A 114,130-nucleotide genomic window follows, 5' to 3' on the forward strand; every position below is an offset into this window, starting at 1 on the left:
AGGACGTGGTCGGTCGCTCTGCTTCGGGCCGGCGCGCAGCGCAGCCGTAGGCGTCCCACCGATGGCGGTCTTAGCAGGCTGCCAATCCCCTAAAGTCGGGTTCGTCCAATAGTCCGTGGATGCAGGCACCGGACAGGGGGCGTAGCCGGGTCGAACGAGCACCCACATCGAACGGAAATCACCACCGCCCGAACCACCAACGCCGAGGAATGGATTGCCAGCCGCATAGGCGACGCGTTTTTTGGTTACTTTTTGGCGCTCGGCCAAAAAGTGACTCGCCGGCTACGCTGGCGAAACAGCCCACGCCCGCCAAGAACGACAACCAACCGCAGTGCCGCAGCCAACCCAATCCTCCTCCCCATAACTCAGTCAAAAAACGCCTCGCCCACACTCAGCGGCGCATGCCGATACGTCGCCGGCGTCCGGCTCAACTTGACCGGCGCACCCAGCCCCTTGTAGCCACCCTCCATCTCCACCACCATCTCGCGGTGCTGCGTATGCGGATGCTGCAAGGCATCCGCCACGGACAGCACCGGCGCGCAGGGCACGCCTGCGGCCACCAGCTCGTCGGCCAGCACCTTGCCATCGAACTCGGACAGCCTGGCTTCCAGTTCCGCCTTCAGCGCCACGCGGTTCACCGAGCGCGCGCCCGCCGTGGCATAGCGCTCGTCATCGGCCAGCGCAGGCAGCCGCAGGTGATCGCACAGGATGCGGAACTGCCGGTCGTTGCCCACTGCCAGGAAGATCGGGTCCGTGGCAGTCGCCACCGTGTCGTACGGGTAGATGTTCGGATGCGCGTTGCCCGTGCGCTGCGGCGTCTTGCCGCTCATGAACCAGTTGGCCGCATGCGGATGCAGCAGCGACAGGCCGGAGTCATAGAGCGCCGCCTCGACAAACTGCCCGCGCCCGCTGCGCGCACGCTCCTGCAGGGCCAGCAGCACGCCGATCACGGCGTTCAGGCCGGTCACCATGTCCACCACCGGCAAACCCACGCGCAGCGCATCGCCATCGGCCTCGCCGTTGATGCTCATGATGCCGGACATGGCCTGGATGGCGGCGTCGTAGCCGGGCAGGCCGCCCAGCGGGCCATCGGCGCCGAAGCCGGACACGCGGCAATGGACCAGCCGCGGGAAGCGCGCGCACAGCGTGTCATAGCCCAGCCCCCACTTCTCCATGGTGCCGGTCTTGAAGTTCTCGACCAGCACGTCGGCCTCGGCCAGCAGCGCGAGCAGGACTTCGCGATCCGCCTCGGCGGTCAGGTCCAGCCGCATCACGCGCTTGTTGCGGTTCAGGCCGAAGTAGTAGGAGGCCACGCCGTTCTTGAACGGCGGCCCCCAGGTGCGGGTGTCGTCGCCCTGCGGCGGTTCGATCTTGAGCACGTCGGCGCCGTGGTCGCCCAGGATCTGGCCGCAGTACGGACCGCCCAGGATGCGCGACAGGTCGACCACGCGGATGCCGGCGAGCGCGCCGGGGCTGGTTTGGGTCATGGCTGGTTTTCCTGTGCGGTTCAGTCAAGCTGGGCGCCGGACTTCTGCACCACGGCGCGCCACTTGCCGACCTCGGCCTTGACGAAGCCGCCAAGCTGCTCGGGCGTGGTCGACGGCGCGAACTCCAGGCCCTGCGCCTGCAGGGTCTTGCGCACCTCGGGCTGCTTGAGCGCATCGGCAAAGGCGCGGTTGAGCTTGCCGATCACTTCGGGCGGCGTGCCGGCGGGTGCGACCACGCCGAAGAACACCGATACATCGAAACCTGGCACGCCCTGTTCGGCCACGGTCTGCACGTCCGGCAGTGCCTGCGAGCGCGCCTTGGTGGTGACGCCCAGCGCGCGCACCTTGCCGCTCTTGATGAAGGGCATCGCGGTCAGCACGTCGGTAAAGGTCATGCTGACCTGCCCGCCCAGCAGGTCGTTCAGCGCGGGGCCGGTGCCCTTGTACGGGATGTGCTGGAAATCGGTGCCGGTGACGTTGTTGAACAGCACCCCCGCCAGGTGCGACGACGCGCCGTTGCCGGACGAGGCATAGGTCAGCGTGCCCGGGTGCGCCTTGCCATAGGCGATCAGCTCTGTGACGTTCTTGGCCGGCACCGACGGGTTGACCACCAGCACATTGGGCAGCTGGCCGATCTGGATCACCGGCGCGAAGCTCTTGACCGGGTCGTAGTTGATCTTGCGGTACAGGCTGACGTTGATCGCCAGCGGCGCCGAAGTGCCGAACATCAGCGTGTAGCCGTCGGGCTCGGCGCGCGCCACCACCTCGGCGCCGATGTTGCCGCCGGCGCCGGCGCGGTTTTCCACCACCACCGGCTGGCCCAGGCTGGTCTTGAGCGCGGCGGCAAGCGTGCGCGCCATGGCATCAGTGGGGCCGCCCGGCGGGTAGGTGACGACCATCATGATCGGCTTGGACGGGAAGTCCTTCTGCGCGAAGGCGGGAGCGATAAAGAGCGAGCAGGCGGCGATGGCCGCTATGCGGTGCCAGAGTTTCATGGCGTTGTCTCCTGGGTATAGGACGTCTCCCGCCGGCGGCGGGATGGTGTTGCGGGGGATTGGTGCCGGACGTGGATCCGGTCAGAACACGTTGACCTGGTCGACCGCGCCGGCGGCGCGCACCGTGCCGTCAGCCGGCGCGACGGTCTCGGCCAGCCACTCGGGCTCGGGCTGCGCGGCCAGCGGGTCCTGCGGCAGCACGCGATGGCGCAGCACCAGCTGCGCCAGCCGCATGCGGCGCACCGAGCCGATGCGCCCGGCTTCCCAGGCCATCGCCACCGCGCTGGTGACGTGGTACAGCGCCGAGGCCGCCTGGCGCGCCAGCAGTTCGCCGTCCGCGCCGGCCTCAGCGGCTTGCGCGGCCAGCTTCGCAGCGGCAGCGATGGCACCTTCGAACACGGCACGCGCCGCCGCATGCATCGGCGTATCGGCCAGCAGGCCGGCCAGGTGCGCCTGCAGCACCGGCAGCGCGCCTTCGCGGCGGACCGCGCGCAGCACGTCGAGCGCAACGATATTGCTGGTACCCTCCCAGATCGAGCCGAGGTGGGCGTCGCGCACCAGGCGCGGGTCGCTCCATTCTTCGATATAGCCGCAGCCGCCGCGGATCTCCATGGCGTCGCCGGTGACCTTGCGCGCGTCGCGGCACGCGCGGAACTTGATCAGCGGCGTCAGGATGCGCATCAGCGGGTAGGCGTCGGCCTCGCCGGCGTCGGCGCGGCGCAGCGCCTCGGCGGTCTGGAACACCATGGTGCGCGCCTGCTCGGCGGGCAGGGTCAGCTTGAGCAGCTGGCGGCGCATCAGCGGCATGTCCTGCAGGCGCTTGCCGAACGCCTGGCGCTCGCGCGCGATGAACAGGCCCTCGGTCAGCGCGCGGCGCATCAGGCCGGCGGCGCGCACGCCGTTGGACAGGCGCGAGTTGTTGATCATGTCAGCCATCTGCACGAAGCCGCGGCCGGGTTCACCGACCAGCCAGGCATGCGCGCCTTCCAGCCGGATCTCGCCGCTGGCCATCGAGCGGGTGCCCAGCTTGTCCTTCAGGCGAATGATGCGGTAGTGGTTGGTGCTGCCATCGGCCAGCTTGCGCGGCAGCAGGAACAGCGACACGCCCTTGTGGCCCGGCACGGCGTTGCCGGCCTCATCCTCGACGCGGGCCAGCACCATCGCCAGCGCGGCATCGGGGTTGGAGCAGAACCACTTGTCGCCCAGCAGGCGCCAGCCGCCCTCGGCTGAAGCATCGCGCACCGCGCGCGTGGCAGTGGCGGCGACGTCGGAGCCTGCGCCCTGCTCGGTCATGAACATCGCGCCCTGGTAGAGGTCGTCGAAGACCTGCGTGGTCAGGTTGGGCAGAAAGCGCTCGACCAGCGCCGGGTCGCCGAACTTGCGTAGCGTGCGCGTCAGCGAATCGGTCATCGACAGCGGGCAGCACAGGCCGAACTCCGCCTGCACAAACAGATATGTGAGTGCGTACTTAGCCGCTGGCGGCAGGGGCTTGTCCCAGCCCAGCACGCCACTGCGGTGCGACGCCGCCGCCAGGCCGAATTCGGCAAAGGCCACGCGCTCCATCTCCACATAGGCCGGATGCTTGTCGATGCGCTGCGCATCCACGCCCGCGCGGGTACGGTAGGTGAGTTCGGGAGGATGGCGGTCGGCCACGCCGGCCAGTTCGTCGAGCACGCCGCCGGCCAGCGCCCCCATGCGCTCCAGGTGCGGCAGCAGGTGGTTGAACAGGTCGGACGGCAGGTAGAGCGGCAGCAGCGCGCGCAGGTCCGGGTCGGCGGCAAACAGGCTGCCGCCCTGGCGGTCGGGTACCGGATGGGCGGCGGCCGGTGCGGCGGGGTGGGCCTGAAGTGTGGTGTCGCGCACGGCGCTGGACGGCATGGCTGGTCTCCTGGGATGGGACGGGTTCCGGCTGGCGAACCCTTTGACCTCCATTATTCAAACCCCAAAGATTTGCGTCTAATTCTAAAATTGGCTTGATCCATATAATTTCTGTATCGCCATGGAATTCCGCCACCTGCGTTACTTCCTCGTGCTGGCCGAGGAACTGCACTTCGGCCGGGCCGCGCGCCGGCTTGCCATTTCCCAGCCGCCGCTGTCGCTCAATATCCAGCAGCTGGAGGCCTCGGTCGGGGCGCGGCTGTTCGACCGCGACAGCCGCGGCGTGCGGCTGACCGCGGCCGGGCGGGCCTTCCGCGAATCGGCCACGGCGCTGCTGGCGCAGGCCGAGGCAGCGCGGGTGCTGGCACGCGAGATCGAGGCGGGCGCGGTCGGGCGGCTGCGCGTGGGCTTTGTCGGATCGATGCTGTATCGCGGGTTGCCGCAGACGCTGCGCGCGTTCCAGACGGCCTATCCCGGCATCCAGGTGGCGCTGACCGAGCTCAACTCACAGGAACAGATCGACGCGCTGCTGCACGACGAGCTCGACGCCGCCTTTGTCCACACCGGCCGGGTGCCGGACACGCTGCAGGCAACGCTGGTGCACAGCGAGCCCTTTGTCTGCTGCCTGCCGGCGGACCATGCGCTGGCCGCGCTCCCGGAATTTCCGCTGGCCGCATTGCGCGGCGAGACGTTCGTGCTGTTCTCGCGCAAGGCCTCGCCGGACTACTACAGCCGGATCTTTGATATGTGCGCCGCGCAGGGCTTCTACCCGCAGATCCGTCATGAGGTGCGGCACTGGCTGTCGGTGGTGTCGCTGGTGTCCCAGGGGATGGGCGTGGCGGTGGTGCCGGCGGCGCTGGCGCACTCCGGCATGGCCGGGGCCGCGTTCCGGCCGCTGGCGGACGCGGCGGTGCGCTCGGAGGTCTACTGCGCGTGGAAGACGGCGCCGGACCATCCGGCGCGCGATCATTTCGTCGGCATGGTGCGCGAGATGGCAGCCGCCGCCCAGGGCAACCCCAAAGAAAAAGCCACCGGTCCATAGGCCGATGGCTTGTGAAGTACGCGTGGAACGGGGTGTTCAGCGTGCTTGGAGCTTAACCCTGCCCGCTTACGGCATCCAATAACGCAAATGTGGTAATTGATCGACGCAGCATGAGACTGGTTGCACTCGGCTTCACATAGCCGAACCACCCTGCATCAGGCTGAAGAGGCGAAGTGGGGGCTGGCGAACGGACATCGCCCTCTTCTCCCTTTCACCTGCACCGTGAGCGGTTATCATTCGCCACGTGCGGCGCAATGCCGCGGCAGAGGCCTGCGTGCCCGCACTTTCAAGGGCAACGCAATGCCTCAATTGCGATACAATGAAAACGATTTTCATTTACACAAACCGGCGTGGTCGCGCTGGCCGCTTGGCGGCAGACCGCGCCACCCGCCACCGACTGGAAGCATGATGCGGTTGTCTGAACTTCCACGGCGCACGCCCGCCGTTGTGCAATCGGTGGACGACGCCACCCCCGGAGACCCGGTCGCGCGCCGCCTGCGCGAACTGGGCTTCGTCCCCGGTGAAGCCGTGCAGATCATCGCCTACGGTCCCTTCGGCATGGACCCGCTGGTGGCACAGGTAGGCTTCACCCGCTTTGCGCTGCGCCGCTCGGAAGCGGCGCGCATCGGCGTAGAGGTCGCCAGCGCCTCGGTCACCAGCATCGCCCCCGCCACGCGGGGCGGCGACCAGACCGCCAAACCGTCCGCAAAACGGACTGCCTGAGCCTTCCCCCGGATTATGTCTGTAGCCCCTTCCACTTCTGCCCTGCGCGTTGCGCTGGTCGGCAATCCCAATTGCGGCAAGACCGCACTGTTCAACCGCCTGACCGGCAGCCGCCAGAAGGTGGCCAACTATGCGGGCGTGACCGTAGAGCGCAAGGAAGGCCACTTTGTGTCGCCGGCCGGGCGCCAGGTGCGCATCCTGGACCTGCCGGGCGCCTACAGCCTGCACGCGGCCAGCCTCGATGAAGCCATCACGCGCGATGTCTGCCTGGGCATGCGCGCCGGCGAGCAGCGCCCGGACCTGCTGGTGTCGGTCGTCGATGCGACCAACCTGCGCCTGCACCTGCGCTTCGTGCTGGAACTGCGCCGCCTGGGCCTGCCGATGGTGGTGGTGCTCAATATGAGCGACGCCGCCGCGCGGCGCGGCATCCAGATCGACCGCGACAAGCTGTCGGCCGCGCTCGGCGTGCCGGTGGTCAGCACCGTGGCGGTGAAGCACGACGGCGCCACGGCGCTGGTCAGCCTGCTCGACGACACCCTGCCGCCGGCGCCGCCGGCCACGCCGGAACCCGCCAACGACATGGACGTGCATGCCGAGGTCAACCGCCTGCTGGCGGCCGCGGTCAGCATGCCGGCGCGCACCGCCGCGCTGGATGACCGCCTCGACCGCATCGTGCTGCATCCGGTGATCGGCCTGCTGCTGCTGGCGGTGCTGCTGTTCCTGATGTTCCAGGCAGTGTTCTCGTGGGCCGAGCCGTTGATGGACGGCCTCGAGGGCGGCGTGCACTGGGCCGGCGAGATGCTGGGCGCGTACCTGCCCGACGGCATGCTCAAGAGCCTGCTGGTCGACGGCCTGGTCGCGGGCCTGGGCAGCGTGGTGGTGTTCCTGCCGCAGATCCTGATCCTGTTTCTGTTCATCCTGACGCTGGAGGAATCCGGCTACCTGCCGCGCGCGGCCTTCCTGCTGGACCGCCTGATGATGGGCGCGGGGCTGTCGGGGCGCTCGTTCATCCCGCTGCTGTCCAGCTTTGCCTGCGCCATCCCCGGCATCATGGCCACGCGCACCATCCAGGATCCGCGCGACCGGCTTACCACCATCCTGGTGGCGCCGCTGATGACCTGCTCGGCAAGGCTGCCGGTGTATGCGCTGCTAATCGGCGCCTTCATCCCCGAGCGCACCGTGCTGGGCCTGTTCAACCTGCAGGGGCTGGTGCTGTTCGCACTCTACGTGGCGGGCATCGTCAGCGCGCTGGTGGTGGCCTACGCGCTCAAGTTCTTCCGCCGCGACCGCACCGACCATCCGCTGCTGATGGAACTGCCGTCGTACCGCATTCCCAATCCGCGCGACGTGGCCATCGGCCTGTGGGAGCGTGCCCGCATCTTCCTGTCGCGGGTGGGCAAGGTGATCCTGGCGCTGACGGTGCTGCTGTGGTTCCTGTCGACCTTCCCGTCCGCGCCCGTGGGCGCGACCGCGCCGGCCATCGACTACAGCTTTGCCGGCATGATCGGCCATGCGCTGCAGAAGGTGTTCGCACCGGTGGGCTTCAACTGGCAGATCTGCATCGCGCTGGTGCCGGGCCTGGCCGCGCGCGAGGTGGCGGTGGGTGCGCTGGCAACGGTCTACGCGCTGTCAGGCAGTGAAGAGGCCGTGGCCACGCAGCTGGCGCCGATGATCGCGTCGCAATGGTCCTTGGCCACGGCGCTGTCGCTGCTGGCCTGGTACGTGTTCGCACCGCAGTGCATCTCCACGCTGGCGGTGATCCGGCGCGAGACCGACTCATGGAAGGTGATGGCGCTGTCGGCGGCCTACCTGACCGGGCTGGCCTACCTGGCGGCCTTCGTGACCTACCGCGTCGCGCTGATGTTCAGCTGAGGCACCACGCCGCCATGACCCTCTACCACGCCATCGAAACGCTGCTGGTCCCGCTGATCGTGCTGGCGTGCGCGGTATCGGTGATCGCGCGCTACGCGCCGCGCACGCGCGAGCGCGTCAAGGCAACGCTGGCCGCGCGCCTGGGCGGCAGCGCCGCCACCGGCTGGCGCGCCCGGCTGGTGCGCTGGCTGGCCCCGCAGGCCGCCGCGGGCTGCGCCAGCGGCTGCGACGACGGTGGCTGCAATACCTGCGGATCCAACACCGCCAACTCCAACTCCGGCGCGCAGGACAAGCCTGCCGAACAGGTGGTTCGCTTCGTGCACAAGCGCTGAGCGGCGCGCTTTCCGCCTCAACAGATCCACGCAGAAACGGGTACGCCCGCTGCTTCCGCATGGCGCGGAAGCAGCGCTTTGCGCTCGCCTGCTGACCGTCTGGCGGGGATAAACCCCCCCTGGAAAGCCTTGCGCCGAGGCACGCAGAAACGGGTACGCTTTGCGCGCTGGCTGGCTTGGCACCCATCTCGGGGACGTCCCGCAAAGGCAGGCCCAGCCTGGTCCGGAGGCCGTTGTCGGCAGGCCCCGGCAGGGCCTGGAACGCTTGGCGCCGGTCACGCAGAAACGGGTACGCTTTGGCGGCTTCCCTCCCGACGGCCGTTGGTGTGCGCCAAAGCGAAACGCCCTCCGGATGGAGGGCGTTGCGCCAGGCGCGGGAACCTGCTGCTTACTTGACCGTACCGTAGAAGACCAGCTTCAGCGGCGTATTGTCGGCGGCCGCAGTGCAGGTCGCGGTAATGGTGAAGTCGCCAGCCGCGGTGCCGGTGGCGCGCACCTGGTTCGGCAGCATGACCATGCTTGGGCTCAGTGTCACCGGACCGGTCTTGTCCCACGCCCAGTTGTTGCATGCGGTGTACTGCGCGTCATCGCCCAGGTGCTTCATGCGTGCGGTCACCTCGACCGTCGTCGGCGGCATCAGCAGCAGCGTCATCGGATCCTGGTTGTCGCCAACCAGCGCCCAGACCGGGTTCTCGGTCACCGTCAGCGTGGCGCTGCGGCGCTCGCCAAGCTTGGTGCTGACAGCAGTCACCGTCAGGCTGCTCTGGACCGGGCCCTTGTCGTTGGCCAGGCTGGTGCTGACCGTGGCGTCATGCGTACCCGCCGCTTCCGATGCGGACAGCGTGGCCGAGGTCGCCGTGTAGGTCCAGGCGCCGTCGAACTCCGCGGTCACGTCCTGGCCATCGTGGCGCAACACACGCGAGGTGAAAGTTTCCGCACGGTTGCTGAAGACCTGCAGCGCGTTCACCTCGCGGCCGCCCTTGGTCGTCACCACGCGATAGGCGGCGGCGCCGTTCTTCTGCACCGTCACCACGATCACCCCGGCAATGGCATGCCCGTCCGGCGCGGTCACCGACACCGAGACAGTGGCCATGGCCACGGCGGTGGATGAGCTGTTGCTCGCCTTCAGCGTGGCGCTGTTCTGGCTGGCCGTGACCTGGACTGCGGTGCCGCTGCTGGACCATGCCCAGCTGCTAACGCTGGCGGACACGTCGGCGCCGTTGCTGTCGACCAGCGATACCTTGACCGGCAGCTCCTGCCCGTCGCTCATCGACAGGCTGCTGTTCGGGATCGACAGGCTGTAGCCCAGCGCCGAGGCTGGCACCACGGTGATGGTGGCGGATTGCGCGGGCAGCTGTACCGTCGTGTTGTCGGCGCCCTTGACGCTCGCCACCACCTGGACGGTGGTCGTCCCGGTGGCAATGCCCTTGACCACGGCGCTGCCCGGCGTGGTGGCACTCGGCTCCACGGTGGCAATGCCGCTGTCGATACTGGTCCAGTTGAAGGTGGTGTTGCCGGACACGTCGATGCCGTTGCTGTCCACCGCCAGCGCGCTGATGGTGAGCGTGCGGCCGACGCCGACCTCGCCGGAGGTCACGCTCATCTTCACCGTATAGGTCAGCGGCGTGGAGCCGCCTGCGTTTGGCGTGGTGGGCGTGCCCGAACCGCCGCCGCCACCGCCGCACGCAGCCAGCAGCAATGTCATGGCAGAGCCCGCCAGCCAGGATGCCCACATTCTCAGTCTCATGATGTTCCCCCCAGGCATGTGTTTTTTTCCCGCGCTACCAGCCTAGGCACAAAGGTGCCAGCGCAATACCGGCCAGAGGACTGAGGTGCGGCGCACAGAACATGCGCGTGGTTCATCCTTTCAGCGCAGCGGCACCGCCATTCAGGCGAGGCAAATATGACCGGCTGAGTCCCGCCCGCAAGCCGGTCCCAGCCGTTTGGCGCAACCCGCGCATGGCAGTCCCCCGATCGGGCCACGCCCGCACCCGGCGCTCCCCCACGCTTGACCGCGGCCGGCCTTGTCGACTAACCTTTGCAGACCATCCGGCGCTTGCCGGATGCGCACCAACACGAGCGGCCCCCGGCCCTCCTCCTCCAGGCACGATGAACCGTTACACCAGCACACTCAGCCAGGCTGCCGATGCGTCCCGCATCGCTGCCCGCGCTCGCGTGCTGGCTGCCCTGGCATCGGGCCGCGCCCTGCGCGCTTCCTCGCTACTGCTAAGCCTATCGATCGGTTGCCGGGCCTAGTGCCCCGTGGCAGTTCGGCAGCCTTTCGCCACCCCTTTTTCCGTTTTTCTTTTTTCACTTTCCCAGGCCCGCTGAATCACTGGGCCGGTTCCTGCCATCTCAGTGATGCAGCGGGCTAGCGAGGAAGGAGACCCCGTATGCTCAGCAATCCCGCCACCAAGTACCAGCCCGCCGCCACCGTCGACATCCCTGACCGCACCTGGCCCGGCCGCACCATCACGCGCGCACCGCGCTGGATGAGCACTGACCTGCGCGACGGCAACCAGGCTCTGATCGAGCCGATGAACCCGGCACGCAAGCTGCGCTTCTTCGAGCAACTGGTGAAGATCGGCCTGAAGGAAATCGAAGTGGCGTTCCCCGCGGCCTCGCAGACCGATTTCGACTTCGTGCGCATGCTGATCGAAGAGCAGCGCATCCCCGACGACGTCAATATCATGGTGCTGACGCAATCGCGCGAAGACCTGATCCGCCGCACCGTCGAATCCGTGCGCGGCGCGGCGCGGGCCACGGTGCACCTGTACAACCCGATCGCGCCGGCCTGGCGGCGCATTGTCTTCAATGCCTCGCGTGAAGAGATCAAGGAGGTCGCGGTCTCGGGCACGCGCCTGATCAAGGCGCTGACCGATGCCATGCCTGGCACGGCCTGGACCTATGAGTATTCGCCCGAGACTTTCAGCCTGGCCGAGCTCGACTTCTCGCTGGAAGTCAGCGACGCCGTCTCTGCCGCCTGGCAGGCCGGCCCGGACCGGCCGATGATCCTGAACCTGCCGACCACGGTTGAATGCAGCACGCCCAACGTGTTCGCCGACCAGATCGAATGGATGCACCGCCGCCTGGCACGGCGCGAACACATCGCGCTGTCAGTGCACCCGCACAACGACCGCGGCACCGCGGTGGCGGCCGCGGAACTGGCGCTGATGGCAGGCGCGGACCGCGTCGAAGGCTGCCTGTTCGGCAATGGCGAGCGCACCGGCAATGTCGACCTGGTGACGCTGGCGCTCAACCTCTATACGCAGGGCGTGGCGCCCGAACTGGACTTCTCGGATATCGACGCGGTGCGCCAGTGCGTGGAGCACTGCAACCAGCTGCCGGTGCATCCGCGCCATCCGTATGTGGGCGACCTGGTGTTCACCGCGTTCTCGGGCTCGCACCAGGATGCGATCCGCAAAGGCTTTGCGCAGCAGCAGCCGGACGGCATCTGGGAAGTGCCCTACCTGCCGATCGACCCGGCCGACCTCGGCCGCAGCTATGACGCGGTGATCCGCGTCAACAGCCAGTCCGGCAAGGGCGGCATGGCCTACCTGCTGGAGCAGGTGCATGGCATCTACATGCCGCGCCGCCTGCAGATCGAATTCAGCCGCGCGGTGCAGGCCATGACCGACGACACCGGGCTCGAGGCGAGTGCCGAGGATCTTTATGGCTTGTTCCAGCGCGAGTACCTCGCGCAGCAGACACCGCTGCGCTATGTATCGCACCAGCTGGTATCTGACAGCGGCGGCGCCACGGAGATCGAAGTGCAGATGGTGCGCGACGGCAAGCCGTGCCGCGTGCGCGGCACCGGCAACGGGCCCATCGACGCCTTCGTCAATGCGCTGGACTTGCCGGTACGCGTGATGGATTACCACGAGCATGCGATGACTTCCGGCGCGGATGCGCGCGCGGCCTGCTACGTGGAAGTGCGTGTGGGCGATTCGCCGACAGGGTTCGGCGCCGGCATCGGCGCCAACCTGGTCACGGCCTCGCTGCGCGCGGTGATCTCGGGCGTGAACCGGCACCTGCAGGCCGGCTTTGGCGTGGCGCAGGAGCCGCAGTCCGCAGAAGCCACGGAGGCCTGACACCGCAAGCCGCCGCAAGAAAACCGGTGTGCCCCGCCCCCACGGGGCACACCCGGAAAGACGCCCTTGCGGACGCCCACGACATGCTCGGTGCCGATCCGCACATGCTGCTGGCGTGCTCGGATCTTTCGCACAGCGTAAGGGGCAGCACCGCACCGCGCCACGAATAATTCCGCATGTGTTTAGAAGCGTCGGCGCAGCTGGCACCGCGGCGCCTTCTTCGCTGTAGCGCCTGCGCGACGCAGCCAGCCCCGTTCCCTGCTACTTGTTTTGGGTCAATGCCCGGCCCGGCCTGCTCGGCCAAACTGGATCCGGATTTGATACCAGACCAAGCAGAACCTCATGAAAACACTCTCTCTTCGCACCCGGGTCACCTGTTCCGCCATCGCCGCCTGCGCCATGCTGGGCGCCTTCACCACCCCTGCCGCCGCCGCGGACGATGCCCAGGGCAACTGGATGGTGCGCCTGCGCGGCACCTATCTCGACATGGCCAAGAGCTCAGACCCCGTGGGCGGCGTCGGCCCGTCGGACCGCATTACGGTCAACAACAAGTGGATTCCCGAGTTCGACGTCACCTACTTCTTCACGCCGAACATCGCCGCCGAACTGGTGCTGACTGTGCCGCAGAAGCAGGACGTCTACCTGGACGGCAACAAGGTCGGCAATTTCAAGCATCTGCCGCCGACGCTGCTGGTGCAGTACCACTTCATTCCCAACGGCACCTTCCGCCCGTATATCGGCGCGGGCCTGAACTTCACCCGCATCTGGGGTGAGAACATTGCCAACAACGCGCTGCAGCTCGATAGCTGGAGCGTGGGCCCGGCGCTGCAGATCGGCATGGACTACAAGCTGACCAAGAACTGGTTCCTGAACGCCGACATCAAGAAGATCTGGCTGTCGAGCGATGTGAAGGCCGGCGACGTCAAGGTGTCCAAGGTGAACCTGGATCCGTGGCTGTTCAGCATGGGTGTGGGGTATCGCTTCTGATCCTGCAGTGCCATGCAAAAGGCCGGCGCCAATCAGGCGCCGGCCTTTTGCTTTTCCGGATGGGCGAGGGTGCGGAGAGCTACCGGAACGCCGGCTCATCAAAGCTGCGCAGCTTGCGCGAATGCAGCTGCTCGACGCCGTTCTCGCGCAGGATGCGGATCGCCTCCAGCCCGATGGTCATATGCTGGCTGACGCGCTGGCGGTAGAACGCATTGGCCATGCCCCGCAGCTTGAGCTCTCCGTGCAGCGGCTTGTCCGAGACGCACAGCAGCGTGCCGTAGGGCACGCGCAGCCGGAAGCCATTGGCGGCCACCGCGGCGCTTTCCATATCGATGGCAATCGCGCGCGACTGGTTGAAGCGCGCATACAGCGACTTGGACTTCAGCTCCCAGTTGCGGTCATCGGTCGAGACCACCGTGCCGGTGCGCATGCGTGTCTTCATCTCGTTGCCGGACAGCCCGGTCACGCGCGCCACGGCCTCCTGCAGGGCCACCTGGATCTCGGCGATAGGCGGCACCGGCACCCACGGCGGCAGGTCGTGGTCGAGCACGTGGTCGTCGCGCACATAGGCGTGCGCCAGCACGTAGTCGCCCAGCTGCTGCGAGCGGCGCAGGCCGCCGCAGTGGCCCACCATCAGCCAGCAATGGGGGCGCAGCACGGCCAGGTGGTCGGTCATGGTCTTGGCGTTGGACGGCCCCACGCCGATATTGACCAGCGTCACCCCCAGCTTGTCTTCGCGCACCAGGTGATAGGCCGGCATCTGCGGCAGCGCGCGCGGGCGCGAAGCGTCGTCGGGTTCCGCGCCGCCCAGTTCCTGCATCACGTCGCCGGGCTCGACAAAGCGGGTATAGCCGCCGCCGTCGCTGCTGGCCATCAGGCCCCGGCCCAGCTCGACAAACTCGTCGACATAGCGCTGGTAGTTGGTGAACAGCACGAAGCGCTGGAAATGCTGCGGTGCCGTGCCGGTGTAGTGGTAAAGCCGCTGCAGGGCCAGGTCCACGCGTTCGGCCGGGAACAGCGACAGCGGCCAGGCCTCGCCCGGGATCGGCTCATAGGTGCCGTTGGCGATGCCGTCGTCAATGCGGCTCAGCTCGGGCAGCACGAACGACGCCTCCAGCTCGCGCGCCTGGGTGTAGCTGATGTCGGTGGTCGAAGCCTCGATCACGAACGGCAGCGGGATCGGGCGCCGGCTCAGTCCCACCACCACCGGCACGCGGTGATAGCGCATCAGCCGCTCGATCTGGTCGCGGTAGTAGTCCGCCAGCAGGTCGGGGCGGGTCACGGTGGTGCCATACACGCCCGGGTAGGCCACCGTGCCCCATGACGGCCGGCTGTCGGTGACCATGGTCTCGATGTTGACCGAGATGCCCAGGTACGGATAGCACGCATGCGCGGCCGAGGGCAGCGGCTTGCCGCTGGCGAAGGCGTCGAAGCGCGCGCGCACGGCGCCGACCGAAGCTTCGTAGATGTCGCGGATGCGCGCGATCGCCGCATCCGCGTCGGCGAACTCGGCAAGCTGGTCGGCTGGATGTGCGGAGGAAAAGACGGGGGCGTTCATGGAGGCCATGATACCGCGCCGGCGCGCCGGCGTGAGCAGCACCCGACCCCGCCGCAAGCCAAATTGACGCGCCCGCGCCCGCTCGCTACACTCCGCCAATTGCGCGGCACGGGTTCCCGTGTCGTTCTCGACTCGCGGCGCCCTGGTGGCAAGGGGCGGCGAGGGGCCGTACACGCTTTACTGGGAGAGCCGCCGATGGAAATCCGTAACCTGTTGCCCGACGACATCGAGGCAGCCAGACAACTACTGATCGCCAACGGCTGGGCCCACCGGGTGGGCGGCCCGGAGAAATTCGCACGGCTGGTGGCCAACTCCCAACGGGTGGTCGTGGCGGTGGAGCACGGCGAGATCGTCGGCTTTGCCCGTGCGCTGTGCGACGACGTCTGCGACGGCTTCCTGTCGATGGTTGCCGTCGCGCCCAGCCACCGCCGGCGCGGCATCGGCCGCGCCCTGGTGCGGCACATCGTGGGCAACGATCCCGACATCGCCTGGATGCTGCGCGCGGCGCGTTCCTCCGAAGCCGCATTCTTCGGCCAGCTCGGCTTTACGCCGTCGATGGTGGCAATGGAGCGACGCCGGCCCTGATCCGCCAGCGCCCCCGGGCGCAGCATCAGCGTGCGCCCATCTTGCGCCGGAACGCCTCGGCCGTACCCACCTGCCGGAACAGCGGCCCGCCTGGTGCGAAGCGATCCGCGCCCGCCAGCGGCCCGACCACCACCGGTTCGAATCCCGTATCGCGCACCAGCTGCGCGGCCACGTCGAGCGCGGCCTTGTCGTCGCCGGCGATAGGCCCCCCCACCAGCCCGCCGCGCCGGTGGTGCTCGCTGGCAAACTGTGCCACCCCCATGAAGTTGAAGGCCCGCACCACGCGCGCGCCGCGCAGGTAGCGCGCGGTGGTGATGCCGATGCCGTCACGCCTGGCCTCTTCGGTGATCGGGCCATCGCGGTGCTCATAGGCGTTGGTGGCATCGAGCACGATCTTGCCCCGCCAGGCATCGGCATGGTCGCGGCTGAGCTGCGGCAGCGCGCCATAGGGCGTGGCCAGGAACAGCACGTCAGAGAACGCAATCGCCTCGGCCACGGTGCCGGCGCGCGCCAGCGTACCCAATTCTTCCACCAGCGGCTTGAGTGCCTCCGGGTGCCGCGACGAGAACAGGACCGGGTGTCCGGCCTTGACCCACAGCCCGCCCACGGTGCTGCCGATGCGGCCCGAGCCGATCACGCCGATGCGCTGCGCGGCGGCCTCGCGGCTGGCCGACGGGCCAGGCTGGGCGCGCACGGCCAGCACCAGGGCCGCCGCGCCGGCGCCAAGCCAGCGGCGGCGGGCAATCGAAGCGGGACGCATTGGCGTTCATCGCAAATCCTCCGCAGCGGACACGACCATCCATCCCGTACGTCATACGGGACGCTGGGATGACTCTAGGCGAAAAGCAACGGCCCTGCCGGTCGGCTACCGGTCGTTACGGACCGGCCCGAATTCGGCCGGCACCCACGCATACCCCGCCGCATCGCGGCGCACATGGCCAAGGCCTGGGAAGGGCATATGCGCGCCCCCTACCCACAGCCGGCCCTTGGCGGCATCGGCCAGGATGCGCTGGCGCGTGATCACGGCCTGGTGGCTGTCCACGTCAAACTCGATCGCGACCTGCGGGCGGCGAAACTGCACCGCGTGACTGTGCACGATATCGCCCCACAGCAGCAGGCTTTCCTTGCCCGAGGTGAACAGGTAGCCACTGTGGCCCGGAGTATGGCCATTGGCCGGCACCGCGCGCACACCGGGAACGGGCTCGACACCGGCGCCGCCGTTGAAGGGGCGCAAGCGCTGCGCCGCCTGGTACGGCGCGACCGCGGCGCGCGCCATGGCGAACAGGCCCTGCGCCGCCTTCGGCGCGGCGGCGGCATTGGCTTCGCTGAGCCAGTAGTCGGCATCGGCCTTGTCGACATAGACGGTTGCGTTCGGGAACGCCGCCTTGCCGTTGGCGGCCAGGCCGCAGGCGTGGTCGCCGTGCAGGTGGGTCAGCAGCACGGTGTCGATCTGTTCCGGCGCGTAGCCCGCCGCGCGCAGGTTTTCGCCGATGCGCCCCAGCGTCGGCCCGAAGCAGCCCGCCGCACCCGTATCGACCAGCACCAGGTGGCTGCCGGTATGGATCAGGTAGGCGTTGACCGCGGTCTGCATGCCCGGCGTCGATTCGACGAACATCCGCGCCAGCAGGCTCTGCACCTCGCGCGCGCTGGTGTACTTGAGGATCTTCGGGTCCAGGTCGATGTAGCCGTCATAGAGCGCCGTGACTTCCAGCTGGCCGACCATCATGCGGTAGTAGCCCGGCACCTGGGTCTTCTGCTGCGCCGGCGGCGTGGTCTGCGCGCCGGCCATGCCCGCGGGCAGTGCCGCGGCCCCCATGGCGACGCCAATGGCGGCACCCAGTATGGCCCGGCGCAGCGCCGGGCGCTGGCCCGGGCGGAAGGTTGCATGGCGCACCATGGACTGCTGCTTCATATCCTGATCCTGTTCTGGTTGGTGTTGTCGAGGAGAAGACTTGAGCCGCAAGGCGCGCGGCCAGGGCCTAATCTTAGCCGGCCCTTGTCCATCAAGGCCGGAAGCACCAAAGCGTACCTACTTCTGCGTAAAAAACGGGGCCGTCTGGCCCCGTTTTCCATGCATGGGAGCTTGCGCTGCCTTGCGTTCACTCGGGCTGGATATTCGCCGCCTTAATGATGCGTCCCCACTTGCCGGACTCTTGCAATTGGAACTTCGCCAGCTCCGCGGGCGTGCTGGTGAACACCTCCGTGCCGGTCGACTTGTAGAAGCCGGCCGCGGTATCGCCGCGTGCGGCCTTGACCATCATCGCATTCAGCTTCGCCACCACCGGCTGCGGCGTGCCGGCGGGCGCATAGGCCGCGAACCAGTAGCTCATCTCGTAGCCCTTGACGCCGGCTTCGTCGATGGTGGGCACGTCCGGCGCCAGCGGCGAACGCGTCTTGCCCGACACACCCAGCGCGCGCAGCTTGCCGCTCTTGACCTGCGGCAGGCCGGTGGCCGTGTCGGTGATCATCATCTGGATCTGGTTGCCGAGCAGGTCGGTGATGGCCAGCGGGTTGCTCTTGTACGGCACGTGCAGCAACTCCACATGCGCCATCTGCTGGAACAGCTCGCCGGCAATGCGCGACGACGAGCTGCCGCTGCCGAAGCTGAGCTTGCCCGGCTGCTGTTTTGCCAGCGCGATGAACTCGCCCACGGTCTTGGCCGGCACCTGCGGGTTGACCACCATGATCTGGCCGCCGCGGCCCAGCGCGGTGATCGGCGCGTAGTCCTTGACCGGGTCGTAGGGCAGCTTCTTGAACAGGTGCTCGTTGGCCGCATGCGTGGTGTTGGTGCTGATCAGCACGGTGTAGCCGTCCGGCGCGGCCTTGGCCACGTCCGACGCGGCGATGAAGCCATTGGCACCCGGCTTGTTGTCGACCACCACGGTGGCCTTGCTGTCCACGGTGATGGCCTGGCCGATGGCGCGCGCCAGCTGGTCGGTGGCGCTGCCGGCGGCGAACGGCACCACGAAGCGGATCGGCTTGTCCGGGAACTCGGCCCAGGCCTGCCCCGCAGGCAGGCTCAGCGCAAGCGCGGCAACGGCCAGTGGCTTGAGAAATGGGTACATCGTTGTCTCCTCTGGAAATCGTTGTCGGTGTGAAGCGATGGATCAGTGGCTATCCGCGGTGCCGGACGCGAGCCGCGGCGGCACAGGGATCTCAAGCTGCAGCAGGCGGAACGACAGCGCCTTGCCGTGCGTGTCGAGGTTGAGCGCGTCGTTGACGCCGCCATCGAGCACGCCGTCGAGGACGAAGTTCATCGCCTGCAGCGACGGCACCAGGTAGCGCGTGACGGCCGTGGGCCGGCGCTCGCGGAACAGCGCGCGCACGGCGTCCTCGGTCACGTGCGCGACCAGATGGTCGTAGTCGCGCGGGTCGTAGGCGATCACGCTGATGTTGGAACGGTTGCCCTTGTCGCCGGTGCGGCCGTGGGCGAACTGGTAGAGCGCAGCAGTGTCAGTCATGGTCGGACCTCCTCAGGCGATGAAGGTATGCGTGGCCGTCACGGCCTCGCGCGGCACCAGGCACGACACCGCATTCAGGCGCGCGCGCTGCGTAGTGCGCACGCCGCCGCCGCCGGCCGGGCCGCAGGTATAGAGTGCATTGACCTCACGCTGCAGGGCCTGCGCCACCGCCAGGTCGTCATGCGCCAGCGCGGCGCGCAGGCGCACGTCCTGCGCCGCTTGCTCATGCGGCTGGCGCTGGGCGAACATGGCACCGCCATCGTCGGCCAGCACGCTGAGCACGCCGATCAGGTCGAAGCGGATGGGCACGTCATGGCCCAGCAGCTGCATGCGCCGGCGCAGGATGTCGGCGGCCAGCCGCGCGCGGGCGGCGGCATTGGGGCCGGCGTACGAGATCTCGCCCTCGGCCAGCCAGCCGCCGTGGCTGAACACATTGGCCTTGAGCTGCGCCGGCCGGGGATGGCCGCGCACATTGCGCACCGCCACCCGGTCCGGGCCGGGCTGCGCCACGGTGACGGCGCCGATGTCGGCCACCACGTCCGGCGTCAGGTAGGCGGCCGGGTCGTGGACCTCATACAGCAGCTGTTCCTTGACTGTGCGCAGGTCCACGCAGCCGCCGGTATTGGCGGCCTTGAAGATCTCGATGCCGCCGTCGGCATCGAGCTGCGCGATCGGGAAGCCCAGCGCATGCACGTCGGGCACATCCTTCATGCCGGGATCGGCAAAGTAGCCGCCGGTGACCTGCGCCCCGCATTCCAGCAGGTGGCCGGCCATGGTGGCGGCGGCCAGCCGGTCCCAGTCGTCCCACGACCAGCCAAAGTGCGCCATTGCCGGCCCCACGGCCAGCGCCGGATCGGCCACCCGCCCGCACACCACCACCTGGGCACCGGCAGTGATCGCCTCGGCTATGCCTTGCGCGCCGATATAGGCGTTGGCGCAGACGAAGCGACGGGCGTCAAAGGCATCGCCAAGCATGCCGTGCAAGCGCGCGCGCCCCGCTTCGTCGGACAGGTCATCGCCCTCCACGACTGCCACGCGCGGCGCGGGCAGGCCCCGTTCCTGCGCCAGCTGCAGCACGCGCCGCGCCGCGGCGCGCGGATTGGCGGCGCCGAAATTACCGACGATGGGAATGCGGTGTTGCAGGCACAGGCCCAGCACCGGCACCAGCAGCGCATCGAGCAGCGGCTCGTAACCCTGCGCGGGATCGTTGCGCCGCGCCAGCTGCGCCAGCGCCAGCGTGCGCTCGGCCAGGGTCTCGAAGATCAGCGCAGATGGCTGGCCGGAGGCAATCAGCGTGCGTACCACCGGCAGCGCGGCATCGGTACGGTCGCCGGAGAAGCCGGCGCCGGAGCCGATCAGCAAGGGAGCAGTCATGGTCGGGGCAGGTTATTTGGTGGGGTCGACCCCATTCTAGGACGGGTACGTCCAGCCAAAAAACGGATTATTTGGATTAATCTATCGACTTGCTGGATAAATCCGCCAGGCCCCATGAACCTCTCGGTCAAGCACCTGCGCGCCTTCGTGGCGCTGGCCACCTACCGCAATTTCACCCGCGCGGCGCGCGCCTGCCACCTGTCGCAATCGGCCTTCAGCGCGCTGGTGCAGACGCTGGAGGAACAAGCCGGCAGCCGGCTGTTCGAGCGCACCACGCGGCACGTGGAGCTGAGCAGCGACGGCGTGCGCTTCGAGCAGACTGCGCGCCGGCTGCTCGCCGACTTCGAAACCGCGTTCGAGGACCTGCGCGCGCACGCCGAGCGGCGCAAGGGGCGCGTGTCGATCGCGGCGCTGCCGTCGCTGGCCGCCGGCGACTTGCCGCCGCTGCTGGCGCAGTTCCGCGCGCTTTATCCGGGCATTGTGCTGGAGCTGTTCGACCAGTTGGCCGACGGCTGCATCGAACTGGTCCGCCAGGGCCGCGCCGACCTTGCGCTGGCCCCGGCACCGGCCCAGGACGACGACCTGCGCGTGGAGCCGCTGGTGCGCGACACCTTCCACCTGGTGTGCCAGGCGGACCATCCGCTGGCGCGCAAGCGCCGCATCACGCCGCAGATGCTGGCGGGCCTGCCGTTTATCCAGCTGTCGCGCACGACCAGCGTGCGCCAGCACCTGGACGCCGCGCTGCATCCGTTGCGCCTGACCAGCGTGATGGAGGTGGAGCACCTGGCGACGGTGGCGGCCCTGGTGCAGGCGGGGCTGGGCGTGAGCGCGGTGCCGTCGCTGGCGCTCTTTCAGTTCCGGCGCGAGGGACTGGCGATCCGGCCGCTGCACCTGCCGTCGCTGGTGCGCGATATCTGCCTGGTACGGCTCAAGGACCGCGGCGACTCGGCCGCGGCAGCCGCGCTGATCGACTGCCTGCAGGCGTTCTACCGCGGCGGCAAGCCGCCCGCGCGGCGCTGAGAACCCGGCAAGAGCGGCACGCAGAATTGGGTACGCTTTGCTGCCGGCGGGGCCTCTCAGAAGTGCCCGAGATAGCCGCCATCGACGGCCAGCACCTGCCCGGTGACATAGGATGCGGCCGGCGACGCCAGGAACACCACCGCACCCGCCACTTCCTGCGGCTGGCCCCAGCGGCCCAGCGAGGTGCGCTGGCGCAGCCACTCGGCCACGCTCTCGTCCTCGACCATGGCCTGGTTGGGCTCGGTGGCGAAGTAGCCCGGGGCGATCGCGTTGACGGTGACGCCGTGCCGCCCCAGGTCGGCCGCCATGGCGCGCGTGAGCGCATCCAGGCCGCCCTTGGTGGCGGGGTAGAGCACGTCGCCGGCGCGCGCGACCTGGCCCGCGATCGAGCTCACATTGACGATGCGTCCGTAGTCGCCTCGGCGCATGCGCTGCGCGGCGAGCCGGCACAGCGCGTAGGGCGCCACCAGGTTGGTCTCGAGCATGGCGCGCAGGTCGCCGGCATCGAGCTGTGCCATGGTGCTGCGGTGGCGCGCGCCGGCGTTGTTGACGAGGATATCGAGCCGGCCATGGGCGGCGTCGATGCGATCGAACGCGGCCGCCACGGCGGCTTCATCGGTGATATCGAGCACCAGCGCCTCGGCGCTGCCGCCGCGCGCGGCTAGCGCGGCGACGGCCTCTTGCACGCGCTGCGCATTGCGCGCCACCACCAGCACATGGGCACCGGCATCGGCCAGCCCGGCGGCAATCGCCAGGCCCAGGCCCTGCGCGCCGCCGGTCACCAGCGCCACGCGGCCGTGCAGCGAGAACGGGGTACGGGAATCGGGGAAAGGGGTAGGAGTAGCCATGCGGGGGACTATACCGCAGCCCCCTGCCCGCGGGTTTCAGCGGATCAGCTTGCCGGTGGACGAGACGATCGACATTTCCACGAACGACGAGCCGGTATGGCGCTCGGCGCTGTAGCTGATCAGGATGCCGCCAAGGTCATAGTCGCGCATGCCTTCCAGCGCCGTGACCAGGCGCTCGCGCGTCAGGTCGGGGCCGGCGCGGCGCAGCCCTTCGACCAGCACCTTGGCCGACATGAAGCCCTCCATGCCGGCGTTGGACGGCTCCACGCCCTGCTGCTTGGCCAGGCTGCGGTATTCGCTGGCCAGCGTCATCTGGCTGGAGTTGGTGCCCGGCACCACCTGCGTGATGATCAGCCCGCGCGCGTCGTCGCCCAGTTCACGGATAAAGGAATCGGCCGCATTGTTGGACAGCGTGACGAACTGTGCCTCGCTGCCGGCGCGGCGCAGCTCGCGGATGATGCGCGCCGCCTCGGAGCCCGAGCCGATCACCAATACCGCCTGCGGGTTGGCCTTGTTCATGGCGGCCACGCTCTGGGTGATGTCGCCCATGGGCCGGGCAAAGCTTGCCGTCGCCGCCGGCTGCACGCCGCGCGCCTGCAACGCGGTGCTGTAGCCTTCGAGCACGTCCCGGCCAAAGCCGTCGTTGGCGTAGAAGATGCCGATGCGGCTCATGCCCGATGTGGCCAGGTGGTTGATCGCGCGCGCCACCTCGTCCTGGTACTTGGCGCGCACGTTGAACACGTAGCGGTTCACCGGCCGGTGCAGCGTGATGGCGCCGGTCAGCGGCGCCACCAGCGGCACCTTCTGCGCGGCGATGATGGGCAGGATGCTTTCGTTCTGCGGCGTGCCGCGCACCATGAAGAGCGCGAACACCTTGTCCTCGTCGATCAGCTTGCGCACATTGTCCGGCGTGCGCTTGGCATCGAAGCCGTCATCGAGGGTCACCAGTTCGATGCGCCGCCCGGCCACGCCGCCGCTGGCGTTGATGGTGCGCAGGTACACCTGCGCGCCGGCAATCTGCTCCTTGACCGAACCGGCCACCGGACCGGTTACGCCGGCCGACTGGCCGATGCGGATGGTGTTGCGGGTCACGCCCGGTTCCGCCAGGGCCGTCTGCGCGGCCCATCCCAGCGTGGCGGCCAGCATGCCGCACGCGATCCATTTTGCTTTCATTGTCTCGACCCCCTTGCGCCTGTCCGGCTGATTTCATCGTTTTATTGCGGCACGGCATGCACGACCGTGCGCCGTCATGCAAGTTACCGCATGCGTCTCATGGGGGCAAACTGGGAAAAATCGGAGTGTTGCAGCGGCATCACACCGGAACCGCGCAGGCAGTTCCGGTGTGAGCCGGGGCGCGCTAAAGGATGCGCGTCAGGGCGCGCCGCAAGGGCGCGCGGAAAGAGATGCGAGAGCGCCGAACGACAACCGGCGGCGATCAGCCGACGGCTCAGGGGAAAGCCGGCACAGCCGGGTCCAACCCGGCAAAGCTGGCTTCCGGATGCGCGTTCGCGAGCAGGGTTTCGATTTCCTCGACACGGCCGCGCGGAACGTCGACCATCAGCAGGATCTTGCCGGCCTCGATGTCCTTCTCGAATGCACGCAGCCGGCTGTTGGGTGCCGAGCTGCCGATCATGCTTGAAGCCCATGCGCCAAACACCGCGCCCAGCACCGCCAGCACGCCGACGAGGCCCCACTGCGGGGTGTCGCTGACGATCGGGAACATCGCTACCACCACGCCGGCCACGACGCCCACGCCGCCGCCCACCATCAGGCCCATCTCGGCGGCATGCACGATGTCGGAGGTCTGGAACAGGTTGGCTTCATGCAGGCCCGTCATGTCGGAGCCGTCGCGCGCCACGAAGTGGATGTGGCGGTTCTCGAGGCGGGCCAGCAGCAGGTCGTCCATGGTGCGGCGGGCACTCGCCAGGTCTGGCAACAACCAGAAGATGCGTTTGCGCATGTCTCTCTCCTTTTTCAGGCCGCGCCACAGTGAGTTTGAACCTGGTGAGAAAGTACCGCTGGCGGCGCGGGGTTATTTCTTTGTACGCCGTTCAAGGGGCCAGCGCAAGGCGCGTTTCCGCGCCTGCGCACCCTGTCCGCGGATGTGATGCGCACGCGTGCCCCGCACATGCGGGGCACGCGTCACGTCGGACGGAAATGCGTGGAAAAGCGCATCAGAAAGTGATCGGCAGGCGCACATTCACCTGAAGGTCGGGGGTGTCGCGGGTCAGCCCCGCACCCACTGAAAGGTTCAGCGTGTAGCGGTTGTTGAAGCGGTACGAATAGCCCACCAGCAAGGTGCCCTGGGTCACGCGCACCGAGCCCGGCACGGTCTGGCCGTTCTGCTTGGTCGGCCAGATGATGCTCTGGTCATAGCCAATACTGAATGAAGCGCGCTCGTTCAGCGCCAGGCCCATGCCGAAACTGAACTCGAAGATGTCACCCGGCGCGATCTTGCCCAGCGGTTCCTTCTCGCCGTTCAGCACGGTGCGGCTCACGTTGTCGCGCGCGAAGTTGTGCAGATAGCTGAAGGTGCCGAAGAACACGGCCGGGTCAGTCGGCAGCAGCCAGGTGATGCCGGGCTGGATCGCCTGGAAGCCGGTGCCGGTTGGCAGCCCCAGCGGCAGGCCGGTGCCGGTGGCATTACCCACGCAGCGCGTCACGCAGTCGGTGACAACTTCAAACGGATCCTTGCCGGTATTCGACTTGTAGCGCAGCCAGCCGATGAAGTAGGGGAGCTTCTCGCTGCCATAGTTGAGCTGGTAGCGCACCGTCGCCTCGACATCGCCAATGCCGCTGCCGCTGGCATTGAACACGCGGTCGACTGCGGTACCGGTGAACACTTCGCGGCTGACGGTGGAACCGGAGCTATGCACATAGGGTACCTTGGCTTCGATCTCCAGCCGCTTGGTGATGCCGTAGCGGAACGCAACCGATGGGATGTAAGTCGAGGTCTTGACCTCACGCACGTCAATCAGGCCGATAAGGAGGGCCGGGATGATCGAATAGCCGACCAGCGCCACGCGGTTGTTCGACGAATAGCCGTACTGGAAGCCGGGTTCGATCACGAGCTTGCCCTGCGCCGTCAGTACGCCCGGCTGTTCCGTGATCGGCGCGATTTCGGGCGGGCGCGTATCGCGCTCGGGCGGCCTGCCCACCGGCTCGTCCGCGACCACCTGCTGGTACGTCGATTCGCCCTGCTGCGGCTGGTCTCCCTGGGTCGCCTGCGGCGACGTGACCGCATTGGGCACGCCCTGCGTTGCGCTGGAGCCGGCCGCGGCGGCCGCGGCGTTGGTGGCGTTATCCATCGGCGTGACGCCGGGCCCGGCGCCGCCGCGCTTGCGGGACAGCACCTCCGGCCCAATCACGCTGCGCAGCTCACGGATCAACGCTTCCTGCTCGGCGAGCGCGCGCTTCATGGCGTCGAGCTGGCTGGCCTGCTCGGCCAACTGGTTCTGCAAGGATTCCAGCCCGGCGGAAGGTGGCCCCGCCTCGAGTGTGGTCTGGGCGTGCGCCAGGCCTCCAAGCAACAGCAACGTCGAGCACCCGGCGCTGCGGATGCCCTGCATCGACCGCTTCTTCATGACGTCTTCCTCCCCCGGGACGGCAGACTGGATCTTGCAGGCGCGCGCTACCTCCTGCGCGTCAAAGCAACGGTTACGGCTACTCCTACCTCATGCTGGCGGCTCGCAGCAGCACGTTGTTCAGCGTTGCGTTGGCGACCTGTGACCGGAATGCCTGGAGCGTATTCACACTCGTGTCGATTGTCATCAGGCTCCGGATACTCTGGTTGTTCAAGGTGTTCTGGATTACGGTCATCGGCGACGTTCCATTGGCCACCGCCGCGGAATTGCCCGCGCCGTTCTGGATTACCGCCAGCAGCCCGTTGGTAACGACCTGGCCGGTTGGCGTCGTCACCGCGGTTGACGGCAGGCCGGCCGCACCGGCGCTGCTTGCCGATGCTCCGTTCGATGCCACCGCCGTTCCCGCTGCACCTGCGCTGCTGCTTCCATTGCTGCCTAGCTGAACGCCCGCCGTGGCCGGGTTGCCCGCCATCGCGCTGTTCACGTCAGCATACGTATTGCTCACAATGGCCGGCCCGAGTGCAGAAGCCAGCTTCGTGGCCTGGTCGCTGGTGATGCGCGCAATGTCCGGTATGTTAATGCTCGTGGCCACCACCAGGGCTCCATTGACATACACCGCGCGTTCGATTCCGAACGAGACCTGCAGTCCGCCGGCGTCAAAGCCGCCGCGCATTTCATCCAGCTTGTCTTCGGAGACCGGTTTCCAGCCAGCCATGCTGCCATGGGTAGCGGCAGCCAGTGCTTGGTCTTGCTTGTTCTCTTGCGTGTCCAATACAGTCTGTGCAGGAACCGCGGCCGCGTCAAGGGCGTCCGGCAGCGGCTGCTCGCTCGCCTGCGCGGCGCTGGCACATGCCATGCCGGCGCCGAACAGGACCGCTGCAGTCGCCGTACCGGCTCCCCTGCTGCGGCAGGCGGTGGTATTCGGGGCGGATGTCTCGAACATGATGTGTTCCTCAGAAATCGCTGGCGCCATGCTTTGGCATGACGGTGAAGAACAGGCTGTCCCGGTTGACTCCCATCCAGTAAGGGCCTGATGGCGCTACGCGCCAGTCGGCCGCCAGGTTGAACCGGGCCTGCTCGGTCCGGTTATGGATCACGAACAGCAACTGGCTTTCCCAGATGCTCTCGAAGTGTTCGCGCGAGATGGAGCGCGTGCCGCGCGCCGGATCGCCGATCAGCACGCGATCGCCGCTGACGCCTTTCACCACCACGAAATGGTGGTAGCCGTTCTCGACGATCAGCACGATCGCGGGGATCTTTGTTTCCTCGAGCTTCGACAGCGGCAGTTCATACCCGTCGGCCAGGAACCCCTGCGACGCCAGATAGCGCTTCATATCCAGCAGGGAGAATCCCTCCTCCCGGATCTTGGCCCGGTCGCCATTGACGAACATGTTGGCAAAAACCAGTTCCTCGCTGACCGGTTGCCCGTACTGGTAGGTCAGCAGGGTTGCCACCGCGGCCGAGCCGCAGCTGAAATCGTATTGCTGGCGGATCGTGGTCTTGAAGCGTGCTTCGCGCAGGCTTGTTACCGGCACGCTGTAATACTCGCCGACAGGCCCGTAGATGCTGACCCGGTCAGCCAGTGCCGGCGGGGTACCGCCCAGGGCCAGGACAAAGGGCAGCGCCCGCAGCAGTCGTTGAAGCATCTTCATCACTTGAACTGGACGTTGACGATGGTGGCGTTCTGGATCAACACGTTGTTGCCCGAGTTCTGGATGGCGGTCGGGATGCCCGCCGAATTCGCGAAGGCGCCTTCCGTGATCATGTTGGTGCCGGACAGCGTATGGACCGCGGCGTTGTCCGCCACCGTGCCATGCAGCCGCATGTCGTTGACCACCACCTCCGCACCACCGCGCACGCCATCAAGCTTGTCGCTCGCGACAGCGACCGCGGCCGAGCCAAAAGGATTGCTCGCCGCCGGGGTCACCGCAGCGACAGGCGCTGGCACGGCGGCATCGCCCGCCAGCGGTCCTGCCTGAGCCTGCATGAACGGCCAGGCCAGAAATGCTGCTGTCAGCGCCGTGACAGCAGTGTGAATCGGTTGCATGATGCGTCTCCTCCATGCCCGCCGCGGCCAGCCCCATCCGGCCAGCCGCGGCGGAACTTACAGGTTGTGCCAGGCAGGCATCCCTGCGCGAATCGCTCGCCGGGATGCCCCCTGTCGGCTTGAAGACTTGCACCGGCACCGACCGGCCCGCCCATCCGTCAGAGGCTGGATATGGCTGGCCGGCCGGCCCGGCTCACGTCTTAGTGGCCGACGGTCAGGTTGGCCTGCACGTTGACGCTCTGTTGAACCAGCGAAGCTGCGCCAAGGTTCTGGTTGGCGACCATGATGCCCGCGGCGGTCTGGCCGACGCTGGTCATCACGTTGGACAGGCTGAATGTGCCGGCAGAGACCGCCACGGTTCCGCCAGCTCCGCCAGCGCCGCCGACTGCACCGTTGCCGGTGCCGCCGTTGCCAACGCCGCCAGCGCCACCGGTAGCACCGACAGCACCCGTCGCACCATTGCCAGCCGTGGCGCTACCGTTGGTCGCCGAACTCGAAGCGCTGCCGTTCGTGGCCGCACCACCTGCGCCGCCCGCACCGCCAACGCTCGCTTGCGAGCCGCCACCGCCGCCCGTGCTGGTGGACGCGCCACCCGTGGCCGTCGAGGTTCCTGTGCCGCCTGCGCCACCCGCACCGCCGGTACCGGAGCCGGCACCGCCGGTTGCGCTAGCCGCCGACGTTCCGGCGCCGCCCGCACCGCCAGTCCCCGTGCCCGCGCCGGCAGAACCGGCGGCAGTCGCTGCACCGGCTGCCCCGCCCGCGCCGACCGTGTCGTTACCGGCGCCACCGTTGCCGCTGGACCCACCTGTCGAGCCCGCAGCGCCGCCCAGGCCAAGGCTGGCACCGAGTGCACTGCCGCCGCGACCGCCGGCGCCAAGCGAAGCGCTCAGAGCGCGTCCGCCCGCGCCAATAGCGTCGCCGCCGCTGCCGCCCCGGGTGGCCGCCGCGCTGAGCGCGTCGCCGCCAGCCGACCTGGCATTGCCGCCATCGCCAGCCGAGCCAGTCGCAGTGCCGCCGTCGCCGCCGCTACCCGCGCGTGCGCCATAGTTGGTGGCTGCGCCGTTGGTGGCGCTGCCGTTGGTGGCGCTGCCGCCGCTCCCGCCGTTGCCGCCGTTGCCGCCGTTGCCGCCGTTGCCGCCGTTGCCGACGCCGCCAATGCCCCTGCCGCCCTTGCCACCGAGGCCGCCATTGACGTCACCCCAGTTGCCGGCACGGTTGCCCATCGCTGCGATGGTGTTACCGGATACATAGCCCTCCAGCTTGCTGATCGCCAGCGCCTTGCTCGTATTGAACGCGTTGGAGAAGTTGGCGGTAGCCGTGCTGCCATTGGCCGCGGCCGCATTGCCATAGCCGCTCATATCCTGATCTGTGCGGTTCTTGGAGTTGGTATTTGTGCTGGTCCGGGTTGAGGTCCGGGTACTGGTTCTCGTGGTGGTGCTGCTGTCATTGGCCTGCACAGCAACTGCGTTTTCATTGGCTGCGGGGCCACTGCCGTTCTGCGTGGAAGTCGCGGTCGCGTTTTGGGTATTAGTGGTCCCGCTATCGTCGGCGTTGTTGGTCGGGTTCGCCAAGGCTTGGCCAGCGCCAAATGCCAGCGCAATCGCCGATGCCAGTAAGGTCTTATTCATACGAAGCTCCCAGGAAGATGTCACAGCGGCTCAGCCTCCGGCCGGCGCTCGTGCCGAACGACGGCTGGAGGTTAGGTCCGGCACCCTGCCAAACCAGACTCCCCCTGCGCATAATCGGTGCCAGCTGCGCCACCTGAGGCGCCAACTCCTTGTATTTCAAGGCCGCCCGGCAACCTGACGGGAACTTTCCGCGGCTTTAAGCAATCGCCAGCCGCCCGGGCCGCTGTGCACGGCAGACGACATGTCACACCGCTGTGACACGGCCGCACCCAGCCCGCTTGGGCGGGGTCCGTAGTGGTCAAAAAAGGTCTTACTTTTCAGTGTCTTATTCAGACAGTCAGTTTTTCCCGAGGCGCGCCCGTACGTATCGGGGCTGAAACACGACACCGAGGTACCGTCACCGCTGCCCGTGTAAGGCGTGCCACCTTGCAGCGGCGCCGGCCCCATGTTCTGTTTTCGCCTCACGGCGCAAGCCAGGTCCCACCGCACCGGCGTTATCGCCCCTTCTCTTCGATGCAGCGGCGGCAAACCAACTTCACATGCACCGGAGCCATGGCCACAGGGCTCTGGCGGAAACGGGATGCGTCGCTGCAACATTGCGCCGGCGCCGTTGTCCGCAAGCGCCACTGCGGCTATCCACGCTAGGCTCTATGTCTGATTTAAAGTACATTAGAGGCATTACAGACTTGTCATCTCTCCACAAGGGAAACCATGAGTGAAGCCGTCGTTCCCCTGTATCACCAGATTTACGTGGTATTGCGCCAGCAGATCGTGGAAGGCCGCTTCGGCCAGGGCCCCTTGCCAGGCGAGATCGACCTGGCCAAGCAGTTCCACGCCTCGCGCGTGACCATGCGGCGCGTGTTCGACCGCCTGGTGCAAGAGGGCCTGGTGCGCCGCCACCGCGGGCTTGGCACCTTCGTCAATCCGCATCCGGTGCGTCCGGCGGCGGCGGCCGGCGAGGAACGCGGCACCAGCCTGCTCGACAACATCATCGACATGGGCCAGAAGACGTCGGTGAAGGTGATCTCGATCGACGAAGTCCATGCCACGCCCGACGTGGCCGAATCGCTGCAGATCGAGCCGGGCGATCCGGTGGTGAAGATCGTGCGCGTGCGCCACTACCGCAACCGGCCGCTGTCGCATATCACGGTCTACCTGCCCGCCGACCTGGGCCGGCCGATCACGCGCCAGTCCCTGGAAGAGCGGCCGGTGCTGCGCCTGCTGGAGGCCGGCGGCGTGAAGCTGGGCCGTGCCACCCAGGTACTGTCCGCGCGCCTGGCCGACGTGGTGGTGGCGCCGCTGCTGGACGTGCCGGTAGGCGGCGCGCTGCTGGCGGTGCGGCGCGTGGTCAAGGACCAGGCCGGGCGCCCGGTGCAGCTGCTGCTCGGCCAATACCGTCCGGACCGCTATGAGTACCGGATGGAGTTGTCGCCGGCCGGCGTGGACAGCGCCAACGTCTGGGTGGAAAGCGAGACCCGCCCGGGCCTGCGCGACTGACCCCGCGGACCGCCGCCAGCTTCCCGCTGGCGGCGCTGCAAGGGATGCGCCACATTACGTTCCGGGCGATACTGCGCATCCCTGATCACATCAAGCGAGGAGCCGTCGCCATGCCAGTGTTCCGCCTGGTCCCGTCCAGCCCGACCCGTTTGCCTTCGATCCCCTGCCGCGCCGCGGTGCAGCGACTGGCCATGGCCAGCCTGGCCGCGTGCGCGCTGGCTCTGCCGCTGTCCGCCGCCGCCCAGGGGCAACCCCAGGTGGCCGGCGGCAAGCCGATCCGGATCCTGGTGGGTGCGCCTGCTGGCGGCACCACCGACACGCTGGCGCGCACCATCGCCCAGGAAATGACCCAGGAGCTCGGCCAGCCGGTGGTGGTCGAGAACCGTCCCGGCGCCGGCGGCAATATCGCCGCCGACCTGGTTGCCAAGAGCGCGCCAGACGGCAGCACGCTGCTGATGAGCTTCACCAGCCATACCATCAACGCCACGCTGTACAAGAAGCTGCCGTTCGACCCGGTGCAGGACTTCACCCCGATCACGCTGGTGGCCACCGTGCCGAGCGTGTTGGTGGCCACGCCAAAGCTGTCGGCCAGCAATGTGCCCGAGCTGATCCGCCTGGCGCGTTCCGAACCGGGCAAGCTGAACTTTGCCATCGGCTCGGTGGGCTCGTCGCTGCACATGGCCGGCGACATGTTCAAGATGATGACCGGCACCTACATCGTCAACATTCCGTACAAGGGCACCTCGCCCGCGCTGACCGACGTGCTGGCGGGCCAGTGCGACCTGATGTTCGCCAGCACCATCAACGTGCTGCCGCATGTGCGCGCGGGCAAGCTCAAGGTGCTGGGCGTGACCAGCCCCGCGCCGCTGCCGCAGTTCCCGGGCGCGGCGCCGATCGGCGCCACCGTGAAGGGGTTCGAGTCGAGCGCATGGTTCGGCCTGTTCGGTCCGGCCGGCATGCCGCACGACGTCACGCAGGCGCTGTACCAGGCCGCGCGCAAGGGGCTGGAAACGCCCGCGGTGCGCAAGCGCCTGGAGAACGACGGCGCGCAGCCGATGGGCACGCCGCCCGACGCCTTCGCCGCGTTCGTGAAGCAGGACGTCAGGCGCTGGGCCGCCGTGGTCAGGTATTCGGGAGCCTCGCCGGAATGAGCCACGCCCCCGCCACGCTGGCGCAGAAGCTGGTGGCGCGCGCCGCCGGGCTGGCGCACGCGGAGATTGGCTCGATCGTGATCTGCCGGGTCGACCTGGCGATGTCGCACGACTCCAGCGGCCCGCGCCGCGTGGCGCCGCTATTGGAAGCGCTTGGCACCGGGGTCTGGGACCCGTCGCGCTACGTGGTGGCGACCGACCATTTCGTGCCGGGCGGCGATGCCCAGGCCGAGTCGATCCTGCGCTTCACGCGCGACTGGACGCGCCAGTCCGGCGCCCACTTCATCGACGCCGAAGGCATCTGCCATGTGGTACTGCCCGAGCGCGGCCATGTGCTGCCGGGCCGCCTGATTGTCGGTGGCGACAGCCACAGCCCTACCGGCGGCGCGTTCGGCGCCTATATGTTCGGCGTGGGCGCGACCGAGATGGCCGGCGTGCTGGCCACCGGCGAGATCTGGCTGCGCGTGCCCCATACCATCCGGCTGCAATGGGACGGCCAGCTTGCACTGGGCGTCTGCGCCAAGGACATGATGCTGTTCCTGTGCGCCATGCTCGGCATGGGCGGCGGCCGCTACGAGGCGCTGGAGTACGCCGGCAGCGCCGTCGCCGCGCTGCCGATGCAGGAGCGCATGACGCTGGCCAACATGAGCGCCGAGCTGGGCGCGCAGACCGGGCTGGTGGCGCCCGACGCGGTCACGCTCGGCTGGCTGGCCGAGGCCGGCGTGCCGGCGCAGACGCTGGCCGCGATCGACCTGGCCCACTGGCACACCGACCCCGGCGCGCCGGTGCTGGCCGCCCACCGCTTCGATGCCGCGGCACTGGTTCCGCAGGTGGCGGCGCCGCACTCCCCCGCCAACAGCGCGCCAGTAGGCCAGGCCGCCGGCGAGCCCGTGCAGATCGCCTACCTGGGTGCCTGCACCGGCGCCAAGCTGGAAGACCTGCGCATGGCCGCGCGCGTGCTGCGCGGGCGCCGCGTGGCCGCGGGCGTGACCCTGCAGGTGGCGCCGGCCTCGCGCCGCGACCAGCTGCTGGCCGAGCAGGAGGGCACGCTTGGCATCCTGACCGACGCCGGCGCCACGCTGCTGCCCAACGCCTGCGGCGCCTGCGCCGGCTATGGCGCGGCGCGCTTCCCGGCGGGCAGCCGCGCGATTGCGTCGACGGCGCGTAACTTCTCCGGCCGCATGGGCGACGCCGGCAGCGCCGTGTGGCTGGGCTCGCCGATGACAGTGGCCGCCAGCGCCGTCACCGGCCGCATCACCGATCCACGCACGCTGCTGGCGTAACGCTGCGGAACTGACTTCGTGCCCGCATGGCGGGACAGACTTCTTGCATGACCTCTGCTATCGCCCCCGACCCCGCTGGCCGCCTCTGGCGCTTCGGCGACAACATCGACACCGATGTCATGGCCCCCGCCGTGCTGATGAAAGCGCCGCTGCCGGTGCTGGCCCGGCATTGCCTGGCCGCGCTGCGCCCGGAGTTTCCCGGCAGCGTGCACGCCGGCGACGTGCTGGTGGCAGGTGCCAACTTCGGCATCGGCTCCTCGCGCGAGCAGGCGCCGCAGGCGCTGCGCGAGCTGGGCGTGAGCGCCGTGGTGGCGCAGTCCTTCGGCGGGCTGTTCTATCGCAATGCCATCAACCTGGGCCTGCCGGTGCTGGTCTGCGCCGACACCAGCCGCCTGGCCGACGGCGCGCACGCGGTGCTGGATCTGGCGTCGGCACAGCTGCGCCTGGACGACGGCAGCCTGGTCGCGTGCGAGCCCATCCCCGACTTCCTGCGCGCGATCCTGGCCGCCGGCGGGCTGGTGCCGTACCTGAAGGCGCGCCTGGGCAAGGGCCAGACGGACAACGTCTGAGCGAACCTCAGCGCGCAGGCGGCGCCGCCGCCGCGCGCAGCAGGGCCAGCGCCTCTTCGTCGCTGGTCTGGGAGAAATCCAGGTAGAAGGCGCCAACCGCGCCGAAACTGGGTGGCGTGTTCAGGCAGATCACCTCGTCGGCCGCGGCCGACAGGCTGGCCAGCCCCTGCTCCGACCCCACCGGCGTGGCCGCCACCACACGCGCCGCCCCGGCCATGCGCACGCCTTCAAGCGCGGCGCGCATGGTGGCGCCGGTGGCCACGCCGTCATCGACCACGATCACCGTACGCCCGGCGCGCGCCGGCACCGCCGCACCGCCGCGATAGCGCTGCTGGCGCCGCGCGATCTCGTCGAGCTGGCGGCCGCGCTCGGCATCGAAGCTGCCGCTTTCCACGGCGCGGCGCGCCCAGGGATCGTCATTGACCACCGTGTGCGGGCCACCGCCGCCGGCATCGCCCTCTACCACCGCGCCCAGCGCCAGCTCGGGATAGCCGGCAGCGCCGATCTTGCGCACCAGCAGCACATCCAGCTGCGCGTCGAGCGCGCGCACCACCTCGAACGCAACCGGCACCCCGCCGCGCGGCAGCGCCAGCACCAGCGCGGGCTGGCCCAGCTGTGCGGCGCCGAAACCCAGCTCGGCCAGGCGGCGGCCCAGGTACTGGCCAGCCTCGCGGCGATCGGCAAAGCATGGTGGCAACGACATGGCACGCTCCGGAAGGTAGGCGGCACTCAGGCCAGGCTGTCCGCAAGGTAATCGGGGCAGGCAACCCTCAGCCAATATAGACCCTGCCGCGAGCGGCGTTGGCGCAAGTCGCCGGCGGCAGCCAGGCGCGGGCAACCCCGGGCAAGCCGTCTCGATTGGGCGCGATTGCGCAACAGTGTGTTCAGGCTGGGATGGCTGACTGCGCCGCGCTGCAGCATTAGGATGGCTGCACGCGTTGACAACGCCGATCCGCAGTTGCCGGGTGCAGTGCCCGGCCCTTGAGAATGAGCCTGACATGACTTCGCCATCCAACACCCGCGCCCAGCTTGCGCGCCCCGACCGCCAATCCGCCCCTGAAGCCGGCCCCCTGGCCGCGCCCGACATCCCGTTCGGCTCGCTGGACGCCGCGGCAATGGCCGAGCTGCCATACACTTTCCGCCCGGCCGGCACCTGCACCCGCTACTACAACGAGTTCTTCGGCTGATCCGCGGGCGGCTCGCCCGCCCCCATCACGGTCTCGCATAACGCGGCCAGCCGCGCGGCCATGTCGCGCGCCGCGGCCGGCAGGTCCGGCTGCGCGTGCAGGCTGAGCTCGACGTCGGGCACCGCGGCGGACCAGCCGTCGTCCTCCAGCACCTGGTGCTGGGCCGTGGCCAGGCGCCGCGGCAGCAGCGTGACGCCCAGGCCGTCGGCCACCGCGGCCAGGATGCTGGCCAGGCTGGCACTGACAAAGGCCACACGCCAGCGCCGCCCGCCCGCGTCGAGCGCGTGCGTCATCTCGCCGCGGTACAGCCCGCCCACCGGGAACGCCACCAGCGGCACCGGGTCGCGCGCCACGGCCGGGCGGCCGCGGCTGTCGATCCAGCACAGGGGCTCGGGCCAGCTGGCCAGCCCCGGCGCCTGCCCGACCCGCTGCTTGACCAGCACCAGGTCCAGTTCCCGGTCCTGGAAGCGCTGCCACAGCTCATGGCTCATGCCGCTGGTCACCTCCAGCCGCATGCCCGGCCAGTCATCGGCAAACCCGGCCAGCACCGGCGTCAGCGGCCGCGCGGCAAAGTCCTCCGGCACGCCGATGCGGATCTCGCCCTGGCCGGCGCTCTGGCGCAGCTGCCCCACCGCCTCGGCCATCAGCTGCTGCAGGCGGCGCGCGTAGCCCAGCAGGCGCTCGCCCTCGGGCGTGGTGGAGACGTAACGGCCACTGCGGTCCAGCAGCACGCAGCCGAGCTGGTCTTCCAGCCGGCGCACCTGCTGGCTGACCGTTGACTGGGTCAGGTGTACGCGCTGCGCGGCGCGGGTAAAGCTGCCGCTTTCCGCCACGGCGACAAAGCTCTGCAACAGCACGGGATCGAGGCGAGCGTCCTGCATGTCCGGTTATCCATTTGATTTTCCACTGCCGGCGATTTCATCATTTAATTTCCCAATTACCAAGCCCCGGCGTACAGTTGGCACGCTGCCCCGGCCCGCGTCCTGCAGCGCCGGGAACGCCCCTCAAAGCCCCATGCCGCCCTCCTCGCGCAGCATGCACTCACTTTTTTGCCAACCATGACCACTCACCAGGTATTCATGCGCGAGGCGGTTCGCCTGGCCGCAGCCAATCGTGACCGGGGCGCGCGCCCCTTCGGCGCCGTGCTGGTGCTCGATGGCGAGGCCGTCGCCACCGGCGTCAACGACATCGTCCACAGCCACGACCCCACCACGCATGCCGAGATGGAGGCGGTGCGCGCCGCTGCGCGCAAGCTGGGCCGCCCCGACCTGCGCGGCAGCGTGGTCTATGCCAGCGGCCACCCCTGCCCGATGTGCCTGGCGGCGATGACCATGGCCGGCGTGCAGGCGGTCTACTACGCCTTTGACAACCACGACGCCGCGCCCTACGGCATGTCGAGCGAGGCCGCCTACCAGGCGCTGCGCCTGTCGCTGATCCCGCCACCGCTGCCGCTCACGCGGGTGCCGGTCGATCTCTCCGCCGCGCAGCTCTACGGCCCGCGCTCGCCCCGTGGCTGAGGGTGTGCGCGGGGCCACCGGCAGCGCGGTCCGCACCACCCCGCGCTGGCTGGTGCTGGCCGCGGTTGCCGGCATCGGCCTGAACCTGCGGCCGTTCCTGACCGCGGTGGGGCCGCTGGCCCCGGCCATCCGCACCAGCACCGGCCTCAGCTACCAGGGCATGGCCTGGCTGACCTTGCTGCCGATGCTGCTGATGGGCGTGGGCGCGTTCTTCGGGCCGGCCATCCGCGCGCGGCTGGGTGCGCGCACCGCGGTGCTGGGCGCGCTGGCCTTGCTGGGTGCCGGCTGCGCGCTGCGGCTGGGCGTGGCGGACGGCACCTGGCTGATCGCCTCGGCAGCGCTGTGCGGACTGGGCGTGGCCGTGGTGCAGGCCGCCTGCCCGGGCCTGGTCAAGCAAGAATTCCCGGGGCGCGTGGCGCCGGTGATGGGGCTGTACTCCGCCGCGCTGATGGGCGGCGGCGCGCTCGGCGCGCAGCTGTCGCCCTATGTGACGGCGCTGGCCGGCAGCTGGCGCGATGCGCTGGCGCTGTGGGCCGTGCCTGCGCTGGCAGCATTGGCGCTGGCCTGGGTGGCGCTGCCGCGCACTGCGGCGAGCATGGCCGGGAAGCCGGCAATCAGCCCGACGGGCGCGACCCGCGCGCTGTTGCGGCGTCCGCGCACCTGGCTGCTGATGGCCTGCTTCGGCGTAATGAACGGCGGCTATGCGTCGCTGGTGGCGTGGCTCGCACCGTTCTACCAGGACCACGGCTGGAGCGCTTCGGCCAGCGGGTCGCTGGTGGCGCTGATGGCGGTGGCGCAGGCCGCCGCGGCGCTGCTGCTGCCGGTGCTGGCCGCGCGCAGCCTTGACCGCCGCGCCTGGATGGCGCTGGCGCTGGCCATGCAGGTGGCGGGCTTCGGCGGACTGGCGCTGTGGCCCGACGCCGCGCCGCACGCATGGGCCGTGATCGGCGGCGCCGGCCTCGGTGGCTGCTTTGCCTTGTACCTGGTGGTGGCGCTGGACCATCTGCCGGACCCCGACAGCGCCGGCGCGCTGAGCGCCCTGATGCAGGGCGGCGGCTTCCTGCTGGCGTCGCTGGCGCCCTGGATCACCGCCATGCTGCACGAACGCACCGGCGACTTCGCCACCGGCTGGTGGTACCACCTGGCCTGCGCCACGCTGGTGGGCGTGCTGACCATGCGCCTGGACCCGGCGCGCTATGGCGTGTCCTTTGCGTTGCCGCCGGTGCATGCCACCAGCTGCGCCCGGTAGCCGCTCAGTAAGTCTTGTAGGGCAGGAACTTGCCCGACATCTCGATGCGCACCCGGTCCCCGTTGGGATCGGGCTCGCGCTGCAGGTCCATGCGGAAGTCGATCGCGCTCATGATGCCGTCGCCAAACTCTTCATGGATCAGCGCCTTGAACGTGGTGCCGTACACGCTGATGAGTTCGTAGAAGCGGTAGATCAGCGGATCGGCCGGCACCTGCGTCGGCAGCGAGCCCTTGTACGGCACCTCGCGCAGCCAGGGCTCGGCCTCGGGCGGCAGCCCGAACACCTCCATGACCGCGCGCGCGCCGGCGGCGTCGAATGCCATCTGGCCCAGGCACGCCGCGGTTGTCCATTCCTTGCTGCGGCCGACGCGCTCGGCCACCTGCGCCCAGGTAATGCCGCGGGTGACCTTGGCGTCGATGATGAGGTCGGTGACGTCGCTGCGGTTCATGCTGGCTCCATGACAGTGAGTGGTAGGGTGGATGGAACCACTCGGACGGCCACGGCGGGAGGGTGGTCATACCACCCCCGTCAGGCCCATGTCAGCGTGTCAGCGCGGTATCGACGATGGCCGCGGCATCCGCGGGCGCCGTCTCCTGCGGCAGCGCGAACAACGCCGCGGCGGGCGGCGACAGCCCCTGCAGCCATTGCAGAGCAAGCACGATGAGCATGACCGGCATGACGCCTCCTTCAAGCACACGAGGCCACTTCCGACTGGTATAGCCCATGGCGCAAGCTTCATGCCATTTCCGCCCCATCGAATTGCGCGCCCGAATGCCCGTGACGGCACCGAGATGGCGCCGAAACGCTACCAGTGCGCCCCGCCGACGGGCCATGCCGAGGCATCGCGCACCATCGCGGCGTACCCGTTTCTGCGTCCCCGGCCAGGCCATCCACAAGGGGTGCAAGGCCCGCGCCAGGGCCCGTTGCATTGCGAGAATTATTTCCGGTGTAACGTCACATTACCTCCGACCCGGCACGTGCAGACCACGCCATGGGCCTGCCGCCATGCGCGCAACGCCTTGATACGCAAGGCTTCCGGGATGCCCAGCGCTAGGCGCAGGCCTGCGCCAGCAGGGCAATCCCATGTGAGACAGCCTTACAAGTGCAAGCACGCGGTGCGGGGCCGGCTCGCTACATTCAAGCCATGCCCAACGCGAACCCGCCAGGAGTCCATATGAAACGCGCCCTCTCGCTGGTGGTGCTGCTGTCCACCACGGCCGCACTGCTGTCCGCCTGCATCGTAGTGCCACCGCGCGGCGGCCCGCCGCCGCGCTACCACCACTACGACCGCTATTGATCGATCCAACCGCTTCGAACCGCCCCAAGGAGAATCCACATGAAACGCCAGCTACTGCTTGCCGCAGCCGTCCTCGCCACGGGCGGCGCCTTCGGACTGACCGGCCCCGCCGAGGCCCATCCGGTGGTGGTCGCCCACGGCTATGGCCATCCGCCCCCGCCGCCGCGCTATGAGCCGCACCCCGCAGCGCGTCGCGGCCAGGTCTGGGTGCCGGGCCACTGGGCCGCCACCGGCGGGCGCTACGACTGGCGCGGCGGCTACTGGAAGGCGCAGCGTGCAGGCTACCGTTATGTGCCTGAGCGCTGGGTGCGCGGCCCGCACGGCTGGGTCATGCGCCCCGGCCACTGGGCCCGCTGACATCCCGTGGCAAATCTGCCGGCCCGCTCGGGCCTCCCCTCCCGGCAGCCGGTGGCAAGGCCGGTGCAGGCCGGTGCAGGCCGGCGCAGCCGGCGCGGCAGGGCTCATCCCGAGGTGGGAGATGGCTCTCCTCCAGAAGCATTAGGCCATGCGCCCGACCTGCCTGAAAATCAGGCTGGCCTATTTCAAAAACCCATATGAAATCGGCGTTTCATGATTGGAGCAATCGGCCGCAGATATATTACCGATACCCCACGATGGGGTTAAGAATACTACTTACAGGGGGTGCTGATAATTCTTTCTGTTTCAATACTGCAACCAAATTAAATTCGGATGTCACATCCATGAAACCTCCTGGACCCCGCATCAGCGCGGCGTTTGCGGAACCTGGGCCAGCGTGTTCGGGTAATTTTTGAAAGGATTATGTATGTCCTTTCATTCCTACCCCTACTCGTCCCAAACCGGCCTGCTTGCATTCCATTCAACCAGCCCATAAGATGAATTTAAGCCGATTTAGGAGCGAGAATCTTTCGGGTTCGGGTTCGGGTCAACCTTCCAGCCGCCGACAAGTTCCATCCAGAACAACGGGACTGCGGGAGCATGGAAGCATGGGGGTCAGACAAGCAGCCGGTCGCCGCCGGTGACTGCTGTAATGCCCCTCCATACGCAAAGCGCCCCGCAGTCCGCTCCCGAGTAACGGGGAGTGAAGTCCATGAACGCGTTGCTGATCGAGGAGCATCCGCTGCTCCGGCTCGGGCTGTTGCAAATGCTCGAGAACATCCAGGAGTCCGCGCTGATTGCCGCCATTGCGCCCGCGGACATCGCCAGGCTGGATGCCCGGCACCACAATGCGGACCTGCTGGTATTCGGCATGCCCGCCGATGTGGGGTCTGGCTGGCCGCAGCTCGAACAGGCCCGAGAAGCGCTCTCGCCGCAACGCATCCTGATCCTGGCAGACATATTGCCATTGCATGTGCCCAACGTGGACAGCGCACGCGGCGTATGCGGCTGCCTGCCGAAATCCGCCTCGCTGGCGGTGATCGAGGCGGCCATCCGGCTGGCGGTGTCAGGGGTGCAGGGGCTGCTGTTCTCGGCAGAAACCGGCTCCATGCCGTCGGCGTCGCGCTCGGCCATGCCGGCCGTGCAGTCGCTGGCCTCGGCCGCGCCGCTGCCGCTGAGCACTGCGCACGCGCTGACAGGCGAGCAACTTTCACTGGTGGCATGCGCCGGCACGCCCGGTGCCGCGCGCACCACCGTGGCGGTGCGCGACCTCACCTGCCTGCGGCCGGGGCAGCCGCTGTCGGCCCCGGCTGCCACCAGCGCAGCGCCGCTGGTCGAGGAAGAGCCCAGCTACGACGAAGCCGAAATGCTGAAGATCACGCCGCGCCAGTATGAGGTGCTGGTGCTGCTGGCACGCGGCTATCCGATCAAGACCGTCAGCCGCATGCTCAATATCTCGGTGGCCACGGTCAAGAGTCACGCCTGCACGCTGTACCAGCGCCTGAAGGTACGCAACAAGGGTGAAGCCGTCTATGCCGCCCTGCAACGCGGCGCGACGCTCGAGTGGGTCAGCGGCGATGAACGCTTAACGCGCGGCAGCACCGCGCGCCCGGTGGTTGCGTCGCGCACCAGCGAAGCCGCGTTCCAGGCCGCCAGCCCGGTGCTGTAGTTCAGGACCCTACGCCGCGCCCGCACTAGACGGGCCGGCACAGGTGTCTGCCATCTGCCGAACATTGGAGGGGTCACCATGCCGGCAAGCTCTTTCCTGCCCACCGTTTCGGTATGCATCTGTACCTGCGACCGTCCCGAGCCACTGCGGCACACGCTGCAATCGGTCGCCGATTCCACCATGCCGGCGCACCAGCTCATCGTCACCGACGACAGCAGCGGCTACGACACGCGCGAGATGATGCGCCGGGACTATCCGGACATCACCTACCTGGAAGGCCCGCGCCGCTCCAGGGCCGCCAACCGCAACCGCGCCCTGCGCGCGGCCACCGGCTCGCACGTACTGTTCCTGGATGACAAGACGCTGCTGGGCGCAACCTTCCTGCAGCAGATGACCGAGTCCGTTGCCGACGACCATCTTCGGCGGGCCACTGCCGGCTGCGCGATGCCGCTCATTCTGACCGGGACCGAGGTCTGCCAGGGGCGGCGCGGCGTTCCGCGCAAGCCGGCGTTCCTGGGCCACCCGACGCTGGACTACCGCCGCGGCGAGCGCCTGTGCTCGGTGCTGTTGCACAGCGCGGTGTTCCCGCGCGAGCTGTTCGAGAACCTGTCGTTCGACGAGCACCTTGCCGTCGGCTACGACGACCTGGAACTGGCCGGACGCGCGGTGCAGGAATTCGGCTACCGCATCGAGATGGTCCCGAGCGCGGTCAACCAGCGCTTGCCGTCGGTGTCGGCCGACCAGCCGTTCCCCGCCAGCGACGCCTCACGACTGTATGTGGCCTGCCGGCGCTATGACCATGGCCCGCAGCACCCGCTGAAGACGGCAATGTTCCTGGTGTTGGCCCTCCCGCACGACCTTGCGCACCATCTGCGCGCAGCGGGCCTGCGCGGTGCCGGCACCTTCTATGACACGGCGACTTGCCTGTGGCAGCTGCTGCGCGGCCCGCGACCAGCCGGGCGCCAGGACTCAGGTAACGCCGGCCTCAGCGCGCCACTGCCGCGCGACTGACAGCCACGCAGGCCCGGGGAGCGTACCCGTTTCTGCGCTCCCTCGCCAGCGCCTGTGCGGCAACGCACGTATCCGCATTGCAGCGCCTGCGCCGCCGCCGCTGCAATATCGCCCGTTCCCCGTGCTCCCTCTGCGCCAGCCTTCCATGGGCGATCGATGACGACACCAGGTGGCGGCAATGGCATGCGTACCCGTTTCTGCGCGCCCTGGCCTATCGGCATGCCACGTTCGGCAGCGCACGTAGCCCGATTGCGCCACACCACGCAGAAACGATAGCTTTGCAGGAAAGCGGATTCACGCCGGCACACGGTGATGCGTGAACCCACGGCGACCCATGGCATCACAGCCAGTCGCAGGCTGACGCCGCCGCCTTCCGGGCAGAAGAGCCGTGCAATGGACACACCGATATGGATGCATCGAGCGGTTCCCGCCAGCCAGAGCCTGTGGGCCATGCGGATAGCAGTGACAATGGCGGCGGTGGTGTTGCAGGAGTTCCGGGCATGACAGCCCCGCGCTCCCTGCGCCTGCTATCCCTTTCGCGCCGCCAGAAGATCGTGCTGATGATGACGGTCGACCTGCTGGCCCTGCCGCTGTGCTTCGCGCTAGCCCTGCTGCTGCGCTCCGGCAATCAGGAGCTGATCATCCAGTACGGCCTGCTGCCGCCGCTGTTCATCGCGGCGTGCACGATCCCGGTGTTTTCGTTCAGCGGCCTGTACCGGACCGTGCTGCGCTACATCGACCTCAAGGTGCTGTGGGCCGCCGGCATCAGCATGGCAGCCATGGTCGGGCTGACCTACAGCGTTTCCTTTCTCATGAACGACAGCCGGCTGCCGCGCGCCGGCCTGCTGATCTACTGGTTCATCGCGTTCGCCTACGTCGTGATCTCGCGCTTCCTGATCCGCGCCATGCTGCGGCGCACTGAGTTGTGGCGCAGTGCCCGCGGGCGCCCGACACGGCGCGTGGGCATCTTCGGCGCAGGCGAGGCCGGCTTCCAGCTCGCCAATGCCATGCGCGCCAGCGTCGACCATGAGGCTGTGTGCTTCTTCGACGACGACCTTTCGCTGGACAACCACACCTTCACCGACCTGCCGGTCTTCCATACCTCGCGCATGCGAGAGCAGCTGCGGCGGCTGGGCATCGACGAAGTGGTGCTGGCGGTGCCCTCGCTGTCGCCGGACCGGCGCAAGCGCATCCTGGACAAGCTGCACCGGTACGCCGTGAGCGTGCGCACCCTGCCCACGCTGCTGGAGCTGGTGGACCGCAAGATCACCATGCAGTCGATCCGCGAGGTCAAGGTCGAGGACCTGCTTGGGCGGCCAGCCGTGCCGCCGCGCGAGGCGCTGTTCGCCAAGTGCACGCACCGCAAGGTCGTCATGGTGACCGGCGCGGGCGGCTCCATCGGCAGCGAGCTGTGCCGCCAGGTTGCCACGCAGCAGCCGCGCAAGCTGATCCTGTTCGACCATTCCGAATGGGCGCTGTACATGGTGGAGCAGGATCTGCGCCGGAACTTCCCCGGGGTGCCGTTGCTGGCGCGCATCGGCTCCGTGTGCGACACCAATGCCGTGGCCGCCGCCATGCAGGGCCAGCAGGTCGATACCATCTATCACGCCGCGGCCTACAAGCACGTGCCCCTGGTCGAGAGCAACATGCCCGAGGGCATTCGCAACAACGTACTGGGCTCGCTCACCATCGCCAACATGGCTGACCGCTTCGGCGTGCAGACTTGTGTGCTGATCTCGACCGACAAGGCCGTCCGCCCCACCAACGTGATGGGCGCGAGCAAGCGCATCGCGGAGCTGATCTTCCAGGCCGCGGCGGCACGGCCCGGCACCCGCACGGTCTTCGCGATGGTCCGCTTCGGCAATGTGCTGGGGTCTTCCGGCTCCGTGGTTCCCCTGTTTCGCAGCCAGATTGAAGCGGGCGGGCCGATCACGATCACCCACCCCGATGTCATCCGCTTCTTCATGCTGATCCCCGAAGCCTCGCAGCTGGTGATCCAGGCGGGCGCGATGGCCCGCGGCGGCGAGGTGTTCGTGCTGGACATGGGGCAGCCGGTGCGGATCGTGGATCTGGCGAGGACCATGATCGAGATGGCCGGGCTGGTGGAGCGCACCCCCAAGAACCCGAACGGGGACATCGAGGTCAAGTTCGTCGGCCTGCGCCCGGGCGAGAAACTCTACGAGGAGCTGCTGATCGGCGGCAATGTCACGCCCAGCGACCACGAACGCATCATGTGCTCCCAGGAGCCAAGCTTGGAGGAGGCGGAGCTGCGGGAGATGCTGACCCGGCTCTACGCGGCCTGCGACGCCCGCGACGAACTGAGGATCCAGACGATGGTGCAGGCGATCGTGCCGGAATACGCCCCGTATACCTCGCTCGACGACGCCAGCCGCAAGCCGGTGCCTGCCGCCGTGCCCGCCGAAAGCGGCCAGGCCATCCAGGACGCGCCGGACGACGCCAGGGTGCCGCGCCAGGTCGTGCTGCGCCGGGTCGCGTCCCACGCGCTGGGCCAGCCCGAGCTGGCCAGCGAAGCGAAGCCGGTGTCGCTCTCGAGCCCGGGCAAGCTCTGATTCGCCATCCCCCGAGCGCTGCTTGCCAGACACGACAGCCGCCTCAAAGGGCGGCTGTCGTTCGTCATCCGTGCCCGGGCCCTGCCGGGCCTACCGTCGATAGGCAGGGAAGTATCCGCTCAGATCCTCAAGCACCGAGGGCGTGCCGTCGCACAGCACCAGGTACTTGCCGGGATCCACTACCACCCGCTGCGTGCGGAATACATGGGTGTCCGGCGAGAACCCGCGCTTGAAGCGGAACAGCGAATCCTCGGCCGAGCCGCCGAGGCCTCCACCAAGGTGGTAATAGCGGTAGCCCTGCTCCCGTCCCCACTGCCGGATGGCGTGCAGCAAGATTTTGCTGGGCTGACGGTGCCGGTAGCGTGCGTCGATGCCCATCAAGTGGCCCTGCAGAATGCCGGTGCCGTCAGACACAGTGATGGTCGCGCCGCCGATGATGACGCCCTCCTCCTCCGCCACGAACAGCCGCAGCCGGTCGCCGAGCTCGCGGGCCAGCGTGTAGTGATAAGCGTCGTCGAAGAAGTAGTAGTCGGAAGCACGCAGCCGGTCCATCGATGCGTTGTAGAGACGGATGAAATGCGGCAGCGTTGCAAGCGTCTCGTCCAGCCGCACCGTGACCCCCGCGCGCATGGCCTTGGAGATCTCCAGCCTGTGCCCGTGCGAGGTGTCGTGCCAATGCTCGGCCTCGCTCTTTGAGAGGTCGATCGAGATCGTCATGCCATGATCGATCAGCGTGCCGACGGCGCTGCGCCATGGCGCGTTGACAATCGGATTCAGCCGGATGAAGCATGAAACACAGCCGCGCCCGCGCAGCAGTTCCAGGGCCTCGGACAAGGCGGTGTCAACGAACGCGTCCGGCGCGTCGTCGCTGACGAGCGGGCCGGCAAACCCGTAGGGCGAGCTTGCATCCCAGTCCTTGCCGTTGATGTCGCGGTTCAGCAGCGGCACGAACAGTTCATGGCCGTCATCCATGACATGGACGGCGAACGCCTTGCCACTGCCTTCATGTTGCGCCGCCCGCAGCCATCCCGGCATATGGTGGCTGTCGTGCCGGCAACGCTGCAGCACGTCGAGCCACTCGGCGCTGGAGGTCTCCAGCAGATTGATCTTCATCATCGTCGGTCCTCGTCGGAAGTATCGGGATTTGCGGCAATGCTGGCGGCGATCTGCAAGATGATCTCGCCGAGGCGCCCGATGTGTTGCGGGCCGTAGCGGTAGTCGGCATGAAGGACCAGTATGCGCCCGGACAGGCGGCGGTTGTCCTCGGGGACGCCGGGCCAGGTCATGGGCCAGAGCACCGCCGGATAGACATCCGCGCCGATCAGTCGTTGCCGGACGCGCTCGCGCTGCGGCGCATCGGCGCACAGCAGGATGCCAAAAGCCGGCGTTTCCCGCCATTGCATGCCGGCGGGCAGGGCGGCATGCGGGCCGGCGAAACAGCGGGCCAGCAGCGCCAGGTTCTCCTGCCGCCGCTGCCGCATCCAGCCAAGATCGACGGCCGGCGCCAGCACGCGCGTCAGCGCCGATGGCCCGGAGATCTCGGCATCGCTGCGCAGATTGCCCTCGGCCTCGGCGGCCAGCGCCAGGTAGGCTGCCTTGGCGACCTGCGCGCCGGCCACGTATGCCGCCTTCATCGCCATGGCCGCGGCCATGCTGGCAGCGGCGCGCACGTGTGCCGGCGTGGGTGCAAGCGAACCTGCAAACGGCTGCCCGGGCGGCGGCCGCACCAGTCCCCCGTCGGGCACCGGCAGGGTCTTGCGCAGCGACGCAAACACATAGTCCGGCGCCCGCGCGTAGGACCAGGTGGCGAGCAGGTCGTGGGAGCGGTCGAGCAGGACGCTGCCGCCCTGCACCTCCACCTCGGCCTGCAAGCCAAAGTATTCAGGAACGATCGCGGCCTCGTCGTCGGCCAGCGCAAGCTGCGCCGGGCCGCCGAAAGGGGCATGCGGATACATGCGCACGTCGATGTCGCGGGCGATGTCGTCCAGCACCGCATGGCAGTAGTAGCTGGGCGCATAGAGCCGCCGCCATCCGAGCGAGCGCCCGTGCGCCACCATCGCGCGCAGCGCATCGCGGCCGGTGCCGGTCAGCAGGTCGCCCGGGCGCAGCCAGGCCTCACCGCCCAGGGGGACGGCGGGGTCGAGCGGGAAGAATGAGCCGAATTCCGTGGCAGATTTCATGGGTGCCGTCCAGCGCGCTCAATGAGAACTTCATACGACGGCCATGCGCTGTGATGCCGGCGCCGATGGGGGAGCTGCCCTGACGTGTCTCTCTCACTCCAAAACCCGACGGAGATGACCCGCCTTCCCGTTGCCGGATCCGGGTCGATGCTGCGCCAGTATTCGCCGGTCGCTCCCGTCCAGAGCATGACGCGGCTGCGCAACGCGCCCTGCAAGTCTTCGACGGCGTCGCGCGGGTCGAACAGCAGCGCCACCGGCACCAGCAATGCCACGGCCGCGCCGACGTGCAGAAAGCCAACCGGCCGCCAGCGCCACAGGGTCACCCCGGCAACGGCAAACCCGACACCCAGCCCAATGAGCGACTCACCGATCGTATGGTGAAAATCCGTCACCAGCACCACGGGCATGAACAAGGCCAGCCCCACCCCAGTCGCCAGTCCGAGCCATGCCATCTGCCTGCCCAGCGCGGAACCCAGCAGCATCAGCAGCACCGGGTACACCGCTGCGGTCAGCATGGCATGCCCGCTGACGCTGTAGACGCCGATGGTCGGAAGGGACCAGCCGGCGTAGCTAAACGCGGACTTGGCCGCCATCAGCAATGCGCCGCCGACGCCGAACGAGACCGCCCAGCGCAACGCGCGCCAGCCTTGCCCGGCCACGACGAAGCAGACCGCGACCCAGGCCACCAGCGGCAATGCCACGCGGCTTTCGCCGAAATAGAGGTAGTGGTTCCACAGGAAAGTCGCCATCAAGCCGTCACGCGCGTTGCCTGCTGCATCACGCTGCGCACTACCTGCCCGGTCATGCGCACTTCGTCATCCGTCAGCGTGGGATGCACCAGGAACATCAGGCTGGTCTCGCCCAGCGCGCGCGCTGCCGGCAGCCGTGCAGGCGGGCGCAATCCGGTGCCGTCGAAGGCCTTCTCGAGGTAGACCTCGGCACAGATGCCCGCATAGCAGGGCACGCCGGCGGCGTTGATGGCAGCCATGATGCTGTCGCGGCTCCAGCCCTCGGCGAGGCCCCTGGGCTGCACGAATGCATAGAGCTTGTACCAGGCATGCTCGATCCCGGCGGGCGGCAGCGGCACGTGCAGGGCATCGCAAGCACCAAGCGCATCTGCCAGCGCCATGGCGTTGGCAGTGCGCCGTTCGTGCCAGTCAGCCATGCGCCGCAACTGGATGCGGCCGATCGCGGCCTGCATCTCGGTCATGCGCCAGTTGGTGCCGAAGGCGTCGTGCACCCAGCGGAAGCCCGGCGGATGCGCGCGGCCATGCATGGCCTCCCAGCTCTTGCCGTGATCCTTGTACGACCACATGTGCGACCACAGTTCGCGATCGTCGGTGGTGACCATGCCTCCCTCGCCCCCTGTGGTCATGATCTTGTCCTGGCAGAAGGACCAGGCCCCGATATGGCCGATGGTGCCGACCATGCGTCCCTTGTAGACGGCGCCGTGCGCCTGTGCGCAGTCCTCGATCACATTGAAGCCGTGCTCGCGCGCCAGCGCCATAATGGGGTCCATGTCGCACGGCATGCCGGCCAGGTGCACGCAGATGACGGCGCGCGTGCGCGGCGTCAGCGCGGCCGCGATGGTGTGGGCGCTGAGGTTGCCGCTGTCCGGATCGACGTCCGCGAACACCGGCTTCGCCCCCGCATTGACGACGCACGAAACGCTGGCCAGGAAAGTGCGGGGCGCGACGACCACCTCGTCGCCCGGCCCGATATCCAGCGCATGCAGCGCCACGTCAAGCGCCAGCGTGCCGTTCGCCAGGGTGACGGCGTACTCGGCGCCGCACCATGCCGCGAACTCCTTTTCGAAGTCGCGGCACTCGGTGCCGGTCCAGTAGTTGACACGGTTCGAGAGCAGCACGCGCTGCACTGCCTGCGCCTCTTCGCGGCTGAAGCTGGGCCAGGGCGAGAATCCGGTATCGAGCATTGGCAATTCCCCAAGGTTTGCGGTGCGGGCCACGGCGCCCATGGCGTCTATGGCACCTCCTTGCTCCCGCAGAAGCGGGTCGCCGAGACTTCGCCAGCGGCACTGATGTCTTCCTTGGCCAGCACCGTTCCGATGGTTCGCCACAGGATCCTGAGATCGAGCCAGAACGACTGGTGATCCACATACCAGACGTCCAGCCGGAACTTCTCCTCCCAGCTCAGCGAATTGCGTCCGTTGACCTGCGCCCAGCCCGTGATGCCCGGCAGGACCAGCAGCCGCCGCGCCTGTTCCGGCGAGTAGAGGGGCAGGTAGAACGTGGGCAGCGGGCGCGGCCCGACCAGGCTCATCTCGCCCTTCAGGACGCACCAGAGCTCCGGCAGTTCGTCGATGCTGGTGCGCCGGATCATCCAGCCGAACGGCGTGATCCGTTGCGCGTCGGGCAGCAGTTCGCCATCGGGGCCGCGCTCATCCGTCATGGTGCGGAACTTGATGACTTCGAAGGGCTTGCCGTCGAGGCCTGCACGCGTCTGCCGGAAGAAGACCGGACCGCCAAGCTTCCAGCGAACCAGCCCCATCACGACCAGCAAGGGCAGCGCCAGCACCATCAGCGCCACCGACGTGAGGACAACATCCAGAACGCGCTTCATGATCGATTCCCGCCGCCTGTGCCATGTACAGGAGATATGAAATCCGATTCGCCCGCCCCTGTGAACCACCCGAGCGCGCGGGAACGTGTCGTACACCACAGAACCTCGCCGGCTGTCATGGCGCAGGGGGCAAGCGCCTGCGTTCGACGCCGAACAGATGCCGCGCTCCGGCAGCGGTAGCGTGCTTGGGACCGCATCAACCATGCCGAGGAGACAGGATGGACCAGAGCCAATCCGGAAAGCCAGCCGGGCCAATGCGGATCACCCTGCTCATCACCTGCCTGCAGATGGGGGGCGCGGAACAGCAGGTGGCCGCGCTCGCACGCCAGTACCTGTCGCTGGGACACGCGGTCTCAGTGATCAGCCTGATGCCGGGCTGCGAGGTGAAGCTTCCGGAAGGCGTCGAGACCCTGATGCTGGCGATACGCAAGACCCCGCTGGCATTGCTGGCCACCCTCATGCAGATCCGGCGGTTCGTGCTGCGCTGGCGCCCCGACGTCATCCATGCCCACTTGGTTCACGCCAACCTGGTCGCGCGCCTGCTGACACGAGTGTGCCCTGTCCCCGCCACGATCTGCACGGCGCACAACTACATGGAGGGCGGCACCTGGCGCATGCTGGCGTACCGCCTCACCGACCGCTGGGCCGATCTCACCACCCAGGTCAGCGACGAAGGCCGGCAGCGCATGATCGAGGTGCGGGCGGCCCCCGAGACGCGCATCATCTACATGCCCAACGGCTTCGATACCACCCGCTACCGGCCCAGCGCTGAACAGCGCGCCGCCACCCGTGCCGGGCTCGGCCTGGGCCCGGGCGACCGGTTCGTCCTCAACGTTGGCCGGCTGGTGCCGGACAAGGCCCAGGCCGACCTCATCGATGCCTTCGCGCAGGCCTGCCCCGGGCCCGGCACGGTGCTGATGATCGCTGGCGACGGTCCGCAGCGCGATGCCCTGGCGCAGCGCATCGCACAGCACGGGCTGAGCGGGCGCGTGCGTCTGCTAGGCCAGCGGGCGGACGTGCCGGCGCTGCTGAATGCGGCGGATCTGTTCGTGCTGTCGTCCCTGATCGAAGGGATGCCGCTGGTCGTGGGCGAAGCGTTGGCGTGCGGGTGCCCGGTGGTCTCCACCGATGCCTCGGGTGTCCCGGCCATGCTCGGCACCGTCGGCACCCTGGTCCGTCGTGGCGATACGGCGGCATTGGCGCGCGCCATTGGCGACTCCGTCCCGCAAGGGCGCGGTGAGCCTGCCGACGAAGCGGCGCGGCACCAGCATATTGCGACGGCATTCAACATCGAGGTCATTGCCCGCGAGTGGCTGCGCCTGTATGCAAGGCTCGCAAGCGCCGGCGCGGCGCCACACGTGGAGGCCACCGATGCGGCCGCGCGCTACCAGTAGCCCGGGCCGGCACCGGGGCGCCGACGCGACGACGGCGCCGGCGATCTGCTTCCTGACCGGCACGCTGAACTTATTCGGCGGGGCCGAGCGCATGGCCGCCACGGTGGCGAACGAGCTGGCGCGGCGCGGCCACGACATCCACATCCTCAGCCTGTGCGATCCGCGCAGCTGCTTCCGGCTCGATCCGGCGGTCCGGCACGACGCCCTGTTCGATCGGCGCCCTTCCTTCCGTTCGCAATTCCTGCCCACCATCGCGCGCCTGCGGCGCTACCTCCGGCAGCACAAGATTGCCGTGCTGGTGGAAGTCGACCCCTTGCTGACGCTGTTCACCCTGCCGGCATGCCTGGGGCTGGGCATGCGCCGCATTGCCTGGGAGCATTGCAACTTCGACCAGGACCTGGGCCTGCCGCTGCGCAGCATCGCGCGCCGCCTCGCCGCACGCACCTGCGAGCGGATCGTGGTGCTGACCGAGCTGGACCGCGAGAAATGGGTACGCAGCCTGCATTGCACCAATATCGACGTCATCCCCAATATCCTGACCTTCCCCATCCCCGCCGAGCCGGCTGCGCGCACGTCCCGCACCGCTGTTGCCGTGGGGCGCCTGGCCGACGTCAAAGGCTTCGACGTGCTGCTGCAAGCGTGGGTGCCCATTGCCACGACGTTTCCGGACTGGCGGCTCCGGATCGTGGGCAACGGCGAGTTGCTCGAATCCCTGACACAGCTGCGCGACCGGCTCTGCCTGCAGGACTGCGTACACATCGAACCGGCACGCAGCGATATCGAGTCGGTGTACCGCGACGCCTCTCTCTTTTGCCTCAGTTCCCGCTTTGAAGGCTTTTCGCTGGTGTTGCTGGAGGCGATGGCATATGGCCTGCCGGTGGTCGCCACCAACTGCGAGACCGGGGTGAAGGCCATGCTCACTCACGGAGAAAACGCCCAGCTCAGTCCGGTCGACGACCCCACCGCGCTGGCGCGTGGGATCGCGGCGGTCATCACCAGTCCCGAACTGGCGGCCCGCCTGTCCGAAGCGGGCCGCCGTCACGCACAAAGGTTCACGCCGGGCGAAATCGGCACGTACTGGGAACGCCTGCTGTCCGGCACATCCGGAGAAACCACCACCAGCGAAATCGGCATGGCGTGACGCGGGCCACCACTGCTGCACGGCTGCGGGCTTGTGTACGTCAAGACACGAACCGCCGCGCACGGCACGCCGCCCGCGCACGATAATTTCCACGAGTCTGCCTTTCCATGCCGACGACGACAGGCTCGACTACTCGGAAGATCACGGTCATGGAACTCAGTCACGCACAAGTCGCCATTATAGGGCTGGGCTATGTCGGCCTGCCGCTCGCGGTGGAGTTCGGCAAGCAGCAGCCCGTGCTGGGCTTCGACGTCAATGCCGCACGCATCGAAGCACTGCGCGCCGGCCACGACGCCACACTGGAGGTCGGCCCGGACGAGCTGCGCAGCGCGCACCACCTGCGCTACAGCAACGATCCCGAGGCGCTGAGGGACTGCCAGGTCTTTATCGTGACCGTGCCCACACCGGTGGACCGGGCCAAGCGCCCCGACCTGACGCCGCTGATCCTTGCGAGTGAGACCGTGGGCAGGGCGATGGCGCCGGGCGCGGTGGTGATCTACGAATCCACCGTCTACCCGGGCGCCACCGAAGAAATCTGCGTGCCGGTGCTGGAGACGCACAGCGGCCTAAAGTTCAACGTGGACTTCTTCTGCGGCTACAGCCCGGAGCGCATCAACCCCGGCGACAAGGAGCACCGGCTGCCGGATATCCGCAAGGTCACCAGCGGCAGCACGCCCGAGGCGAGCGAGGCCATCGACAAGCTCTACGGCAGGATAATCGTGGCCGGCACGCACCGCGCCAGCAGCATCCGCGTGGCGGAGGCCGCCAAGGTCATCGAGAACACCCAGCGCGATGTCAACATCGCGCTGATGAACGAACTCAGCCTGCTGTTCCACAAGCTGGGCATCGACACGCTCGAAGTGCTGCGGGCCGCCGGCACCAAGTGGAATTTCCTGCCGTTCCGTCCGGGCCTGGTCGGCGGGCACTGCATTGGGGTCGATCCCTACTATCTGACGCACAAGGCGCAGGAGGTCGGCTATCACCCGCAGGTCATCCTGGCGGGCCGGCGCATCAACGACAAGATGGCGATCCACGTGGCCGACGAGGTGGTGAAGCTGATGCTGCGCCGGGGCATTCCGGTGCTCGACAGCCGCGTGCTGGTGCTCGGCCTGACGTTCAAGGAGAACTGCCCGGACGTGCGCAACACCAAGGCCATGGACATCGTGACCACGCTGCGCAGCTACAACGCCCAGGTCGATGTCTACGACCCGTGGATCAATATCGAAGACGCCGAGCACGAATACGGCCTGTCCTGCCTGCGCGAGGCCCCGCGCAACGACCAGTACGACGCCATCGTGCTGGCGGTCGCGCACCACCAGTTCGTCACCATGGGCGTGCGGGCGATCAAGGCCCTCGGCAAGGCCCATGCGGTGCTGTTCGACGTCAAGGGCGTCCTGCCGAGGAGCGAAATCGACGCACGCCTGTAGCCGCCTTGCGGCCACGCACCGAAAACCCGCCGGAAGCGGCGCAACGGAACCACCGTCCCCATGCAAGAGAACGCCTACGCGCACCTCAAGGCCCGCCTGGCCGCCACGCCGCGCACGTGGCTTGTCACCGGCGTCGCCGGATTCATCGGCAGCAACCTGCTGGAAGCGCTGTTGCGCCTCGACCAGCGCGTGGTCGGCCTGGACAACTTCTCCACCGGGCACCGCCGCAACCTCATCGAAGTCGAGGCGCTGGTGTCGCCCCGGCAGTGGGCCAATTTCCGCTTTATCGAAGGCGATATCCGCAACCTCGAGCACTGCCGCAGCGCCATGTGCTTTTGCGCGCCCGGGCGCGAGGGCGCAGCCAACGGCCTGTACCCGGTGGACTTCGTGCTGCACCAGGCGGCGCTCGGCTCCGTGCCGCGCAGCCTGGAAGACCCGATCGCGACCCACAGCGTCAATATCAGCGGATTCCTGAACCTGCTGGTCGCCGCCCGCGATGCGCAGGTCAGAAGCTTCGTCTATGCGGCGAGCAGCAGCACCTACGGCGACCATCCGGGCCTGCCGAAGGTGGAAGACCGCATCGGCAGGCCGCTGAGCCCCTACGCGGTCACCAAGTATGCCAACGAGCTGTATGCCGACGTCTTCCACCGGTGCTACGGCGTGCATGCCACTGGCCTGCGCTACTTCAACGTGTTCGGGCCGCGCCAGGATCCCAATGGTGCCTATGCGGCGGTGATTCCCAAATGGATCGCAGCCCTGCTGCGGCACGAGGCCGTCTACATCAACGGCGACGGAGAAACCAGCCGCGACTTCTGCTACGTCGCGAACGCCGTGCAGGCCAACCTGCTCGCCGCCGCCAGCGACCACCGCGAGGGGGGCAGCCAGGTCTATAACGTGGCGGTCGGCGACCGCACCACGCTGGCCACGCTGTTCGAGCTGCTTCGCGACGGGCTGCGGCCCTACGGCGTCGCCGCCGGCACCCAGCCGGTCTATCGCGGCTTCCGGGCCGGAGACGTGCGCCACAGCCAGGCCGACATTGGCAAGGCACAACGCCTGCTGGGATACCTGCCTACCCACCGCGTCCGCGACGGCCTGGCCGAGGCGATGCCTTGGTACGTGCAGATGCAGCAGGCACTGAACGCCTGAGCAACCGGGACATAGCCATGTGCGGATTTGCAGGATTTCTTGGCGGCTTTCCCGCCACCCTGGCCGACCGGGCGACCTTGCTCGCCGACATGGCCAACCAGATCCGCCACCGCGGACCGGACCACGGCGACACCTGGTGCGATCCGGACCAGCCGTTCGGGCTGGCCCACCGCCGCCTGGCGATCGTCGATCTGTCCGCGGCCGGACACCAGCCCATGACCGCCGCCAGCGGCCGCCATGTCATTGCCTTCAACGGCGAGATCTACAACCACCTGGACATCCGCGCCGAGCTGGAGCGTGCCGGCGTCGCGCCCCGGTGGCGCGGCCACTCTGACACCGAAACCCTGCTTGCCGGCATCGATGCCTGGGGCGCCGAGGCCACGGTCCGGCGCGCCGTGGGCATGTTTGCGTTTGCGCTGTGGGACCGGCGGACCTGCATGCTGACACTGGCGCGCGACCGGCTCGGCGAAAAGCCGCTCTACTACGGCTGGCAGGCAACCGGCAGGGGCCGTGCCTTCCTGTTCGGGTCGGAACTCAAGGCGCTGCGCCCGCACCCCGCGTTCGAGGGCCGCATCAACCGCGACGCGCTGTGCCTGTATATGCGCCACAACAATGTGAGCGGCAGCCATTCGATCTACCACAATGTTGCCAAGCTGCCGCCGGCGCATCTGCTGACGGTCTCGCTGGGGGCGCCTGAGCCCGTGCTGCGGCCCTACTGGTCCGGCGCCGGGGCCGCGCTTGACGGCGTTCAGCATCCGTTCGCCGGCAGCCCGGGCGATGCAGTGGACCAGCTGGAGACGCTGTTGCGCGATGCGGTAGGCCGCCAGATGATGGCGGACGTCCCGCTCGGTGCCTTCCTGTCCGGCGGGGTCGATTCCTCGACGGTGGTGGCATTGATGCAGTCGCAATCGTCGCAGCCTATCCGCACCTTCTCCATTGGCTTTCACAATTCCGACTACAGCGAAGCCGCACACGCGAAGGCGGTGGCGCAGCATCTTGGCACGAGCCATACCGAGCTGTACGTCACGCCCGAACATGCGATGGCGGTCATCCCCGGCCTGCCCCGGATCTACGACGAACCATTCGCCGACTCTTCGCAGATTCCGACGCTGCTGGTCAGCGAGCTGGCGCGGCGGCATGTCACCGTTTCGCTTTCCGGCGACGCCGGCGACGAACTGTTCGGCGGCTATAACCGTTACCAGATCACGGCCGAGTTGTGGCCCCGGCTCTCGCGCATTTCCGCCCCGCTACGGGCAGCTGCGGCATGGAGCCTGACACGATGCTCGCCACACCGCATCAACCGGATCGCAGCCGCGTTCCCCGTCGCCTCGCGCTGGGCCAATGTGGGCGAGAAGATCCACAAGGGCGCCGGCGTCATGGCGGCGCGCTCGTCGGCCGAGCTGTACCGCGGCATGGTGTCCCACTGGCCCCACCCGGAGATGCTCGTCGTCGGCGGCGCAGAAGCGGCCACGGTGCTGGACGGCAGCGCGCAGGCCTTCCGCGCCTTGACCGACGTGGAGCGGATGATGGCACTGGACATGCTGAGCTACCTGCCCAACGACATCCTGGCCAAGGTCGACCGCGCAGCCATGCATCACAGCCTTGAGACCCGCATACCGTTCCTCGACCACCGCGTGGTCGAATTCGCGTGGCGGCTGCCGCTGGCGTACAAGTTGCGCAGGGAAGAACGGGGCTATACCACCAAATGGGTGCTGCGCCAGGTGCTGGACCGCTATGTGCCGCGCACGCTGATCGAGCGGCCCAAGATGGGCTTCGGCATTCCGATCGACGCGTGGCTGCGCGGGCCGCTGCGCGACTGGGCCGAGGACCTGATCGATCCCCGGCGCCTGCGGTGCGAGGGCTACCTGAACCCAGAGCCGATACGCAAACGCTGGGCCGAGCATCTTTCCGGGCGGCGCAACTGGCACCATCAGCTCTGGTGCGTGCTGATGTTCCAGGCATGGCTCGCGCACCAGGCCGCACCGAAAAGGAGTCCCGCATGCGTTTCCTGATGATCGCCAGCTATGCCGAGTCGCTGATCGCGTTTCGCGGCCCGCTCATCGCAGCGCTTCAGCAAAAGGGCCTGGAGGTGCATATCGCCGCGCCCGACCTGCCAGCGGGGCATCAGGTGCGCGCCGCGCTGGAATCGCGTGGCGTGGTCGTGCATCACGTCCCGCTCCAGCGTACCGGGATGAACCCGCTGGCCGACGCGCGCACGCTGCTCGCCCTGCATCGGCTGATGCGGCGGGTCAGGCCCGCCTGCGTGATGAGCTACACCATCAAGCCGGTGATCTACGGCATGCTGGCGGGCTGGCTGGCGCGCGTGCCGCGCCGCTTCGCGCTGATCACCGGGCTGGGCTATGCGTTTCGCGAGGACAGCGGCAGAAGCCGGCTGCGCGCGGTGGTGCAGCGGCTCTACGCGCTGGCGCTCAGCCGCGCCCATACCACCTTTTTCCAGAATCCCGACGACGAGGCGCTGTTCCGCCGCGCGGCAATCCTGCCGGCCGGCAAGCGTTCGTGCATTGTCAATGGCTCCGGCGTGGACGTGGCGAGCTTCGAGGTCGCGCCCCTGCCCGACGACGGCCCGCGCTTCCTGCTGATCGCCCGCCTGCTGGGCGACAAGGGCGTGCGCGAGTATGCCGAGGCCGCGCGAAGAATCCGCGCGCGGGGCGCCGGTGCGCGCTTCAGCCTGGTGGGCTGGATCGATGCCAGCCCCGACGCCATCGCCCAGGACGAGCTGGACGCATGGGTCGCGGACGGAACCGTCGACTTCCTCGGCCGGCTGTCCGACGTGCGCCCGGCCATTGCCGGCTGCAACGTCTACGTGCTGCCTTCCTACGGTGAAGGCACGCCGCGCTCTGTGCTGGAGGCCATGGCGATGGGCCGTCCCATCATCACCACCGATGCGCCAGGCTGCCGCGAGACGGTGGTTGACGGCGACAACGGCCTGCTGGTGCCGGTCAAGTCCGTGGGCGCGCTGGAGCAGGCCATGATGCAGCTGATCGAGGACTGGGAGCAAGTCGTGCGCATGGGCCAGCGCTCGCGCCAGATCGCCGAGTCCAAGTACGACGTGCGCAAGGTCAACGCCGTGATGCTGCGCGAGATGGGGTTCGAGTAGGCAGCGGCAGGCGCAAGGCGCGGGCGGCGCGCGACACGATCCTGTGCCACAGCACGCCGCCATTGAAACCATTGCGCTTGCCGTCCACCACGACGCGCCCGCCCCACGCCGACAAGGTGTGCAAGCCGTGCGGGTTGACACGATCCCCCGCCGGGCTGATGACCCCCACCGTCTCCTCCCGATAGAACTCGGGCGTGCAGTGCACGATGCGGTTGACGGCGATGGCCTGCCCGTAGCCGGTCTTGCAGACCTGCGCCACGCGCAGCAGCCCGTCTGCTTCCCGCATGACCGAGCCGGCCGCGCGCGCCGAGCCGTGGTCGAACTTGACCGGGTTCTGCGGGTGCGGCTGCCAGGGACCGAGCAGGTTTTCCGCATAGCACAGGCATACGTTGTCGAACTGCCCCATCGCGACGTCGGTGTACAACAGCCAGAAACGGCCTTCATGCTCGAAGACGGTCGGGTCGACCGCGGCCACGTCCTCCAGCAACACCGCGACCTGCTGCCAGCGCCCGCCCTCCTCCTGCCGGTTCAGCACGCAGCGCCGGCTCTGCGAAGACTCCGCCACGCAGTACAGCGCCCCGTCATGGCGAAACAGATACGGGAACGACAGGTGCCCCGGCAGCCCCAGATCGACCTGCCCCGCGCCGGACGGCGCGCCGTGCGCGTCCAGCCTGAGCCTGACGATGCGGCCAATGCCCTGCCGCAAGTCGACTTCCTCGCAATAGATCTCGTCCGGACTGCCGGGCACGCCGAAGGGATCGGCCCAGCAGAACGACGGCATGCGAGTGCCGAGCCAACGCACCGGGAGGCGCTGCGCACGCACGGCGTCGGCAAACGCCATCTCGACGATGCCCACCATCCATTCCTCCACCAGCACGAAGCCCTTGAGCTGGATGATGGCGTGACTGCCGAGGGCGCGCAGGCGCCAGAGCAGGCGCCGCCATGCCGGCAGGCGGCCATGACGCCCCGTCCACACCTGGCGCCCCGACAGTCCACCCAGGGCGCGGATCTCGCGCAGGGCGCCGTCAAGCAGCGACGCACCCATGACGGCAAGCCGTTCGGGGCGAACCTTCTCGCAGGGTTCGGCATAGCCGGAGGCGGTATCGACGATGACCGCATGCGAGGGCGTCCAGACCACCAGGTGCAGGCGGATGCCGGCACCGCTGGCGTGGGTCTCCAGGCCGTGGTGCGGGTCGCCCGGGGCAAGGCCGCGCGCGTCGCACAGGCGCCACACGCCCTCTGCGGCGTGGCGGCTCCAGCCGGTATCGAGCCTGCCGGTCAGGTCGACGATGGCGGTCACCTGCCCGCCCGCCTGCAGCGCCTTCGCCCGATCGGCAGTGCCGCTCGCTTCCTCCAGCGCGTTCATTGCGCCAAGCGCGCGCTCGACCACTCGGCACGTGCCCGAGGCTTGCAGACGCTGCACCACCAACCGCTCCCAGCCTGCGGGCTCGGCTGTAGTGACCATGATGACCAGGCTCTCCCGCGCGGCGGTCTCTGGCAACAGACAGGACATGTCTTCCTCCCCGGCGATCGGGTGCAATGGCTCCTGGTATTTGGCGCCGGGATGCAGCGCCCCGACATTAGCCTTAGGGCGGAGCCGCAATCATCCTTCGGTAGGTAGCCGGCCTGTGGTGACGCCGGCTGCCGTGCGCGAGTGTTGGAAAAGCCGGCATGTGTGTGCCCCCGTACGGATCACCCGTTTGCGTCGCGGTAGCTTGCCAGTGCCGACCCGGTGCGCATTGCCGGCACCCGTGTCGACAGGACGGCAGGACCGTGCTGGCTGTTTCAAACGGTGTGTGTGTCCTCGTACGGATAAGCCATGTGCATCGATCTAGATTGCATTTGTCGACTTGTGCGCATGCCGGGCACCGGTATCGACGCGACAGGCAGACCGTGCGGACCTCGCCAGGCACCCCCTTCCTGCCCTTTTTCTGGCCCCTTCCGGCCTCAGTGCAGCGCCTAACACTTCCCGGAAATCATGATGAAAAGCACGCTGGATCCGGCAGAGACAACCGCGGCGGTAGTCGTCGGCGGCGAACTCGGCGGGCTTGGATTAGTGCGGTCATTGGCGGGCAAGGGAATTCCCGTCCTCCTGGCAGACACCGGGCACACCACGCCGGCGTCCTGGTCCCGCCATGCGCGCCGGCACATCATTCGAAGCCTGGTCGGCCGCGAATTCACCGAAGACCTGATTGCGCTCGCCCGGCGTCTCGGCCAGCGGCCCGTCCTGTTCCTGACCGACGAGGATGCCGTGCACAGCGTCTCGGAAAACCGGGATGAGCTGTCGGAATGGTTCCGGTTCTGCGTGCCGCCGGCGCAAGGCGTGCGCATGCTCAGCAGCAAGTCGGCCTTCCATTGCTTTGCCGAAGAGAACGGCTTCCCGGTGCCGCGCACGGTCATCATGAACGGACAACTCGACGTGCCCCTGCTGTCCGGCCTGCGCTATCCCGCCGTGATCAAGCCCGACGACAAGCGCCAGGCCCTGACCGGGGACAAGGAGCGCGCAATCCGCGTGCAATCGCTTGCCGAGGGACAAGCCCACGCCCGCGCCATGCTGCGCACCCCCGGCGGCATCGTGGCGCAGGAATGGATCGAAGGCCCGCAGAGCAATATCCATTTCACGCTCTTCTACCGCGGCATGGATGGCAAGGCCGCGGCGGTGTTCACGGGCAGGAAGCTCGCCTGCTGGCCGCCGGAAATCGGCAGCACCGCCGTCTGCGTTGCGGCCCCCGAAGCCAGCGAGGAACTGGAGCCGATCACGCTGGCCTTCGCCGAGCGCGCTAGCTTCTACGGCATGGGCAGCATGGAATACAAGTGGGACGAGATCCACCGGCGCTTCGTGATGATCGAGCCGACCGTCGGGCGGATCGACTGGCAGGAGGAAATCGCCACGCTGTGCGGGGTCAATATCCCGCTCGCGGCCTACCGGCATGAACTGGGCCTGCCCGACCTGCCGGCGGCCACGGCGCCGCCCGGCGGCGCGGTCTGGCGCGCGACCTTCCTCCGTTCCGCGCCGCGCAGCCTGATGCCGCACGGCGCGCGCATTTTCGACGGTTATTTCCGTTGGGATGACCCGCTGCCTGCCATCCAACACTACTGCCTGAGCATGCCGCTCGACCGCTTCCTGCTGCACTGGAGCGGCTGGTTTCCTTCCACGCGCCGCGACCAGGTCCAACAGGAACAGCAATGATCTCGACCACCGACACTGCGATTATCGGGGCTGGCCCGTATGGACTGTCGATCTCGGCCCACCTCAGCGACGCCGGCGTGCCCCACCAGGTGCTGGGGGAACCCATGCTGGCCTGGCGCAATTTCATGCCGCCCGGGATGCTGATGCGATCGGAGGCCTTCGCCTCCGACTTGTACGCGCCCCACGCCGGCTACCGGCTGGAGGATTACTGCCGCCTCATGCACCTGCCCTATGCCCCCATCGGCATGCGCCTGCCGCTTGAACGGTTTGTCGAGTACGGGCTCTGGTTCCAGTCGCAGCTCGTTGGCCACGTCCGCCCGGTGGACGTCACGGAGTTGCGCCGCCAGGACGACGGCTTCCTCCTGTCCCTGAGCAACGGGAGCGCCCTGGCCGCACGGCGCGTGGTGGTCGCCCTCGGGCTCAAGGGGTTCGAGCAGACGCCGACAGTGCTGCAGGGGCTGCCCAGGCCGCATGTGCTGCACTCGGGTGAGATCGGCAACCTGGCATGGGCCCGGGGCAAGCGCATCGTGATCGTCGGCGGCGGGCAGTCGGCGCTTGGCCTGGCGGCACTGTTCAACGAACTGGGCGCCCATGTCCGTGTGCTGGTCCGGGGCGGCATCATTTCCTGGAACGAAGATCCGGAAGTCGGACGCAGCCTGCTGTCGCGCATGCTGCGTCCCGAGGGCGGGCTGGCCCAGGGCTGGTATCCCTATGTCCTGTCTGAGTTCCCGTACCTGTTCCGGGGTGTCGGGCAGCGAACGCGCAAGCGCATCGCCGAGGCCTCGTTCGGCCCCTCCGGGGCGTGGTGGCTGCGTGACCGGGTGGCCGGCAAGATCGAGCTCCGGATGAACACCACGGTCCGGCACGTCGCGATCCGCAACGACGAGGTGGTGCTGGAGGTAAGCGGTGAGAACGGACCGGCAACCATCACCGGCGACCACGTCGTCGCCGCCACCGGGTTCAAGGTCGACCTGGCCAGGCATGCCTTCCTGTCGCCGGAAATCGTCAGCGCGCTGTCGCTCGTCGATGGCTGGTCGGACGTGTCGCGCAACTTCGAATCCGCCATGCCGGGGCTCTATATCACCGGACCGGCGTCGGCGCTGAGCTTCGGGCCGGTACTGCGCTTTGTCTATGGCGCCAAGTATGCCGCGCCCCGCATCGCGCGGCATATCAGCCGGTGCCACGCCGCGGAAGGCGGCAGCCGTGCCTTCGATGCGCCCGCCGTGCCGCAGCCCCTGGCCGAGAGCCGCACCGGCGTGTTATCGCATCCTCCGGCGGCGGCGTTCCAGGAAGCGAAAAGCCCCGCCGAATAGCACCCTGCGCCAGCAGCGGTCCATCGCCAGCCGAGGCCGGCGTCCGGCGGTGACCGAAGCAACAGGCGGGCGCACATCTATCAGACCGGCCACCAGCCGACTTCGGCATTGACAGAAACGGGAGCGTTCGATGCAACAGTTCAAGCCACTCACCAGCCTGCGGCTGTTCCTGGCCCTATGGGTATTGTGCAGGCACTATTTCCATGTCTACGAGCCGGACGCCATGTTCTTCAACATCGGCTTCACCAGCACGTACTTCGATCATGGCTACCTGGGCGTCGACGGCTTCTTTATCCTGAGCGGCTTCATCCTCGCCTACAACTACGATCCGGCGCCGGGGCAGCAGCTGCAGTGGAAAAAGTTCATCGTGGCGCGGATCGCCCGCATCTACCCGGTCTACCTCTTCTGCCTGCTCGCCTTCGCGCTTTCCGTGATCGCCCGCGACCTGGCCCTGCATACGCACAATGTCGGCTCGGGCAGCTACACCTTGTCCAGCTTCGTGCCGGAAGCGCTGATGCTGGGCGCGTGGCAGTACGCCGGGCCGAGCGGGTGGAATGACGTCGGCTGGTCGGTCAGCGCCGAATGGTTTGCCTATGTCTTCTTCCCTCTGTTCCTGCTGGCAGCGCCACGCCTGAACAAGGCCCGCATCGCCATGGCCGGCTGCCTGGCCCTGGCGGCCCTCGCGGCAGTGGAAGCCACCTCGCCCGATCACCTGGCGCTGAGCGGCGGCGTGGCACGGCTGGTACCGGAATTCCTGCTGGGGGTGCTGCTCCGCCGGCTGCGCGAAGCGATGCCGCACAACAACGGTTTCGCCGCTGGCGGCATACTGTCGCTGGGGGTCTGCGTGCTCGGCGTCGGACTGGGGCTGGATGTCCTGTTCGTCGCCGGCGCGGCCGGGCTGGTGTTCTTCCTCTCCTACGAAAAGGATGCTCTCACCCGCGTGCTGTCGCTGCGCAGCCTCGTCTTCCTCGGCGAGGTCTCCTACTGCATTTATATCGTGCAGCGCATTCCGCAATACATGTTCGCCTTCGCGCGGGGCAAGATGGCGAGCCTTGCCGCCCTGCCGGGGGTAGCGCAGGCAGCGTTGCTGCTGGCGTTGACGGTCGGCATCGCCATCCTGCTGCATTTCGTCGTCGAGAAGCCGATGCGGACTTATATCAATCGCCGCTTTGGTGCCAGGGCAAAGCCAGTGGGAGTATCAGAGCGACCCACTGATTCGCGGGACACGGAGTACGCAGCCGCCTCAGGTCAGCAAGGCAGGCGCGCACGGGGCACTGGATCAAGGGCTGGGTAAGGGGGCGACGCCGCCCATCTGCGCGGATTGTTGCGTGGGCGGCGGATGATGGTGATGGCCAGGCGGGCCGACGTGGCGGCAAGCGGCTGAAACTCAGCGGCTGGTACCGAGCGGCTGGTACTCAGCGGCCGAAGCCCGGCGCCTGACCTGCCTTTCCCTGACATTGCAGATCAGCAGGCAGACCAGCATCGGCACGAACATCCACTTCTGCCGCACGGAGATGCCCAGGTTCGCCGTCATCGGCGCCAGGATCAGCCAGGTGCCGGCGCAGTAGATCCAGAGAAACGCCGCGTTCCTCAGTACCACGCGATCGCCTCGCCGGCGAATCATCCCCCAGACACCGAGCACCGCGAGCACCAGCAGCACCACGTTGTCCAGCGACGCCGCCAGGCCGAAGATGCCGTTTGCCTCGTACGGCAGGGGCCGGAAGACATAGGTGAAGAGCTGCATCGGCAGCGACATGCTGCCGATGTCGATGCCGCCCCCGCCATGCTGGTTGTAGCCCTGGCGCTTTTCGACGTAGGTCTCGATGGATTCGCCGTCCGCCGGCATCTCCAGGCCGGCGTATTGGATGGTGAACGGCACGATAGCCGCGGAGGCGGCCAATGCCACACTGACCAGAGCGGCCCGCCACTTCCAGGGGACCTTCGCCGAGAACACCATCGAGGCAGCGAGCGACAGGATCATGATCGCCGCGATGTGCGGCCGCACCAGGAACATGCAGGCGATGGCGATGATCATGAGCCAGCTGCGGCGCGGCATGGACATGCTTGCCCATAGCGCAAGGCTGGTGGCCATGAAGGCGACCGAATCCTTGCCGATGGCGGCGCTCCAGAAGCTGATCGACGGCAGCAGCACGATCACCACGGCCAGCCTGCGCAGGAATCGGCTCCGGTCCTGTGTCACCGTGCGCAGCACCGCGTCAAACGCCAGCAGGCCGATCGTCCCGAAGATGTTGAAGACAAAGAACACCCCCACGTACGAGAAGCCGAGGTAGATGGAAAAGATATGCGTGAAGTAGCTCACGCCGCGCGTGCCGATGCCAAACTCGGGTGACGGCGCCAGCGACGCCTCGAAGTAGTCCGCGGCGTCTCCGCCGCTCTCCATCACCAGCTTGGCGTAGAAGATGGAGAAAATGGTGTGCCAGACATAGAGAAACAGCCCCCATTTCGGCCGGGTGCCGAACTTGCGGCCCATGCTCACCGCCACGGGTGCGCCCAGCATCAGCACGAGCGTCGCGCTGATGACATGCCACGCGGAAGATGCGTATTCCATGGTCGAAACCCCAAGCAAGAGTTGGCCGCCTCAGGCGCGCCAGCCGGTCACACCGCCTGCTCCATTGCGACCGGCTCACGGGAGCGGATGAAGAAGCCGATGCCGGCAATCACCGCTACCAAATTGCCTGCGATATAGCCATAGACGGCGCCCCGGGCACCGTGGATGGGGATCGCGATCAGATCCACCAGGATCATGGTGCCCAGCACCAGCAGCCATTTCTCCACCAGCCAGTTCGGCTTGCGCAGGTAGATCACCAGCAGCGACAGGGCCGCATCGGCGAACACCAGCCCGGATGCCATCGCGGAAAGCCGCAGCAGGCTGGCCGCGGCATCATAGTGATCGCCGTAGATCAGGGCGATGATCCAGGGCGCGCAGTAAGCCAGCACTGCGCCTCCCGCGACCCCCATGAAGACCATGCCGGCGACGACGTACAGCACATTGCGCCGTACCAGCGTCAGGGTCGGCTGCGCGTAGATCATCAACGGCGCCACCGAGCTCGCGACGATCGCGCTGAGCATCATGAAGTTGTCCAGGACCTGCATGGAGGCGGCATAGCCGCCAAGCTCGAACAGGGAAATGTGCGGCTTGAGCAGGAGTTGATCGATGCGCTTGGCGCAGAGCATCAGGATCATGCTCGCCCAGAACACCGTGCCGTCGCGCAACAGCTTCCTGGCAAGAGACCAGTCAAGCTCGACCGCCACCCGGGGGCTGCGCTTGCTGTAGTAGCGGGCGTGCAGCACGGCAAACAACAGCGACTCCACCGCCACCACCCAGGCAAAGACCGGCGCGGAGTCCGTGCCTGCCAGGTAGAGCCCGGAGACCGCAATCATCCGGAAGGCGAGGCCGACCATGCTGAAGATCACGGCAGGGCGGCTGTCGGTACGCGCCTGCAGCCAGGTCCGGACCGCGCCGAAGGGTTCGCGGAACAGCATGGGGATGCCAGTGATGAAGACGATCACGACAATGACCTCGTCGTCTTCCGTCATTGCCACGACCACCACCAGCAGCAGGTAGCCCACCACGGCGGCAATCTCGCGCAGGCCGAATACATGGGCCAGCAGCCGGTGTTGCGCGGCCGGCGCCTGGTCCGCAACCAGGCGCGGGATGACCACTTCATTGCCACAGATCAGGGCGACCGCTGATGCAATCAGCACCAGCGACTGAGCGTACTGGAACTCGGCAAAGCCTTCGGGACCGACGGCGCGTGCGATCATGGCCACGCTCACGATGCCTAACACCACCTGCAGGCCACGCTCGAAGACCAGCCAGAATACATTGCGGGCGATCTGCATACGCATGCCAGGTCTCTCCGGAAAGAAGCTCATAATAGTCGTTGCCGGCAGGGCCGCCGAATGATCCGCGCGGCCTGCCAGTCTTGCCGGTTTTCGTTGGAACCCCTATCAAAAGCACGCTGGCTTGGTTGCGCGATACTGCCGTACAACTGTTGCTGTCCGGGGCCGCGCGCCTTGCCAGGACCGTATCCGCTGCGTTCTGATGACGCATCCCGGCACTAACCTCAGTTGCCGCGGCTGCGCCCGGCGCTGCCACCCGGTTGGCCGGGCGCTTGCACCGATTCTAAATATTCTGCCCCCCAGCAGTTGCGCTCACTGTTGTCCCCCGCACACTGCGGGGCGCCCCGTCAGGGCTGCCCCCATGGACATGGCCTATGCTCCATTCGCTGACCAGACATGCGGCCGTGCCGGCTGTGTGTTCCCGCAGACTACATCCTGGCCAGGGCGGCACCATCGTCCAGATGGCCGTCTCCTCCCGATGGAGGAGGGGAGCCGCCATCCGTGCCGTGCTGCTTTCGGTCCTGCCGTGGTCGGGGCTCTCGCTTGAAAGCAATGTGTGTCAGCGCACCGAGACTTTCACCCGGCCTTCCTACGATCAATGCATCGTGGGTGAAGTACCGGCTTGGTTGCCTGCCCGCTTCGCGAGGAGATCGCCGTGAGATCAATCTACAGCTGCGCCATCCAGCGCCCCAATCAGCCGAAGCGCCGCGGCGCTGCGGCGTCGCTGCTGCCCCTCCTGGCCAGCGCGCTGCTGACGGCATGCGCCGCCTCCCCTGGCATGGTTTTCGACAGCAACGCACCAGTCAAGGCGGTCGGCCCCAACGCAACGCCCACTGTGACGCCGATCACGCTCGATCTCGTGCGCGAACTGCGCCACAAGATCAAGCCCGCCAACGAGCGCGTCGAAGAGCTGTACGCCCCGGCGCAGCCTTACCGGATCGGCCCGGGCGACATTATTTCAGTGGTGGTCTGGGACCACCCCGAACTGGTCTTCCCGACCCAGACCTATAGCCCCGGCGCGAGCTTCGAAATCCCCGCATCGACCGGTGGCTCCAACCTGCCCGGCTACGTGGTGAGCGCACAGGGAGACATCCAGTTTCCCTATGCTGGCTCGCTCAAGGTCGCTGGCAAGACCGCCAACCAGGTGCGCGACGAAACCGCCCGCATCCTCTCCCGCGTGGTGCGCAATCCACAAATGACCGTGCGCGTGCTGGGCTTCCGCAGCCAGCGCGTCTATGTCGATGGCGAAGTGCGCACGCCCGGCATGCTCGCCATCGACGATGCGCCGATGACGCTGGTCGAAGCGCTCAACCGTGCCGGCGGCGTGCTGAACCTGACCGGCGACAACAGCCGCATACGCGTGACGCGCGGCGAACGCAGCTGGTACGTCAATATTCCGGCCCTGCTGGCCAGGGGCAAGGATCCGGCCCGCATCATGCTGCGCTCCGGTGACATCGTGCGTGTGGAACAGCGCGAGGACAACAAGATCTTCGTGACCGGCGAAGTAGGGAAGCCGACGTCGCTGCTGATGCGCAATGGCCGCATGACGCTGAACGAGGCACTGGGTGACGCAGGCGGCGTGAACCCGGGCACGGCCAACGCGGAGCAGATCTTCGTGATCCGCAAGGCGCCCAACGGCGAACCTGCGGTATTCCACCTGGACGGCACCTCGCCGGCGGCGCTGGCCATTGCCGAAGGCTTTGAGCTGGAGCCGAAAGACGTGGTCTATGTCGACGCCCGCGACCTGGTTCGCTGGAGCCGCGTGATGAGCCTGCTGCTGCCGTCCACGTCGCTGGTCGGCACTGCGGCAGGAATCAAGTGAGTGAAACCGGCATGTCCAGAACCATCCTCGTCGTCTGCCTCGGCAATATCTGCCGCAGCCCGATGGCGGCAGTGCTGCTCAACCGCGCCCTCCCCGGCTTCGATGTGACCTCGGCCGGACTTGCGCCGCCTGTCGGTGCCGCGGCCGATCCGCGCGCCGTGCGCTTGCTGGCCCACGAGGGCTGCGACCTCGCCGGCCACCGGGCGCGCGCCGTCGATAGTGTCCTGGTGGAATCCGCCGACCTGGTACTGGTCATGGAGAGCCTCCAGCGCGAAGCGCTCGAACAGCGCTTCCCGCAGTCGCGCGGCAAGACCTTCCGGCTTTGCGAAGGCATGGATCTCGACGTGCCCGATCCGTACGGCAGTTCGCAGCAGATGTTCAGCATTGTCCTGGAGATGATCAAGCAGGGAATCTTGTCCTGGTCGTCGCAACTGGAACAGGAACACGCCATTGCGTCGAGTGACAGCCACAGGGAGGCGACATGAGAACGATAACCAACCGAGATGACGCGATCGAGGAAGCCGCAGACCAGGACAAGTCTGTCGACCTGACCGCCTACATCGACATTCTGGTCCGCTACCGTTGGACGTTCTGCGGCGTCGCCATCTTTGTCGTCACGCTGGGCCTGCTCTACGCCATGGTGGCCTCGCCGGTCTACCGCACCGACATCGTGGTCCAGGTGGAAGAGAGCAATGGCGGAGGTGCCAGCAAGCTGGCCACGTCGATATCGCCGGTGCTGGACATCAAGCCGGCGGCTACGGCGGAAATGGAGCTGCTGCGTTCGCGCATGGTGGTGGGCAAGGCCGTGGCATCCCTGCATCTGGATGTCGAGGCGCAGCCGCGCTACTTTCCGTTGATCGGGCAGACCATCGCGCACTTCAAGCGCGAACTGTCCAACCCGGGCCTGTTCGGCTGGGGTGGCTATGCCTGGGGCAGCGAATCGATTGCGGTCAAGGAGCTGGAGGTGCCGGAATCGATGGAAGACCGCAGGATCGACCTGACCGCGACCGGCAACGGCGGTTATTCGGTGTCGTTCAATGGCGGCGACGCCAGGGCCAGCGGCAAGGTCGGCGCGCCCCTGTCGATCGCCACGCCGACCGGCGCCGTCCGCCTGCTGGTGAGCCAGCTCGACGCGCGCCCCGGCGCCAGGTTCGAACTGCGCCGGCTGCCACGCAGCACCGCCATCGCACGCCTGCAGGGCAAGCTCGTGATCACCGAGCGCGGCAGGCAAAGCGGCGTGATCGGCATCTCGCTGGAAGGCGACGACCCTGCGATGGTAGCGGCCACGCTCAACGAGATCGGCAACGCCTATGTCGAGCAGAACGTGCTGCGCAAGGCTGCCGAAGCAGAGAAGTCGCTGGCCTTCCTGGAACGGCAAATGCCTCAGCTCAAGCAGCAGGTCGAGACCTCAGAGAACCGCTATAACGCCATGCGCAACCAGCGCGGCACGGTTGACCTGCCCGAGGAATCCAAGCTGATGCTGAACCAGTCGGTCCAGCTCCAGACCAAGCTGCAAGAGCTTCGGCAGAAGCGGCAAGAGCTGGACGCGCGCTTCATGCCCAACCACCCTGTCATTTCCCTGATCGACGCCCAGATCGCCAGCGTCAACGCCCAGATCAACGGCCTGGCGGGCCGCATCCAGAAGCTGCCTGACGTCGAGCAGAACGTGCTGCGCCTGATGCGCGACGTAAAGGTCAGCACCGAAATGCTGCAGTCCTTGCTGAACGATGTGCAGCAGCTCAGGCTGATGAAGGCCAGCAAGGTGGGTAACTCGCGCCTGGTCGACTCGGCGGAAGTGCCGCTCGGCCCGATCCGCCCGAACCGCGAGGTGATTGCCACGCTGGCGGTCGTGCTCGGCCTGATCGCCGGCCTGGTTGCGGTGGTGCTGCGCCATGCCTTCAACGGCGGCGTCGCGGACGCCGACGAGATCGAGCGCAGGACGGGCCTGGTGGTCTACACCACGATCCCCTTCGCCCCGCAGGAAGCGCAGACGCGGGACGCCGCAAGCGGTGGCGGCTTGCTGGTACGCGAGCAGCCGGACGATCCCGCGGTGGAGACGCTGCGCAGTTTCCGCACCGCCCTGCAGTTCGCGCTGGCCGGCAACAAGAACCGGACCGTGGTCATCACGGGTCCGGCGCCCGGCGTCGGCAAGTCCTTTATCTGCGCGAACTTCTCGGCGATCGCCGCCAGCGGCCGGCGTGTGCTGCTGATTGACGCCGACCTGCGGCGCGGATCGCTGCATCGCCGCTTTGGCGCACAGCGCACGCCCGGGCTCACTGAACTGTTGCTGGGCGCGCCGTTCGAACGGGTCGTGCAGAGAGAGGTCGCGCCTGGCCTGGACTTCATCTCGACCGGGAGCGAGCCGCCGCATGCGGCGGATGTCCTGCTCAGCCCCGCCATGGAGAACTTGCTCGACACACTCACCAAGCGCTACGACCTGGTCCTGATCGACACCCCGCCCATCCTGGCCGCCACCGACGCCGGCATCCTGGCGGGCAAGGCCGCGGCGGTCTTCCTGGTGGCGCTCGCAGAGAAGACCACCGTGAACGAACTGCAGGCATCCTATCGGGCCCTCAAGCAGAGTGGGGCGGACGTCAAGGGTGTGCTGCTCAACGGCCTGCGCATCGAGGGGCGCTGGTACCGGGCGCATTACTACTTCGGCAAATACCGTTACCTTGGCGAGTACAGCGCGAAGCCGCCAAAGCGGGCCTGAGGAAGGTCAGCCGGCAAGTGCCACGGGCTTCGGACAACCGTTGGTGTGCTCCCTCTCCCGCGTGCGGGAGAGGGTTGGGGTGAGGGCCGGTGTATCCACGAAGTACCTCCGGTGGTATGCCGCCGCCTGCCCTCACCCCCTGCCCCTCTCCCGCAAGCTGGAGAGGGGAGAAAACCAGCGGCATGATCCGCGATCACCGATGCTGACCTCGGGCCGATGCTGGCCCGACCACAGCCAGCGGTCATTCAAGGGGACATGATGTCTGCTCCGCACAAGCGAAAGAAATCGAAGCGCCTCTGGCCGTCCGTCTCCGCTGTCGCCTGTTCTTCGTTCCTGCTGCTTCCGAACTACGCGCAGGCCGGATCCCGGGCGACAAGCGGGAGTGCGAATGAGACCCGGCAAGGTTCCGGCAACCCATCGGGCGCACGCGCGGCAGACGCCGCGGCCACGAAGCCCTCCGGACGTCCGGATCCCTGCCCGCTCCTGAGCGCCGAGAAACAGGCTTATCCCGGCGCCACCGTGAGGTCCATCACCTCCTACGGTGCCAGGGGAGATGGCGTCACGGATGAATATCTGGCCTTCCAGATGATGGCGGCGGATATTTCCAATCAACGGTTTACCAGGCGCCAGATCGTATATTTCCCCAAGGGCACCTACTACATCGATCGCTACGCCGTCACCCGCGGTCCCTGGACGAACCATAACCAGAATATCCGGCTGCTGAAAGCCAGCAACTTCAGCCTGATCGGCTGCACCGGGTCCGTGGTTTCCTTCAAGGGGAACTTCACCATCACCAACGACCACTTCTCTGGCCGATCATGGTATTCGGCCAGGCACCAGCTCGGGTTCGAGATCAGGAACGCCAGCAACTTCAGGATCTCGGGCCTGGAGCTCAATGGCAACGTCGACAAGCTGTCGCGGCCGCCCTCGGCGAATGGCAAGCCCCTGAGTGAAACGCCTTCCTTTGGCATCCAGACGCACGCGAGTTCCAACTATGAACTCAGCCACCTGAAGATCCATCACTTTGCCTGCGATGGCCTGTTCATCGGCGGCGACTTCACCGCCGATCTCAATGGCACCATCCACGCGGTGGATTCGTACAACAATGCCCGTCAGGGCATGAGCATCATGCAGGCAAGATCCTTCCGCATCACCAACTCCTCATTCCGCAACACGGGCCTGACCGACGGGGCCTACCCTACCCACGCGCCCGCCGCCGGGGTGGATATCGAGCCAGACGGGACGCCGGCCGACGGCGTGACTGCAAGAACCGGAGACATGGTCTTCGATGCCTGCCGCTTCGTGAACAACAAAGGCTCGCAGTTCGTCGGCGGCGACAATGGCCGCAACACCGAGAACGTCACCATCCGGAATTCGGAATTCGTCGGCCGGGCCGGGAACAAGCACCCTTACGTGATCATCCTGTCGGCGCCCGGAGCCGTCATTGAAAACAATCAGATCGATACCATCGACGGCGGTGTTTATCCCTCTTTCTCGGAAGGCATTGGCGACATGAAGGCAGTGAATACGATCGTCAGGGGAAACACCATCAGGAGCAGTGGCGTCGGGCTCCAGGCGGCCGATGCGGGGGCAAGCGTCGTGATCGAGAACAACACCTTCATCAGCACGCACGGGCCTGACTACCGCGACGATTTTCCCAATATCAGGGCCGGGGTTGCCAGCTTCTCAGGCAACAAGCTTTCCTATCCGCACAAGAACTTCGGCTCCAGGTCGGTGGTCGGCATCATCAAGGCAGCCACGTTCATGAACAACTCGATCACGACGGACCTGACCAGTGGCAACTACTCCATCAAGGTGGGCGCCGGTGCCGATGCTGCAAACAACGTCGTTGGTGCCCATATCCTGCTCGCGCCATAGCGGCCTCGCGCCGGCGCGCTGACCTGACTTGCACGCCATCGCGTTGCCGCCGCGGCCCATTCCTGCGGCAGGACACTAACGGACTGCACGCAGAAATGGGTACGGCCGACGTCCTGCCGCTCAGGATTGCCCGGGCGCTTCTGACTTTGCCAGCGCTGGATGCCTGAGCTGCGGCGGCGGCAGCGGCATGCCCAGATAGGGATTGATGGTATTGAAATCCGCCCGGTTGCTGCGCCGGGGCATGACGCCGTTAAGGATGCCGCCGGCCAGCCGTGCGTTGGCATGCGCCAGGCGCTTGAGCGTTTCGTCGACCTGCGCCGTCGCCGTGACATCGGCGCGCACCACCACCAGCGTGGAACCGGCCAGGTTGGCCACCAGCGTGGCATCGGCCACCGCCAGCACTGGCGGCGTGTCCACCAGCACCAGGTCGAAGCGGCCCGCGCACAGCCGCAGGGATTCCGCCAGCGCGGGCAGCATCAGCAGCTCGGACGGATTGGCCGGCACCGCACCGCGACTGAGCAGGAACAGGCCGTTGATCACGCTCGGCTTGACCGCGTCGGCGATCGCGCTGCGGCCAGCAAGCACTTCCGCCAGCCCGGGCTCGGCAGGCAGGTCGAACCAGTCCGCCACGCGGCCGCGGCGCAGGTCTGCGTCGACAAGCAGCACACGCTGGCCGGCTTCGGCGAACAGCACTGCCAGGTTGACCGCGGCGAAGGTCTTGCCGGCAGCGGCGGCAGGGCTGGTCACCGCGACCACGCAGTTGGGCGCATCGCGCAACGCGAAATGCAGTGCCGCCCGCAGCGTGCGCAGGCCTTCCACGGCGAGCGAATGCGGGGCGCGCCGCGCCAGCAGGAACTGGTCGTGCAGGCCCTGGCGCATCAGCCGTTCGGCGCGCGCGCGCTCGTCCTCCGGGGCGGCGGCCGTGGCGGCGTCGATCACGCTGGTGGCAGACTCGGGCCAGCCCAGGCGTACATTGGGCGGCAGCACAAAGCCGGAGGCAATGCCCAGGCGGCGCTTGGCATCGACCAGTCGTTCCAGCCCGGTCTGCTCGTTGCTGAAAGCGATATCGCCCAGCATGGCCATGCCCAGGCGCTCTTCCGCATCGGCGGCGCTGGCTACCGACGGGCGCATGCGCTGGCGCAGGTTGACCGCGGCCACGCCCAGGCACAGGCCCAGCAAGGCGCCGGCAGAGGCGAACGGCCACGCGCCGAGACCGACCGGTGTGACCGGCGCGATGGCGGCATCGACCACGCGCATCTGGGTGGAGCTGTCGGACAGCATCAGCGACAGCTGCTCGACCTTGCTGCGCAATGACATGTATATGTCCTCGGCCACCTTGACGTCACGCGTGAGCGCCACCGATTCGCGCTCGGAGGCCGACAAGGTCTGCATGCGCGCGTCGATCTCCGCGCGCTCGCGAGTCATCTGCTGGATCTGGCTGTCGACGGTGCGGACCTCGTTGGCCTCGGGCGTGAAGCGCTGCAGCAGCCGCGTGCGCTCAAGCCTGAGCGCTGCGATCTGGCGCTGGTACTCCATGCTGTTGTTCAGGAACGACTGCGCATCGCGGCTGGGCTGCAGCGAACCCGTGCGCGCGCGGTAGCGCGTGAGCGCCTCTTCAGCACGCGTGAGCTCGCTCTGCACGCGCGGCAGCTCGCCTGACAGGAACGCAAGCGTGCCGGCCGCGTCCTGGCGGCGCTTGTCAGTCTGGCCGTCGATATAGGCGCGCGTGACTCCGTTGACGAGTTGGGCGGCAAGCTGGCGGTCCGGGTGTTGCCAGCTCACGCGCACGGTCCCGCCCGGCGCGGACAGGGGGTCGGCCGCGCCGCCCAGGCTCGCCGGGGTCCCGGTGCTTTCGCTTTCTACCGTGAGCCCGCGGCGCACGGACTCGGCGGTGCGGGCCAGGTCGTGCCGCGTGAGCTGGAAGCGCGTACCGGGCGCGGCCTCGATCTTGTCCACGCGCAGCACAATGCCGTTGGCCATCGCGGTCTCGCCGGCCTGCCCTTCGAGCAGCACGGTGTCCTGCTGCGTCAGGCGGTAGCGGCCCTCGCCGCGCACCTCGAAGGTGAGCGGCTGGTCTACCAGCGCCTCGGGCACGGTCATGCTGGCGATCACCAGGCGCTCGCCCCCCCAGGCATAGCCCAGGCTGGCGGGCCAGGTGCCGCGCGGCTGGCCGGGTGTGGAAAAACGCTGGACCAGCGCGCCCACCAGCGGCGCACGCAGCGGCTGCGCGGTGATATCGAGCCGCAGCCGTTCCACCACCGGACCGACCACGGCGCGGCTCCTGAGCAGGCCCGCGTCGAAGGCCGCCGGGCCCTGCGTCTGCGTGACGCTGCGCATGCCGCCATCGCGCCCCTCTACCTGCACCAGCGCCTGGGCGCGATACTGCAGCGGCGCGGACAGCGCCACCAGCAAGCCTGCGGCCGCCCCGGCCACGCCAGCCGCGGCGATCCAGCCGAGGTGGTCCATCAGCGCGCGCGCCTGCATGACGCCCGGCTGGGCATCACGTCGCGGGGTGGTGCTCTCAGCCGGTCCACCGGCATATGACAGTCTGCTCACGAGTACGGCTCCTCAAATGGGATCGGCGCGGCGTATGCACGCCGCGCTTCGCAGGCCACGCGCGCCGGAGCGTGGCGCTCAGGCGCCGGCCAGCGCGGGCAGCAGGCGGTCATACTCGCGCTTGACAAGCTTGTAGCACTCGCACGAATGCTTCTCCAGCCCGCAGCGGTCGATCACGGTGATATGGCCGCGGCTGTGGTGGATCAGGCCCAGGTCTTCCAGCTTGCCGGCCGCTTCGGTCACGCCTTCGCGGCGCACGCCGAGCATGTTGGCGATGACCTGCTGGGTGATCACCAGCTCGTTGGAGCTGAGCCGGTCGATGGCCAGCAGCAGCCAGCGGCACAGTTGCTTGTTCAGGGAGTGGTGGCGGTTGCAGGCCGCGGTCTGCGCAATCTGCGTGAGCATGGCCTGCACGTACAGCAGTGTCACGCGCTGCAGCGTGGGCAGGCGCGGCAGCTCGCCGCGCAGCAGGCGCGCGGGAATGCGATAGGCCATTCCGGGGCTGCGCACTTCCACCCGGCTGGGCATGGTGTCGCCGCCGGTGACCACGGGGATGCCAACCAGCCCTTCGTTGCCGACCGCGGCGATCTCGACCGTCGCGCCGTCCTCCAGCAGCGACAGCAGCGACACCACCGCGGTGGTCGGGAAATAGACGTGGACGATGCGCTGGCCGGAATCAGTCAGGAGTTCGCCGGCGCGCAGGCGGACCAGCTCGAAGTGCTGCGCCAGCGTCTCCCACTCGCCGCGCGGCAGCGCGCTGAGCAGGTGATTGACATGCAGATCCGATCGATGCGTAATCATTTTCGTACCCCTGTCCAATCCCGTGTCCGGGAACAACGCTCTGCCGGCCTGGCTCGGCACGACTGCTATCCGAGTACCGGCTGGCCACGCCACCGACCCAGATGCGGCGCTCTTTGCAAGCCAGTGCCTCTATTTAGCGTCATGGCAGCGCGCTCCGACAGTAGGCGAACGGCTGGGAAACGGTCATCCATCGGGAGGTTGGACGGAAAGGCGAGAGTGCAGCGGGCGCTGGCAAAGGCGCCATGCCGGCGGCGGCGGCTATGTCTGCCGCCGCCACACGAGGCGAGGCAGCACGGCGGCTGGAAGCGGTTCCGGGCTAATCAGCCACGGCAGCGCGCAAGCCTGGATGCATGGCATGCCCTCCGCTGTCGGCATGAGACCCGGGCTATCGTGCAAATGGCGGATGCTGCGGCTTGCCCCCGGCGCCGGATCAAAGCGGTTTTGTGCCACGCGCCAGAGGCCACACAAGGCACGGGTTGCCCGCTGCAGGCACGGTCTGCCGGCTCATGGCGTGAACTCGCCGAAATGCGCGGCCAGCAACGGCACGCTGGCCAGGTATGAGGCTTCGAGCTGGTCCAGGCAGTCTTCGCAACGGTCCGGCTTGCGGCTGATGACCGCGCGCATCAGGCGGAACTGCATCACCATCGCCTCCGAGGCCATGGTGTAGCAGGCTTGCGCCGCCTTCTCAGGCACCTCCTGCCCATGCATCACCAGCCAGCGCAGGTAGCGCGCCAGCAGCTCGAAATTGGCGCCGAGCTGGCGCAGCACGCCCGACGCGTAGTGGTGAAAGCCCGGTTCGCCGCGCGCCATCAGCCGCTCGAGATGCTGGGGAAACACCGCCCGAAACAGGGTGACGGGGTTCTCGCGCGGACGGTTTCCCAGGTGAAAGCGCAGCAATGCCAGCGAGGCCTCGAGCAGCGTCTCGGCAGCGTGCGGGTGTCCGTTGCGGCGGACCACGTCGGCATGCAGGAAGGGCAGCGCCTCGGCACTGCGCACGTCCGGTGCCAGGCGAATGATGGCGGCGTAGTCCTCGCCGGTCGCGGTGTGGTAGCCGTCGGAGTGGTAGTAGCCGACCGCGCCGGCCTCGGGCATCAACACATCGATGGCAATGCAGGTGGGCATGCAATGGCGCAGGTAGCCGGCGCCGCGGGGTGGCGGCAGCTGGCTGCTGTCCAGTTCCATCACGACAATATGGCCGCGCGAGGTCTGTGCCGCCACGTGCGACTCGAGCGAGTCGTAGAACGTCAGCGCGTGCACCGTGAGGCCGTACAGCCGCTCCAGGTCGGCATCCGGAAAGCGGCACGGCGTGAAGTGGTCGGCCTCGAAGTCCTGCCGCACCGCGCAGGCCAGTGCCGCGACAGGCGGCAGGTCCAGTCCGTGCAGCAGTTCGATCCAAAGGTCGATGTAGCAGTTGACGTGCGACCACACCGGATTGCCGCCGCGCAACCCCGGTCCGCCCCGCCCACGCATCCTGGTGTCGCCGTGCACTAGTGACCTCCGCGCCTGCCATGCGGTTTCGTGAGCGGGTACGGACGGCCCATGCCGGGCCCGCGCGCGTACCTGACGTGCGATGCGGCAGGCCAAGCGCTGACACCAGTCATTTTTCCGTCTCCCCCTGAACCCGAGCCAGATACTTGCTGCCATTGGCCGTAATGGCGATCTTGGCGCGCGTGGTTCAGGCCAGTCTGTTGGACGGCGCACAAAAAACAGGCGGACGGTTCAGGCAGTTCAGGGGCACTCGGCCGCAAATATGCGCGCATGGTGCTTCTGGTTGATGGAGGAGCGCGAGCCGATTGGTTATCGTCAAAGAGACGTGTGGGCGGGCAGTATGGCTCGCACGCCTTCAAAGCCCGCATGGTCCCCCGGTCGGCGGGCTTCTTTTTTGGCTCGCCGGCAAGCTGCGCGATCACGAGGGGAATGACAAAGGCACAGTGGCACCCGGCGGGGCCGCCGGGTGCCACTGTGCCTGACTCTCGCTTGATGCCTGCAGGTTCAGGCTACGAGTGGCGGCGGCACGCGATGCCGATGCTGAGCAATGATCAGCGCCCTCAGGCTTTCCACACGCAGCCGCGCTTCGCGCTCGCCGGCCGCGCGGGCCGCGTCGGCGGCGGCCAGCTCACAGTCAAACTGACGTCCGTGCAGTTCACCGCGGTAGAGCAGCGGCTCATCGCTGCCCTCATTGGCACCCGCGTGGCAACCATCGTCCAGGCTGGCAGCCAGCCTGATCTCGAAGCAGCACGCCCACTTGCCTCTGCCTTCGCGCACAGCAAAGCCGCGAACGACGAGGAATTCCAGTCCGGCCTCCATATGACCCCCTTACTTCCCCGCGGCGGCCTGCCTGCAAATTGGGCTGGCTTCTGCCTCCGGGCGACTCAAGCATAGGTGATCGGGTGCGATGCGCACTCCTCCGGTGGATGTAGGACAGCTCGCTCAAACGAGGGAGGCGCTCGTCCCGTTGGCGCCCGTCAGTGACAGCGCCATGCGCGGAAAACATTGGCCGCCCGCCCAGACCAGCGCGGTGGCTGCGCAGACCAGTTCGAGCGGTGCCGGCAGCGCGAGACACCCGCTGGCACCGAGCAGCGCGGCATGCAGCATCAGCGAGGCATCGAGGCGATCGGACAGCACCAGCCAGCGCCGTGGCGCCAGGCGTGCCTGCAGCTGGTCCAGCAACGCACGCGGGTCGCCCTCCAGCGCGCTGCAGTCGATCAGCGCGATATCGGCCGGGTCCGGCGATGGCTCCGATGACCAAGCCTGCGTCGATGCGCACGCTGATTCATGCAGCCACTGCGGCGTACGCCACGTGATCGGCTGCGGCACGTCCAGTGCGTTCAGGCGACGCGCCAGGACACGGCACATCATTTCATTGCTGGCGATGAGGTAGGTCGGCATTGACTCGGTCTGGCAGCGGGCCCGGGCCGCAGATGCGCTTGCCACCCGGTCGGGATCCGGGCCGCGGCGCGGCCCGCCTTGCAGGGCATCAGGGCAGCGCCGGCCGCCGGCAAAAGTGTCTGCAGATGCCTTTCATCACAAGGTAGCAAGCCGCCGCCGCCATTGCCTCATGCTTTTGGCCGAGAGCCGCACGCCAGAAGGATGAGGCGCGGCCGCCAGTCACGCTGCCTGGCAGGTGTGGTCAGGCGCCGGCACGCGGGTCACCGGATTGGCGGGCGTGGCGGGCCCGGCCCAGTTGAGCGTGGCGCCCTTCTGCAGAGCAACGTAGACGGCCTCGCCCTTGTTGCGCACGTGCAGGCGCTGGTACAGCGTGCAGGCATGCGTCTTTGCGGTGGCCACCGAGATATTCAGCATGCGGCTGACCGTCTTGATGGGATAGCCCCGCGCCAGCAGCGCAAGCACTTCGTACTGGCGCTCGGTGATATTCAGCAGGTGCGCGCCGGCCGACGGGGTTTCGTGGTACGTCGCATGTGCCTGGAAATGGAGCTGGGGCGCGGGCACCGCGTTGTCGAGCATGGCTTCGCCGATGCCCGCGCGCAGCGCCACGACCCGGGCTTCGCCCTGCCCTGCGCTGCTTGCCACCGGGGCATGGCCGGCTTCCAGTTCCGGTTGCCAGGCGTGGCTGCCTTGGGAACGCGCCGGGAAGCATTCGCCGCCGGCCAGCACCAGGCGCACCGCCGCATCGAGCGCATCCGCGCTGCAGCTCTTGGCCACGCAACCGCGCACCGAGTCAGGCAAGCCCGCACCCGGCAGCGCTGGCGCCGCCTGATCGCTGAGGACTAGCACGCGCTGCGGGCGCAGCCGCTGGCACAGTTCGTCCAGCATGGCCCAGCCGCCGGCGTGGTCGGCAGGCAGACCGTAGATCAGCAGGTCGGCATCGTACAGCCACAAATCCGAATCGACTGGGGCGAGGGGATCGATATCGATCAGGTCACCAGGAATATGTGCTTGGGCCAGCAGATGGCGCAGACCCAGGCGCAGGAGGGGGTGAGGCTCGATCAAGAGGATGGTGGCCATGGCCGCTCTCTTATTATTGCGGCAAGTACGGACCCTGCGACAATCCGCGCTTGCTTGTCGGAAATGCTCCGCTATCTTGCGGCTGCAGTTCCATACGATCCGCCATCGCTCCAGACCGCCTTGCAGCCTTCCCGTCTGGCTGCAGGTCTGTCCTTCCCGTGGAGATACCGGATCGCCCCGTTTTGCGTGTTAAGACGCTTATGTAGAAAGAGTTTTAGATACGACTGAAGTCTGATCTAAGTATTTATAACTCCTGACCTGCAGCATATGAAACGCGTAACCCGAATGCAAGGTGATGGTGCGCCGCGGGGGTTTTCCCCGAGCACCGCCTGACGCCAGCATACGATCGCACGAGGCCAGCGGGGATGACTTTCTAGTGCAAACACGCATAAAATTATCGGCATTGCATTTTGCTATGCATTTCGGGCCGGATGAATTCTCGCTCGCTTCAAGTGCCTTATAAATCAAGAAGTTAGCCATTCAGCGCATTCGTGCCATGATTCCTGGAATGAAGACGGTCAGCCTCACCCGCAGCGAGTTTGCGGCGGTGCGCGCCTATGTCCAGGGCATGCCGGCAGCCATGGTGGTGCCCCGCTACCTGGCCGACGAAACCGATGACGACGAAGCCGGGGCCGAATCTTCACTGCGAGTCCTGCTTGCCCTGCGCGACCGGATGGTCCAGCTCGCGCACCTGCACGGTCGGGCAGATCTGGCCGAACTGCTGCTGGCCGGCCCTGGCCGCTCCAACCGCGGCATGGACCGCCGGGTGGACGCGCTGGCCGAGCTCGAGCGTATGGGTACGGCGGCGCCGCGGCCCCAGCATGGCGTGGAGTTGTGGTTTGCACCAGCCTTGGCGCGGCGCCTGCGCAAGGCTGAAATTGTGACGCTTAATACTCTTTTAGAGCTTGCGAACCTGCGCGGCAACGCCTGGTGGCGAACCGTCCCGCGCATTGGCGCGCTTGCCGGCGCGGCCGTCAACCGCTGGCTCAGCGAGAACCGCGCTGCCTTCCGGGACCCCGATGGCAAACTGCTGCTGGGCGCGCATGTCGGCAACCGCAGCTTGCTCGAGCAAGGCAGATTGGGGCCAGGGATGCGCCAGCCGCTGCCGCTGGAATGGATGACCGCGCCGCCCGCGTTGGACCCTGACGCCAGTTGCCCGTACAGCCAGGGCCTCGACGTGGCGCAGGCCTGGCTGCGCGATGCCGCCGGCGACAGCGGCAACACGTTCTCGGCTTACCGCAAGGAGGCCGAGCGCTTGCTGCTCTGGGCAGCGCTGGAACGGTGCAAGGGCCTGTCGCAGCTCGATCTGGACGACCGTCAGGCCTACCTGGGCTTCCTGGCGCAGCCCGAACCTGCCAGCCGCTGGTGCGGACCGCGGGCACCGCGCCACCTGGCCGCATGGCGTCCGTTCACCGGCCCGCTCAGTCCGGCAAGCGTGCGGCACAGCATGCGGGTGCTGGCCGCCCTCTTCCGCTGGATGCATGCCAACGGATACCCGGGCGCAGCGCTCTGGCCGGCTCAGATACCGGACGGCACCGAAGCATCGGCGGCAACTGCGGCGGCGCGGCCGGACGCCGCGCAGGTTCCCGGAGCCAGCCTGGCCCCCTTCCTGTCATGGCTGGAACGCCGGGGCGGCGACGGCGATGGACAGCGCTACCGCACGGCCCACGCGGCAATCCTGCTGTTGCGGGAACACCGGCTCAGCCTGGACCGGCTGACCTCGGTCACGCGGCGTTCACTAGCCCCGATGCAGCCGCCTGCGCGCAGTCCGGAAGACGGTATGGGAAGTGCTGCGCCAGACGGAACGCCTGGCTTTGGCCTGGCCACGCAGCACGCGCTGGCTCTGCATTGGCGTGACCGCAATCTCCAGTGGGATGGCGCGGGCACCGAAGACGCATCGCTGATCGGTCCACCCGCCGCGCCTCCGACCCGGCGCGCGCAGCGCAAGCTGGCGGCATTGCCCCGGGCCGGCTACTCGGTGCGCGGCCTTCACGCGCTGCTGTCCAGCATGCTTGAGCGCTATCGCAAGACCTGTGACCAGGAGTTTGACGCGCGGTCGCCGCGCGATCTGCTGGCCTGAGCACGGCGGCGGCAGTACTGCCGCCGCAGCGCCATGGCTTGCCTGCCCGGCTCAGAGCAGGGTCTTGTCCAGCCCGAAGCGGGCCTTCAGGGCCTCGACCAGCGCCTCGCGGGCATTGCGGTCGCTCAGTTGCACGTCCAGCATCACGCGTCCCGAGTCCCATTCCTTGATGGTGCCCAGCAACTGGCCGCTGTCGGTCCGGATCTTGTATTGCCGGCTGATTTCCTTGACCTTGCGCGCCTTGCCTTCCTGCGCGTGCTTGCGGATGGCTTCTACCTCGCGGCTCGACAGGCCGTCATTGATGATGCGCGCCGCCAGTTCGCGCGTGCGCTCCTCGCCGGCCAGCTTGCAGTACAGCGTCAGTTCATAGCCCGCGGCGATGCCGATCGCGCTCGGGCGCTCGCGCATCACGCCCAGCACTGACTCAGGCAGGCGCAGCAGCGCCAGCGTCTTGTTCACGGTGCCGGCCGACATGCCAGTCAGCTCGCAGATTTCCTCTTCCTTCTGGACCTTGCCCTCGTCCAGCAGCTGGCGCCAGGCGATCGCATTGTCCAGCGCCGACTGGTCCGAGCGCTGCTCGTTGAGCATGAACGACAGCCGGTAAAAATCCAGGTCGCTCAGGTCGTTTTCGACAAAACATTCCATCTCGAGCTTGCCGGCGGACGCCAGGGCTCGCTTGCGGTAGTGGCCGTCGATCAGGATGTAATGGCCGGGGCGCGCCGGGTCGGGCGCGGCCAGGCCGGGCGTCTTCTGACCGTGCGTGGCGATGGATGCCGCCCGCTCCTGCACCACGGCCGGATCGTAGAGGCGCCGAGCGTTGAGAGGATTGTCGTGCAGTTGCGCCAGCGGAATCCTGATCAGTTGCCGGCCCGCGGCGGCTTCGTCAAGACTTTCAGCGCTGAAAACCGGCGTGCCATCGGCTGCCCTGCCCTGCAGCAAGCCGTTCGGATGCTGGGAAATGGCCGCTTCTGCGCGTGCGAAGCGGTCCAGCGTTTCGTTGCGGTTCTTTTCGGCCGCCATGCCGGCCAGCATGCCAGCCTTGAGGCTTTTCAGTTTGGTAGCCATGCCTAGTGCTCAATCAAAGACAGTATTTCGTCGACCATCATGTCGACCTCCTGCACCGCCTCGCGCGCGCCGACAACGCCGTGCACGGTGCAGCCGATCGCCTGGCATTCCCGGAATGCCGAGCGCGATCCGATCATCGAATTCAACAGCGGTACGTCGCCGTCGTCGCCAAGAATCTCAATAGCCTGGCGCGCGATCGAGACGCGGCGCTGGACCATATTGGCCATCACGCGGATGAGCAAGGATTCATTCTGGACTTGGGCGTGTTGCGCCAGTGTCTTGGCCGCTACCGCCGCCCACAGGTCCGGCGGCGAAGGCACCACCGGAATAATGGCAAGGTCAGAAATCAGCAGCGCGCTCGAGGGCGCCGCCGAATGTACCGCCGGAGGGCAATCCACGACGATGTAGTCATAATCCTGGACGAATTTGCGGACCTCGCGGTGCATGGCGCCGCCCGAGGGTGCCAGGCCGATCACGGAAGCCGGGAAAGGCCGCTCGTCGCTGGCCTGCGCCGCCCATCGGGTGGCGGTACCTTGCTCATCCATGTCGACCAGCATCGAGCGCGCGCCGCGCAGGCCGAGCGTACCGGCAAGGTGCATGCTGACCGTCGTCTTGCCGCAACCGCCTTTCTGGTTAAAGACCGTGATGATTTTGGCTGGCACTGCGACCTCTCTTTCAGCGCTGAAAGCGCGGTTGATTCTTAAGGCGCAACTGTAGCCAAAACCAGGTGATGCTTCAACCGTTTTTCAAATTTACAAAAAATATATTAGCCCCACAGGGGCACTGGCCGTCAGGAAGCTGGAAACGGGCCGGGCCGTAAAATTGCTTGAAAAGCAGGCCGGAATGTGCCTAAAGTATCTGTAGTGCGCATTACGCCGCACATGACACCGCAATCCAAAGTGGTTATGATGCGCGCTACAGTCGAGTCAAGTCATGTCAACCTCGTCGGCTTCCGTTCGGTATCTACGAGAACTCAACGTGCTTGAACGGTTGTTTGCGTTGTGTACAAGAACTTGCTTCGAAAAGGAAATTCCTATGGCAACCGGTACGGTCAAGTGGTTCAACGAGACCAAGGGCTTTGGCTTCATTACCCCGGACGACGGTGGTGCAGACCTGTTCGCGCACTTCTCGGAAATCCAGGGCTCGGGCTTCAAGACCCTGAAGGATGGGCAGCGCGTGACGTTTGAAGTCAAGCAAGGCCCGAAGGGCCTGCAGGCTTCGGCAATCAAGCCGGCCTGACCAGCCTCGGCTGACCCTGCCCGTTGCGGATCCGTCCGCGGCGGGCAAACAAGAAAGGCAAGCGTCCAACGCTTGCCTTTCTTGCATTCAGGGGCGGGACATGGTCACTGCCTTCCGCTGCGGACCACCCGGGCCGCTTCTGCCGTCCCGAGAGCGCTAGCAGCAGCGTGCGCGGCCTTTCCCGGGGCCGGAACTCAGCCCAGCTTGCGCACGCTGGTGCGGGATGGCTGCAGGATCAGCGCCTTGGACGAATCCGCATCGACCTTGGCTCCGGGGTACACCACCAGCACATCCTTCAGGGCCTTGCGGAACAGCGCGCGGAATTTGCGCTCGCTTTCGGTCTCGGTGCCGAACTGCATCTGCAGCGCTTCCCACGGGATTTCCGTGCGGCGCTGGATCGTAAAGAAGCGGTAGGTCAGCCACGAATACACGTCCAGCGCGAACGGCGACTGCTTCAGCGCCTTCAGGGCGCGCATGTCCACCGGTACGGGGCGGTTGACCAGTTCGTTGAAGAACGGCTCGGACAGCACCACGAAGCTCTCGAACATGGACCCCTGGCCCGGCTGCATGGGATCCCACCAGGTCGACAGCTGGTCGGCCAGCAGGTAGCCCACGCGGTCGATCGAGAGCGGCTCGTGGTTGGGGTTCTGGTTCTGGCTTGGCGTCGACTTGTTCTGCACGATGGCGATGGTCGCAGAGAACAGGCGGATCATCTGCTGGCGTACCAGCGTCATGGTGCCGCGCTTGCCGCCAGTGGCCATCGGAATGCCGAGGTTATACATGAACTCGGACAGCGAATTGCCCAGCGAAATGCGCCGGTCCTCGACCGTGCCAGTGAATTCGCCGCGCTTTTTCTTCGCCATGATCTCCTTGCCGATCCAGGCCAGCATCAGCCGTGGATAGGAGCCATAGGGGTAGCCCAGCGAAACGGTCTCTGACACCAGCTTCTGGCGGCCGTTGGTGGCACGCTCGGAGCGCTGCTGAGTGAAGTAGCCTGGCTGGATCATCAGCGAGATATTGCCGCTGGTGCGGGTCCATACCGGCGGCGCGCCCTTGGGCGCGCGGTAGGGCAGCGTCACCTGGACGCTGGCGCGGCTCAGGAAGCCGACTTCGCCGCTTTGCCAGGCGTCTTCACGCTCCATGGCCTGCGCTTCGTCGAACAGGCGCTGGAATTTCTCGGACGGAACCAGGTTGTTCTCGTTGCCGGGAACAATGATGCGGGAGGGCTCGGCGTCCAGGTCGAGGACGCTTCGGTCCCCCGTGGTGGCCGGGGAGCGTTTAATGGGCATATTGGCGTGCTTCGGATTACCCGCCTTTGTACTCGAAGCCGCAAAGGTTGTCACGCAGAAACAGGTACGCAAAGCCTTTGCCTTGCCCTCCTGCCTTTTTTGCCATCCGGGGATTTCAAGACTGGTCGCATGGTGGCGGACGGTGGGCAACCCGCGAGGGTTGTCCACGGTTCGCCAGCCATCCACTACCAGTAAACGATACCGATACGGGTTAACTACTTGTAAACCGTATACGTGAAGTTCAGCGCCTTGATTCGTAAGGGAAAAATCAACCCCGCCGAACCCGATTCTGCGGGCAAACGTACTCGATTCTGCGAAGGGCCGAACCCGTATCTGCGGCAAGGCGAACCTGTATCTGCGGGTGGGGCGAACTGGTTTCTGCGGGGATAACTCGCGGATTCCACAGCCTTTTCCACCGCGACCACCCCGCAAACCGTACCCGTTTCTGCGGGTGAACAGCGCGTATACGCGGTTTACGAGCGTTTTGAGACCTCATTCCTGTGGAAAGCACCGCCAGGCCCGGTTATCCACGCAGAAACTGGTTCACTTGCCGAGCTGCCGGAGGGTACTTTATGCGCCAGGCGTACCCATTTCTGCGTCCCGAAGCCTCAAACCGTACCTGTTTCTGCGCCGGCCTGAAAAAACTGCAACCGCGCTGCCACAGCGTACCTGTTTCTGCGGCGTACCCATTTCTGCGTACGACCCCGGGGACCTGGGCGCCGCGAAGCGTACCCATTTCTGCGTGCTCGCTGCCGCCCTTCTCCGAGCTACCCGTACCCGTTTCTGCGCAGATCCAAGGGATTACTGTGGCGGAACTTCCACCAAGTTTCCATTATACATGCTGGATAGGAAAAAAGCTAGCGCTTACACTCAACGTATACGTGACAAACTCGCCGCGCTTATCCCGTACCTGTTTCTGCGTCGACACACCATGGCCGCCGCGGCTCGATTTGGCGGCCATCCACCTCGCAGGCTGCCGGCGTACCCGTTTCTGCGTGGCGTTGCGTTGCGCACCCATGCCCGCCGGCGTACCCATTTCTGCGTGAGGTGCGGGCAGCCTCAGGACTTCAGATGGCTATTGCATTGCAGCACCCGCCGTACCCGTTTCTGCGTCGTCGGCCTGAGCCGTTTTTGTGGATATGTCGGCGGAATGCGGGGCAGGCAAGCGCTGCCATCGGTCGCATCGAATTGGAAAAAAAATCTGGGGCGTACCCGTTTCTGCGTGCCAGAAGTCACCTGGAAAGACACGTTAGCCGCAGGGCGTACCTGTTTCTGCGTGCGCGCTGCGCGGTGCGAACATTGCCCGCCAGTCAGACCGTACCCATTTCTGCGGCGCTCGCGGGCGGCGCCATGCTTCGTGCGGCGCAGCAAGGCGTACCCGATTCTGCGTGAGGCGGGAGGGAGGCAGGCGGTGTGAGGATGGCGTGCCGCGCAAGGCCAGGGTGCTGGCTATCGGCCGCATGGCAGGCAGGGCAAGAGCGGGGCGCCTGGTCGTTTGCATGACCGGGGCAGGCGGGAGCGGGGCGGGGCGGGATGTGATGAAGGTGGCGCAGGTAGCACCGCCAGTGGCGCGATCTGCGCCTGAAAACAAAAAACCCCGCCATCGGGCGGGGTTCTATGCTGTTCGGCGCGCACGGGGCGCGCCGGCAGTCAATGCTTACAGCGGGGTGATGTTCGCGGCCTGCAGGCCCTTCGGGCCATTCTTGACTTCGAACTGAACGCGCTGGTTTTCCTGCAGCGACTTGAAGCCGTCGGCGCGGATTTCCGAGAAATGGGCGAAGAGGTCGTCACCACCCGCGTCCGGCTTGATGAAGCCGAAGCCCTTGGCGTCGTTGAACCACTTGACGATACCGGTTTGCATGATTTGCTTTCCAGAAAAAGGACAAAAAACATCGCATGACGAAAACGTCATCCGACTCGGGGAACTCAAGGAAAGGACACCATGGACAACCGAAGTACCAGACGGTGGCTAACGAATGAACTGTTGCCTCGTCGCTTGAATCTAGGCGGCTTTATACGGGGGATTGCCGCAAGCGTCAAGCTGGGGGCGCCCCGGAATGCCCCCGGAACGTCCCGTTGGGGCGCTGGCTTCAGCGGTGTGCGCTGTGGGATCATCACGCCTTTTGCATATCGCTTATTCGCTTGTGCCATGGCGAAGCGGGGCTGACCTGCACCAGAGTACGTTTGCCGCACAGTGGGGCGTCGCTGGATGCTTCTGGCCGAAGCCAGCCATCTGCGGCCGCGCCGTTCCTATCGCCGCGCACACGATAACGATATCAGGAGACCAGTCATGTCGATGCCGGAACCCGCTTCCAAGCCGGGCACGTCAACCGCCAATCCGCCGCACGGCCAGCCCCAGGCCGCGCCTTCGCTGATCGAGCGACTGTTCAGGCTGCGCGAACACCAGACCGATGTGCGCACCGAGATCCTCGCCGGCGTCACCACGTTCCTGACAATGGCGTACATCATCTTCGTCAACCCGTCGATCCTGGGCGACGCGGGCATGCCGAAAGACGCGGTGTTCGTCGCCACCTGCCTGGCCGCGGCGATCGGCACGCTGATCATGGGTTTCTACGCGAACTACCCGATCGCGATGGCGCCGGGCATGGGGCTGAACGCGTACTTTGCCTATACGGTGGTGAAGGGCATGGGCTTTGCGTGGGAGGCCGCCCTCGGGGCGGTCTTTATCTCCGGCTGCCTGTTCCTGATGGTGACGTTGTTCCGCGTGCGCGAGATGATCGTCAACGGCATTCCACATTCGATCCGGGTGGCGATTACCGCAGGCATCGGCCTGTTCCTGGCGATTGTCGCGCTGAAGAACGCCGGCATCGTCACCGCCAGCCCGGCCACGCTGGTGACCATCGGCGACCTGCACCAGCCTTCGGCGGTGCTGGCGATCATCGGCTTCTTCGTGATCGTGGCACTGGACCACCTGCGGGTGAAGGGCGCGATCCTGATCGGCATCCTGCTCACCACGCTGCTGAGCTTCGCGTTTGCCGGCAATACCTTCCACGGCGTGTTCTCCGCGCCGCCGTCGCTCAGTCCGACGCTGTTCAAGCTCGATATTTCCGCCGCGCTGTCGATCGGCATCATCAACGTGGTGCTGGTGTTCTTCCTGGTGGAGCTGTTCGACGCCACCGGCACGCTGATGGGCGTGGCAAACCGCGCGGGCCTGCTCAAGGCCGGGAAAATGGACCGGCTGAACAAGGCGTTGATGTCCGACAGCACCGCGATCATGGCGGGCTCGTTCCTCGGTACGTCTTCCACCACGGCGTATATCGAAAGCGCGTCGGGCGTGCAGGCGGGCGGGCGCACCGGACTGACGGCGGTGACGGTGGCCGTGCTGTTCCTCGCGGCGTTGTTCATCGCGCCGCTGGCCGGCACGGTGCCGGCCTATGCCACCGCGCCGGCGTTGCTGTATGTGTCCTGCCTGATGTTGCGCGAGCTGCTGGAGATCGACTGGAATGATGTCACCGAAGTCGTGCCCGCGGTGATGACCGCGCTTGGCATGCCGTTTACGTACTCGGTCGCCAACGGCGTTGCGTTCGGCTTTATCAGCTACGCGGCGCTCAAGCTGCTGACTGGCCGCGCACGCAGCGTGCCCGTGATGGTGTGGATCATCGCGGCGGTGTTCATCTTCAAGTTCTACTACCTGCCAGGGCATTGAGCGCGCCAGCCGGCATGGGATGAAGGAAGGGCGGCCAGGGCCGCCCTTTTTCCATGGCGCGCTGCTGTCATGATATTGCCATCGTGATGACGGGCTGTGCCCCGTGGCGCCGTCCGGCGTCCGCCAGCCGTACCCGTTTCTGCGTACCGCGCAAGCGGGCCCACAGGCTGGCCGTACCTGTTTCTGCGTGGCGGCCGGCCACGCCCTCGCGGGCACGGCTTGCCATTCCCGCGGCGACGGTGCTGCCATCACCCGTTGGGGGGGTGTCAAAGCGTACCCGTTTCTGCGTAGCCTGTATGCACACAGCTGCCGCTGGGAATGTGCCCGAAGGGGGCGCTACCGCAGGCCGGCGGCTAGTGTGCACGTGGCCTCATACCAAAGTATGAGATTGGCTGTAAGTCGCCAACGCGGGGCTGGACAAAGTGCCCCAAATGCACTGAACTATAGACGTGGCAAAGAGGGGCGCGGCAAGGCGCCCCTTCTTGACTCCGGTGCGTGCGGCAGGATGCCGGAGCCAACCGAGAGCGCTTCAGCGCCGTTCGCCAGTCGGGGACATTTCGGACCAGACCGTCAACAAGGCGGCATAGCCACCATCCGGGAGCGTGCGGGAAACACGCGCGCCATGCAGGCAAAAAACCAGTTCAAAGACTGACAAGTGGTAACCGCAGACGTGTAGTGCCGGGGGATGTTGTTCAACGGGGATTATCATGACCGCAGGAGAGATCCGGCGACCCGCTATCGGGCCTGTCAGGGAGACTAATAACCGCTCCATCCGATCCATCCGTCATGCCTGGGCTGCCGTGGGGGAAGCCGCAGGCGAAGCGCCTGGCAAGTGGGCAGTCCAAGAGGGCGCGACGGCCGACGTGGCCGCCCTGCTTGCCGAAGACAGCGAACTCAGTGACTGCGCACGCGCGGCCGTGGCGGACCTGCTGCGCCGCCAGCGCCTGCTCGAGGGCGAGCTGACACGCCAGCGCACGCTGCTGCAGGAATGGATCCTGAGCCAGCTGACCTACAAGACGCTCTACTATCAATACTCCGGCCAGTCGCTGCAGGCGCCGCGCCTGGAGTTGATGCGTGAAAAAGAGACTGTGCGGCGGCGTATCCGCGATCAGCTCCAGGCGGGTGCGGACTGTCTTGCCGCACCCGATGAGCAACTCCGCAGTCTGTCCAGCTCGTGATACCGACGTCGCGCGCGGGCACGTGCCCGCAGCCAGTTCAGCCCCACCGTCCGCCGCGGCCGCAGGCCGCGACGGCGGACACGGGTGCCGGAACCAAAAACAAGCCTAACGTCCGGGAGATCGGGATGGACCGACTGTGCAAGGCGTCACGCACTGCACAGATCGTGGTCGTGTCGCGTCATGAAGATTTTGATTTTGACCCGTCTGGCAGCGCCACGGGATGGGAAATCCGCCGGGTCCAGCAGATTCGCGACCTCGAACGCGTGGTGCGGGCCTGCCCGCCCATGGCAGGCGTGATCGACCTGCAGTCCGACTACAGCGATGCCGAGTTCGCGCAGCTCGAACAGGCACTGCAGTACCTGCACATTACCTGGGTGGCCATCACCTCCGATGAAATGCTGGCGCAGGAGCGCGTGCGCCGGCTGATCCGCGACTACTGCGTCGACTACGTGCGCATGCCGTTCTCGATGCCGGAGCTGCTCTACACCCTCAAGCATGCGCAGGGCATGGCGTCGCTGCATGGCGCGCGCCCGCATGAGACCGCCTCGCGCGGCACCATGATCGGCGAGTGCGCGGCCATGCGGGCGATGTTCCGCTCGCTGGCCAAGGTGGCGCACAACGAGGCACCGGTGTTCATTTCCGGCGAGTCCGGCACCGGCAAGGAACTCGCCGCGCAGGCGATCCACGATGCCTCGAGCCGGCGCAAGGGACCGTTCATCGCCATCAACTGCGGTGCGATTCCCTCGCATCTGGTGCAGTCCGAGCTGTTCGGGTATGAGAAGGGCGCGTTCACCGGCGCCAACCAGCGCAAGATCGGCTGGATCGAGCAGGCGCAGGGCGGCACGCTGTTCCTGGACGAGATCGGCGACCTGCCGCTGGAGAGCCAGGTGGCGCTGCTGCGTTTCCTGCAGCAGGGCATGATCACCCGCCTGGGTGGACACCAGTCGATCCCGCTGAACCTGCGCATCATCTCGGCCACGCACGTGGACCTGGTGGCGGCACAGGCCGACGGGCGCTTCCGTTCCGACCTGTTCCACCGGCTGTGCGTGCTGACGCTGACCATCCCGGCGCTGCGCGAGCGCGGCGAGGACATCCTGCAGCTGGCCAACGCGGTGCTGACCGAGCACGGGCACGAGGCGCACCGGCGCATTCGTGGTTTCTCGGCCTGCGCAACGCAGGCAATGATGCAGTACGCGTGGCCGGGCAACGTGCGCGAACTGATCAACCGCGTGCGCCGCGCCATCGTGATGACCGACAACCGCAAGATCACCGCCGAAGACCTGCAGCTGCATGGCGGGGCGGAGCTGCCGCGCAAGACCCTCGACGCGATCCGCGAAGAGGCCGAGCGCGAGGCCATCCGCACCGTGATGGCCAGCCACGGCTTTCACGTGGTGCCGGCCGCGCGTGAACTCAATGTGTCGCGCGTGACGCTGTACCGGCTCATGCACAAGCACAACATCCGCGTGGAGAGCCAGGCGACGGCGGGCGAGTAAACGGTTGGCGGGCCTCAGCCGGCGCGGGTTGCCGGAGGCGGGGCGCAATCCCAGGCGCCGCAGGAAAGGGGAACCGGCAACGTCCGCTCGCCGGTTCCGCCTTTCCTCGTGCCCGTCGGCACGTCAGCGCACCACCGCAAGGGGATGCCTGGCCCCGGACCCGCCGCTGGCCGCATCCATCGGCTCGGCGGCAAGGTTCATGCCGAGCTTGCCGCGCGGATGGCGCGGCGGCCCGTTCTCGTCTTGCTGGCGCCACGGCACGATCGCGCCGTGCTCCGGCTTGTCGCGCGCTTGCCGCCCAGGCGTTGGCATGGCGGCACCGGACGGTGTGTCCGGGGATAGCCGCAGCTCCCCCCAGGCCCAGCCAAAGCCGCGCACGTAGACATCATTGCTGACCGCCGAGTGGCTGTTGGCGCCGGCCGCTTCGGGGCGGTCGAACCAGGCGTAGCTTGCCGCCGCGGCGCTGGTTGAGAACACCGCCAGCACCGTGGTGGCAAGCATTCGGGCTGTCATGGTGGGTGTCTCCCTTTAAAAAAGCGGTGCCCGCCGGGGGACGGAGCACCAAATCCGCTCGGGCACGCGGGCTCGCGTGCCCGCCATCATTCTGTTTGCGGCGCAAGCCTGCCCCGAATTCCTGCGTTGCCGATGCTGCCTGTGGTCACGCGCGCCGCTTGCCCGCGTGGCGCCGGAAGGCAGCCCTGGCAACCCCCTGCTTTGCTGTCGCTGCGCACCCAACGCCTGCGGCTGACGTGGCGGGCGGCGTGCGCGCACGCGGATGGGGCAACAGGGGCGATGACAGCAGGTCCACCACCGACGGCGGCGGACCCGCGAGCCGGTGGGAGCGCCGGCGCGCCGTCATGCGTGATGGCGGATGACGCATGGCTGGGTTTTCTCCTGCATGCAATGGCTGGTTCAATGGACACGGGCGCATGTGCCTCTGTCCAGCCTGAGCGACAAGTGTGCCAAGGGCCGCAAAGGCTTATGCCAAGCGGGTTTGCGGCGGGCGGGGCGAGCGCGGGCAGGCTCCGGGGCGCAGTGGCAGACCAATCGGTTTCGCCGCTGCAACGCGTCATGCGCGCGGCAGCGCGCGTGGTGGCGGCGCTGGTGCGGCGCAGGGTGCCCGTTGCGTACGCGGGGTGCGGGATAACGCGCTGCGCCACGCCCGCAGGCGCGGTCTTGCAACGCGTTGCACGCCTGAAACCGGCGTTGCTGCGGACGCGGCCCGCCAGCACCTGCGCCGGCAGCCGGCAGCCGATTGGACACGCAGAAACGGGTACGCCCCGGTCAGAGCAGCGCCGTCAGCGTGGCTGCCCGGATGCCGGCGCGCCGGTTGTGTCGGCGGGATTGAGCGTGGCGGGCGCGCCCGGGGTGGCGCTGGCCGCCGTGCCGGAAATGGGCTTGGGGCCCGGCTGGCTGCGTTCGCAGCCGGCGCAGCCCAGCATCCCGATGATCAGTAGCACGGCCGCTGGGCGCGAGCAGAGGTTGCAGGTCACGGTGCCTCCTTGCGCCGGCGCGCGGGCACGGGTTGCGCCGGCAGGTGTGCCTCGTCCTACTGTAGCAGGTTGCCCCCCGTGCGCCGGCTTGGGGCAGCGCGCAATGCGCAGTATGATGAACGCACGGGCCCTCGCCGCACAGACCAGACGCGAAGGCATGCGCAACGCACACGCGATCCGCCTGGCGCATCGCGCCAGCACCAGGCCGTGACCGACAACACCGAACACCCATCCACTTCCGCCGGCAGCGCGGCGCCACAGCCCCGCCGGCACCGCCCGCACTGGCTGCCGGACCGCCATACCGGCACCCGCACGGTGCGCGTGGTCGCCGCCGCCATCAACTCCTGGTTTGCGCATCGGGCGGCCAGCAAGGGGGCGGCGCTCTCCTTCTACATGCTGTTCTCGCTGGCGCCCATCCTGGTGCTGGTGATCTCGATTGCCGGCCTGTTTTTCGGCGCCGAGGCGGCGCGCGGCGAGATTTTCTCGCAGCTTGAAGGCCTGGTGGGCGCGCAGGGCGCCTCGGCCATCCAGGAAATCCTGGCGGCCACGCACCGCGCCGGCGGCAGCGGCATGGCGGCGCTGGTTGCGACGGGCATCCTGTTCGTGGGCGCCACCAGCGCCTTTGCCGAGCTCAAGAGCAGCCTGGACGACATCTGGCATGTGCCGGTGCCCGCGACCGCGGGTTGGCAGCAACTGCTGCGCACGCGCTTGCTGTCGTTCAGCCTGGTCCTGGTGCTGGCCTTCATGCTGCTTGTGTCGCTGATCGTCAATGCGGCGCTGGCCGTGGTGGAGCGCCTCTGGGGCCAGTTGTGGACGCAGTCGTGGTTCGCGCCCGTGGCCGATGTGATTTCCACCGCCTTCTCCTTTGCCGTAGTGACGGCGCTGTTCGCGGTGATCTTCAAGATGCTGCCCAACGCGCGCATTGCCTGGCGCGACGTCACCATGGGCGCGGTCATCACCGCGTTGCTGTTCTCGATCGGCAAGCGGCTGATCGGCCTGTACCTGGGCAACAGCGCCGTGGCCTCGTCGTACGGGGCCGCGGGCTCGGTGGTGGCGTTGATGCTATGGGTGTACTACTCGGCACAGATTTTCTTTTTCGGCGCGGAACTGACGCGTCAGTACGCGCTGCAGTTCGGCAGCCTGCGCGGCAAGCCGGCGGAGAAGCTGGCGGAATAACTTGCCGAACCAGGGGGCCACAAACCCGGAGCGGTGCCCAAAACCGGTAAAATAGCGCCCCATTCCCTTCGCGTGCCCGCAGAGCCCGGCCCCGCCATCGCCTGCGGGCGCTGCCGGCCCTGGCCCGGCCGCCCGCCGGGCCATCCAATATTTGCCAGTCAAACTCCGCTGCCGTGAGCTCGCTCGTTTCTGAAATTGCGCGTCGACGCACCTTTGCCATCATCTCCCACCCCGATGCGGGCAAGACCACCCTGACCGAAAAGCTGCTGTGGTTTGGCGGCGCCATCCAGGTCGCGGGCGAAGTGCGCGCGCGCAAGGCCGACCGTCACGCCACCTCGGACTGGATGGAGCTGGAAAAGCAGCGCGGCATCTCGGTGACCTCGTCGGTGATGCAGTTCCCCTACCGCCGGGAGACTGCCGATGGCAAGGCGCAGGAGAACATTGTCAACCTGCTCGACACTCCGGGCCACGAGGACTTCTCTGAAGACACCTACCGCACGCTGACCGCGGTGGACTCCGCGGTGATGGTGATCGACTCGGTCAACGGCGTGGAAGCGCAGACCATCAAGCTGCTCAACGTCTGCCGCCTGCGTGATACGCCCATCCTCACCTTCATCAACAAGCTCGACCGCGAAGGCCGTTCGCCGATCGAGCTGCTCGACGAGATCGAGGAGGTGCTGCAGATCCAGTGCGCGCCGATGACCTGGCCGATCGGCATGGGCAAGGCCTTCCGCGGGGTGTACCACCTGATCGACGACAAGGTGCAGCTGTTCGATCCGCACGGCGAGAAGGGCACGGCCGCGATCCTGGACGGGCTGGACAACCCGGAGCTGGACCGCATCCTGGGCAGCCAGGCCGAAGAGCTGCGCATCGAGATCGAGCTGGTGCGCGGTGCCTCGCACACCTTCGACAAGGATGCGTTCCTCAATGGCAAGCAGACCCCGGTCTACTTCGGTTCGGCCATCAACAACTTCGGCGTGCAGTCGCTGCTGGATGCGCTGTGCGAGCTGTCGCCGCCGCCACTGGCGCGCAACACGGATTCGCGCGTGGTTGAACCGCAGGAGCCCAGGTTCACCGGCTTCGTCTTCAAGATCCAGGCCAATATGGACCCGCGCCACCGCGACCGCATCGCTTTCGTGCGCGTGTGCTCGGGCCGTTTCGAGCGCGGCATGAAGCTGCTGCACGTGGCCGCCGGCAAGACTGTGGCGATCAACAACGCCATTACCTTCATGGCGCAGGACCGCAACACCACAGAGCAAGCCTATGCCGGCGACATCATCGGCGTGCCCAACCACGGCACCATCCGCCTGGGCGATGTCTTCACCGAGGGCGAGCCGCTCAAGTTCACCGGCATCCCGTCGTTCGCGCCGGAGTTCTTCCGCCGCGCGCGCCTGAACAACCCGCTCAAGGTCAAGCAGCTGCAGAAGGGTTTGCAGCAGCTGGCCGAGGAGGGCGCCACGCAGATGTTCCGCCCGCTCGCCTCTAACGACCTGGTGCTGGGCGCGGTCGGTATCCTGCAGTTCGATGTTGTCGCGCACCGGCTCGAGCATGAGTACGGCGTCGATGCCATTTTCGAATCGCATGAATGCGCGACCGCGCGCTGGCTCAAGGGCGCGCCCGCGGAGATCGAGAAGCTGATCGCCAAGGCGGGGCATAACGTGGCGCTGGATGGCGCGGGCGACCATGTCTATCTGGCGCCGAGCATGGTGAACCTGCGGCTGACCCAGGAGCGGTTCCCGGAGCTGCAGTTCCTGGAGACGCGCGAGATCGTGTGATCGCGTATTGAAGCTGGAATGCAAAACGGCTCGCATTGGCGAGCCGTTTTGCTATCTGAAGATTTGCTTCCCTCCCCAATTGCATGGGAGCGGGGAGCACGTATCAGCGTGGTTTCGCCTCAGTACGCCAGCGACGCCTGGATATAGAACGTGCGCGGCATCCCCACATACTTGCCGGCATTGTTGTCCGTCGAGCGCGTGAAATAGCGCTTGTCGAATACGTTCTTCACCCCAACCGCCACCTTGAGGTTCTGCGCCGACTTGCCGAAGTCATAGCCCAGCCGCATGTTCAGCAGTGCATAACCCGGGATATCGCCCAGCGCCCCGTTTGCGCTTTCCGCCGTCTGGTAGTTGGTCGACGTGCTCGGATCGCCCGGCGAATGCTGCTTCGACTGCGCAAAGCCATCGACATTGAGCGCCCAGCGGTTGCGCGCATAGCGCATGCCTACGGTGGCCACGTGGCGCGAATAGAACGGCAGGTCGCGCCCGGCGAAGTTGCCCTGGTTGTAGGTAGCTTCGGTGAAGGTGTAGGTCGCGTACGCCGACAGGCCGGCCAGCGACTTGTCGAGCGCGCCGAAGTCATAGCGCAGCGACGATTCCACGCCGCGGTGGGTGGTGGCGCCGAGGTTGGTCCATGCATCCGGCGCGCCGCCGGTGCCGCCGCGCAGCTGCAGCTCGTCGTCGAAGTCGATATTGAACAGGGTCAGCTCGCCGCCCCAGCCATTGGCGTTGAAGTGCGTGCCGACCTCATACGTCTTGGCCTTCTCGGGCGTCAGGCCATTGGTGGTCTGCGCGATCTGGAAATACTGCAGCGGGCCGAACGACACGCCGGCGTTGGCGAACAGCTTCCACTGGTCGCTGACGTGGTACATCACCGCCAGCGACGGCAGCGGCTCATTGGACGAGACATCGTTGCGCGCGCCGGTGAAGTTGTCGGTCACGTACGACCGGATGAACTCGTAGCGCAGGCCCGGCGTGATGGTCCAGCTGCCGATGTTGATGGTGTCGTCGATATAGACCGCATTGGCGGTGGTGCCGCCCGTGCGCGACTGGTACACCGGCGACGGCAGCATGGTGGGATCGATGGTGCCCGGGGTGTAGAACAGCGTGCGCGATGCCTTTTCGTCGCTGGCTTCGCGCAGAAAGCGGTAGCCGACGCTGACCTCGTGGCTCATGCTCTCGCCGCGGAACAGCTGCGAGTAGCGCGGCTCGATCGCGAACGTATGGTAGTTGCGCGGGGCCGCGGTCAGGCGGCGCAGGTTGGCCTGCGCGCCGGTGCCTTGCTGCTCGATATTGCTGCCGCGGAAGCTGTCGGTGTAGTACGTCAGCACCTCGAACTTGCGATTGTTGTCATTGTGGCTGTACTTCAGGCTGAAGTCGCTGCGGCGGCCGTCGAAATTGTCGTAGGGCCGCACCGACTGGAACGGGTCGGCCGCATACTGGGCCGAAGTCAGGCCGCCGGGCATGCCAGCCCTGCCCTCGTAGTAGTGGAAGGCCGCGCTCAGTTCATCGGTCTTCGAGATCCGGTACGCGCCCTTGAGCATCAGGTCGTCGATATTGACGTGGTCGTTGCTCTCGCGATAGCCGTTGCCATGGATGCCCGAGTACAGCAGCGCGCCGCCCAGGCCATTGTCGTTGGTGCCGCCGATGAATGCGCTCGGGTTGGTCTTGACGCTGCCGCCATGGCTATAGATGTCGGTCGATACTGACGCATCGGCCGCGAAGGTACTCGGGATCGGGCGCGTCACGAAGTTGATGATGCCGCCCACGTTCTGCGGGCCATAGCGCACCGAGCCGGCGCCGCGCACCACGTCGATGGTTTCCAGGTTGCCAAGCGACAGCGGCGCCATCGACAGCTGCGGCTGGCCGTAAGGCGCCACCGCCAGCGGAATGCCGTCCATCAGGATGGTCGAGCGCGGCGACAGGCGCGAGGTCAGCCCGCGCACGCCCACGTTGAGCGACACATCGCTGCCGCCGGTGCCGTTGTTCTCCTGCACCTGCACGCCAGGAATGCGGCGCAGCACGTCGCGCACATTGTTGGCGCCGGCTTCCTGGAAGGTCTCTCGGTCGACGATGGTACGCGCGCCGGGATGCTCCAGCACCTTGGCCTCGCTGGCATTTTCCAGCCAGTTGCCGACCACCGTGACGGTGTTCAGCGTGGCTTCGGGGTTGGCGGCAGGCGCGGCGGTTGCGGTGGCGGCAACAGGTGCGGGATCAGCGGCGTGGGCCGGCAGGGCGGCAAGCTGGGCGAACAGCAGGGCGGCGCCGACGGCACCCCCGGAAAGGCGGAAAGCGGGCTGCAAGATGAGATTCCTGAAAAGCAGCGCGTTCCGCAAGCCTGGGAGGGACGTCGTGGGCGGCCGCGCCAATGGGCCGCGATTATAAATGCGAGTGATTCTCAGAAGCGAGACGGCCAGCACCCGGCGCCGGGCATTGTGGTTTCCGTGCATCAATGTGCAGACATTCAGACGCCTGAAAGAGATGAATTTCCGACATTGTTTCCGGCGGGTGTGCGCATGTGGGCATCTGTATGCAGGTATTCAGCAAGCGCTTTAGAATCTTGCCTTTGTGCATCGCAACGCTGGCGTGGCGTCCTCAACGGCACGGCGGCGCTGGTCGGTGCGCAGCAATCTCCGCCTCCTTCCCGCATCCATGTCTTCCCCTGCCACCATCCGGGCCGCCGCGCCGGACAGCGTCTTCGGCGACGCCGTTTTCCGCCGTTACTGGTTCGCACGCCTGTGCACCACGATTGGCTACCAGATCTTTACGGTGGCGGTCGGCTGGCAGATGTATGACCTGACCCGCGACCCGCTGATGCTAGGCATGGTCGGGCTGGTGCAGTTCCTGCCGTCGGTGGTGCTGATCCTGATGTCGGGGCACGTGGCCGACCGCTTTGACCGGCGCCGCATCGTGCGCACCTGCCAGGCGATCGAGGCGTTGCTGGCCGCTGGCATGGCCGTGGCCAGCCAGACCGGCTGGATCGACAGCCATCACATCTTTGTCTTCGTCGCGCTGATCGGCGCCACGCGCGCGTTCGAGACCCCTACGCTGCAGGCGCTGCTGCCCAGCGTGGTGACGCCGCGCCAGTTGCCGCGCGCTGTGGCGCTGGCCAGTTCCGCCGGGCAGGCCGCCATCATCATCGGCCCGGCCATCGGCGGCTTTGCCTACGTGGCCGGGCCGGGCGTGGTCTATGGGCTGAGTGCCACGCTCTTTGCCATTGCCGCCGTGCTGGTAAGCGGCATCACGCTGCGCCAGGCCGCGCAGCGCCTGACGGCGCCGGTCAGCGTGCGCACGGTGTTTGCCGGGTTTGCCTATATCCGCAGCCGCCCGGTGCTGCTGGGCGCGATATCGCTGGACCTGTTCGCGGTGCTGCTGGGCGGCGCCGTGGCGCTGCTGCCGATCTACGCGCGCGACATCCTGCACACCGGGCCGTGGGGCCTGGGGCTGCTGCGTTCGTCGCCAGCAGTCGGCGCGCTGGTGATGGCGCTGTGGCTGGCGCGCCATCCGCTGAACCGGCGCGCCGGGCGCATCATGTTCGGCGCGGTGGCGCTGTTCGGGGTGGCTACCGTGGTGTTCGGCGTATCGACCTGGCTGCCGCTGTCGATGGTGGCGCTGGTGGTGCTGGGGGCGTCGGACATGATCAGCGTGGTGGTGCGCTCCACGCTGGTCCAGCTCGACACCCCGGACGACATGCGCGGGCGCGTGGGCGCCGTCAATTCGGTGTTTATCGGCGCCTCGAACCAGCTGGGCGAGTTCGAGTCCGGCGTCACCGCGGCATTGCTGGGCCCGGTGGGCGCGGTGATCCTGGGCGGCGTCGGCACGCTGCTGGTGGTGGCGCTGTGGATGCGCTGCTTTCCTGCGCTGGCCTCGCGCGACCGGCTGCACGATCATCCGGCCTGAGCCATTGCCGGGGCAGGGCAGGGAGCGTACCCGTTTCTGCGTCCCCTGCCGATGTCCGGAGGCGGTATCGCCGACCCGCCTTCGCCAACTTTCGTCGCTGAAAGTTGAGCCGCACAGCTGGCCTGCCGCCCCGGGCCTGGCCTGGCTGCCCCCTGGTCCCTCCCTTGCTCGGATTTTTCTGATCCATCGCCAGCCTTGATCCCACAAGGCCTGGCGCGCCGGCACGCAACCGCGTGCCCGCAGTCGCCGGAAACCAAATCCCGCCTTGCTTGTCCCCTTCACTGTATTGCCGTGCCGGCATTGTCAGTGATCGTCTGACATCGCACCCGCAATATTCGGCAATTTGTCATGCAGGAAATTTTCCGCCAGCCGCCTGGATGCGGCCCTGGCAGCCCGCCGCTGCGCGCAGAAACGGGTACGCAGCACCGCCTCTCTCCTCCATAACAACCGCCAACGGAGCCGCTCCCATGGACCTGAACTTCATCGATGCCAATAAGCTGGAGGCGGGCTGGACCTACCTGGTCCAGTTCGCCATCAACCAGGGCATGAACTGCCTGGCAGCCATCCTGATCCTGATGGCCGGCTGGTGGCTGTCCGCCCGCGTGGCCCGGGCGGCCCGGCGCGCACTCAGCGGCACGCACGTGGACGAGACCATGCGCCCGCTGCTGGCCAACGCGCTGCAATGGATGGTGCGCGTGCTGACCATCGTGCTGGTGCTGTCGCAGTTCGGGGTGCAGACCGCGAGCATCATCGCCATGCTGGGCGCCGCGGGCCTGGCCATCGGGCTGGCGCTGCAGGGCACGCTGCAGAACATTGCCGCCGGCATCATGCTGGTGCTGCTGCGGCCGTTCCGCGTAGGCCAGTACATCGATGCGCAGGGGGTGGCCGGCACCGTGCGCGAGACCGGCCTCTTCATGACGGAGCTGACCACCTTCGACGGCGTCTGCCTGCGCGTGCCCAACGGCAAGCTGTGGGGCAGCGCCATCACCAACTACAGCGAGAACGCCACGCGGCGCGCTGACATCGAAGCCACGGTGACCTTCGGCAGCGATGTGCAGCGCAGCCTGGAAGCGCTGCGCGCGATGCTCGCGCGCGAGCCGCGCCTGCTGGCCGACCCCAAGCCCGAGACCATGGTGGTCAACTACACGCAGCAGGGCATCACGCTGAACGTGCGCTACTGGACCTCGAACGACGACTACTGGAACGTGCGTTTCGCGTTCTATGAGCGCATCAAGCACGTGCTGGAACAGGCCGGCAGCAAGCTGGCGGTGCCGATCCAGGAATTGCACGTGCCGGGCGCCGCCTCAGTGCCGGGCGCGGTGAAGGTGGCCGACAGCGCTCCATCGGCGGGCGCGCCGCACCCGGCTGGCGCGGCTCCGCGCCAGCCGGTGCGGCACCTGGGCTAGTCGTGTCCTGTTCCGCAAATACCTTGCCATGAAATTCTGGCTGGCTATCTACGGAACAGGGCACTAACCCTGCACGGGCGCGTTGCCCCGGTTGTTTTCGTCGCCCTCGTCCGAAAACAGCGTGCAGGCGCCGCTTTCCGCAGTGCTGACGTGGCGGCGGAAGGTGGCGAACAGGTCGCGGCCCACGCCATGGCGATTGGCGCTCAGGTCCGGACGCGCAGGCGCGCGCGCCTGCCATTCGTTATCCGGCACCAGCACGTCGAGTACGCCCGCGGGCGCATCCACGCGCATCATGTCGCCGCTGCGCACGCGCCCGATCGCGCCCCCGTGCAGCGCCTCGGGGCAGACATGGATGGCTGCCGGCACCTTGCCCGACGCGCCCGACATGCGCCCGTCAGTCACCAGCGCCACATGGAAGCCGCGGTCCTGCAGCACTGTCAGCGTAGGTGTGAGCTTGTGCAGCTCGGGCATGCCGCACGAGGCCGGGCCCTGCCACGGCAGCACCGCGACGAAGTCGCGCTCCAGCTCGCCGCGCTTGAAGGCGTGCAGCACATCGTCCTGATGCGCGAACACGATCGCCGGTGCCTCCACCACCTGGTGCTCGGCCTTGACCGCCGAGGTCTTGATCACCGCGCGGCCCAGCTTGCCGTCCAGCACCTTGATGCCGCCGTCCGGGGCAAAGGGCGCGTCGGCGCCGCGCACGATGCTGTCATCGAGCGGCGCGGCCGGGCCGTCGATCCACGTCAGCTTGCCGTCGCGCAGCACGGGTTCGCGCGTGTAATCCTGCAGCCCGCGGCCTACGATGGTGGTCACGTCGTCATGCACCAGGCCCAGCGACAGCAGCCCGCGGATCACCACGGGCAGCCCGCCGGCGGCCTGGAACTGGTTCACGTCGGCCTTGCCGTTCGGGTACACGCGCGCCAGCAGCGGCACCACTGCCGAGAGCTCGTCAAAGTCGCCCCAGCCCAGCACGATGCCGGCCACGCGCGCCATCGCGATCAGGTGCAGCGTGTGGTTGGTGGAGCCGCCGGTGGCGAGCAGCCCGACGATGCCGTTGACGAAGGCGCGCTCGTCCAGCACCTCGGCCACCGGCGTATAGCGCTCGCCGCCGTGCACGAGCTTCAGCGCCTGGCGCGCGGCCTCGCGCGTGAGCGCTTCGCGCAGCGGTGTGTTGGGGTTGACGAAGGCCGTGCCCGGCAGGTGCAGGCCCATCATTTCCATCAGCATCTGGTTGGAATTGGCGGTGCCGTAGAAGGTGCAGGTGCCGGGGCCGTGGTAGGAGCGGGTCTCGGCCTCGAGCAGTTCCTTGCGGCCGATCTTGCCTTCGGCGTAGCGCTGGCGCGTTTGCGCCTTTTCGTCGTTGCTGATGCCGGTGGTCATCGGTCCGCCCGGCACGAACACGGCCGGCAGGTGGCCGAACGACAGCGCGCCCATCACCAGGCCAGGCACGATCTTGTCGCACACGCCCAGGTACAGCGCGGCATCGAACATCTGGTGCGACAGCGCCACGGCCGCAGCCAGCGCGATCACGTCGCGCGAGAACAGCGACAGGTCCATGCCGTCCTGGCCCTGCGTGACGCCGTCGCACATCGCGGGCGTGCCGCCGGCAAACTGCGCGGTGCCGCCGGCTTCGAGCGCCGCTTCCTTGAGCCACTGCGGGAAAGCCGCCAGCGGCTGGTGCGCCGACAGCATGTCGTTGTACGCCGAGACGATCGCCAGGTTGGGCCGCTCGTCGGCCTTCAGCCGGATCTTCGCGGCGTCCGGCATGGCAGCCACCGCATGGGCCAGGTTGGTACAGGAAAGCTGCGCGCGTTCGACCTTCTGCCCGGCCATGGCGCGGGTGCGGTCAAGGTACGCCTGGCGCGAGGCGGCGCTGCGGGAGACGATGCGGGCGGTGACCCGCTCGAGCACTGGATGGCGTGGCATGGGGTTCTCCTGCGGGGGAGCTTCCAGCCTAGCGCACTTTGCCGCGTACCGCACGGTGCACCAGCCGGTGCACGCAGAAACGGGTACGCTTTGGGCCCAGGCCATGAATTTGCCGCGGCATGTGCCGCGGCCTGCGCCTCGCCAAGCGGGGGCGAGTCACGTAAACTTGCCACAATGCAAACCCGCCCATGGCGGGTCCTCAACCGCACAAGGAGTCCCAGGGTGAGCATGCCTGATTTCGACATGGTGCTGTTCGGCGGCACCGGCGACCTGGCGCGGCGCAAGCTGCTGCCTTCCCTGTTTGATGCGCACCACGCGGGCCTGCTGCATCCGGCCGCGCGCATCCTCGCCACCGGCAGCCAGCCGCTCTCGACCGCGGACTACCTCTCCTCGCTGGAGCAGACCGTGCGCCCCGGGCTGGCCCATGCGCCGCCCGAGTCATGGGACAAGTTCTGCGCGCGCATTGTCTACGTGCAGGCCGACGCACGCGTGCCAGCGCATTTCGATGCGCTGGCGGAGCAGGTGCTGGCACGCAAGCCGGAAGTGGTGGTGTGCTACCTCGCCACCGCGCCGCACCTGTTCGTGTCGATCTGCGAGCAGCTGGCACGCACCGGCCTGAATACGCGCCATGCGCCGAACGTGCGCATCGTGCTGGAAAAACCGCTGGGGCATGATCTCGAATCGAACGAGGCGATCAACTCCGCAGTGGCGAAGTACTTTGCCGAAGAACAGATCTACCGCATCGACCATTACCTGGGCAAGGAGTCGGTGCAGAACCTGATGGCGATCCGCTTCGGCAACGCGCTGTTCGAGCCGCTGTGGCGGCGCGAGTGGGTGCAGGACGTGCAGATCACCATCGCCGAAGAGCTGGGCGTGGAAACGCGCGGCGACTTCTACGACCGCACCGGAGCGCTGCGCGACATGGTGCAGAACCACTTGCTGCAGCTCTTGTGCATGGTGGCGATGGAGCCGCCGGCCAGCCTCAGCGAAGATGCCATCCGCGACGAGAAGATCAAGATCCTGAAGGCGCTCAAACCGATCACGCCGCAGGACGTGGCCGAGAAGACCGTGCGCGGCCAGTACCGCTCCGGTGCCATCGGCGGCAAGCCGGTGCCGGGCTACCTGGAAGAAGCGGGCATCGCGCCCGACAGCCGCACCGAGACCTTTGTCGCGATCAAGGCCGAGATCGCCAACTGGCGCTGGGAAGGCGTGCCGTTCTACCTGCGCACGGGCAAGCGCATGCAGTCCCGCGTGGCCGAGATCGTGATCCATTTCCGCGATGTGCCACATGCGATCTTCCCGCGGCCGCTGACGCTGTCGCCGCAGAACCGGCTGGTGATCCAGCTGCAGCCGGAAGAGAGCATCCGCCTGTACTGCCTGGTCAAGCAGCCTGGCGACACGCTGGAGCTGACGCCGACCTCGCTCGACCTGGACTTTGCCAACTCGTTCAAGGTGCGCCGCGCCGGCGCCTATGAACGGCTGCTGCTCGATGTGATCCGCGGCCGGCTGGGCCTGTTCGTGCGCCGTGATGAACAAGTGCAGGCCTGGCGCTGGGTCGAACCCATCGTCGACACCTGGGAGGCCAGCACCGTGCCGCCCAAGCCCTATACCGCCGGCACCTGGGGGCCGGCCGCGTCGTCGGCGCTGATGTCGCGCGACGGCGGGCTGTGGCACGAGGAAGCCTGAGCCATGCGCTCGCGGAATCGAAAAGGAAACCATCATGCGCCTGTTTGAACATCCCACCCCGATGGACCAGGCCGAGGCGCTGGCCATCTCCATCGGCAATGCGCTGGAGCTGGCCATCCGCGTCAAGGGCTGGGCGGTGCTGGCGGTCTCGGGCGGACGCTCGCCGGTGGCGATGTTCGAGCGGCTGCGCCACCGTCACGTGCGCTGGGAAGCGGTGACCATCACGCTGGTCGACGAGCGCGTGGTGCCGCCCGACCACGCGGACAGCAACGCCGCCCTGGTGCGCGCGCACCTGCTGCGCGAGGCCGCTGCCAGCGCCGCCTTCATACCGCTGATTGCCGATGCGCAGGACGTTGCCGCGCCGGCACAGGCGGTGGCGCGTGCCAACAGCGCATTCCGCCAGCCCGACGTGGTGGTGCTGGGCATGGGCGAAGACGGCCATACCGCCTCGCTGTTCCCGGATGCGCCCGAACTGCAGAGCGCGCTGAGCGAGCCGCAGCCCGGCTACGTGATCACGCACCCGTCAGTCGCGCCGCATGCGCGCATCACGCTGAACCTGGCGGCGCTGCTGGCCGCCGAACGCGTGTTCTTGTCAGTGTCCGGCGCGGCCAAGGCCGAGGTGCTCGAACGCGCGCTGCAGGGCCCTGCGCCGTCGTTGCCGGTCAGCCTGGTGCTGTCACGGCACCGGCACGGGCTTGACGTGTTCAAGACCTGACAGACCTGATTCCCAAGGGGAGCGATACCCGACGCCATGGCCACCACTGCATCCTCCTGCGCTGACTTTCCCCGCCTGCTCGGCGATGTGGGCGGCACCAACGTGCGCTTTGCACTGGAAACCGCACCAATGCGGATCGGTCCGGTGACCGCGCTGAAGGTGGCCGATTTCCCGTCGCTCGAAGCGGCGCTGCGCCAATACCTCGACGGACTTGCCGCGTCGGGCAAGCCCGTGCCGCGCCACGCGGCGATCGGCCTGGCCAACCCGGTGACCGGCGACCAGGTCCGGCTGACCAACCACAACTGGTCGTTCTCGATCGACGGCATGCGGCGCGCACTCGGGCTGCAGACCCTGGTGGCCATCAACGACTTCACCGCGCTGGCGCTGGCCTTGCCGCACCTGCCTGCCGACGGGCTGGTGCCGGTGCGTGCCGGCACCGCGGTGCCCACCGCGCCGCTCGCGCTGGTCGGGCCGGGCACCGGGCTGGGCGTTTCCGGCCTGGTGCCGGCGCCGGGCGGACCAGCCGTGGCGCTGGCAGGTGAAGGCGGCCATATCGAACTGATGCCCGACACTGACGACGAATGGGTCGCCTGGCGCGCCGCTCATCGCAATGTCGGCCGCGTCTCGGCGGAGCGGCTCCTGTGCGGCAGCGGCCTGTCGCATATCCATGCCGCGCTGGCCGCAGAAATGGGTACGCTTTTGCTCGCGCCGCTGCTGCCCGAGCAAGTCACCACCGGCGCCTTCGAGCGCCACGACCCGCTGTGCCAGCGCGCCATGGCGGTGTTCTTCGGCCTGCTGGGCTCGGTTGCGGCCGACATCGCCCTGGTGCTGGGCGCACGTGGCGGGGTCTACCTGGGCGGCGGCATCGTGCCACGCTTCGTGTCTGCGCTGCAGGCCTCGGCCTTTGCCGAGCGCTTCGTCGCCAAGGGCCGCATGCGCGGCTGGCTGGAGGCCGTGCCGGTCCATGTCATCACCGCCAGCCACCCCGCGCTGCCGGGACTGGCGCGCGCACTGGCCGAGCGGCTCGACAGCTCCGGCGGGAACGCATAGCCATGCGCGTGCTGCTGGTGGAGGACGACGCCATGATCGGCGACAGCGTCAAGCTGGCGCTGCGCCAGGAAGGCTTTACCGTCGACTGGGTGCGCGACGGCGACGCGGGCCTGGCCGCGGCCAGCACCGCGCAGCACGGCCAGGCTTGCTATGACCTGATCCTGCTTGACCTTGGCCTGCCGCGGCGCCCGGGCCTCGACGTCCTGCGCACCTTGCGCGCGCGCGGCGTGCCGACGCCGGTGCTGATCCTGACCGCGCGCGATGCCGTCGCGGACCGTGTCGCGGGGCTCAATGCCGGCGCAGATGATTACCTGGTCAAGCCCTTTGACCTGCAGGAACTGGCGGCGCGCATGCATGCGCTGGCGCGCCGCGCCGCCGGCCGGGCGGAACCGCTGGTCAGCTACGGTGACATCGTGCTCAACCCCACTACCCGCGAGGCCACCCACCGCGGCGAGCCGGTGCGGCTGTCGGCGCGCGAGTTCGCGCTGCTGTCCGCGTTGATGGCGCGTCCCGGCAAGGTCTGGTCGGTGCCGCAGCTGCAGGAGCGGCTGTACGGCTGGGACGATGAAGTCGGCAGCAATACCGTCGAGGTGTATATCCACGCGCTGCGCAAGAAGTTCGGCGCGGCGCTGATCCGCAATATCCGCGGTGTGGGCTATGTGCTGCCGCGCCTGGACGGGGAAGCATCGTCCGCGGGCGAAGGAGACCCCCCCTGATGCGCTCCATCCAGCGAACCCTGCTGTGGTGGCTGGCCGCGGGCCTGCTTGCCGGCATCGCCGTCGCCACGGGGCTGATCTACGGGCAGGCGCGGCAGGAAGCCAATGCGCTGTTCGACTACCAGATGAAGCAGATGGCCGCGGCATTGCCCAGCCAGTTTGCCGACCCGGTGGCGCCGCCGTTTCTGGGCGCGCCCGGCGACCTGACGCACGCCGACGAGGATGTGGTCATCCACATCTGGGACGGCTCCGGCCGCAGCCTGTACCTGTCGCATTCGCACCCGGCGCTGCCCGCGCGTGCGGAGCTGGGCTTTTCCAACGTGACCACGCAGGAGGGCGAATGGCGCCTGTACAGCATGCAGCTTGGACCCACCGTGGTGCAGATCGCGCAGCCGATGAGCGCTCGGCGTACGCTGGCCGCGCGCATGGCGCTGCGCACCGTGGCGCCGCTGCTGTTGCTGCTGCCGTTGCTGGGCTGGCTGGTGTGGATGGCGGTGGGGCGCGGCCTGCGCCCGCTGCGCGAAATCGCCACCGAGGTGCGCGCGCGCGACGCCAACACGCTGGCGCCGCTGGCCGTGCGCCAGATGCCCGACGAGATCGCTCCGCTGAGCGCGGCGCTGAACCAGCTGCTGGCGCGGCTCTCGCACGCCATCGACACGCAGCGCGCCTTCGTGGCAGATGCCGCGCACGCCCTGCGCACGCCGCTGGCAGCGCTGCAGCTGCAGGCACAGCTGGTGGAGCGCGCCGACAACGGCGCAGCGCGTGACGAAGCGATCGGCAAGCTGCGCCAGGGACTGGAGCGGCTGACCCACTTGGTCACCCAGCTGTTGACGCTGGCACGGCAGGAACCGGGCGCAGCCATGCCCCGGCACGAACCGGTGGCGCTGCACCAACTGGCCGCAAGCGTGGTCGCGGACATGGCGCAGGCCGCGCTGGACCGCAATATCGACCTTGGGCTGGACGGCAGCGAGGACACATCGCCGGCGGTGGTGCGGGGCGATGCGGATGCGTTGCGCATCCTGCTGACCAATCTGCTGGATAACGCGCTGGCTTATATCCCTGCCGGAAGCCATATCGATGTGCTGGTGGGTCGCAGCGCCGATGGACGTGCCGTTGAACTGGTGGTCAGCGACAACGGGCCGGGGATCCCCGCTGAAGAGCGTGCGCGCGTGTTTGACCGGTTCTATCGGGTGGCAGAAGCGCCGACCGGTGGCAGCGGGCTGGGGCTCGCCATCGTGGCCGAGATCGCGCAGTCGCATGGGGCGCGGGTGGTGCTGGAGGACGCGGGGCCGGGGTTGCGGGTGAGGGTGGTGTTTGGGGCCGGGTAGGTCTTAGCTGCTGGTTGGGCTGTTGTCGCGCTTGGCGGGCGGGCTGTTTGGCTTGTTGCTATGCGGTCGCTTGTACCATTGGCCAATGCAAAAGCTTCCTCCTCACCCCACCGACGTCAACACCCCCTCCCCCGCAAAATGCCGCCGCGCATTCTCCAGGAACAGCGTCACGGACGCCGTGATGGCTTCCGGCGACCAGCCGGCGACATGCGGGGTCAGCACAACGTTGGGGCAGTCGAACAATGCCACCGGCGGCGCCGGCTCGCTCTCATAGACATCCAGCCCCGCCCCCCCCAGCTTGCCGGCGCGCAGCGCTGAAGCCAGCGCCTCGGTATCCACCACGCTGCCGCGCGCGATATTGACGAGAAACCCGGCCGGCCCCAGCGCCGCCAGCACGCTTGCATCGACAAGGTGCCGCGTGCCCGCCCCGCCCGGTGTGGCGATCACCAGGTAGTCCGCCCAGGCGGCCAGCGCACCGATGCTGTCGAAGTACCGGTATCCGGCGTCCTCGCGCGGCATGCGATTGTGATAGCCGATCTCCAGGTCGAAGCCCTCGCCGCGCCGCGCGATGCGCCGGCCGATGGTGCCCAGCCCGACGATCCCCAGCCGCTTGCCCGAGACATTGGGCCGCAGCGGCAGCGCGGTGCGCCAGGTGCCTGCGCGCGTGGCCGCATCCAGCTGGGGCACGGCGCGCACGGTCGCCAGCAGCAGCGCGAAGGCATGGTCGGCCACGCAGCTGTCGTTGGTGCCGGCGCCGTTGGCCACGGCGATGCCGCGCGCGCGGGCGTGGGCCACGGCGATATTCTCGAAGCCCGCGCCCAGCGCGCACACCAGTTCCAGTGCCGGCATTGCGTCGATTTCCGCCGCGGTCAGGCCGGTGGAGCCGATGGTCAGTACTGCGCGGATCCGTTCGCCCTGCGTGGTGATCTGTGCGGCGCGGCTTTCAGCGTCCGGCGCGTAGAGGACCTCGAATCGTTCGGCAATGGCTTCGCGGTGGTGGGTGGCGACCTGGGTCAGGATCAGCAGCGTGGGCTTCATGGCGGGGACAGCGGAGTAGACGGTGGAGTCGGAGAAGGGTGACAGCGTGTTGGATGCACCTGGGTGTCCGTCACGCGGATAGCGGGCAGACGTCACATTCTAGCGCTGCGGCGTCGGGCTTGCCGAAGGCGACAGCGCGCGCGCAAGCACGCAGAAACGGGTACGCTTTGCCTGCGGCAGCGGGCTTTGCGGCCGGTCTTGCAGCGTGGAATATGCCTATAAACAAGGCTCGAACGCGTTTCCAGAAGGGCCGGCGGCGCCGTTCTGCCGGTCCCGGCGAGCCACGCAGAAACGGGTACGCTTTGCTGCCACGCCCCCCTCGCTGCCATGCCGGCACAACGCCATTGCGTATCATGCGTGTTCTCTTCCTCACTCGCGAAAGAATGGCATGCGCGCAATCGGCAACTTCCTCTGGTTCATCCTTGGCGGCCTGGTGATGGGCCTGGCCTGGTGGCTGGCCGGGCTGCTGGCCTTTATCTCGATCATCGGCATCCCCTGGGGCAAGGCCTGCTTCGTGATCGGCACTTTCACCTTCTTCCCGTTCGGCCAGCAGGCCATCAGCCGGCGCGAGCTGACCGGGCGCGACGATATCGGCACCGGCGCGCTGGGGCTGGTGGGCAATGTGCTGTGGTTTGTCTTTGCCGGCGTGTGGCTGGCCATCGGCCACGTGATGGCGGCGGTCGCCAATTTCGTGACCATCATCGGCATCCCGTTTGCGATCCAGCACCTGAAGCTGGCCGGCATTGCGCTGGCGCCGATCGGCCAGACTGTGGTCACCAATGAAGTGGCTGACGCCGCGCGCCGCGATGGCGCACGCGTGCAGGTCGACAACCTGCGCCGCTGAAGGATCAGGCGCCGGCGTCTTCGGCGCCGTCTTCGTCCTGCTGGCCGGCGTGCGCGACCAGCCGGTCGAGCAGGCTGCCCAGCAGCGCCTGTTCGGTATCGCTCAGGCAGCCGAAGATCTCCGCATTGCGCTTGGCGATCATCGCGATCGCCTGCCGGTGCAGCGGCTTGCCCTGTGCGGTCAGTGACAGCACCACGCCGCGCCCGTCGGCCTCGCTGGCCTCCTTGCTGACCAGCCCGCGTGCCACCAGCGCCTGCGCCGAACGGCTGGCCTGGCCCTTGGTCAGGTTGGCGCGCTGCGCGAGCTCGTTGACCGACAGCGGCGCAAAGGCGCCGATCGCCGCCAGGCAGCGGCCCTCGCTGAGCAGCAGGCCGCATTGCTCCAGGTAGGCGGCGGCGCTGTCCTTGTCGCTGAGCTTGTTGACCTGGTGCAGGCGGTAGGTCAGGAACTGGTCTAGGCGTGGCTGTGGCTTCATGGCGTGTCCTGGTCAGGCGTCGGCTTTGTAGAGCCTTGTGTTCCCTGTTGCCGGCTGTGCGCCTCGGCTTCGTCGATCAGCGCGAGCACCGGCGCCAGCGCGTCCTGCCGGCTCATCAGGCCCAGGCACACCATCGCCAGTAGCAGCGGGGTGCGCGCTTCGCCGGCACGGCCCATGGCCTCGCACAGGCGGGTGTAGGCGAGGTCGAGGTCTTCAGCTTGCATGGCCGGCTCCGGTTTGCATCAGGGGGGCAAGGGTGGCGCGCACGGCGTCCCATGACGGTTCGCGCCAGCGTGCCAGTACATAGCCATCGGGGCGGATGAGGTAGAGCGTGCCGGGTCGTGCGCCGTAGCGGGCGTGGGCCTGGGCTGCTACGTCGGCCAGCGCCGTGGCGCCGGCCATGTTGGCTCCGGTGACCACCACGTGTGCCTGCATGGCGTCCGGATGCGCGTGCGCGAACGCGGCCAGCGGCTCGGGCAGCGTGGGCGCATCGCTGAAGTACAGCAACGTGAACCGTTGCCCGAAGCATTGGGTGAGGTGTGCGACTTCGTCGGGGCCAGCCACGCGCATTTCCGGCGCAGGCATGCCGGGTGCGGCGCCAGGGCAGTCGTCGCCAAAATCGCTGGGACCGTTCAGCGCCGAATCCGTATAGGCAATCGGCGCCGACTGCCGCGGATTGATCAGCGAACGCACCGCGGGCTCGTGCTGCGCCAGCCGCAGCGTGGCCTCGCGCATCAGCCGGAAGGCGAAGTCGGGCGGTGCCATGAACTCGGTGCTCTTGGCGCCGTAGGCAATGTTCTGCCGCGTGGCATGCACGCGCTCGGTCGAATAGGAATCGAGCAGGCTGTCGGGCGCCTGGCCGCGCAGCACCCAAGCCAGCTTCCAGGCCAGGTTGCCGGCATCGTCCAGCCCGGAGTTGAGCCCGCGCACGCCAAAGATCGGCACCAGGTGCGCGGCGTCGCCGGCGAACAGCACGCGGCCGTGGCGGTAGTCCTGCAAGGTCAGGCACTTGGCGTTGTAGATGGAGATCCACAGCGGCCGCCACGGCGCGGTTTCGCCGATCATGTCGAGGTGGCTCTGCACGCGCGGCAGCACGTTTTCCGGCTTGACGGCTTCGTCGGGGTCTTCGTCGTCGCGGATCTGGTAGTCGATGCGCCAGACGTCGTCAGGCTGGCGGTGCATCAGGATGGTCGATCCGGGGTTGGAGGGCGGGTCGAACCAGGCCAGCCGCTCCACCTCGCGCCGCGTCTTCTGCACGATATCGACGATCACGTAGCGGCCTTCGTACTGGGTGCCTTCCATGCGCAGGCCCAGTTGCTCGCGCACGGTGCTGCGCCCGCCGTCGCAGGCCACCAGCCATTGCGCGTCGACCTGCACCACGCCTGCGCCGGTCTGGATCTCGGCCACGACGCCGCTGCCGTGCTGGCGCACTGCCTGCACGCGCGCGCCGAAGCGCACATCCGCCGGTGCGGCGCCGCGCAGCGCGGCGTCGTGGGCGAAGGCCTCCAGGTAGTACTGCTGGATATTGACCATCGGCGCGAAGCGCTCGCCGGGCTCGCTAGGCATGCGGAAATGCAGCACCTCGGCATCGCGGTAGTAGCTACGCCCGCCCACCCACGGCAGGCCGGTGTCGACGGTGGAGCGGTCCGCGCCCACCCAGCCGAGGATTTCCAGGGAACGCCGCGCCATACAGATGGCCCGGCTGCCGGCGCAGTAGCCGTCGTCGGCTTCCACCACCAGCGAGGCAATGCCCTGGCGCGCCAGCAGCGCGGCCAGCGTCAGGCCGACCGGGCCGCCGCCGGCAATCAGTACCGGCACGCGCTGCGGCCATGGGCGCGATGATGAGGGCGGGGGTGCCGGCGGCACGGCCGCGTGGGGTGCAGTGGAGTCTGGCATGGCGGGGCTGTGGTGTCTCTGCGATGTAGTTGTGGGCGCAACTATATCGACCAGATGGTTGCGTGCGAAACTAGTGTTAACCCGGGCCGGACATCGGCCGTGCGGCGAAAGTTGGAGACAAGCCGCACATCGCCCCTGGGCGTCCTTGGCTTATGCTTCGCAAGAGGCACACACACTGCCCAACCCGTTCGCTGCGCCATGCCCACGCTCCCGACCGATGCCGCACCCCGCGCCACCTGGCTGCCCTCGCCAGGCAGCTGGCAGTACCACGTGCTGCTGGGCGCGGCAGGCATGCTGGTGCTGGGGCCGCTGGGCGGCATCGCTGCCGCGTATATGAATTTCTCGCTGGGCTTCTTTGTGGGCGGGCAGGTGCTGGCGGGCATCCTCGGCTCGGTGGTGACGGCGGGCTATGGCGCGCCCGGGCGCCACGGCGCCAACTACATCCAGACCGCGGCGGCGTCGGTGGCGGGCATGGGCGGCATGGCCGTGGTGCTGCAGGCGATGGCCTGGCTGGGCATGGCGCAGCCGCCGCTGTGGCAGCTGGTGCTGTACATGCTGTGCATCGGCATGTTCGGGGTGGGCGTGGGCATGCTGTACACGCCATTGCTGGTGGACCGGATGCAGCTGACCTTTCCGTCGGGACTGGCGGTGGCCAATATCCTGCGCGCGCTGACCGATCCGGCGCTGCTGCGGCGTTCGGTGGCCCGGCTCGGGGGCGGCATGGCCCTGGGCCTGGG

General features: G+C 67.5%; 98 protein-coding genes (1 of these 98 cut by a window edge). 49 read left to right on the forward strand and 49 right to left on the reverse strand.

All coding sequences use genetic code 11. The features are described from left to right. From A3A5_RS44450 to A3A5_RS0105925, 4 genes are all read right to left on the reverse strand, one after another. On the reverse strand, nucleotides 1-267 hold a 267-nt coding region (locus A3A5_RS44450; protein WP_232431278.1), incomplete at its 3' end, for a hypothetical protein. Nucleotides 268-365: 98 nt separating this feature from the next. Further along, nucleotides 366-1,487, reverse strand: coding sequence for a CaiB/BaiF CoA-transferase family protein (locus A3A5_RS0105915; RefSeq protein WP_018309688.1), 1,122 nt, complete (start codon nucleotides 1,485-1,487; stop codon nucleotides 366-368). A 20-nt stretch (nucleotides 1,488-1,507) separates the two neighbouring features. Beyond that, nucleotides 1,508-2,482, reverse strand: a complete 975-nt coding sequence (locus A3A5_RS0105920; RefSeq protein ID WP_018309689.1) for a tripartite tricarboxylate transporter substrate binding protein — start codon at nucleotides 2,480-2,482, stop codon at nucleotides 1,508-1,510. 81 nt (nucleotides 2,483-2,563) lie between these two features. After that, nucleotides 2,564-4,360, reverse strand: a complete 1,797-nt coding sequence (locus tag A3A5_RS0105925; RefSeq protein WP_018309690.1) for an acyl-CoA dehydrogenase family protein — start codon at nucleotides 4,358-4,360, stop codon at nucleotides 2,564-2,566. Nucleotides 4,361-4,481: 121 nt separating this feature from the next. Here A3A5_RS0105925 and A3A5_RS0105930 point away from each other — a divergent pair, with 121 nt between their 5' ends. The 4 genes from A3A5_RS0105930 (at nucleotide 4,482) to A3A5_RS0105945 (ending at nucleotide 8,329) form a co-directional block, all read left to right on the forward strand. Next, nucleotides 4,482-5,402 (forward strand): LysR substrate-binding domain-containing protein, encoded by a 921-nt coding sequence (locus tag A3A5_RS0105930; RefSeq protein ID WP_018309691.1) that lies wholly within the window; start codon nucleotides 4,482-4,484, stop codon nucleotides 5,400-5,402. A 408-nt stretch (nucleotides 5,403-5,810) separates the two neighbouring features. Further along, complete coding sequence (locus A3A5_RS0105935) at nucleotides 5,811-6,125, forward strand: FeoA family protein (RefSeq protein ID WP_026200498.1); 315 nt, start codon at nucleotides 5,811-5,813, stop codon at nucleotides 6,123-6,125. Nucleotides 6,126-6,140: 15 nt separating this feature from the next. Continuing rightward, complete coding sequence (gene feoB / locus A3A5_RS0105940) at nucleotides 6,141-7,997, forward strand: ferrous iron transport protein B (RefSeq protein ID WP_018309693.1); 1,857 nt, start codon at nucleotides 6,141-6,143, stop codon at nucleotides 7,995-7,997. 14 nt (nucleotides 7,998-8,011) lie between these two features. After that, nucleotides 8,012-8,329 carry a DUF6587 family protein gene (locus A3A5_RS0105945; RefSeq protein WP_018309694.1) on the forward strand — a complete coding sequence of 106 codons (318 nt, stop codon included), beginning with the start codon at nucleotides 8,012-8,014 and terminating at the stop codon, nucleotides 8,327-8,329. A gap of 388 nt (nucleotides 8,330-8,717) precedes the next feature. Here A3A5_RS0105945 and A3A5_RS0105950 read toward each other — a convergent pair whose 3' ends face one another. Then, nucleotides 8,718-10,064, reverse strand: coding sequence for a hypothetical protein (locus A3A5_RS0105950; RefSeq protein ID WP_018309695.1), 1,347 nt, complete (start codon nucleotides 10,062-10,064; stop codon nucleotides 8,718-8,720). Between the two features lie 658 nt (nucleotides 10,065-10,722). Between A3A5_RS0105950 and leuA the strand changes: the two genes are divergently transcribed. Further along, nucleotides 10,723-12,420, forward strand: a complete 1,698-nt coding sequence (leuA, locus tag A3A5_RS0105955) for a 2-isopropylmalate synthase (protein WP_018309696.1) — start codon at nucleotides 10,723-10,725, stop codon at nucleotides 12,418-12,420. 342 nt (nucleotides 12,421-12,762) lie between these two features. Continuing rightward, complete coding sequence (locus A3A5_RS0105960; protein WP_026200500.1) at nucleotides 12,763-13,407, forward strand: OmpW family protein; 645 nt, start codon at nucleotides 12,763-12,765, stop codon at nucleotides 13,405-13,407. Nucleotides 13,408-13,486: 79 nt separating this feature from the next. Here A3A5_RS0105960 and A3A5_RS0105965 read toward each other — a convergent pair whose 3' ends face one another. Further along, nucleotides 13,487-14,974 (reverse strand): AMP nucleosidase, encoded by a 1,488-nt coding sequence (locus A3A5_RS0105965; protein WP_026200501.1) that lies wholly within the window; start codon nucleotides 14,972-14,974, stop codon nucleotides 13,487-13,489. A gap of 186 nt (nucleotides 14,975-15,160) precedes the next feature. Here A3A5_RS0105965 and A3A5_RS0105970 point away from each other — a divergent pair, with 186 nt between their 5' ends. Then, nucleotides 15,161-15,550, forward strand: coding sequence for a GNAT family N-acetyltransferase (locus A3A5_RS0105970; protein WP_018309700.1), 390 nt, complete (start codon nucleotides 15,161-15,163; stop codon nucleotides 15,548-15,550). A gap of 25 nt (nucleotides 15,551-15,575) precedes the next feature. Here A3A5_RS0105970 and A3A5_RS0105975 read toward each other — a convergent pair whose 3' ends face one another. The 5 genes from A3A5_RS0105975 to A3A5_RS0105995 form a co-directional block, all read right to left on the reverse strand. After that, nucleotides 15,576-16,310, reverse strand: coding sequence for an NADPH-dependent F420 reductase (locus A3A5_RS0105975; protein ID WP_018309701.1), 735 nt, complete (start codon nucleotides 16,308-16,310; stop codon nucleotides 15,576-15,578). A 105-nt stretch (nucleotides 16,311-16,415) separates the two neighbouring features. After that, on the reverse strand, nucleotides 16,416-17,462 hold the full coding sequence (locus A3A5_RS0105980) for an MBL fold metallo-hydrolase (protein ID WP_018309702.1): 1,047 nt from the start codon (nucleotides 17,460-17,462) through the stop codon (nucleotides 16,416-16,418). Between the two features lie 187 nt (nucleotides 17,463-17,649). After that, a complete protein-coding gene (locus A3A5_RS0105985) occupies nucleotides 17,650-18,615 on the reverse strand; it encodes a tripartite tricarboxylate transporter substrate binding protein (RefSeq protein WP_018309703.1) in 966 nt (321 codons plus the stop codon). Nucleotides 18,616-18,657: 42 nt separating this feature from the next. Then, nucleotides 18,658-19,011: a hypothetical protein gene (locus tag A3A5_RS0105990; RefSeq protein ID WP_018309704.1), complete on the reverse strand. Its 354-nt coding sequence runs from the start codon at nucleotides 19,009-19,011 to the stop codon at nucleotides 18,658-18,660. 12 nt (nucleotides 19,012-19,023) lie between these two features. Further along, nucleotides 19,024-20,385 (reverse strand): acyclic terpene utilization AtuA family protein, encoded by a 1,362-nt coding sequence (locus A3A5_RS0105995; protein ID WP_026200502.1) that lies wholly within the window; start codon nucleotides 20,383-20,385, stop codon nucleotides 19,024-19,026. Nucleotides 20,386-20,499: 114 nt separating this feature from the next. Here A3A5_RS0105995 and A3A5_RS0106000 point away from each other — a divergent pair, with 114 nt between their 5' ends. Continuing rightward, entirely contained in the window at nucleotides 20,500-21,405 is a 906-nt protein-coding gene (locus tag A3A5_RS0106000) for a LysR family transcriptional regulator (protein WP_018309706.1), read from the forward strand. A 56-nt stretch (nucleotides 21,406-21,461) separates the two neighbouring features. On the opposite strand, the gene A3A5_RS0106005 is transcribed toward A3A5_RS0106000, so the two are convergent. The 8 genes from A3A5_RS0106005 to A3A5_RS0106040 all read right to left on the reverse strand — a co-directional run bounded on the left by A3A5_RS0106005 (nucleotide 21,462) and on the right by A3A5_RS0106040 (nucleotide 29,512). Continuing rightward, nucleotides 21,462-22,253, reverse strand: a complete 792-nt coding sequence (locus tag A3A5_RS0106005; protein ID WP_026200503.1) for an SDR family oxidoreductase — start codon at nucleotides 22,251-22,253, stop codon at nucleotides 21,462-21,464. Nucleotides 22,254-22,289: 36 nt separating this feature from the next. Further along, the gene (locus A3A5_RS0106010; RefSeq protein WP_018309708.1) at nucleotides 22,290-23,426 is read right to left on the reverse strand and encodes an ABC transporter substrate-binding protein; all 1,137 of its coding nucleotides are present in this window, start codon (nucleotides 23,424-23,426) and stop codon (nucleotides 22,290-22,292) included. Between the two features lie 274 nt (nucleotides 23,427-23,700). Further along, entirely contained in the window at nucleotides 23,701-24,213 is a 513-nt protein-coding gene (locus A3A5_RS0106015) for a hypothetical protein (RefSeq protein WP_018309709.1), read from the reverse strand. A gap of 214 nt (nucleotides 24,214-24,427) precedes the next feature. Beyond that, nucleotides 24,428-25,837: an acetate kinase gene (locus A3A5_RS0106020; RefSeq protein WP_018309710.1), complete on the reverse strand. Its 1,410-nt coding sequence runs from the start codon at nucleotides 25,835-25,837 to the stop codon at nucleotides 24,428-24,430. 85 nt (nucleotides 25,838-25,922) lie between these two features. Then, the gene (locus A3A5_RS0106025) at nucleotides 25,923-26,780 is read right to left on the reverse strand and encodes a hypothetical protein (protein ID WP_018309711.1); all 858 of its coding nucleotides are present in this window, start codon (nucleotides 26,778-26,780) and stop codon (nucleotides 25,923-25,925) included. 10 nt (nucleotides 26,781-26,790) lie between these two features. Further along, nucleotides 26,791-27,489, reverse strand: coding sequence for a C39 family peptidase (locus tag A3A5_RS0106030; RefSeq protein ID WP_018309712.1), 699 nt, complete (start codon nucleotides 27,487-27,489; stop codon nucleotides 26,791-26,793). Continuing rightward, a complete protein-coding gene (locus A3A5_RS0106035) occupies nucleotides 27,489-27,884 on the reverse strand; it encodes a hypothetical protein (RefSeq protein ID WP_018309713.1) in 396 nt (131 codons plus the stop codon). The genes A3A5_RS0106030 and A3A5_RS0106035 overlap by 1 nt, the downstream gene beginning before the upstream one ends. Nucleotides 27,885-28,084: 200 nt before the next feature. Next, nucleotides 28,085-29,512, reverse strand: a complete 1,428-nt coding sequence (locus tag A3A5_RS0106040) for a hypothetical protein (protein ID WP_026200504.1) — start codon at nucleotides 29,510-29,512, stop codon at nucleotides 28,085-28,087. A gap of 711 nt (nucleotides 29,513-30,223) precedes the next feature. Between A3A5_RS0106040 and A3A5_RS0106045 the strand changes: the two genes are divergently transcribed. The 4 genes from A3A5_RS0106045 to A3A5_RS0106060 all read left to right on the forward strand — a co-directional run bounded on the left by A3A5_RS0106045 (nucleotide 30,224) and on the right by A3A5_RS0106060 (nucleotide 34,012). Continuing rightward, nucleotides 30,224-31,009 (forward strand): GntR family transcriptional regulator, encoded by a 786-nt coding sequence (locus A3A5_RS0106045; RefSeq protein WP_018309716.1) that lies wholly within the window; start codon nucleotides 30,224-30,226, stop codon nucleotides 31,007-31,009. A gap of 110 nt (nucleotides 31,010-31,119) precedes the next feature. Continuing rightward, a complete protein-coding gene (locus tag A3A5_RS0106050) occupies nucleotides 31,120-32,160 on the forward strand; it encodes a tripartite tricarboxylate transporter substrate binding protein (protein WP_018309717.1) in 1,041 nt (346 codons plus the stop codon). Further along, entirely contained in the window at nucleotides 32,157-33,443 is a 1,287-nt protein-coding gene (locus tag A3A5_RS0106055; protein ID WP_018309718.1) for a 3-isopropylmalate dehydratase large subunit, read from the forward strand. The genes A3A5_RS0106050 and A3A5_RS0106055 overlap by 4 nt, the downstream gene beginning before the upstream one ends. Nucleotides 33,444-33,490: 47 nt before the next feature. Beyond that, complete coding sequence (locus A3A5_RS0106060) at nucleotides 33,491-34,012, forward strand: 3-isopropylmalate dehydratase small subunit (RefSeq protein WP_018309719.1); 522 nt, start codon at nucleotides 33,491-33,493, stop codon at nucleotides 34,010-34,012. Nucleotides 34,013-34,019: 7 nt separating this feature from the next. Here the strand turns inward: A3A5_RS0106060 and A3A5_RS0106065 are convergent, their stop codons facing one another. Continuing rightward, nucleotides 34,020-34,715, reverse strand: coding sequence for a phosphoribosyltransferase (locus A3A5_RS0106065; protein ID WP_018309720.1), 696 nt, complete (start codon nucleotides 34,713-34,715; stop codon nucleotides 34,020-34,022). Between the two features lie 295 nt (nucleotides 34,716-35,010). On the opposite strand from A3A5_RS0106065, the gene A3A5_RS0106070 reads away from it, so the two are divergent. Next, nucleotides 35,011-35,199 carry a hypothetical protein gene (locus A3A5_RS0106070; protein WP_018309721.1) on the forward strand — a complete coding sequence of 63 codons (189 nt, stop codon included), beginning with the start codon at nucleotides 35,011-35,013 and terminating at the stop codon, nucleotides 35,197-35,199. Here the strand turns inward: A3A5_RS0106070 and A3A5_RS0106075 are convergent. Further along, nucleotides 35,178-36,080, reverse strand: coding sequence for a LysR family transcriptional regulator (locus A3A5_RS0106075; protein WP_018309722.1), 903 nt, complete (start codon nucleotides 36,078-36,080; stop codon nucleotides 35,178-35,180). The two genes, A3A5_RS0106070 and A3A5_RS0106075, sit on opposite strands and share 22 nt — an antisense overlap. Nucleotides 36,081-36,257: 177 nt before the next feature. Here A3A5_RS0106075 and A3A5_RS0106080 point away from each other — a divergent pair, with 177 nt between their 5' ends. Together A3A5_RS0106080 and A3A5_RS0106085 are read left to right on the forward strand one after the other, a co-directional pair. Then, nucleotides 36,258-36,716 carry a nucleoside deaminase gene (locus A3A5_RS0106080; protein ID WP_018309723.1) on the forward strand — a complete coding sequence of 153 codons (459 nt, stop codon included), beginning with the start codon at nucleotides 36,258-36,260 and terminating at the stop codon, nucleotides 36,714-36,716. Next, complete coding sequence (locus A3A5_RS0106085) at nucleotides 36,709-37,965, forward strand: cyanate transporter (RefSeq protein WP_026200506.1); 1,257 nt, start codon at nucleotides 36,709-36,711, stop codon at nucleotides 37,963-37,965. The genes A3A5_RS0106080 and A3A5_RS0106085 overlap by 8 nt, the downstream gene beginning before the upstream one ends. A 4-nt stretch (nucleotides 37,966-37,969) precedes the next feature. Here the strand turns inward: A3A5_RS0106085 and cynS are convergent, their stop codons facing one another. After that, entirely contained in the window at nucleotides 37,970-38,413 is a 444-nt protein-coding gene (cynS, locus tag A3A5_RS0106090; protein WP_018309725.1) for a cyanase, read from the reverse strand. A 91-nt stretch (nucleotides 38,414-38,504) separates the two neighbouring features. Beyond that, nucleotides 38,505-38,642, reverse strand: coding sequence for a hypothetical protein (locus tag A3A5_RS43965; protein WP_018309726.1), 138 nt, complete (start codon nucleotides 38,640-38,642; stop codon nucleotides 38,505-38,507). Between the two features lie 497 nt (nucleotides 38,643-39,139). On the opposite strand from A3A5_RS43965, the gene A3A5_RS45370 reads away from it, so the two are divergent. The 5 genes from A3A5_RS45370 (at nucleotide 39,140) to A3A5_RS0106125 (ending at nucleotide 44,869) form a co-directional block, all read left to right on the forward strand. Further along, entirely contained in the window at nucleotides 39,140-39,262 is a 123-nt protein-coding gene (locus tag A3A5_RS45370) for a hypothetical protein (protein WP_013951761.1), read from the forward strand. A gap of 39 nt (nucleotides 39,263-39,301) precedes the next feature. Next, on the forward strand, nucleotides 39,302-39,619 hold the full coding sequence (locus tag A3A5_RS0106105) for a YXWGXW repeat-containing protein (RefSeq protein ID WP_018309727.1): 318 nt from the start codon (nucleotides 39,302-39,304) through the stop codon (nucleotides 39,617-39,619). A gap of 712 nt (nucleotides 39,620-40,331) precedes the next feature. After that, a complete protein-coding gene (locus A3A5_RS0106110) occupies nucleotides 40,332-41,288 on the forward strand; it encodes a LuxR C-terminal-related transcriptional regulator (RefSeq protein ID WP_018309728.1) in 957 nt (318 codons plus the stop codon). Nucleotides 41,289-41,366: 78 nt separating this feature from the next. Beyond that, nucleotides 41,367-42,299 carry a glycosyltransferase family 2 protein gene (locus A3A5_RS0106115; protein WP_018309729.1) on the forward strand — a complete coding sequence of 311 codons (933 nt, stop codon included), beginning with the start codon at nucleotides 41,367-41,369 and terminating at the stop codon, nucleotides 42,297-42,299. 500 nt (nucleotides 42,300-42,799) lie between these two features. Further along, entirely contained in the window at nucleotides 42,800-44,869 is a 2,070-nt protein-coding gene (locus tag A3A5_RS0106125) for a nucleoside-diphosphate sugar epimerase/dehydratase (protein WP_018309731.1), read from the forward strand. Nucleotides 44,870-44,959: 90 nt separating this feature from the next. Here A3A5_RS0106125 and A3A5_RS0106130 read toward each other — a convergent pair whose 3' ends face one another. Genes A3A5_RS0106130 through A3A5_RS0106150 form a run of 5 tightly spaced genes read right to left on the reverse strand, consistent with a single transcriptional unit; the run spans nucleotide 44,960 to nucleotide 49,629 of the window. Then, nucleotides 44,960-45,985: a GNAT family N-acetyltransferase gene (locus tag A3A5_RS0106130; protein WP_018309732.1), complete on the reverse strand. Its 1,026-nt coding sequence runs from the start codon at nucleotides 45,983-45,985 to the stop codon at nucleotides 44,960-44,962. Next, the gene (locus tag A3A5_RS0106135) at nucleotides 45,982-47,049 is read right to left on the reverse strand and encodes a hypothetical protein (protein ID WP_018309733.1); all 1,068 of its coding nucleotides are present in this window, start codon (nucleotides 47,047-47,049) and stop codon (nucleotides 45,982-45,984) included. Before A3A5_RS0106135 ends, A3A5_RS0106130 begins: the two co-directional genes overlap by 4 nt. Beyond that, nucleotides 47,046-47,798 carry a hypothetical protein gene (locus tag A3A5_RS0106140; protein WP_018309734.1) on the reverse strand — a complete coding sequence of 251 codons (753 nt, stop codon included), beginning with the start codon at nucleotides 47,796-47,798 and terminating at the stop codon, nucleotides 47,046-47,048. The genes A3A5_RS0106135 and A3A5_RS0106140 overlap by 4 nt, the downstream gene beginning before the upstream one ends. Continuing rightward, entirely contained in the window at nucleotides 47,798-48,982 is a 1,185-nt protein-coding gene (locus A3A5_RS0106145; protein ID WP_026200507.1) for a DegT/DnrJ/EryC1/StrS aminotransferase family protein, read from the reverse strand. Before A3A5_RS0106145 ends, A3A5_RS0106140 begins: the two co-directional genes overlap by 1 nt. Nucleotides 48,983-49,029: 47 nt before the next feature. Continuing rightward, nucleotides 49,030-49,629: a sugar transferase gene (locus A3A5_RS0106150; protein WP_018309736.1), complete on the reverse strand. Its 600-nt coding sequence runs from the start codon at nucleotides 49,627-49,629 to the stop codon at nucleotides 49,030-49,032. 218 nt (nucleotides 49,630-49,847) lie between these two features. On the opposite strand from A3A5_RS0106150, the gene A3A5_RS0106155 reads away from it, so the two are divergent. The 6 genes from A3A5_RS0106155 (at nucleotide 49,848) to A3A5_RS0106180 (ending at nucleotide 57,855) form a co-directional block, all read left to right on the forward strand. Next, nucleotides 49,848-51,023 (forward strand): glycosyltransferase, encoded by a 1,176-nt coding sequence (locus tag A3A5_RS0106155; RefSeq protein ID WP_026200508.1) that lies wholly within the window; start codon nucleotides 49,848-49,850, stop codon nucleotides 51,021-51,023. Then, entirely contained in the window at nucleotides 51,001-52,164 is a 1,164-nt protein-coding gene (locus tag A3A5_RS0106160) for a glycosyltransferase family 4 protein (RefSeq protein ID WP_018309738.1), read from the forward strand. Before A3A5_RS0106155 ends, A3A5_RS0106160 begins: the two co-directional genes overlap by 23 nt. 149 nt (nucleotides 52,165-52,313) lie before the next feature. Beyond that, the gene (locus tag A3A5_RS0106165) at nucleotides 52,314-53,591 is read left to right on the forward strand and encodes a nucleotide sugar dehydrogenase (protein ID WP_018309739.1); all 1,278 of its coding nucleotides are present in this window, start codon (nucleotides 52,314-52,316) and stop codon (nucleotides 53,589-53,591) included. Between the two features lie 60 nt (nucleotides 53,592-53,651). Beyond that, complete coding sequence (locus A3A5_RS0106170) at nucleotides 53,652-54,737, forward strand: NAD-dependent epimerase/dehydratase family protein (RefSeq protein WP_018309740.1); 1,086 nt, start codon at nucleotides 53,652-53,654, stop codon at nucleotides 54,735-54,737. Nucleotides 54,738-54,754: 17 nt separating this feature from the next. After that, a complete protein-coding gene (gene asnB / locus A3A5_RS0106175; RefSeq protein WP_018309741.1) occupies nucleotides 54,755-56,749 on the forward strand; it encodes an asparagine synthase (glutamine-hydrolyzing) in 1,995 nt (664 codons plus the stop codon). Continuing rightward, nucleotides 56,737-57,855, forward strand: a complete 1,119-nt coding sequence (locus tag A3A5_RS0106180; RefSeq protein ID WP_018309742.1) for a glycosyltransferase family 4 protein — start codon at nucleotides 56,737-56,739, stop codon at nucleotides 57,853-57,855. Before asnB ends, A3A5_RS0106180 begins: the two co-directional genes overlap by 13 nt. Here A3A5_RS0106180 and A3A5_RS0106185 read toward each other — a convergent pair. Then, nucleotides 57,818-59,368, reverse strand: coding sequence for a hypothetical protein (locus A3A5_RS0106185; protein WP_232431279.1), 1,551 nt, complete (start codon nucleotides 59,366-59,368; stop codon nucleotides 57,818-57,820). The genes A3A5_RS0106180 and A3A5_RS0106185 overlap by 38 nt on opposite strands. 465 nt (nucleotides 59,369-59,833) lie before the next feature. Here A3A5_RS0106185 and A3A5_RS0106190 point away from each other — a divergent pair, with 465 nt between their 5' ends. The 3 genes from A3A5_RS0106190 (at nucleotide 59,834) to A3A5_RS0106200 (ending at nucleotide 63,652) form a co-directional block, all read left to right on the forward strand. Beyond that, entirely contained in the window at nucleotides 59,834-61,045 is a 1,212-nt protein-coding gene (locus tag A3A5_RS0106190; protein ID WP_026200510.1) for a carboxylate--amine ligase, read from the forward strand. Further along, on the forward strand, nucleotides 61,042-62,358 hold the full coding sequence (locus tag A3A5_RS0106195; RefSeq protein ID WP_018309745.1) for an NAD(P)-binding domain-containing protein: 1,317 nt from the start codon (nucleotides 61,042-61,044) through the stop codon (nucleotides 62,356-62,358). Before A3A5_RS0106190 ends, A3A5_RS0106195 begins: the two co-directional genes overlap by 4 nt. Nucleotides 62,359-62,488: 130 nt before the next feature. Next, nucleotides 62,489-63,652, forward strand: coding sequence for an acyltransferase (locus A3A5_RS0106200; RefSeq protein ID WP_018309746.1), 1,164 nt, complete (start codon nucleotides 62,489-62,491; stop codon nucleotides 63,650-63,652). A gap of 93 nt (nucleotides 63,653-63,745) precedes the next feature. Here A3A5_RS0106200 and A3A5_RS0106205 read toward each other — a convergent pair whose 3' ends face one another. Beyond that, on the reverse strand, nucleotides 63,746-64,927 hold the full coding sequence (locus A3A5_RS0106205) for a hypothetical protein (protein ID WP_018309747.1): 1,182 nt from the start codon (nucleotides 64,925-64,927) through the stop codon (nucleotides 63,746-63,748). Nucleotides 64,928-64,974: 47 nt separating this feature from the next. Beyond that, nucleotides 64,975-66,228, reverse strand: coding sequence for an oligosaccharide flippase family protein (locus A3A5_RS0106210; RefSeq protein WP_018309748.1), 1,254 nt, complete (start codon nucleotides 66,226-66,228; stop codon nucleotides 64,975-64,977). Nucleotides 66,229-66,877: 649 nt separating this feature from the next. On the opposite strand from A3A5_RS0106210, the gene A3A5_RS0106215 reads away from it, so the two are divergent. The 4 genes from A3A5_RS0106215 (at nucleotide 66,878) to A3A5_RS37740 (ending at nucleotide 72,635) form a co-directional block, all read left to right on the forward strand. Next, the gene (locus A3A5_RS0106215) at nucleotides 66,878-68,044 is read left to right on the forward strand and encodes a polysaccharide biosynthesis/export family protein (RefSeq protein ID WP_018309749.1); all 1,167 of its coding nucleotides are present in this window, start codon (nucleotides 66,878-66,880) and stop codon (nucleotides 68,042-68,044) included. An 11-nt stretch (nucleotides 68,045-68,055) separates the two neighbouring features. Beyond that, on the forward strand, nucleotides 68,056-68,529 hold the full coding sequence (locus A3A5_RS0106220) for a low molecular weight protein-tyrosine-phosphatase (protein WP_018309750.1): 474 nt from the start codon (nucleotides 68,056-68,058) through the stop codon (nucleotides 68,527-68,529). Beyond that, nucleotides 68,526-70,757, forward strand: a complete 2,232-nt coding sequence (locus tag A3A5_RS0106225) for a polysaccharide biosynthesis tyrosine autokinase (RefSeq protein ID WP_018309751.1) — start codon at nucleotides 68,526-68,528, stop codon at nucleotides 70,755-70,757. The genes A3A5_RS0106220 and A3A5_RS0106225 overlap by 4 nt, the downstream gene beginning before the upstream one ends. Before the next feature lie 255 nt (nucleotides 70,758-71,012). Next, nucleotides 71,013-72,635 (forward strand): right-handed parallel beta-helix repeat-containing protein, encoded by a 1,623-nt coding sequence (locus tag A3A5_RS37740; protein ID WP_232431280.1) that lies wholly within the window; start codon nucleotides 71,013-71,015, stop codon nucleotides 72,633-72,635. A 120-nt stretch (nucleotides 72,636-72,755) separates the two neighbouring features. On the opposite strand, the gene A3A5_RS0106235 is transcribed toward A3A5_RS37740, so the two are convergent. From A3A5_RS0106235 to A3A5_RS0106260, 6 genes are all read right to left on the reverse strand, one after another. Beyond that, nucleotides 72,756-75,191 carry a polysaccharide biosynthesis tyrosine autokinase gene (locus A3A5_RS0106235; RefSeq protein WP_026200512.1) on the reverse strand — a complete coding sequence of 812 codons (2,436 nt, stop codon included), beginning with the start codon at nucleotides 75,189-75,191 and terminating at the stop codon, nucleotides 72,756-72,758. 78 nt (nucleotides 75,192-75,269) lie between these two features. Then, nucleotides 75,270-75,992 carry a Crp/Fnr family transcriptional regulator gene (locus tag A3A5_RS0106240; protein WP_018309754.1) on the reverse strand — a complete coding sequence of 241 codons (723 nt, stop codon included), beginning with the start codon at nucleotides 75,990-75,992 and terminating at the stop codon, nucleotides 75,270-75,272. Nucleotides 75,993-76,496: 504 nt separating this feature from the next. Continuing rightward, complete coding sequence (locus tag A3A5_RS0106245; protein WP_026200513.1) at nucleotides 76,497-77,480, reverse strand: DUF1839 family protein; 984 nt, start codon at nucleotides 77,478-77,480, stop codon at nucleotides 76,497-76,499. 504 nt (nucleotides 77,481-77,984) lie between these two features. Further along, nucleotides 77,985-78,299: a hypothetical protein gene (locus A3A5_RS0106250; RefSeq protein ID WP_013951732.1), complete on the reverse strand. Its 315-nt coding sequence runs from the start codon at nucleotides 78,297-78,299 to the stop codon at nucleotides 77,985-77,987. A 123-nt stretch (nucleotides 78,300-78,422) separates the two neighbouring features. Further along, nucleotides 78,423-78,881, reverse strand: coding sequence for a response regulator transcription factor (locus tag A3A5_RS0106255; RefSeq protein WP_018309756.1), 459 nt, complete (start codon nucleotides 78,879-78,881; stop codon nucleotides 78,423-78,425). A 219-nt stretch (nucleotides 78,882-79,100) separates the two neighbouring features. Continuing rightward, entirely contained in the window at nucleotides 79,101-79,958 is an 858-nt protein-coding gene (locus A3A5_RS0106260) for a response regulator transcription factor (protein WP_018309757.1), read from the reverse strand. Nucleotides 79,959-80,466: 508 nt separating this feature from the next. Here A3A5_RS0106260 and A3A5_RS0106265 point away from each other — a divergent pair. After that, entirely contained in the window at nucleotides 80,467-82,038 is a 1,572-nt protein-coding gene (locus A3A5_RS0106265; RefSeq protein ID WP_018309758.1) for a phage integrase family protein, read from the forward strand. A 51-nt stretch (nucleotides 82,039-82,089) separates the two neighbouring features. Here A3A5_RS0106265 and A3A5_RS0106270 read toward each other — a convergent pair whose 3' ends face one another. Next, entirely contained in the window at nucleotides 82,090-83,103 is a 1,014-nt protein-coding gene (locus tag A3A5_RS0106270; protein WP_018309759.1) for a ParB/RepB/Spo0J family partition protein, read from the reverse strand. Nucleotides 83,104-83,105: 2 nt separating this feature from the next. Then, nucleotides 83,106-83,765, reverse strand: a complete 660-nt coding sequence (locus A3A5_RS0106275) for an AAA family ATPase (RefSeq protein ID WP_018309760.1) — start codon at nucleotides 83,763-83,765, stop codon at nucleotides 83,106-83,108. Between the two features lie 373 nt (nucleotides 83,766-84,138). On the opposite strand from A3A5_RS0106275, the gene A3A5_RS0106280 reads away from it, so the two are divergent. Continuing rightward, nucleotides 84,139-84,342: a cold-shock protein gene (locus tag A3A5_RS0106280; RefSeq protein WP_006159056.1), complete on the forward strand. Its 204-nt coding sequence runs from the start codon at nucleotides 84,139-84,141 to the stop codon at nucleotides 84,340-84,342. 194 nt (nucleotides 84,343-84,536) lie between these two features. Here the strand turns inward: A3A5_RS0106280 and A3A5_RS0106285 are convergent, their stop codons facing one another. Next, the gene (locus tag A3A5_RS0106285; RefSeq protein ID WP_011616296.1) at nucleotides 84,537-85,631 is read right to left on the reverse strand and encodes a replication protein RepA; all 1,095 of its coding nucleotides are present in this window, start codon (nucleotides 85,629-85,631) and stop codon (nucleotides 84,537-84,539) included. A gap of 1,657 nt (nucleotides 85,632-87,288) precedes the next feature. Further along, complete coding sequence (locus A3A5_RS0106290; RefSeq protein WP_010811149.1) at nucleotides 87,289-87,492, reverse strand: cold-shock protein; 204 nt, start codon at nucleotides 87,490-87,492, stop codon at nucleotides 87,289-87,291. Between the two features lie 429 nt (nucleotides 87,493-87,921). Between A3A5_RS0106290 and A3A5_RS0106295 the strand changes: the two genes are divergently transcribed. From A3A5_RS0106295 to A3A5_RS0106305, 3 genes are all read left to right on the forward strand, one after another. Beyond that, a complete protein-coding gene (locus A3A5_RS0106295; RefSeq protein WP_018309761.1) occupies nucleotides 87,922-89,298 on the forward strand; it encodes an NCS2 family permease in 1,377 nt (458 codons plus the stop codon). 707 nt (nucleotides 89,299-90,005) lie between these two features. After that, the gene (locus A3A5_RS0106300; RefSeq protein ID WP_026200515.1) at nucleotides 90,006-90,476 is read left to right on the forward strand and encodes a hypothetical protein; all 471 of its coding nucleotides are present in this window, start codon (nucleotides 90,006-90,008) and stop codon (nucleotides 90,474-90,476) included. A gap of 125 nt (nucleotides 90,477-90,601) precedes the next feature. Continuing rightward, entirely contained in the window at nucleotides 90,602-91,969 is a 1,368-nt protein-coding gene (locus tag A3A5_RS0106305; protein WP_018309763.1) for a sigma-54 dependent transcriptional regulator, read from the forward strand. A gap of 123 nt (nucleotides 91,970-92,092) precedes the next feature. Here A3A5_RS0106305 and A3A5_RS0106310 read toward each other — a convergent pair whose 3' ends face one another. Further along, nucleotides 92,093-92,482, reverse strand: coding sequence for a hypothetical protein (locus tag A3A5_RS0106310; protein WP_026200516.1), 390 nt, complete (start codon nucleotides 92,480-92,482; stop codon nucleotides 92,093-92,095). A gap of 785 nt (nucleotides 92,483-93,267) precedes the next feature. Next, a complete protein-coding gene (locus A3A5_RS37745; RefSeq protein ID WP_018309765.1) occupies nucleotides 93,268-93,462 on the reverse strand; it encodes a hypothetical protein in 195 nt (64 codons plus the stop codon). Between the two features lie 207 nt (nucleotides 93,463-93,669). Here A3A5_RS37745 and A3A5_RS37750 point away from each other — a divergent pair, with 207 nt between their 5' ends. Together A3A5_RS37750 and A3A5_RS0106325 are read left to right on the forward strand one after the other, a co-directional pair. Next, the gene (locus A3A5_RS37750) at nucleotides 93,670-94,638 is read left to right on the forward strand and encodes a YihY/virulence factor BrkB family protein (RefSeq protein ID WP_051108491.1); all 969 of its coding nucleotides are present in this window, start codon (nucleotides 93,670-93,672) and stop codon (nucleotides 94,636-94,638) included. Between the two features lie 173 nt (nucleotides 94,639-94,811). After that, the gene (locus tag A3A5_RS0106325) at nucleotides 94,812-96,413 is read left to right on the forward strand and encodes a peptide chain release factor 3 (RefSeq protein WP_018309767.1); all 1,602 of its coding nucleotides are present in this window, start codon (nucleotides 94,812-94,814) and stop codon (nucleotides 96,411-96,413) included. A 119-nt stretch (nucleotides 96,414-96,532) separates the two neighbouring features. On the opposite strand, the gene A3A5_RS0106330 is transcribed toward A3A5_RS0106325, so the two are convergent. Beyond that, nucleotides 96,533-98,716: a TonB-dependent siderophore receptor gene (locus tag A3A5_RS0106330; protein ID WP_018309768.1), complete on the reverse strand. Its 2,184-nt coding sequence runs from the start codon at nucleotides 98,714-98,716 to the stop codon at nucleotides 96,533-96,535. Between the two features lie 349 nt (nucleotides 98,717-99,065). On the opposite strand from A3A5_RS0106330, the gene A3A5_RS0106335 reads away from it, so the two are divergent. Together A3A5_RS0106335 and A3A5_RS0106340 are read left to right on the forward strand one after the other, a co-directional pair. Continuing rightward, nucleotides 99,066-100,313, forward strand: a complete 1,248-nt coding sequence (locus A3A5_RS0106335) for an MFS transporter (protein WP_018309769.1) — start codon at nucleotides 99,066-99,068, stop codon at nucleotides 100,311-100,313. 467 nt (nucleotides 100,314-100,780) lie between these two features. Then, nucleotides 100,781-101,719, forward strand: a complete 939-nt coding sequence (locus A3A5_RS0106340) for a mechanosensitive ion channel family protein (protein ID WP_018309770.1) — start codon at nucleotides 100,781-100,783, stop codon at nucleotides 101,717-101,719. Between the two features lie 63 nt (nucleotides 101,720-101,782). On the opposite strand, the gene edd is transcribed toward A3A5_RS0106340, so the two are convergent. Continuing rightward, entirely contained in the window at nucleotides 101,783-103,645 is a 1,863-nt protein-coding gene (edd, locus tag A3A5_RS0106345) for a phosphogluconate dehydratase (protein WP_018309771.1), read from the reverse strand. 228 nt (nucleotides 103,646-103,873) lie between these two features. On the opposite strand from edd, the gene zwf reads away from it, so the two are divergent. The 5 genes from zwf to A3A5_RS0106370 are packed head-to-tail and all read left to right on the forward strand — an operon-like array spanning nucleotide 103,874 to nucleotide 109,140. After that, nucleotides 103,874-105,331, forward strand: coding sequence for a glucose-6-phosphate dehydrogenase (zwf, locus tag A3A5_RS0106350; RefSeq protein ID WP_018309772.1), 1,458 nt, complete (start codon nucleotides 103,874-103,876; stop codon nucleotides 105,329-105,331). Nucleotides 105,332-105,365: 34 nt separating this feature from the next. Continuing rightward, nucleotides 105,366-106,046 (forward strand): 6-phosphogluconolactonase, encoded by a 681-nt coding sequence (gene pgl / locus A3A5_RS0106355; protein ID WP_018309773.1) that lies wholly within the window; start codon nucleotides 105,366-105,368, stop codon nucleotides 106,044-106,046. A 36-nt stretch (nucleotides 106,047-106,082) separates the two neighbouring features. Next, on the forward strand, nucleotides 106,083-107,096 hold the full coding sequence (glk, locus tag A3A5_RS0106360; RefSeq protein WP_018309774.1) for a glucokinase: 1,014 nt from the start codon (nucleotides 106,083-106,085) through the stop codon (nucleotides 107,094-107,096). Between the two features lie 2 nt (nucleotides 107,097-107,098). Beyond that, the gene (locus tag A3A5_RS0106365) at nucleotides 107,099-107,812 is read left to right on the forward strand and encodes a response regulator transcription factor (RefSeq protein WP_018309775.1); all 714 of its coding nucleotides are present in this window, start codon (nucleotides 107,099-107,101) and stop codon (nucleotides 107,810-107,812) included. Next, a complete protein-coding gene (locus A3A5_RS0106370; protein WP_018309776.1) occupies nucleotides 107,812-109,140 on the forward strand; it encodes a HAMP domain-containing sensor histidine kinase in 1,329 nt (442 codons plus the stop codon). Before A3A5_RS0106365 ends, A3A5_RS0106370 begins: the two co-directional genes overlap by 1 nt. A gap of 102 nt (nucleotides 109,141-109,242) precedes the next feature. On the opposite strand, the gene A3A5_RS0106375 is transcribed toward A3A5_RS0106370, so the two are convergent. Then, entirely contained in the window at nucleotides 109,243-110,178 is a 936-nt protein-coding gene (locus tag A3A5_RS0106375) for a 2-hydroxyacid dehydrogenase (protein WP_018309777.1), read from the reverse strand. 388 nt (nucleotides 110,179-110,566) lie between these two features. Here A3A5_RS0106375 and A3A5_RS0106380 point away from each other — a divergent pair, with 388 nt between their 5' ends. Next, nucleotides 110,567-111,022, forward strand: a complete 456-nt coding sequence (locus A3A5_RS0106380; RefSeq protein ID WP_018309778.1) for a YccF domain-containing protein — start codon at nucleotides 110,567-110,569, stop codon at nucleotides 111,020-111,022. A 4-nt stretch (nucleotides 111,023-111,026) separates the two neighbouring features. Here A3A5_RS0106380 and A3A5_RS0106385 read toward each other — a convergent pair whose 3' ends face one another. Genes A3A5_RS0106385 through A3A5_RS0106395 form a run of 3 tightly spaced genes read right to left on the reverse strand, consistent with a single transcriptional unit; the run spans nucleotide 111,027 to nucleotide 113,393 of the window. Further along, nucleotides 111,027-111,497, reverse strand: a complete 471-nt coding sequence (locus tag A3A5_RS0106385) for a MarR family winged helix-turn-helix transcriptional regulator (protein WP_018309779.1) — start codon at nucleotides 111,495-111,497, stop codon at nucleotides 111,027-111,029. After that, nucleotides 111,494-111,721 carry a hypothetical protein gene (locus A3A5_RS0106390; RefSeq protein ID WP_018309780.1) on the reverse strand — a complete coding sequence of 76 codons (228 nt, stop codon included), beginning with the start codon at nucleotides 111,719-111,721 and terminating at the stop codon, nucleotides 111,494-111,496. Before A3A5_RS0106390 ends, A3A5_RS0106385 begins: the two co-directional genes overlap by 4 nt. Next, on the reverse strand, nucleotides 111,711-113,393 hold the full coding sequence (locus tag A3A5_RS0106395; RefSeq protein ID WP_026200517.1) for an FAD-dependent oxidoreductase: 1,683 nt from the start codon (nucleotides 113,391-113,393) through the stop codon (nucleotides 111,711-111,713). Before A3A5_RS0106395 ends, A3A5_RS0106390 begins: the two co-directional genes overlap by 11 nt. A gap of 198 nt (nucleotides 113,394-113,591) precedes the next feature. Between A3A5_RS0106395 and A3A5_RS0106400 the strand changes: the two genes are divergently transcribed. Then, nucleotides 113,592-114,130: the start of an OPT/YSL family transporter gene (locus tag A3A5_RS0106400; protein WP_018309782.1), read on the forward strand. Its footprint extends 1,249 nt past the window's final position; only the first 539 of its 1,788 coding nucleotides appear in the window; its start codon is at nucleotides 113,592-113,594; its stop codon lies off the right edge, out of view.

Source organism: Cupriavidus sp. UYPR2.512, from assembly GCF_000379565.1.
Classification (GTDB): domain Bacteria; phylum Pseudomonadota; class Gammaproteobacteria; order Burkholderiales; family Burkholderiaceae; genus Cupriavidus.

Coding starts and splice junctions, on each gene's coding strand:
- A3A5_RS0105915 (WP_018309688.1), bottom strand. CDS start 1,487: ATGACCCAAACCAGCCCCGGCGCGCTCGCCGGCATCCGCGTGGTCGAC.
- A3A5_RS0105920 (WP_018309689.1), bottom strand. CDS start 2,482: ATGAAACTCTGGCACCGCATAGCGGCCATCGCCGCCTGCTCGCTCTTT.
- A3A5_RS0105925 (WP_018309690.1), bottom strand. CDS start 4,360: ATGCCGTCCAGCGCCGTGCGCGACACCACACTTCAGGCCCACCCCGCC.
- A3A5_RS0105930 (WP_018309691.1), top strand. CDS start 4,482: ATGGAATTCCGCCACCTGCGTTACTTCCTCGTGCTGGCCGAGGAACTG.
- A3A5_RS0105935 (WP_026200498.1), top strand. CDS start 5,811: ATGCGGTTGTCTGAACTTCCACGGCGCACGCCCGCCGTTGTGCAATCG.
- feoB (WP_018309693.1), top strand. CDS start 6,141: ATGTCTGTAGCCCCTTCCACTTCTGCCCTGCGCGTTGCGCTGGTCGGC.
- A3A5_RS0105945 (WP_018309694.1), top strand. CDS start 8,012: ATGACCCTCTACCACGCCATCGAAACGCTGCTGGTCCCGCTGATCGTG.
- A3A5_RS0105950 (WP_018309695.1), bottom strand. CDS start 10,064: ATGTGGGCATCCTGGCTGGCGGGCTCTGCCATGACATTGCTGCTGGCT.
- leuA (WP_018309696.1), top strand. CDS start 10,723: ATGCTCAGCAATCCCGCCACCAAGTACCAGCCCGCCGCCACCGTCGAC.
- A3A5_RS0105960 (WP_026200500.1), top strand. CDS start 12,763: ATGAAAACACTCTCTCTTCGCACCCGGGTCACCTGTTCCGCCATCGCC.
- A3A5_RS0105965 (WP_026200501.1), bottom strand. CDS start 14,974: ATGGCCTCCATGAACGCCCCCGTCTTTTCCTCCGCACATCCAGCCGAC.
- A3A5_RS0105970 (WP_018309700.1), top strand. CDS start 15,161: ATGGAAATCCGTAACCTGTTGCCCGACGACATCGAGGCAGCCAGACAA.
- A3A5_RS0105975 (WP_018309701.1), bottom strand. CDS start 16,310: ATGCGTCCCGCTTCGATTGCCCGCCGCCGCTGGCTTGGCGCCGGCGCG.
- A3A5_RS0105980 (WP_018309702.1), bottom strand. CDS start 17,462: ATGAAGCAGCAGTCCATGGTGCGCCATGCAACCTTCCGCCCGGGCCAG.
- A3A5_RS0105985 (WP_018309703.1), bottom strand. CDS start 18,615: ATGTACCCATTTCTCAAGCCACTGGCCGTTGCCGCGCTTGCGCTGAGC.
- A3A5_RS0105990 (WP_018309704.1), bottom strand. CDS start 19,011: ATGACTGACACTGCTGCGCTCTACCAGTTCGCCCACGGCCGCACCGGC.
- A3A5_RS0105995 (WP_026200502.1), bottom strand. CDS start 20,385: ATGACTGCTCCCTTGCTGATCGGCTCCGGCGCCGGCTTCTCCGGCGAC.
- A3A5_RS0106000 (WP_018309706.1), top strand. CDS start 20,500: ATGAACCTCTCGGTCAAGCACCTGCGCGCCTTCGTGGCGCTGGCCACC.
- A3A5_RS0106005 (WP_026200503.1), bottom strand. CDS start 22,253: ATGGCTACTCCTACCCCTTTCCCCGATTCCCGTACCCCGTTCTCGCTG.
- A3A5_RS0106010 (WP_018309708.1), bottom strand. CDS start 23,426: ATGAAAGCAAAATGGATCGCGTGCGGCATGCTGGCCGCCACGCTGGGA.
- A3A5_RS0106015 (WP_018309709.1), bottom strand. CDS start 24,213: ATGCGCAAACGCATCTTCTGGTTGTTGCCAGACCTGGCGAGTGCCCGC.
- A3A5_RS0106020 (WP_018309710.1), bottom strand. CDS start 25,837: ATGAAGAAGCGGTCGATGCAGGGCATCCGCAGCGCCGGGTGCTCGACG.
- A3A5_RS0106025 (WP_018309711.1), bottom strand. CDS start 26,780: ATGTTCGAGACATCCGCCCCGAATACCACCGCCTGCCGCAGCAGGGGA.
- A3A5_RS0106030 (WP_018309712.1), bottom strand. CDS start 27,489: ATGAAGATGCTTCAACGACTGCTGCGGGCGCTGCCCTTTGTCCTGGCC.
- A3A5_RS0106035 (WP_018309713.1), bottom strand. CDS start 27,884: ATGCAACCGATTCACACTGCTGTCACGGCGCTGACAGCAGCATTTCTG.
- A3A5_RS0106040 (WP_026200504.1), bottom strand. CDS start 29,512: ATGAATAAGACCTTACTGGCATCGGCGATTGCGCTGGCATTTGGCGCT.
- A3A5_RS0106045 (WP_018309716.1), top strand. CDS start 30,224: ATGAGTGAAGCCGTCGTTCCCCTGTATCACCAGATTTACGTGGTATTG.
- A3A5_RS0106050 (WP_018309717.1), top strand. CDS start 31,120: ATGCCAGTGTTCCGCCTGGTCCCGTCCAGCCCGACCCGTTTGCCTTCG.
- A3A5_RS0106055 (WP_018309718.1), top strand. CDS start 32,157: ATGAGCCACGCCCCCGCCACGCTGGCGCAGAAGCTGGTGGCGCGCGCC.
- A3A5_RS0106060 (WP_018309719.1), top strand. CDS start 33,491: ATGACCTCTGCTATCGCCCCCGACCCCGCTGGCCGCCTCTGGCGCTTC.
- A3A5_RS0106065 (WP_018309720.1), bottom strand. CDS start 34,715: ATGTCGTTGCCACCATGCTTTGCCGATCGCCGCGAGGCTGGCCAGTAC.
- A3A5_RS0106070 (WP_018309721.1), top strand. CDS start 35,011: ATGACTTCGCCATCCAACACCCGCGCCCAGCTTGCGCGCCCCGACCGC.
- A3A5_RS0106075 (WP_018309722.1), bottom strand. CDS start 36,080: ATGCAGGACGCTCGCCTCGATCCCGTGCTGTTGCAGAGCTTTGTCGCC.
- A3A5_RS0106080 (WP_018309723.1), top strand. CDS start 36,258: ATGACCACTCACCAGGTATTCATGCGCGAGGCGGTTCGCCTGGCCGCA.
- cynS (WP_018309725.1), bottom strand. CDS start 38,413: ATGAACCGCAGCGACGTCACCGACCTCATCATCGACGCCAAGGTCACC.
- A3A5_RS43965 (WP_018309726.1), bottom strand. CDS start 38,642: ATGCCGGTCATGCTCATCGTGCTTGCTCTGCAATGGCTGCAGGGGCTG.
- A3A5_RS45370 (WP_013951761.1), top strand. CDS start 39,140: ATGAAACGCGCCCTCTCGCTGGTGGTGCTGCTGTCCACCACGGCCGCA.
- A3A5_RS0106105 (WP_018309727.1), top strand. CDS start 39,302: ATGAAACGCCAGCTACTGCTTGCCGCAGCCGTCCTCGCCACGGGCGGC.
- A3A5_RS0106110 (WP_018309728.1), top strand. CDS start 40,332: ATGAACGCGTTGCTGATCGAGGAGCATCCGCTGCTCCGGCTCGGGCTG.
- A3A5_RS0106115 (WP_018309729.1), top strand. CDS start 41,367: ATGCCGGCAAGCTCTTTCCTGCCCACCGTTTCGGTATGCATCTGTACC.
- A3A5_RS0106125 (WP_018309731.1), top strand. CDS start 42,800: ATGACAGCCCCGCGCTCCCTGCGCCTGCTATCCCTTTCGCGCCGCCAG.
- A3A5_RS0106130 (WP_018309732.1), bottom strand. CDS start 45,985: ATGATGAAGATCAATCTGCTGGAGACCTCCAGCGCCGAGTGGCTCGAC.
- A3A5_RS0106135 (WP_018309733.1), bottom strand. CDS start 47,049: ATGAAATCTGCCACGGAATTCGGCTCATTCTTCCCGCTCGACCCCGCC.
- A3A5_RS0106140 (WP_018309734.1), bottom strand. CDS start 47,798: ATGGCGACTTTCCTGTGGAACCACTACCTCTATTTCGGCGAAAGCCGC.
- A3A5_RS0106145 (WP_026200507.1), bottom strand. CDS start 48,982: ATGCTCGATACCGGATTCTCGCCCTGGCCCAGCTTCAGCCGCGAAGAG.
- A3A5_RS0106150 (WP_018309736.1), bottom strand. CDS start 49,629: ATGAAGCGCGTTCTGGATGTTGTCCTCACGTCGGTGGCGCTGATGGTG.
- A3A5_RS0106155 (WP_026200508.1), top strand. CDS start 49,848: ATGGACCAGAGCCAATCCGGAAAGCCAGCCGGGCCAATGCGGATCACC.
- A3A5_RS0106160 (WP_018309738.1), top strand. CDS start 51,001: ATGCGGCCGCGCGCTACCAGTAGCCCGGGCCGGCACCGGGGCGCCGAC.
- A3A5_RS0106165 (WP_018309739.1), top strand. CDS start 52,314: ATGGAACTCAGTCACGCACAAGTCGCCATTATAGGGCTGGGCTATGTC.
- A3A5_RS0106170 (WP_018309740.1), top strand. CDS start 53,652: ATGCAAGAGAACGCCTACGCGCACCTCAAGGCCCGCCTGGCCGCCACG.
- asnB (WP_018309741.1), top strand. CDS start 54,755: ATGTGCGGATTTGCAGGATTTCTTGGCGGCTTTCCCGCCACCCTGGCC.
- A3A5_RS0106180 (WP_018309742.1), top strand. CDS start 56,737: ATGCGTTTCCTGATGATCGCCAGCTATGCCGAGTCGCTGATCGCGTTT.
- A3A5_RS0106185 (WP_232431279.1), bottom strand. CDS start 59,368: ATGTCCTGTCTGTTGCCAGAGACCGCCGCGCGGGAGAGCCTGGTCATC.
- A3A5_RS0106190 (WP_026200510.1), top strand. CDS start 59,834: ATGATGAAAAGCACGCTGGATCCGGCAGAGACAACCGCGGCGGTAGTC.
- A3A5_RS0106195 (WP_018309745.1), top strand. CDS start 61,042: ATGATCTCGACCACCGACACTGCGATTATCGGGGCTGGCCCGTATGGA.
- A3A5_RS0106200 (WP_018309746.1), top strand. CDS start 62,489: ATGCAACAGTTCAAGCCACTCACCAGCCTGCGGCTGTTCCTGGCCCTA.
- A3A5_RS0106205 (WP_018309747.1), bottom strand. CDS start 64,927: ATGGAATACGCATCTTCCGCGTGGCATGTCATCAGCGCGACGCTCGTG.
- A3A5_RS0106210 (WP_018309748.1), bottom strand. CDS start 66,228: ATGCGTATGCAGATCGCCCGCAATGTATTCTGGCTGGTCTTCGAGCGT.
- A3A5_RS0106220 (WP_018309750.1), top strand. CDS start 68,056: ATGTCCAGAACCATCCTCGTCGTCTGCCTCGGCAATATCTGCCGCAGC.
- A3A5_RS0106225 (WP_018309751.1), top strand. CDS start 68,526: ATGAGAACGATAACCAACCGAGATGACGCGATCGAGGAAGCCGCAGAC.
- A3A5_RS37740 (WP_232431280.1), top strand. CDS start 71,013: ATGATGTCTGCTCCGCACAAGCGAAAGAAATCGAAGCGCCTCTGGCCG.
- A3A5_RS0106240 (WP_018309754.1), bottom strand. CDS start 75,992: ATGATTACGCATCGATCGGATCTGCATGTCAATCACCTGCTCAGCGCG.
- A3A5_RS0106250 (WP_013951732.1), bottom strand. CDS start 78,299: ATGGAGGCCGGACTGGAATTCCTCGTCGTTCGCGGCTTTGCTGTGCGC.
- A3A5_RS0106255 (WP_018309756.1), bottom strand. CDS start 78,881: ATGCCGACCTACCTCATCGCCAGCAATGAAATGATGTGCCGTGTCCTG.
- A3A5_RS0106260 (WP_018309757.1), bottom strand. CDS start 79,958: ATGGCCACCATCCTCTTGATCGAGCCTCACCCCCTCCTGCGCCTGGGT.
- A3A5_RS0106265 (WP_018309758.1), top strand. CDS start 80,467: ATGAAGACGGTCAGCCTCACCCGCAGCGAGTTTGCGGCGGTGCGCGCC.
- A3A5_RS0106270 (WP_018309759.1), bottom strand. CDS start 83,103: ATGGCTACCAAACTGAAAAGCCTCAAGGCTGGCATGCTGGCCGGCATG.
- A3A5_RS0106280 (WP_006159056.1), top strand. CDS start 84,139: ATGGCAACCGGTACGGTCAAGTGGTTCAACGAGACCAAGGGCTTTGGC.
- A3A5_RS0106285 (WP_011616296.1), bottom strand. CDS start 85,631: ATGCCCATTAAACGCTCCCCGGCCACCACGGGGGACCGAAGCGTCCTC.
- A3A5_RS0106290 (WP_010811149.1), bottom strand. CDS start 87,492: ATGCAAACCGGTATCGTCAAGTGGTTCAACGACGCCAAGGGCTTCGGC.
- A3A5_RS0106295 (WP_018309761.1), top strand. CDS start 87,922: ATGTCGATGCCGGAACCCGCTTCCAAGCCGGGCACGTCAACCGCCAAT.
- A3A5_RS0106300 (WP_026200515.1), top strand. CDS start 90,006: ATGACCGCAGGAGAGATCCGGCGACCCGCTATCGGGCCTGTCAGGGAG.
- A3A5_RS0106305 (WP_018309763.1), top strand. CDS start 90,602: ATGGACCGACTGTGCAAGGCGTCACGCACTGCACAGATCGTGGTCGTG.
- A3A5_RS0106310 (WP_026200516.1), bottom strand. CDS start 92,482: ATGACAGCCCGAATGCTTGCCACCACGGTGCTGGCGGTGTTCTCAACC.
- A3A5_RS0106335 (WP_018309769.1), top strand. CDS start 99,066: ATGTCTTCCCCTGCCACCATCCGGGCCGCCGCGCCGGACAGCGTCTTC.
- A3A5_RS0106340 (WP_018309770.1), top strand. CDS start 100,781: ATGGACCTGAACTTCATCGATGCCAATAAGCTGGAGGCGGGCTGGACC.
- edd (WP_018309771.1), bottom strand. CDS start 103,645: ATGCCACGCCATCCAGTGCTCGAGCGGGTCACCGCCCGCATCGTCTCC.
- zwf (WP_018309772.1), top strand. CDS start 103,874: ATGCCTGATTTCGACATGGTGCTGTTCGGCGGCACCGGCGACCTGGCG.
- pgl (WP_018309773.1), top strand. CDS start 105,366: ATGCGCCTGTTTGAACATCCCACCCCGATGGACCAGGCCGAGGCGCTG.
- glk (WP_018309774.1), top strand. CDS start 106,083: ATGGCCACCACTGCATCCTCCTGCGCTGACTTTCCCCGCCTGCTCGGC.
- A3A5_RS0106365 (WP_018309775.1), top strand. CDS start 107,099: ATGCGCGTGCTGCTGGTGGAGGACGACGCCATGATCGGCGACAGCGTC.
- A3A5_RS0106370 (WP_018309776.1), top strand. CDS start 107,812: ATGCGCTCCATCCAGCGAACCCTGCTGTGGTGGCTGGCCGCGGGCCTG.
- A3A5_RS0106375 (WP_018309777.1), bottom strand. CDS start 110,178: ATGAAGCCCACGCTGCTGATCCTGACCCAGGTCGCCACCCACCACCGC.
- A3A5_RS0106380 (WP_018309778.1), top strand. CDS start 110,567: ATGCGCGCAATCGGCAACTTCCTCTGGTTCATCCTTGGCGGCCTGGTG.
- A3A5_RS0106385 (WP_018309779.1), bottom strand. CDS start 111,497: ATGAAGCCACAGCCACGCCTAGACCAGTTCCTGACCTACCGCCTGCAC.
- A3A5_RS0106390 (WP_018309780.1), bottom strand. CDS start 111,721: ATGCAAGCTGAAGACCTCGACCTCGCCTACACCCGCCTGTGCGAGGCC.
- A3A5_RS0106395 (WP_026200517.1), bottom strand. CDS start 113,393: ATGCCAGACTCCACTGCACCCCACGCGGCCGTGCCGCCGGCACCCCCG.